Source organism: Escherichia sp. WS1450 (assembly GCF_046487395.1).
Taxonomy (GTDB): domain Bacteria; phylum Pseudomonadota; class Gammaproteobacteria; order Enterobacterales; family Enterobacteriaceae; genus Escherichia; species Escherichia coli.
Window position 1 is genome coordinate 1 of the sequence record NZ_JBJQJO010000023.1, and the last position, 89725, is coordinate 89725.

The window sequence follows — 89725 nt, forward strand, 5'->3', positions numbered from 1 at the left end:
ATTCAACAGGTGATCAATAAACTGAATTTACGACCACGTAAATGTTTAGGTTGGAAAACACCTTATGAAGTTTACTTCAAAAAATCGTTGCACTTGGTTTGACAATTCAAGCTAAAAATTGCAGTATAATTGCCGCAATTATCCCACCGTTTATTTTTTGAGTAGTTTCTCATGATGCAGCATACTTCTGTGTGGTACCGACGCTCGGTCAGTCCGTTTGTTCTTGTGGCGAGTGTTGCCGTTTTCTTGACCGCGACCGCCAATCTTACCTTTTTTGATAAAATCAGCCAAACCTATCCCATCGCGGACAATCTCGGCTTTGTGCTGACGATCGCTGTCGTGCTCTTTGGCGCGATGCTACTGATCACCACGCTGTTATCATCGTATCGCTATGTGCTAAAGCCTGTGTTGATTTTGCTATTAATCATGGGCGCGGTGACCAGTTATTTTACTGACACTTATGGCACGGTCTATGATACGACCATGCTCCAAAATGCCCTACAGACCGACCAAGCCGAGACCAAGGATCTATTAAACGCAGCGTTTATCATGCGTATCATTGGTTTGGGTGTGCTACCAAGTTTGCTTGTGGCTTTTGTTAAGGTGGATTATCCGACTTGGGGCAAGGGTTTGATGCGCCGATTGGGCTTGATCGTGGCAAGTCTTGCGCTGATTTTACTGCCTGTGGTGGCGTTCAGCAGTCATTATGCCAGTTTCTTTCGCGTGCATAAGCCGCTGCGTAGCTATGTCAATCCGATCATGCCAATCTACTCGGTGGGTAAGCTTGCCAGTATTGAGTATAAAAAAGCCAGTGCGCCAAAAGATACCATTTATCACGCCAAAGACGCGGTACAAGCAACCAAGCCTGATATGCGTAAGCCACGCCTAGTGGTGTTCGTCGTCGGTGAGACGGCACGCGCCGATCATGTCAGCTTCAATGGCTATGAGCGCGATACTTTCCCACAGCTTGCCAAGATCGATGGCGTGACCAATTTTAGCAATGTCACATCGTGCGGCACATCGACGGCGTATTCTGTGCCGTGTATGTTCAGCTATCTGGGCGCGGATGAGTATGATGTCGATACCGCCAAATACCAAGAAAATGTGCTGGATACGCTGGATCGCTTGGGCGTAAGTATCTTGTGGCGTGATAATAATTCGGACTCAAAAGGCGTGATGGATAAGCTGCCAAAAGCGCAATTTGCCGATTATAAATCCGCGACCAACAACGCCATCTGCAACACCAATCCTTATAACGAATGCCGCGATGTCGGTATGCTCGTTGGCTTAGATGACTTTGTCGCTGCCAATAACGGCAAAGATATGCTGATCATGCTGCACCAAATGGGCAATCACGGGCCTGCGTATTTTAAGCGATATGATGAAAAGTTTGCCAAATTCACGCCAGTGTGTGAAGGTAATGAGCTTGCCAAGTGCGAACATCAGTCCTTGATCAATGCTTATGACAATGCCTTGCTTGCCACCGATGATTTCATCGCTCAAAGTATCCAGTGGCTGCAGACGCACAGCAATGCCTATGATGTCTCAATGCTGTATGTCAGCGATCATGGCGAAAGTCTGGGTGAGAACGGTGTCTATCTACATGGTATGCCAAATGCCTTTGCACCAAAAGAACAGCGCAGTGTGCCTGCATTTTTCTGGACGGATAAGCAAACTGGCATCACGCCAATGGCAACCGATACCGTCCTGACCCATGACGCGATCACGCCGACATTATTAAAGCTGTTTGATGTCACCGCGGACAAAGTCAAAGACCGCACCGCATTCATCCGCTGATTTCTCCCTGTATTTTTTCCAAACCCACCGCACACTCCATTCGTATTATGGGCGGTGGGGTGGGGTTTGTTATGCCGTATTTATCAAATAAACGCCTACTTGCTGAGATGAGTATCGCTCTTGTCATGGCGATCGTTGCCACGCTGACCCTTGAGCACAGTCAGATTGATCTGATGGTCGCTGATTGGTTTTATCTGGGTATGGGGCATTGGATGGTTGCCAAGCAAGCTTTTTTGCCAGATTTGCTACTGTATTCTGGACTAAAAAAGCTGCTGATGGCGATGCTGATCTACTTGCTGGTTGCGACCATTTGCCGTGCTTATCATGAGAAAAAGGGCAATGCTATCACTGCCAAGTGGCTTGTCCCAGTGACAAAATTTCGCGTGCGTGAGCTTGCGTATCTGGTGCTGACTTTGATCCTAGTGCCGACAGTTGTCGCGTCATTGAAGGCATATACTCATGTGGTCTGCCCTGTGCATTTGACGATTTTTGATGGTACGCTGCCGTATTTGCCGATGCTTGATAGTATGCGTAACACCATTCCTGATAAGTGCTTTCCTGCGGCGCATGCCAGTAGCGGATTTGCGCTGTTTGCCTTTGCGTTTGCGCCAAGTTTGCGCCGCCGTCGTGGTGCGATCATCATCGTGGTGATGGCATTGGGCTGGGCGATGGGCTGCTATAAGATGATTATTGGCGATCATTTTTTGAGCCATACGGTGGTGTCGATGATGCTTGCGTGGGCGATGTCGGCAGGGCTTGCGTGGGTGTTTTTTAAGAAGGGTGAACAAGTTTAATCGGCTTAAAGACAACTGAACCTTCTCGGCCCTTTCTGCGCCCCGACTAATGATACTATCGTAGTTGTCGATTTCATCATCAGTTGGTGATTCTTCAGCTATCCATTTCAGGTACTTGATGCGGTCCATATGCTCCTCCCTGTACGATTTCCAGTGAACAAAGGCTCTACAGTATTAAGCTGCTGTAGAGCTCCTTTAACCATGCGAAAACTGTGCGTATTACAGGATGCCTAACCTTTTTGTTTCATCGATCCACGGTCTGAATTCTTCCAGTAAATTATCATATAACTTTTCATCGCTGATCGAACCGAAATCATCCATGGCAAAGAAGTGGGTGTTATCAACCCGGCGGTCAGTAAAGTCATCCAGATTTTTGAGGATACCGTAGCTTGAACCACCCAGGCCGACAAACTTCCAGAAGATGGGGTAGTTGGCAGAACGCCGGATTGCATCTTTAATCGCCCGGGTCTTGCTGATCCCGCCATCGGTAATAAATACAACATATACCGGGATTTTCGAGTCCTTAAAGTAGTCGACAATTTCTTCCATCACAGGGGGCTCATTGTTTGTCCCACCAAGTCCCGGCAGGTTCTCCCAGGCTGAACGCTTTCCAGACCCGCGAATGGACTGAATATATGTGTCCAGGTTGTCCAGTGTGACGTTTGGATACTTCTTGTGCTTCTCTCCAAATCCCCAGACATCCATTTCACCGTCGTCGTCGAACTGGGCGGCAAGAACGGCGATGCGGTCCAGCACAGACTGAACGTTGCCCTTACTGAACTGGCCACTCATTGAGCCGGATGCGTCAAGTACAAATGCAACCGCTGCCTCAAGGGTGTCCAGTTTATTTTTAGTGAGACTGACCGAGGCTTTTTTAGCGAGGCTTACGAGGCGCGGAGATCTGGTTTCAAGTTTCTTTTCCAGACTGATACGAGCGGGCTTTGCTGGCTGCGGAGCTGGCTGTGCGACATCAACGCCAAAGCTAATGGCCAGAGGCTCAAGACCACCGTTGAAACCCTGCCCGAGCGCACGAAGCTTCCAGGCGCCATTGTGCCGATATACTTCACCCAGGATGATTGCTTTCTCACTGCGGCCCTGAGTCTCAGCCTGAAAATCAGCGATACCAGGAGCCTGAATGCTCAATAAACTGAGCCCACTGATAGTATCTTCACCATCAATGACAACGGTGATCGCAATCTTACTGACGTTCGCCGGAACACGATCCAGTGCTATCTCAATGCTGGACTGCTGAGAACCGGTAACGAGCTTTACTGCCCCTTCAGGAGAAGACAGATTATTATAAAAGATAAAGTCAGAATCGCCGGTTACCTTTCCCTGAGCATTAAGCAGGAAGAGGCAGGTATCGGGTTCGCCTTTAAAGCCGGATTTGGCAGGGTACTGAAGATTCAGCCTGATCGCAGATTGCTGAAGCGGTATGTTTTGTCCGGATTGTAGATTCACATTAACTCTCCTGATTTTTGATTATTTTTAAAGCGCAGCGCTTATATATGTTCCCCAGGCTTAGTTCAGGACGCTGGATTTCTGGTGAGGCGTATATATGGTGTGACACCATATTTCATCACGCTGAAGTTTCTATACCTGTTGAACTGGAATTTTGATTGACCGGGTATCTTATGTTCCAGATCCCGTTCCTTCATAAACCGCAAAAGTAACATATATCAGAGGGGCATTCTGTTGATAAAAGGCACGGAATACCGGCTTTAACCAGCAACCAGAGATAAATCCGTTTCCTGCCTTTAAAAGGCTCAGGTCTGAATTAACATGACCTGCTTTCTGAAATTTCCAGTCCCCTTTCTACTACTCCCTCCTGAAAGCGGATCGCAACCAAAAAAAAACCCCGGCATTGCCGGGGTATGATTCAGCGTTGTTTTAGATGTTAACGCCGTGCTGGGAGGCAAGAGCCGCCAGGCCACCGGCAAAGCCCTGACCGACAGCTTTAAACTTCCACTCAGCGCCATGACGATACAGTTCACCGAAGACCATAGCGGTTTCGGTTGAGGCATCTTCAGACAGATCGAAACGGGCAATTTCCGTGCCGTTGTCGTTGTTGTAAACGCGCATGAAGCTGTTGCTCACCATGCCGAAGTTTTGTTTACGCGCTTCTGCATCATAGATGGTAACGGCAAACACCAGTTTTTTGATATCTGCTGAGACTTTGGTCAGATCGATTTTGACCTGCTCATCGTCACCGTCGCCTTCACCGGTACGGTTGTCGCCCTGGTGCTCTACCGCGCCATCAGGGCTGGTTTTGTTATTGAAGAAAATGAAATGCGCATCTGACAGCACTTTACCGTCTTCGCCTACTGCGAACACGGAAGCGTCCAGGTCAAAAGCCTGACCGTCAGTTACACGGGCATCCCAGCCGAGGCCAACCATAGCGATATTCATGGTTGGTGCTTCTTTGGTCAGAGATACGTTGCCGCCTTTTACGAGAGAAACTGCCATTTTTAGCTCCTGCAAACAGTTGAATGAGGGCTGCATTAACAGCCCCGGGTGAAAAGTTACTTTTCGATCAGGACGCGTTAATGCCGTACTGAGCACATACAGATGCCAGACCACCAGCATAACCCTGGCCCACTGCGCGGAATTTCCACTCACCATTGTGGCGATACAGCTCGCCGAACAGCATGGCAGTCTCAGTGGACGCATCTTCGGTCAGATCGTAGCGAGCGACTTCAGTCTGGTTATCGTCATTGACCAGGCGAATAAACGCACCGGATACCTGACCAAAGCTCTGGCGACGAGCCTGAGCATCATGGATAGTGACAACGAAGATGATCTTGTCAACATCAGACGGGACGGCGTCCAGTTTAATTTTCAGCGATTCATCATCACCATCACCTTCACCGGTACGGTTATCACCGGTATGGGTTACGGAACCGTCAGATGACGTCAGGTTGTTATAGAAGATGAAATCTGAATCGCCGCGCACTTTGCCATTTGCGGCCAGCAGGAATGCTGAAGCATCCAGGTCAAAGTCCTGACCGTCTGTTGAACGCGCATCCCAGCCAAGGCCCACCAGGACGTTTTTCATTGACGGAGCTGCTTTACTCAGGGAGACGTTCCCGCCTTTGGAAAGAGAAACACTCATAAAATAACCTCTTCGATTAGTAATTGTTCAGGTTAACACTTCAGGGGATCAGCTCCCCTTTTCCTCAGATTCAGGTTTGCCCGGGAACATGACGCTTGCGAGAATGCCCAGCGCCAAAACACCCAGTACAACATACAGGCTGGTTGTCGCCGCGATGCTGTAACCATGATGCCAAATGTGATCGGTCGCATTCAGGCCCAGTTTTGCCGCGATGAAGAACAGCAGCACGATAACGGCCTTCTCCAGATGAACCAGGTACTGTTTCAGTGCTTCAAGGACAAAGTACAGAGTACGCAGGCCCAGGATAGCAAACATCATGGCACTATAGACGATAAGCGGTTCACGACTGACGGCAATGATTGCCGGTACCGAGTCAAACGCAAACATAACATCCGAGAGTTCAACCACGGCCACACACAGGAACAGAGGGGTCGCATACAGCGCCGCCTTTTTACCACGGCCAATGGTGACATCGCTGTTTTCTGGTTTCGCCAGTTCGGCATCCACTTCCTTCTGGTTAAGCAGGAAAGCATGACCTCTGAGCTTCGGCCAGATAGGGAAGAAGCGTTTAACCATGCGGTAAGCCAGATGCTGGGAATAATCCTCAATTTCATCATCGTCATCACCGCTTTTAAGCATCATGACCGCCGTCCAGGCGACGATGATAGCGAAGACAACTTCAACATACGGCCCCAGACTCAGCAGGCTCGTACCGATGGCGACAAAGATGCCCCTGAAGACGATGGCACCAATGATCCCCCAGTAGAGAACACGGTGGCGGTAACGATCAGGAACGGCGAACCAGGAGAAGATGGCCATCATGACAAACAGGTTGTCGACCGACAGCACTTTCTCCAGCGCATAACCCGTTACAAACAGGCTGGCAACCTCAGCACCGTGGTGGATGTAGAGGAAACCGGCAAATGCCATCGCAACCACAACCCAGAATACGGACCAGAGCGCCGCACTCTTCAGGGAAATGGGCTTGTCATCACGGTGCATAAACAGGTCAATAAAGATGGCACCGACTGAAAGCGCAATGAAAACAATGACCGTTTCAGTCGGGAAGCCGATGTGTGTGGAAACCATATTTTACCCTTAGGGATGTGGATCAGAGGCCAAATTCAGCCGGGTCGAAGCCCAACGCGATAGCGATCTCGCGGGAGGCCAGTTTCTCGTCCTGATCGAAGTTACCGTCACTTTTCGCAACGGCAATACCAACACGTAAGGCCAGCTGAGCGGCCTCAGGCTGATCTTTCAGCGCCAGGATGTATTTCATGGTTTCGCCCTTGCCGATTTCAACATCGAAATCGAAGCTTGAAACCAGTTTATTGAAGAACTCGATCACCTCATTGGTATCGAAGACCTTCAGCTCTTCTGAAGAGCGAAGAAAGCCCATCATTTTCTGCTTTTCTTCCGAACTCACGCCGTCACTCGATACGGCAATACGGGCACATACAGCAACGGTGCCGTGCATAAATTTTTTGTTTTTGAAACGACCAACCTGGCGGGTCAGTTCGTCCCGGCCAGAGTTAATGGCACCTTTTACCTTGTCGAAAAAGCTCATACCTGTTTCCTTTGTTGCTGTGTTATTTAGAACCGGCGCTCCAGCGAAATCCCCAGCCAAATGCCCGGTCCATTTCGTCCTGGCCTTTGAAGTACTGGTTAATTCGCTCGACTTTAATTGCGCCGTTTTCGTTTACGAGTCTGGCAATGGCGCACAATGTGCGACGGTTTTCACCTTCGGTCAGGCGGGTCTCAATGGGCGGTTGATCCGGCACATGAATGGTGACCACACCATCAGTCTTGTCCCAGCTGGGAACACCTTCATAAATAAAGGCGTAAATCAGCACTTCGCGGATATGCTTCCATTCACGTCCATTGATATGCAGCCACTCGCCGTCTGATACATCACCCGTCCGGTCATCGCCCTTGAGCTGAACATACGGTTCATCGCGATAATTACCGAATGCATTACCGAGCGCCTGAATGACCGATTTATACCCGTCCTGAAGCTCAACAAAGGCCCCCAGATCCAGGTCGATTCCTTTGGAGCCGAACATGCCTGCAAAGCCTGATTTGCCGCTGCCCCGGTGCCAGTTCAGGTTGATCCGGATTTCACCGAAGTTATCCCGTTTGGTCAGGCTGATTGCAGGCTTCTCTTTTGTCAGCGATACCTTGCTCAGGCTGATTTTTGTCTCAACTGGCGGAGGGGTTACAACCGGAGGAGTCGGGGCTGCGGGAGCCGGTTCGTCGGCAATATTTACGCCGAAATGCTCTGCCAGCGGTTTAAGTCCACCGTTGAACCCCTGCGCAACGAAGCGGAATTTCCAGTCATTATTACGACGGTAAAATTCACCCAGAATTAAGGCTGCTTCCTGACGGCCGCTCAGTTCGACACTGCCGCTAACCAGGCCGGTAGCCCCTTGCTCCACGTCGATGGAAAGATTACGAAGACCGGACACCGTCTGCCCACCGTCACAGGTCACGGTGAACGCAATTTTCTGGACATCAGGTTTCAGCCGGTTGAGCGCGACAGTAAAGGTTGAGTACTGGCCTTCACTGACCAGGCTGACGGTACCATCATCGTTACGTGGCTGACCATAAAACACCATGTCCGCATCACCCTGCACCTTCCCGTCGGCATACAGGCGAAACGCCGAAGCATCCACCTGGCCGCCCGAGGTGATCCGGACCCGCAACTCCTGGGCTGGAACGGGGGCATTGCCCCCCGGCGTCAGGTTCATTAGCGAATAACCGCTGAAACGATATCGGAGTGCATATCGTCAATTGTGCGGCCGCGACAGGCATGGCCAAGGGCGGTAAAGTCCCAGTTGCCGTTATTACGGCGCAGCGAAGAAATAACGATCCCGGTATGTGAGCCCTGCTCAGTCAGCTTGTAGCGAGCCAGCTCTTTGCCGGTTTGATCGACAACGCGGCAGAACGCGTTTTCGACGTCATTGAACGACTGACCACGGAAGCTGTTTACCGTAAACGCCAGGTATTCAACGTTTGCAGGCAGTCGGGAGAGGTTGACCTTAATCACCTCATCGTCACCGTCACCCTCACCGGTCAGGTTATCGCCACTGTGCACAACAGCGCCGCAGGTGGATTCCAGTTTGCGGAACCAGATGGTGTCAATTGTTTTACCGGTGCTGTCCATTAATACGCAGCCAGCATCGAGATCGATTGAGTCGTTGCCTCCAAACAATCCTCCAAGAAGACCTTTTTTCTTAACCGGATCCCAACCGAGACCGAATTGAAGCTGGCTTAATGCTGAAGATTCTTTGCTGAGTGATACCGTCTGGTTCTTACTTAATGAAACCATGTTTTATTCCTTAAAATGGTAATGACCGAGACAATCAAAGGTATATTTAGTAACTGACGAAGAAAATCATATCATGATGAAGTTCTCTGACAAGGGAAATTTTGGTAGTTTTCTTCAAAAACACAAAAATAAATCCTTTTCATGGTGTTCATTTTTCTATTTTTAATTTAAATATCAATACGTTATAAGGCACTAAAAAAAACACTGACGCACTCCATAACCACTGAAGTTATTAATCATATTATGATTGACATGTAGCGTAGACACTCATAGACTCACTTCTCAATCATAAATTTGCATGGCGTTCCGGATAATTAAAAAAAATGAACAAGAAAATTTGGTTTATGGAAGGTTTGTCCTCCCAGCGAGATATTATTCAGGGGGTAAAATCATTTGCACAAAAAAATAATTTTGCTATTACCGTATTTGCCTCCCACCGTAACGAAAGACATGAAATTCTTTCCGTTGCCGATTATTCTTTGACTGAACCTGAAGATCCTCAAAAACGTCTTCAGTTTATTCAGGAAACCATTCAGACCTACGGCATCCACCATATTCATACTGGCCGTAACAGCCAGTGGTTTGAAGAACACCGTTCAGCCATTGAATCGACCGGAGCCACCCTTACTACCGGTGCAACAGGCGTCGACTGGTTAACTCTGGCTGACGAAAAAGTTACTTTTGCTCAGTTTATGGAGCAAAACGGGCTCCCGGTCGTACCGTCCTGGCGGGTGAATACGCTGGCAGAATTAAAGACGCACCTCGCGGCCCCGCCGTTCTCGGACAGCCCGGTATGCGTGAAGCCGGTGACGGGTATCTATGGCATGGGATTCTGGCGCTTTGATGACAGTGCTTCGCCCATGGCCGTCTTTAATCATCCCGAACATCGTCTGGTCAGTCCGCAACAGTATATTGCAGCAGCATCGGCTTCTGAGTCGTTTAAACCCCTTGTTTTGATGCCGTACCTGCCAGGCCCGGAATTTTCCGTCGATATCCTCGCGGATAAGGGCGAAATACTCGCAGCCGTGGGACGCCGTAAGGAAGGGGCTATCCAGTATCTGGTAAACGAAGGAAGCGCCTGGGAACTGGCTTGTGACTGCGCCCGGGTTATGAAGGCCGACGGGCTGGTGAATGTTCAGACGCGAAACGATGTGAATGGCAACCCGGTGCTGCTTGAAACCAACATGCGTCCGTCAGGCGGGGTGGGTTATACCCTTCACAGCGGGGTGAACCTTCCCGGGTTGTTTGCTGCCTTTAAGCTCGGTCTGATGTCTGAAGATGCGGTGATCCAGAGCGCCAGAAATACCTTTTCTCCGGTTGCAGTGAGATCCATCACAGATGTCATCGTTTACCCGGAATCACTCTCTAACCATCTGAATTAAGGCGTGTTTATGTCTGATACCCTCGAAGATATGATTTATCGCCGTACCCTCTCATGCGGTACGATACAGGTAACCCGCGACCAGGGTGATGTTTCGCTCGATGACCTGTTTGATATCGCTGAAAGACGTAACCCGAAACGCGCCTTTCTGTTTGTCAGCAAAGTACTCGGCAGGCACATTCCCGTGCCACCCTCAGTCATGCGGCAGGCCTACAGACAGCTTGCCAGCCAGTTCCCCGCAACGCTGACAGGGCCCGTACTTTTTATCGGTATGGCTGAAACCGCCGTTGGGCTAGGGGCCGGTGTGTTTGATGAAGTGCGCCACCAGCATCGTGAATCTGTCTATCTGACCTCTACCCGTCACCCGGTTGATGGCACGTTACTTTGCGAGTTCAAGGAAGAACACAGCCACGCCACCGATCATCTGATCTATCTGCCAGATGATGAAGAGAAAAGACGTCGTGTTACCAACGCACGAACGCTGGTTTTGATTGATGACGAGGCAACCACCGGTAATACCTTTATTAACCTGCTTTCTGCCCTGCGTAATACCGGCAAGCTTCAACATATTGAACAGGTTATCGCCGTTACGCTTACCGACTGGAGTAGCAACGCCCTGTCGGAGCGCACATCCTTGCCCGTCACTTCGGTTTCGCTTGTAAGCGGTCAGTGGGGATGGACCCCATTACCTGATGCACCTGTCCCGGACATGCCGAAAGTCAACGTAACTTCACGCGGAGAATGGGACATCCTGGGAAAACAGTCCTGGGGTCGACTGGGGATGCTCGCACCTGCGGCCGATCTCGGCCATGAGGTCTCCGTCCGCAAGGGGGAACGTATTCTGGTTCTCGGGACCGGGGAATTCGTCTGGGAGCCGTTCCTGCTTGCTGAACGGCTCGAAGCTGCCGGAGCACAGGCACTTTATGGTTCGACCACCCGCTCCCCTATCGCCGTTGGTTATGCCATTGAGTCCGCCATTTCCTTTACGGATAACTACGGGCTGGGCATCCCCAATTTTGTCTATAACGTCGCCCACCAGCAGTTTGACCGTATTCTTGTGTGTACTGAGACACCCGCAGAAAGTATTGACACGCAGCTTCTTAAAGCCCTGGCTGAGGTTGCGCCCGTCGTGGAGATTGTTACCTATGAATAAACCCGTTGTTCTGAGCGACCTTGACGACACGCTCTTTCAGACCCGTCGTAAAATGGTGGACGAGCTGGCCCTGGAGCCATTCCGTACCGGTGCCGTTGATCGCACCCTGAATCCACGAAGCTTTATGACGGAAGAACAGTCCATGTTGGTGGACTGGCTCCTGGAGCAGGCTGAACTCATACCTGTTACCGCCCGGGGAACTGAAGAAATCAGCCGCGTCCGGATCCCTTTCCACTCCTGGGCAATCACCACGCACGGGGCCGTCATTCTCACGCCTGAAGGCAAACCCGACGAGGAGTGGAAGGCCCATATGCTTGGCCAGCTGGCTCCCTACCAGGAAAAGCTGACATCGATGCAGCGTCTGATCACTGAAATGATGGACGCAAAAGGGATCAATGCCTGGGCAAGGCTGAACTTCGAATACGGTGAAACGGCGGTTTATATGGTGATGAAGCACCGCGACAGCACCCGCCTTGACGAGCTTAATGCCATTGCAGATGAGATAGAAACGGTGTTTCCGACCGAGGGCTTCTACATCCACCGCAACAGTAATAACGTGGCCTGGCTTCCCACCCCGGTTGAGAAAGGGCTGGCAGTCAGATGGCTGCTTGAAAAACTTCGGGCTGAACGCGGAGTCTTCCCCGTAATTGGCCTGGGCGACAGCCTGAGCGATCATCGTTTTATGAAACTGTGCAGCTGGTTTGGCATCCCGCGTCAGAGTCAGTTTGCAGATGCCATTTCACAGCGAATTTTTGGAGAAAATTAAAATGCAGCCACATGACACATTTACCGGCTCATACCAGCCCGGTGACGTGGAATTTCTGCTAAAGCCGGTTGTCATTGAGATGACGCCGGTTGAGCAAAAAGAAGAGCTGATTCAGTCAGGGAAGAAACATTATTCGGACATGCTCAGTCAGGAGCCAGCGCCAACACAATGGCATCTTGATTTGTTTCACCGGGCGCTGGATCGGGGCGCAGAGAGACTTGCAAAAGAAGTCACACAGCTCGCTATTGCTCTGGCCAAACGCTTTGGTGATGAGCCCATTGTACTGGCCAGTCTTGTCAGGGCTGGCGTGCCGCTCGGCGTTATGCTGCACCAGGCCCTGCGTGACATGGGGAAAACCTCATGGCATTACGGTATCAGCATTATCCGGGATCGTGGAATTGACGGTGCAGCCCTCGACGTCATTGAAGAGCGGCATGGTACCAGCGGTATTGTCTTTGTTGACGGATGGACAGGTAAAGGCGCAATTACCGGAGAGCTTGTACGCGCACTGAAAGATCGCCCGGGCTATCCTGAGCAGCCGCGACTGGTTGTCCTGGCCGATCCCTGTGGCTGCTCCTGGCTTGCAGCCAGTGATGATGACTGGCTCATTCCTTTTGGCATCATGGGTGCGCCGGTGTCAGGCCTGATCTCCCGGTCAGTGTGGTCCTCTGAAGGATTACACGGGTGCATGGTTTGCGAGCATCTCAGTGAATTCGAATGCAGCCGGATGCTTGTCGATACCGTCGCTCATTTCCGTAAGAAGTTAACCCCGTCATCCCTCGCTCCCCTGAGCTGGAATACGGAGTCAGCCCGGGTCTTATGGCAGACAAGTCGCGACGTTATCGCGTTCCTGGCCGATGAATTTAAAGTGGACAGCGTCAATCGTATAAAACCCGGTATTGCTGAAGCAACCCGGGCTGTATTACGTCGGGTACCGGACCATGTATTTGTGCGTTCTATTGACGACTCGGACGTTGCCTTGCTTGTAGGGCTTGCTCGTGAAAAGGGAATAGTTGTTACAGAAATGGGGGGAACCCTCGGCCAGTATCGGGCTGTAACCATTATCAAGAAGGTACTTTGATGAAAAATCGTCTTTCTCCCTGGAATCTGGGAGCCACGCTATACATGCCTGCAACACGGGAAGATATTGCTGATGCCGTCCTGCACGGGAAAATCCCGGGTTTGCGCTCTCTGGTGATTTGCCTGGAGGATGCTGTCAGTGAAGCAGACATCCCCGTCGCCCTCAAAAATCTGGAGCACCTGCTGCACGAGCTCAGTAACAGCATGCATAGCCTGGGTAAAAATGACTGGCCTCTGGTGTTCATTCGCCCCCGGCATGCCGAAATGGGCAGATGGTTAAAAGCGCATTATGATCTTTCCGCTGTCGACGGGTTTGTGTTGCCGAAATTTACCCTCAGTTCGTTAGCTGAATGGTGGGATATCATGGGCGGGACTCACCTGTGCATGATGCCAACGCTGGAAACAGAAGACGTCTTTGACGTGGTTCAGATGCGGGAGCTGGCCACCCGTCTGGTGGAACATCCCTGCCACGACCGCATTATTGCGCTTCGAATCGGCGGCAACGATCTTATGAACGTTGTGTCGCTTCGCCGTCCCCGGGACCTGACGCTGTATGACAGCCCGATGGGCTACGTCATCAAAATGCTCGTTTCGGTCTTCGGCCCGCGTGATTTTGCCCTGACCGCGCCCGTATGTGAGCATATTGACGATCATGCCGTAATGGCCAGAGAGCTGGCTCTTGATATGGCACATGGGCTTGTTGGGAAAACGGCCATTCACCCGGGTCAGATAGAGGTCATTCAAAACGCGCTGATGGTCACTCAGGGTGAGCATTCTGACGCTCTGCGGATCCTGAACTCTACCCAGGCCGTGTTTAAGTCGCAGGGAGCAATGTGTGAACCCGCCACACATCGCCGCTGGGCGGCTGGCATTCTGGACAGAGCTCGTTTTTATGGGTTACAGAACGAGCAAAGCGCTGATGGAATCAGATTACTTACCGTGACCCAGCATCATTAAGGAAATCATAATGGGGTTCAGATTCAGAAAGTCGATCAACATTATTCCTGGTGTTCGCCTCAACCTGAGTAACGGTGCACCGAGCCTGAGTGTCGGGCCGAGAGGTGCTTCCGTTTCTTTTGGAAGCCGGGGGACCTATGCCAATCTGGGCTTGCCCGGTACCGGGCTGAGTTACCGTACCCGGCTTGATCGGGCCGCGCGTTCCGGAGGTGGGAACCGGACGGCTACCGACCCGGGGCTCAGACAGGCGCTTGAGGAGGAAGCCGCTGATCTCATGTCAGCGGTGACCGCAATCCGTAATATTCACGAGCTGACGCCGGATCCTAAAACAGGCATCAGCTGGGCAGAGCTGGAAGCAGTATACCTGCATAACAGAACGTCGCCTTTTCAGGTTCCGGCACCGGTGCGTCCAGAAAAGCCAGACTATCTTGCATTGCCGGAAAAGCCTGCCGAGAGCGAAGGCATTAGTTTTCTGGGTAAATGGTTTGAATCGGAATCAGCTAAAGCTGAGCGCCACGCCGAAAATCTTCGCCGGTGGCAGCAGGAGCTGATTGATGTGGAGCGTGAGAATACCCTTCGACAGCACCGGTACCAGCAACAACGGACGGCCTGGGCCGAACAGTATGCAAACTGGAAGTTTGAGGCTGAAGAACATGAAAAACGGCTCGCCACGGCTCAGGCAGATGCCCGGCAGCAGTTCCGGACAGACGCCGCGTTTTTCGAATCATACCTGGCGGGTGTGCTGGCAGAAACTGAATGGCCGCGTGAAACGCTTGTTGCATTTGAAGTAAAGCCGGAGCTATCAGCAGTCCTGCTGGATGTTGATTTAGCTGAGATTGAAGATTTCCCTGATAAGATTTACGGCGTTAATGCCCGGGGCACGGAGCTGACGGAAAAAGCCATGACGCAAAAAGCCGTACGCGAAAACTATGCCCGCCACGTCCATGGCTGCTTGTTCCGCCTGGTCGGTATCGTTTTACATACGCTACCGTTCGACAACGTGATTGTGTCAGGCTTTACGCAACGGGTCAGTAAGCGGACCGGCTATCTGGAGGATGAGTATATCCTGTCCTGCAAATGCAGTCGCAGCCAGATGTCGTCAGTAAATTTTGCAGGCTTAGAACACATTGATCCGGTTGAAGCGTTAGGCGATCACCCGGTTATTCGAAAGATGAGCAGTACCTTCATTTTTCAGCCTATTGAACCACTAACCCTTTAAGCAGGCTAAATCTTACGATGCAATTAAATACCAGACAGGCCCGGATTTTTAAGCTTGCCAACTTACTGGGCACCGGCAAGCCCGTTTCCGCTGCCGACATTATAACCAGTCTGGAATGCTCAGAGCCGACATTAACCCGGGCACTCAAAGAGCTACGCGAGTCATATTCTGCGGAGATCAAATACAGCAAGGCAGGTCATTCCTACCATCTCGTTAATCCGGGCCAGCTGGATAAAAAGACCCTTCGCCGGATGAATGAAGCGCTCGCACAGAATGCTGAACTGAAAACCGGTGAGTCCACAGGGAAGGTCGTACTCGATAAGGATAAAAAAACAGCCGTGTCATTATCGCTACGCATGCGGATTTTAAGAAAAATTGACCGTCTGGCTGCGCTGAGTGGCTCGACCCGAAGTGAAGCGGTAGAGAAGCTGGCTCTGCACTCCGTTGATGAACTGATAAAAGAATACAGCGCTAAAAAGTCCTGACGCTAAATCTCAGACCGGGGTGAAAACCCCGGTTTTGTCATATTTCACCTCTGTATCTGCGTGACGGAGTTTTGATCTATTCTCCTCCCGCAATGTCAGCAGCGCCTTTCTGCCTACAAAACCTGGTGTCTTGACATCCTCTTGTGCTACACATCAATCTTTGGGCGATTTACACTCCATTCATGCAGATCTGTGATGTATGATGATTTTCATACATAAGAAAGTTTATTTTTGCCGGAGTTTTTTTCAGAAATTTATATTCCAGTACGGTCTGAATTTTTTTCTCTGATAAGAGGCCATTCACATGTCGGTAATTCAATGGTGGTTAACTTATTTCTTTAATGCCGCTTCTGAGTATTTAATCTCCACCCGACAGATGTCGTGCCGTTTTATCAAATCTACAAACTCTGGCCTCTTCCTGAAACTACTCTCCTCTTCCGATCTCTTAAGAAGGAATTACATTTGAGACGCTTACCCGTATATCTGCTACTCGACACGTCCGGCTCTATGCACGGAGAGCCTATCGAAGCGGTTAAGAATGGCGTTCAGACGCTGCTTACCACGCTGAAACAGGATCCGTATGCACTCGAAACGGCTTACGTGTCAGTGATCACCTTTGATTCTTCAGCCCGACAGGCAGTCCCCCTGACAGACCTCCTGAGTTTCCAGATGCCAGCACTAACAGCCAGCGGCACCACCTCTCTTGGCGAAGCGCTTACCCTGACGGCCAGCTCCATTGCCAAAGAAGTACAGAAAACGACGGCTGACACTAAAGGTGACTGGCGTCCCCTTGTATTCCTGATGACGGATGGAAGTCCGAATGATGACTGGCGTAAAGGCCTGAATGACTTTAAAGCGGCCAGAACCGGCGTTGTTGTGGCATGTGCAGCCGGGCATGATGCCGATACCAGCGTCCTCAAAGAAATCACTGAAATCGTGGTTCAGCTCGATACAGCTGACAGTTCGACGATTAAAGCTTTCTTTAAATGGGTCAGTGCGAGCATTTCGGTAGGCAGTCAGAAAGTGGAGTCCAGCAAAAAAGAAGTGATCGGTCTTGAAGACCTGCCACCGCCGCCGCCAGAAGTAAACGTGGTCTTATAATTTTATTAATTAAGGGGATGTCATGTCTGTCAGTCTGAGCAAAGGCCAGGGCGTAAGCCTGAAAAAAAATGAATACGATCTCTCGTCCGTTACTATCGGCCTGGGTTGGGATATTAATGAGGAAAAGAAAGGTTTCCTCGGCGGGATCTTTGGTAAAAAAGAAGAAGAATACGACCTTGATGTGATCGCTTTCCTGTGTAATTCAGCCGGAAAGGTGACCGATCTCGGCAATGTGGAAAATGGTAAACCAACGCTTGTGAATGGCGATATCATCTTTTTCAACAGCCTTCGCCATAAGTCAGGAAATATCTGGCTGACGGGCGATAACCGAACCGGAGCCGGTGATGGTGACGATGAGCAAATTATTGTGCGCCTGAATTCCCTTGACGCTCAGTACGAGAAAATTGTGTTCATCGTTCAGATCTACAATGGTGAAAAGCTCCAGCAGCACTTTGGTAAAGTTCAGAATGCCTTCATCCGGGCAGTAGATGCCCGTAATATTGAAATGGCACGATTCGATCTTTCTGGCGGACCCGCCTTCGCCAGCCAGCGCTCCATGGTTTTTGCCGAGCTGATACGCGAGGCTACAGGCTGGAAACTCAGGGCAATTGGTGAGCCTTCAGAATCAGATTCGTTTGTCTCGCACCTGAGGAATTACATGTGATGCGCCGCCTGCCTGTTTACCTTGTTATCGACACATCCGGCTCGATGCGCGGTGAGTCCATCCATTCCGTTAACGTTGGAATTCAGGCGATGCTTAGCGCTCTTCGCCAGGATCCCTACGCCCTCGAAAGCGTTCATATCTCCATTATCACCTATGACAATGAGGCGCGTGAGTTCATTCCTCTCACGCCGCTGGAAGACTTCCAGTTTTCTGACATCGTTGTGCCAAGCGCAGGCGGGACGTTCACCGGTGCTGCCCTTGAATGTCTGATGCAGTGTGTTGAACGGGATGTACGTCGCTCAGATGGTGATACAAAAGGAGACTGGCGTCCTCTGGTATTCCTGATGACTGATGGAACCCCTTCTGATGCCCTGGCGTACGGTGAAGCGGTAAAAGCGATTCGCGGCCGGGGATTCGGATCCATCATTGCCTGCGCCGTTGGTCCTAAAGCAGGCCATGAGCACTTAAAACAGCTTACCGATAAGGTTGTGTCTCTGGAGACGCTAGATTCAACCGCGTTTGCAGGTTTCTTTAAATGGGTATCGGCCAGCGTGTCTTCCGGCAGCACAAGCGCGGGGATCAATAACGGAACTGATACCCTTCCCCCTCCTCCACCAGAAATCCAGCTGGTGCTCTGACAGACAGAAAGGTGCTGCTTTCCGGGCAGCACCTTTCTGTACAGCAACGTTTTCTGCTGGCCGTACCAGCCGTACGAGGAAAATTATGAGACGCCTTCCCGTGTTTTTTGTCCTGGACTGTTCAGAGTCCATGATTGGTGAAAACCTGAAAAAAATGACTGATGGTCTGCAAATGATCATCGGAGATTTAAGAAAGGATCCACACGCACTTGAAACAGCCTGGGTTTCGGTAATCGCATTTGCCGGTGTAGCCCGTACGATTGTACCTCTTCACGAAATTGCCTCGTTCTACCCTCCCCGCCTTCCCGTTGGCGGCGGTACGAGCCTTGGGGCCGCATTGCGTGAGCTGACCGTACAAATTGATACCCAGGTCAGAAAAACCACTCATGAGGCTAAAGGCGACTGGAAACCCGTCGTGTATCTCCTTACCGACGGACGTCCGACTGACGACACAACCGCAGAAGTGAAGCGCTGGAAGGATCACTACGCGAGTAAAGTGAATCTCATTGCCGTTGGCCTGGGGCCGTCAGCGGACCTGAATACCCTGCGGCAACTGACAGAGAATGTCATGCTGTTCACCGAGTCTCAGGAAGGGGACTTTACCCGCTTCATCAAATGGATCACAGCCTCGGTTACGGCGCACAGCCGCAGCGTCGGAGACGACAAACAACCTGAGCTCAGCCAGACTGAATACATAGTCCGGCTGGCCAAGGACGAGCCAGTAAAAGCGTACGACGAAAACTGCGTTACGCTTACCGGCCGTTGCAGCAAGACCCGTCGTCCGTATCTGATGAAGTATGAACGGCCACCAGCAAGGATTTCCGGGCTCGATTTCAGCCTGAACCTGAACAGCTTTAATATTGCCGGATGCTATCCCATCGATGAAGACTATTTTGCATGGTCAGATGCCACCGCTACCGGTTTGCAGGTAAACACCAGCGAACTGCATGGCGTACCGGGTTGCCCTCACTGCGGTAATGCCAGTGCGTTTGCCCTGTGCTCATGCGGAAAATTGCTGTGCATTGACGGCCCGGATGACGTGATCTGCCCGTGGTGTGAAACAGGTCTGTCATTCAGCAATGATGGCGGAAACACTAACTTCGACGTAAACAGAGGGAGAGGTTGATGTCGCAAAATGTTTTACTTGAAGAGAAGATTATCCGCTTAGTGCTGTCTGAGCTGGGCCACCCTGTAGAAGGTGAGCGGCTTTTTCTTCTATCGCACGACCCTTCCCTTACTGAAGAGATTATGCGGCTTAAAGAGCGGATTGAGAGCCTTGCACAGGGTTTATCTGCGCGGGTTAGCGAAGGTTATAACGACGCAGAGATCGCCCCCTCGTCAGCATCCAGCCTTTCCGATCAGCAACAAACGGTCGTAAGTGATGCTGATAACCCGGGCATTGACGCTACCGATACACCATTACTGCAACCCCTGCCAGAAAATGAACCTCATCCTCCGTTCTGGAAGCTGATGCCTTATTACGAATTTGATAAACCAGCACAGAGGGAAGACGAAAACCTGTCTTCCCTGGTATTAAAACCCGGGCAGATACCGACAGGCCAGCAGCGGGCCGGATTAGCTGTGCCACCTGCCGTTCCCCCGAGAGCTAAAATAGTTATTCCCAACGCCCGCGCAGGCGAACGTTTCTCTTCGCCGGTTGCTATAGTTCTGGATGAGGGCCAGCAGGCTACTGTCAGGGACGTTGTCTTTCCCAGGAACATTGGCCTGACCTTTGACAAAGAGCATAAGTTGCTGACAGGTACACCCACCGAAAGCGGCGATATAGAGCTTTCAGTACTCTGGTCATGCGCTTCGCACGACGAATGCGAAACAAAACAGCTTTTTATAGTCAATCCCGATCCGAGAAGCCTGTGGAAGGTGGTAGAGCCACCAGCAGACGCTTCCTACCCTAAGTCCCATCTGGACGCTGCTGGCCTGGTCAGGGGTGACATACGTATTGCTGCCGCCAGTCGCCGGGGACGATCTCATGAGCATGCCGGGAGCTTCAGAGATGACGACTTCTATATCAACCACTGCCAGGAAACAGGATGGTCTGTCATGCTGGTCGCAGACGGGGCCGGTAGTGCGGTAAATTCCCGGGAAGGCTCCCGGATTGCAGTCCAAACGGCTGGCGATTACCTTTTCAATCAGCTCAGTGGTTTGAAAGGCGTCCATCTAAAGCAGCACATCACGGCGTGGGAAGGGAGCGATCAGCAGGCAACCATAAACGCCATGCTTCATCATTTTAAACAGGCAGCTACGCTCGCGGTCAACAGTATCCAGAACGAAGCCATTTGTGCAGAACAACCTGTGAAATCCTATTCAACAACCCTACTGGCAACTGTAGCGCTACGAACTGATAACGAGCTGTTTGCGGCTGCATTCTGGCTTGGTGATGGTGCGATAGGTGCATACAGCCCTTCCGGTAAAGTCAGGATACTGGGAAATCCCGATAGCGGAGAATACGCAGGACAAACCCGCTTTCTTGACCAGAGCATTATCGCAGACCCCTCGTTTAGCGGCCGCATCAGCGTGGGTAAATGGAATGATGTATCTCACTTGATCCTCATGACAGATGGCGTATCAGACCCTCTGTTTGAGACAGATAACGGGCTTCGCAGTGACGAAAAATGGACCCGTCTCCTTGATGAGCTCATCCCTGTCCTTACAGACGCCAGTATTGCGCCTGAGAGGTTAGGCGACTGGCTTAACTTTTTCTCCACAGGGAACCACGATGACCGCACTATTGCGGTGTTGTGGTAAGGGATACGCTTCTTCGGTGATCAATATGGCAAATATTGTTACGTGCAAAACAAAGGACGGCGAAACAGTCCAGTATGTTGACGAGGTAATTGGTTCGGGCTCGATGAAGGATGTTTACTTCTCGCCTGATAAATCATACGTCGTCGCTTTTTATCATAAACCGCAGAACGAGCAGGCCCGGGATCGGATTGATATGATCACCGGACGCTACAGGCAAAACATTTTTGGCCAGTCCGGAGGTGAATACTGGAAGGACCTGTTTTGCTGGCCGACCCACGTTGTTGAGCATGGGGATAAAATCGGCATCGTGGTTCCAACCTACAAAAGCTACTTTTTCTTTAAATACGGCTCTAAAAACGATGATTTTCTTGGCATAAAAGGCCGTGAAAAGGAAGGCAAATGGTTTGCCAGCGCCAGCAACCAGAATAAATTTCTCGACCCACGTGAACGAGGCAATACGCTTACCTATCTCAAGGTCTGTCTGCTGCTAACAAGAGCCGTCAGAAGGATGCATGCGGCAGGTCTCTGTCACAGCGATCTAAGCTATAAAAACGTGCTTATCGATCCAGAAATGGGACATGCCTGCATCATTGACGTAGACGGCCTGGTTGTCCCTGGAAAGTATCCTCCCGACGTCGTGGGCACCCCGGATTTTATCGCTCCGGAAGTGGTGAAAACCAGCCATCTTTCCAAAGAGGATCCGAACCGCGTATTGCCAAGCATTTCTACTGACCGTCATGCGCTGTCGGTGCTTATCTACATGTATCTGTTCTTCCGTCATCCGCTACGTGGCGGAAAAATACATGACATGTCGGATGAAGTACGTGATGAGACCTTATCTATGGGTGAGAAGGCACTCTTCATTGAACATCCGACAGACAAAAGCAATGCAGTCAAAGTCAGTCAGCTATCCTCCTTTTCACTGCCCTGGGCTGACCCGGAGAAAATTCCTTACACCATCATGGGCCCTTATTTGACGCCTTTGTTTGAACGCGCCTTTATTGATGGCTTACACGATGCCAATAAACGCCCGACCGCCGATGAGTGGGAAAGTGCCCTGGTTAAAACAGTCGATCTGATACAGCCCTGCCAGAACAAGGCGTGTGAACAGAAATGGTACGTTTTCTCAGGTAAGACAAAGCCGGTTTGTCCCTACTGCGGTACGCCATACAAGGGTAAATTACCGGTTCTAAATTTATATTCATCCCGAAAGGAAGGCAGTTATCGTCCTGACGACCACCGGTTGATGGTGTGGAGCGGGCAGTCAATCTATGCGTGGCATGTGAATCGCCTCATTGCGCCAAATGAGCGCACAACCGATGCACAAAGGAAACGAGTTGGGTATTTTGTTTTCCATAACGATCAGTGGTGGTTAGTAAATGAAGGCATAAATGGGCTTATGTCATTACCGGATAAACGACAGATTGCCATTGGGGAAAAAATTGAACTGACGAATAACGCTCAGTTTGTTCTGTCAAAGGAGGAAGGCGGCAGGCTGGTCGTCGTTCAGTTAGTTGAAAACTAACGGACGCCCATTACGACTAAAACGTTCTGGCAGCATACTGAACCTGTTTAATGAATCACTATATTAAGCAGTGTCAAATTTAAGCTGCCAGAAAAAACTGACTGTCTGTGCCGGATATGCGGTACACCGCCTGCGGCAAGGGTTTAATGCGCAAAGCCCAAGTTATTTATAAAAGTGAATAATTTTGTGACTCTACCCTGCCGCTCTTCTTTCCAGTGTCATGGTTTTTAACATCTGAAATACTGACATTGTTAAGCCGGTGATTGTAAAAGGCGATGCGGACAATCTCATGAAGATATTCAAGTTCGTTTTGTGTCAAGGACTGGCCTTCCTGGGTTTTTGAAATCATTTCCTGCCAGCAGATCAGTCTTTCGTAACTGACATGTTCGCTGTTTTCCAGGCAGTGCAACCTGAAATAGCGAAGGAACAAAGGAAATTCATCGGTCTGAGCGATGTCATAAGCCCGAACCGTTAACCGACACAGACATACAATCGTATCCTGCTGTAACCTGACTAGCGCGTTATGACTGCCCGGAAGGATATCAGGCAATTTCATCTTACAGTCAGCAAGGCGCTGAAGAAGAGGCCCTTCCTCTGAAGGCTCCCGTCCCCGATACTCCTGAAGAGGTTCAGATTCAAGTTCATGCATTAATGGATGATATAGCCATTCCCGGGAACTGGTCTCATCAATGATCAGGCTTTCAATGCACTCACTGTATGTTGTTTTACGTCGCCCGAGCTGCACCTGACTGATTTCATATTCAATATCAGGAAGATCGATACGCAATGCGGCAACTCTTTCGGAAGGATGAAGATGGTCAAAGGTTAACTTCTCTGAAATGCTGCGATCCCTGTCCAGAAAGACGGCCACACATAAATCATTAACCTTTACGAACAGATCAGCTGTGCCTCCGAACATACTGCCGCTTCCACTAACCTCATTCAGTGAAACCGGCCCACCATCGTCGCCAGCGAGAAGATTTGGGAAACCAAGAACCTGGTGCTCGTTGATGACTTCAATAATCTTTCCCCGGATGGCTTCCATCAGACCATCACAGTCACCGGCTACAGCTGTACTGTGTGAGAAATGCCAAAGCTTGACCTCCCCCTGCTTTGCTAACAGATCAGTTTTGCAAGCGGGGCAGATGCAGTTACAGTCAATACCCCGGCTGACCTCTGTAATATCTAAAAAGAGTCCTGATTCTCGCTGGAGTCCAAATGGAATACCAAATGTATAACTCTTACGCATGGCTGCACCCCGTTTTTGATAATGATTCAAACTATATCCGAAATAACGGAGGAGGATTTCTGTAAAACGTATTAAAAGAAATGATTTTTCCGTCTTCCAGATTAATGTTTGACAAAAATCAAATGAGAGCCTTACAAATATTGAGAGAGAAGTTTAGGTAAAGTAACTTTTATCACTTCTAATAAAATGAAGGAGAATATCGGATGTATTTAGCAGTGGGCTTGGCTTATGATTAAAGTTTTTCTCCGAACTTAATAAACAACTTTAAAAGACAGGCTATTACAATGCCTTTAGCCCCGAAAGGGGCATAAACTATTTTCAAATCTAGGCACAGTCTTTTTGTTGTGCCAATATTAATAATTACTCGCGAACAAAGGTCCACACACTCGCAGGAACTTTGTCATATAACTTTTTCATTGTCAGTTCGGCTTTACGATGATCATAAGCACCAGAAATTTCAAGAGAGGCGACACCCGAGTTTTTTTCACATAACCTTTCAAATACTTTTTCGAGCGTTTCGAACGAACTACACTTACGGAATTTCATTAAATAAGACTGCTTTGTGTCAGACATAATCAACCTTCTTTAGACAGGCCTCAACTGGCCAGGGATAATCTTAATATCATTTTTCACTTAAGCCTAACGATTTCACAACCTTTTTCGTTGTTTCCACCCTGTTCATAACCAGGTACATGAGTGCTAAAATGACCTGTAATTAAAACCAGTGTATCCCGGTGAGCAGGATGAAGAATCAATCAGTGATCAGACAGTTTTCGGAAAGCGAATTGCATCAGCAGCTGGAAACGTTCGGCAACCATGATAAACAGCTTTCACGCTTGATCCGTTACTTTTCCCATCTGAGATACAACACTGCTAAAACCTATCTGCACTGGCTACGAGTATGGAACGAATGGTATCTGGCGAATGCCCGGTTGCATACAGACTGGCCAGTAAGTTCGCTCCCCGTGTCTGAGGACGCTCTGCTTGCGTTTATGGGGCATCTTGAAGGCAAATTGTCACGAAGCAGCATAAACAGCTGTCTTCAGGCCTTAAATAGTATCCATAAAAAAGGGCTTAACCTGCCCGGGATTATTACGTCTGAAGCATGGTACATGCTGGAAGCCTTAAAACAATCGGAAGCCCGGAAGCGAAAGACGACTAAACAGGCAACTCCCTTTCTTATTGGCGATCTCAAGGCTCTGATAAAGTTACGCAGTACTACAAACTCAGTTCGTAAACTTCGTGACCTGTGCCTGATCTGGACAGGCTTTGAAACACTGCTCCGTTCATCCGAAATTCGACGTATACGTCTGAAAGATCTGTCTCTGGATAGTATGACCGGTGAATTTAACCTGACGGTATACCGTACAAAAACGAACATTAGTACACTTCTTACCTACCGGCTGACACGTCAGTTAACTAACTGCCTCTTGAGATTGATGAACCTCGTGAAAATGGATCAGCACAGTCATCCGGATGAATTCCTTTTCCAGGCCGTAAATTTCCATGATACAGGCTATATGCCACCCGGCTGGAAGCTTCGGAGTAAGGGGAATGAGCTATCTGAACTTCTTAAAAGGCATAACCTACCCTATCGTGCTAAGCAAAGTCTTCTGAACGATGAAGATGAAGAAGACACTGTGGACGATGCCGGTATGCTCAGCAAAAATTCCCTTTTACGAGCATTTAAAGAGATGTGGAATGAGCTTTATCCAAATGAGACTAAAACTCGTTACTGGACAGGGCACAGCGTTCGTGTAGGCGGAGCGATACAGCTAAATATTGAAGGTTACTCGCTACCACAGATTATGGAAATGGGGAACTGGTCGAATGAAGAAATGGTTATGCGCTACATTCGTAATATTGAAGCTGGTAAAAAAGCAATGATCAAGCTTATGCGAAATGCCTTTGATGAATAGCGCCCTCACGGGCGCATAACTTTATTTTTTCTTGAACGGGTTAAGTCTGGTGAGATTAGAGAGTGCCCCTCCCGGAGGCAAAATTCCCGTTCTTTTATATTTGTACACGCCATTTAATTTCATTGTCTGGATTCCAAGATTAATAAGCGTGACAAGTTTAAGGGTATACAGAAGTGTAAATTGTGGAGCAACCTGAATAAAAACCAATAACAAGCCTGCACACATTACACGTAGCCATGCCGCGTACTCCATGCTCAGCGGACGCTTGAAATAGAATCTTTCGAGCAAATCAACTGTCTTATTACTGATCCACGCCGCCGCCACGGAGAGTAACAACACGATGCACACCATAATGCCCAGTTCCATTTTCACTCCCTTCTCTTTTAGTCTCTTTAAGTTGAGGCTTAGCCACAGTAGTTTTGTTTTTTGCTTTTTTCTTAGGTTTGGTATGATGAAACAGAAAACAATCCACCATTACCCAACCATTTTTATATCGAGCCACCAGCATCTTCTGGCTGGGGTAATGAGCATGAAACAGCATTTTCACGTCCATGGTGCCCATCAACGACTGTTTGCGCTTTAGCTCATCCTCAGCCATCTGAAATTCTTGTAAGAATTCTGAAGACAGACGCTGACGCAGGATTCTTATGGCACTGGAGTTTTCATCATTCTTTGCCAGATGCCCGAAGCGTACTAGTGCCTTGTGGGTTATCTGGATGGGTCCCAGATGAGAGCTGAGCTGTTCGTACTGCCAGAAGTAGGTCAAATCCACCTTAACCCAGCTGATGCTGTCCAGCAGAGCCTCGTTCATGATGGTTCCGGACATTGGTACCATTGTCAGCCTGGCCAGACGCATATGTATGTAGTCCGTAAGCAACCTCAGCGACTCAGGAACGTTTTTATTGAGCAGGAGATGCTGAAGCACCGGGGTTGCGGTCTGCCAACACAGATTGCGCCCGTCAGGCAGGAAAGCAAACTTTTGATCGTCAGGCGCAGAGTTCGAAGCGTTTTCCTTACGAAGCAAAAAATAATGGCCGCACAGCAGCTCTGCTCTTACCTGGTCCTCGTCAGGGTCATGTCGGGCTTTACTTAGATCAACGGTAAGCACAACGCGGTTAATCGCATCAGCGTGATATTTTTTTACCCAGACGCAGACACGATAGAGACGCTCATCGATTTTCTGGCTGGCTGTGGAAATCCATTGCATTGTTGTTCCTTAATTTTCGGGGCTGACAATGAAAATGCCCAGCTCAGCCCCCGGCACGAGTTCTGTATATTTCAGGCTCAGCTTCCGTTGGTTGGACGGGCCCTGGCTGTTTTCAGGAGCCCAGTCAGAGAGCGTTTTTAATTGAGGTATGTTGCCTGCTGCGAAAATGGGCAAGGATGCTTTTACTACTGAATAATCAGTCTCAGCATATTTATTCCCGTTTCGTTCCTGCCCTTCAGGCCTAAATGCAAAAATGTGAGCAATCGGAACAGGGAAAGAGTTAGTTCGACAAAGGCGATAAGATTCGCCCTGCTTCAGTGGGTGAAATTCAAGACGGTGTAAAGCCTTATCGATATTAGACACGACATTCAAATTGGTAGTTGCTACATTTTTTACTTCTGAGGCTCTCCTGCGCTCCAACAAACTCACAAGTTGCTCTGCTGTTTTAACTTCCTGGTTTCGGTTTAGCCGCCATGAAAAAGTAACTTTTTTAAGCTGGGACTTGATGAAAAGGACATTTCTTGTTGAGTGCATAGCGACAAGGCCCGGGAGCTTCTTGTGCACTTTATCAAAACGGACATTCTTTTTATTATCGATACGCCTCATTGCCGCAGCAAAATCATTTTTTGCTTCATTTATAGATGTGATCAAGCTTTCGAGAAGATCTGCTCTTTCTGGGACAATGATAAGACCCGGGTATTTAGTGGTCACTTTGGTGGAATCATGACTTAATGACTCTATGTCATCCACACAGATGTCAGTAAGTGCCTGAATAATTTCCTCAACCGAAGCATCGTCTTTAACACTAACCCTGATGGGTTTAACCTGCTTCAGTCGCTCTTCTGTTCGAGATACGGTGGAGACAGTCATCAGGTTTGCCATCAGCGGGGGGGTGTTCGAAAGAAAACACTTAAGCGAGTCGATACGTTCCAGAATCTGGTCACGAAAATAGGGCAAATCGTCATAACTCATACGTTTCTCCAGGCTCATGTTATTTCAAATCAATTTTGCTGCCCTGGCTGACCTTGCAGAACATAAATGTCATGTAAACCTCTAAAGAAGTCATTTTGAAACAGCTTTCACAGCATGCGATTTATGTTCGATAGGGCTCATGAACAAAGGATGATAATGGAGACGCCATGGATAGTGGATAGTCTTACCCACCTGGGTGATCCGATTGAGGCGAAAACGACCATTTATACAGTCAACTGACCAAAGCCCGGGAGAAACTAACCTCTTCCAGCGGTAAAAAGAGAAACCTGCAACACAGAGGTCATGCTCCAGGAAATGTTGAGTTTCGACGACGCGAACTTTTATCAAAAACCCCAGCATTGGCGAAAACCAGATCAACAACCATGTTGGCGGCAGGATGACTTTGTTCAGGAGATGATCTGTCATAAGCAAGGCAGATAACATCAGAAAACTGATAGTCAACCACAGGGCCATCCAACCGGCCCATACGCGGCTCTGACAGGGTTTCCATTCGAGAAGAAAAAGTTTTTTATGCATTCTGCCCCGCCTAATTTTAATGTATTGCCGAAGTATGCTGCATCATGATGGTGGTGCGGGGAAAGATTTCAAACTTCCACAATTCTGAAGCCGTGTTCCAACCATGAAAGATCCCGTCTCCACAGCGAGTGTTAAAAGCAAGAATTTCATCCCTGACCTGGTAAGCGAGCACTTCTGGCATATCAATAAATTCAGGTAAGGAAAGAAGAATCCCATGGATAACTTCTCCGGTTAACTTACTCATAACCTCTTCCTCAGACAGGGCAGCGTCCGGGAACAAACACGACGGAAGTGAAAAACAACATAGGTCAAGACCAAGAGCAGCCCTTCCTGCGTCGTAGCCTTCTTCATTAACGACAAAACGAAAGAATTTTTCAGCCTCACCCAGTAATGTTGACGGTCCTTCAGACGGAACTTCAATACCACTGAAGACTTTATCGGTCCAGTTGGTAAATGGACTGGTGAAAACCCAACAAATTAAGGATAACGCCAGCTCTTCCTTAAACATACGTTCAGTGCCGGTTGTTCTGGAAAGTTGCTTTTGAGTACTCATGTTTTACCTGTTGCATGAAATTATTGATGTTATATAAACACAACCGGCATTTTATCTAATAGGTTTGAAAACACTAAAAATCGCAAATGCTGGTACCTTTCTGTTTTAAGAGATTTTCAAGGTAAAGTGAGGCGAGATCAATTGGCTGGTTCTCTTCAAGACAGGCTCGCACAAGATCTTCAATAGAGACCGAATCAACCCCCCTTCCCTGTAAAATTTCTTTAGCAGATGCCAGCGTTTTATGAACGCTTCGACTTAGTTGTAATCTGACTTGTGTGCGGGTATCAAAAAGACAATCTTCTGTGACACTTTGTGAAACGGTTCTACTCATTGAAAAATCACTCCATTTCTGGGATCGAATGAAAATTAACAGCTATAGATGTATCAGGTTTCCCATTTTCTACGATACTCAACCACGTACGCGCTGAGATTTGTTGTTCACAGACGAGTATGTAACCTGTTCCCTGTTGATGATGTAGCTCAAGAGCTTTTAGGATAGGCCCTGAATGAGGTCCGAGAGCATCACGCGTGTGAATAAGCGTTTGCTCTGGCAATACGTTGCTAAGCATAGACAGCAGAACATTACGCTCATCCTCATTATCCGACAAAACAAGAATTATACGAAAACCCGTTTTTATACGAAATCTGATCTCTGAAACTAACTTTCTTAATCTTAATTTATATATGACCAGGCGGAATCGAGTCATCAGTAAAGAAACCACTGTGAAGATAACGATTACTGCGCCATATTTTGACCTGTAGAACCACCAGTTAAGGCCTCCAGCAACTATCAGGATTAACATTAAAATTAAACTCCCATAGAAAAAAAGTGCTGGGTAGCGAGTTGTCTTTCCTTCAATTAGTGCTGAGGCAAATATCAAAATGGATATTCCGTAAATTACCCAGTCAAAAATACTTTCTCCAATCATTCTTTAGTGAACATCCTTAAAAGTGGAAATGTAGGTTTATGGGTTTATGCATTTTCCTGATGGCCTTGACAACCAAGGATTTCACAGAAATTGTCACAGTGTGAAGCTGTAACAAAGCGCTCTCCACGTTCGAATCGCTCAACCAAATCCTTTCTTACTTCACTTCCAGGTTTCTGGAAGATGTACTCAAGCTGGAGATCCTCGGCCGTAGAAAGTAGTCGTTCTATGCTGAAATCAACATGGTAAAAGCAAAACTGATTATCAACCGGGGGAAAGTTGCTTTTGGTACTGTTCTCGTTTTTGGATTTTAGTTCATTCATGAGCTCTCCTTGGTTGAGAACAGTATACAAATCTCTTTAGGGATTTTTTTTCGTTAATAGCACTTTTTTGAGTTTAAAGAGTATGTTCATACCAGAGCATTAGAGGCTACGAAAAGGATAATGGAATTAGAAAGATAGATTTTAAGTGGTGATGTAAGGTGGGATAGGTAGAAGAGGAGTAGACGCTTGTAAGCGAGGCAAAAAAAAGGCACGGAAACCGTGCCATAAGAGTATGTGAGAAAAAATCAAAATCAGGGAAAGAATCAAGCAGCTTGTGAAACTGAATCTCCAACTGCAAGATTTAAATTTCTTAGGTTATCGAAAACTTCAGATACTAAGTCATTACGGTCGTGGATTTTAATCCGCCCACCGGTTAACTCTGAAACATAAACGGTATGGCAGAGGTCAGTAACCACTTCGCCGTATTCATCAACGACTTCCAAAGATGCAATCATCGGAATATAAGAAGCCGCAGCATAGCTCTCATAAATACTTATTATGGAGTCATTGTTGCGTCGAGAAATTACCCTACCAGAAGGTAAAGCCTCATCTTCCATATAGCAATCAGATAGGTCCTCACAGAAGTCATTTTCTTTAAGTGAAATATTAAGGGTCAATTCACTGTTGATAGAGCGTGAATAAGAATATTCACTCAGTTTATAGCAAGCCAAACTAATATCACTAAAAGTTTCATAAGCTTTATAGAGGCTCGATGTTATAGACTCAGATACAAATGTTATTAGTCCAATAAAATGAGTATCCCAGAACTGTTGCAAAGCAAAACGGGCAATCATAACCTGACCATCAACCTGCATCAGTCTGTTATATTCATCCCGGTCATAACCTTTCGACTGAGAAACATCATTAGACATGCTAAGAACTTCACTACAAACATCATCATATTCAAAACGACTAGTTGCAAAGTGTTTTCCTGAAATTTCAAGGTACTGACCAGAGACTGCGTCAAACACCTCAAGAAAGTAACAGAGTCGCGATTTTAAAGATTCTCTGTTTAAAGCTTCTATTTCATTCTCAGAGATACTATCGACATATAAATCAACAACATTCTTGAGTTCAATAGCTTTGATATTACAGGTAAAAGAAAGCTCGTCACTTTGACAATGGCAAACACTTAATACTATATCCGCCTCATCAAAATCTATGCCAAGATAACTCAGAACTGCTCGGACATAGTTTTTATCATCAGATGAATGTGTCATATACACTACCTCGAATTTGAGAGGAAGTGCCCCAGAAGGGAAGCGACTTCCCCACTGGGTTAGATAAAAATTTGGTTAAGCTAAAAGAAGATGCCAGCGACAGATTTTACATTGTCATAGACAAGTGTCTTCAGCCAACCAAAGTTACTTTTTTGGACTGAAGCAAAAGGATCATTGAGACGCGTTACGAAAATCGTCAAAAGCTTCAGTTATTAGTAATGTGCGATCAGTTACTCTGTATCGGTCATTACTTTCGAGAGATACGTAAGTTGAATGCGAAGAATCACAGACAACACGCCCTCTTTTATTGATCAATCTTACTTCCATCATCACCGGCACATTGATAATTGAAGCAACATCGGTATAGAGGGATATGAGGGCATCATTGTCACAATATAACGCCCCGTTCCCATCAAATGTATCGTTAAACTTAATATATATATCTGGCATATTTGCCGGATAATCATCAGTATTGAAATCAATGCATAACTTTAAGTCATCATTAATACGGCGATTAATCTTATGCTGCCCTACACGTACAAAGCCATGTTCAACAGCTTTGATAATCCTTAAAGTTTCATTAAGACAATCTGTAATTCTTTTCTCGACAAATGAGATAAAGTCACCAAAGTCGGAATGAAAAAACTGTTTAAGTGCAAATTTCGCAACTAACACTTTCCCATCCACCTTCATTTTATCGAGATAAAGATTTCTTATAGCATCAGTAGAAGAATTAGCTTTAGATAACTCTTCACAGTCATTAATAATCATTGAAACAATATCAATAACTTTAACTGGGCTTAAAGTATTACTATATCCGCGAATATCAAACGTAAAAAATCCGAAATTCTTAAATACTCCAAGAAAATAAATTATTTTTTGTTTCAAAAGAATAGAATCGGAGTAAGATGCGTTGTGCTTTATTAGCTCAGATATGTAGAGATCCAACATACAATTTAAATTATCGATATCTACATCGTAATCAAAGGTTACTTTGTCGAACGAAGTATCAGATAATTGAACGGTTATATCGTCAGCGGAAACATTAAGGCCTAAATTTTGATAAAGAAAGGCACTAACAAATTCCACGTGGTCAGATTCTTTAAACATTTACACTACCTCATGACTAAAAAGGAAGTGCTTCCCACCGGGAAGCAGGTTCCCGGATGGGTTAGATTAATTATAAAAGAGTTCTTCAGAAGGTACATGCATTTCTGGTTTGAACTGTTTTAAGGAGTTGTTTATAGCTTTTCGATATAACCCTGAAGAGTGTGGCTTAAACATTTGATATTCCGTAACGAGCAGAGGAGACGTAAAGCATCCTAAGTTCACTAGTGAAATACTTGATGTTTCTTCACAAACATCTAATTCAGCGTATATCCGCCTCTTCATTACCCTGCCTGCTAAATAGCGACGAACATGATTTATAAACTTGTCCGCATCTGATATAGAATTAACTATATAATCAGATGTGACTATCTGATTAGATACAGTTTCAGGTATAGCTTCGGCTATTATTTTTACGTTCATTTCATAATCAACACTATGGAAGCAAGCAAGAATTTGTGGCTTCGCGCTTTCTAAAATCTTTTCAAGAACAGAAAAAATCAGAGAGAACTCGTTTAAAATTCGCTTTTGTATAAGTCCATGTAGATGTTTTATGAAAGGAGAACCGTGTTCAACAAGGCCTAGTATAAGATCCTTAGAGGCCAAATCTGAGCGGTAATAAACGTATTCTAGATTATCCCGGTTAAATCCTTTGAAAAGCAAATCAGGCTGCTCTGAGACCAGTCGTAAATGAGTTGAAGCTATAGAAACTTCAAAACGAAAGTTCGCGAGATTTACAGGACCTGCTTTTAATGTAGCCGCTTCGGAAAAATAAATGAAAAGAGGATGCAAATCATCGTTACCACTGTAAAGATGGTCTGCACCCTTAAGATATTTCACCAAATGAGGTAGAAAAGATATTACTGGAATATCAGCCACAAATCGAATATGCCGAAATGGTTTTGAATCCAAATATATATTTTCCACTACAGCGCCAACAAAACCCATTTTAACAAGAATAGATTCAACTAACTTTTGTATAGCATTCATTTCAATACCCTCTTAATAGAGGGATTTCTCCCATAGGGAGAAATCCCTATGGGAGAAAATAATTTTAATTAATAATTATAGCGAAGCGCATGTTCTTTTTCACTAAGATGGTTTTCATATTCCGACTTACCAGAACTTAAACACTCTTTGAAAAAGACCTTTGAAAAATTCTTCAAGTCACTTCGGTTATTAATTTCTTTGTCAGACATCAACTTAGCTGAGTGTGAGGTATCAACAGGCCCCAACCACCATTCATATTTAATATAAACACAATTGGTTTGTGTATGTCCATTTAGAAATCGTTTTGCATTTCTAAGTATTTTTCTACAACCGTTAAGGTCTGAAAGTAAGATATCTGGAGCAATGAGCTCTTCCAGAATATGACCAGGTAAGCCTTTCCTAAAAAGCTCAACATCGTAACTACAATACCAGTCACGATAATTAAAAGCTTTAATAAGTCTTTCAGGTGTATCCAAAGATATCTTATTCAGGATTTTTAATGCAAAGCATACAGCATCTTTTAACAACTCGTGCACCTCAACATTGATAAATGAGAAAAACGAGCTTAATTCTTTCTCTAAGGAATTATACAACTTACCGTAAATATCCTGAGAAAAAAGATACTGCAATCTTTCTTTATTATAAGTGCAATTCGAAATTGAATAGACTTCTCCTCTTTCGATTTTGCACCCTTCCCTTAAAACTATAGGAAACCTCAAATGGTTAACAAAGAAAGAATGATTCTTTCTTTGCTTCAAAGCATCTAATTGAAATTTCGTAATTTCCTCCAGATTTGCATCTTCAAAACCTGGAAAGGGAATATCACAGAAACAAGAACTATATGCTTTTGCTGATTCATACATAAACTCCAGTGAAACATCAGCATCAAAAGACATACCAGAGAACATGCCCTGCCCATTGTCTAAAAATGTAATGTTTTTAACCTGTATTTTTTTATGTTGAACAACCAAAAAGGCATTAATGATTTTTTCGATAATTTTCATGTGATCCTCTCTCAATAAAAAAAGGGATCACTCCCATATGGGGTGTGATCCCCACATGGGTATAATTTAATTAAAAATCTGTAAGACCTAAATCTTTATTTCTACCACAAACTGTAGAAGATATAAGACGTTTTACTCGCTTTCGAGCACTTCGGCCTGACGTATCTTTCAAGTACATCGGTAATGACAATGATGAAATTTGATTACTTCGCTTATGATGGCAGACTATATAGCCCTGCCTCCACCCCGAACGCACAAACTCACGGATGCGGTTAATATATGCCGAAGCTTGAGATTTTGTACTTATCGATTCAGAACACTTTAAGTTCTGTTCGATAGAGTAAAGCTCAGCCGCCATGAATTTCACCTCATACAGCTCATCGCCATAACTTATAGTTTTCAACAGCTCTTCCTTTTCCCGAATGAAAAATACTTGCTGCATTCCAAGGATCAGGTCATAGGCCTCTCGAAAGAGGTCGATAAGCTTATTACGAACATAAATCATAAACTCCTCAAAGTGCTGAAGCCAGAAATAAGCCGCATTACTTATTTGTGAATTGTGAGAACAAACAAGCCCTTTAGCAAGCTCGACCTCTTCCTCCCGAAAAGTAAAGTTACTTTTCTTAAACCGACTTTGTTCAAAAATGCTTTGATGCATTTCTATCCATACAGAAACAAAACCGAGGGATTCAAATTCTTCGTTTAACAAATGTAAACTTTCGAAGATTTTCTGAATTTCGATCCCGATGTCATATGACAGTGGACATTCTTTTATAGAATAAACATAACCGGGTAGGAAGTGAGATAAATGCTCAGTTCGCAAATATAAACTGAATTTAAGTTCTGTCAGTGGTTGTTTCAAAGATAACTTAGATGATTCGCTTATATTTACTGGTTCAACGCCATTTCTAATCAAAATAGCTTTTACCAGGTCCGTAGCTAACTTCATACAGCCTCCATTCGTTATTGAGGCCTCCCTGATGCAGGTTGGCCATCAGGGAAAATATGTAAATCAATTAGCAATCAATCAGACCGTTGCCATGACATTGTCAATGTATCTGACAAGGGATGGGCGGTCGTCCTGTAAGGCAAAACGGCGAAGGTCATCAAGATTATACGCAGGAAGATAATCAGCGTAACCTCGAATACGAAGGTCCTCAACCACAACTTTTATATACTCAAATCGTCCAAGATTCCCTTTTAATGGGGGTTTTCCTGGACTAGACAGCATATCGTCTGCTTGCTCCCATGTGATTTCTTTAGCTTCACCACTATGTAGATCAAGATGGACATATATGAATGACTTATAATCTCCACGGCAACGAAGATAATATTTCGGATAGAAATATTTGTCACAACGCAACAAACACGTTCCTGAAGGACGAACTACGTACAACAGGTTTCTGTCATTTTCTAATATGCTATGTTTCAAAATCGTTATATCTATCTCATTATCATGCAGCAAATAGCATGACGATGGTTCATTGACGATGCGCGATTTTATAACAGCAGCAAATTTATTAAAAACTTCGTTAATTTGAAAATTCATTAAAATGCTCTCCGATGTAAAACGACGAGCATCACCATAACGGTAATACTCCCGTTATGGGTTTTAATAGTTTATGGAATAACCATGTCATACAACCGACCATAGCCAGTAGTACCGCACATTTATTTAACTGAGCAAGCATCTCAGCCGTGAAAAGACCTTAAAGGCAGGTAATTATCACGAAGGAAAGCGGTTATCTTATCAATACAATTTTAAAATATAATATTGATAAGATAACCCCCCCCGCAAAAAGCGGGGGAGTTATCGTTGTTACAGCTGATTAAGACATTCAGGAGCCCAGTGAATCGGGAATCCATCCTGCCCTGTTAACTGGAGAACATCGTTCCAGTCGATACCCTTTTTCCCATCAGGAATATCTTGTGCTGGTTCGAAGACTTCAATTGTCAGCTTTGATGCGGGATATCGTTTAGCCAAAAACTCAACCATGCGGCTTTGAAGTCGCTGAGCAGCTTCAATACCGGCACGAGTGCCTTGTGAGTTAGCAATATCCTTATCCGCCCAGATATAAAAGTTTATAGATTTTACATCCGGCGGAGGCAGTAAAAAATCAGGAACAGTAACGTTTTCAAGGCACCATGCGGAGCTGGCTGCCCAGCATGGTGTTGAAGTCGCTTCTACAACAGAAAGCGCGTTCTCGATCCCTTCAGCCACTCCCAGTGTCCAGGTCGAACTACCTGAATCATAGTGAGGGTCAAACAACTGAATTGAGCCACCTGTCATATCGGCAGGAGGCTTCATCATCAGCTTTGGATTTTCTACAGGTGCCTTATCACCATTTTTGTCTACGTATGTTCTATGAATAGTCAGAGGCCGACCTCGGGTGTCACGATAGATCGCAATCATTCCCGGATAGATAATCGATTTCTGCTTATCTTTATCCCAATAGTAGATCCGGTTATTAAAGCCTAAATCCTTTGGTAAGTGACTCAGTAAGCGGGAGATCCCACGATTACGGAGGTACAAAGCAACAGGAGTATTAGGCTTGATTTCACCGGTATAGTGATACATCACATCAAGTTTTCGCATTCGCTTTGCCACTTCCTCTCGGTCAAGAGTTTCTGTGGCACGAACTGCTGATTTATAGCGTCGTTCATTTTCAATGTCGGCGTCAGTTAACGGAGCATGCAGATCCATCCCGAAAAAATCTGAGAGAATCTTTTTGCAAGTCTGCGTTTTACTTAATTCATAATATTTCGCCAGAACATCAATTCCGTCGCAAAACTCATTTACCGGAAAGTCATTATGGATCGCACATCCGGTATAAAGGTCTTTTTGTCGGAAACGAAACTTCGATTTCCCTGCGCCAGTAAACGGGCAAGGAACCTGGCTCGGGGCTTTTGCACAAGCGTCTTTGAAAGCAGGTATTCTTTCGAATATATACTTCCAGCCAGACACTTCAGCAATTCGAGCATGAACGAGTTTAATAAAGTGTTCAGATACTTCCTGTGGATTACGACGAAGAGCCGGGGATGCATAAGTCATGATGATCTCTCTTATCTGGCATTGTGAGTTTCTCAATGCCTTCTGCGGTGCAGAAGACAGGGAGAAACCCACAACGCAGAATTTAAGAAAGAGGGCCCGGGGGCCCTCAACATTTATGCTTCAGTCGTGAAGCCATTATTCTCAAGACACTGTATGTAGTTATCTACAAGTAACGCAGCCTGCTGGCTATTACCCTCCGCTATAGTGACTTCGCGGAAGATTCTTTCCTGAGGGCTATCATTGCTTATAACTTCACCAACACGTCCGAAAATACGGACTTTATGCATCGCACCGACTTTTTCATGTTCTACACGGTAAGTTTTTATCTGAGTCATATTTTGCTCCTTATTCCTTCATGGAGCAAAAAGACCCACCGGGGCCTTTTGCCCCGATTGGGTAGAGTTTATTAAGAAAGTATTTGATGAACTAGCTTACTGACTTCAATAGACAATAAAGAAGTATCATCAACTGTTACGAAAGTGTCCGTTTCAAAACCAATTATTTCATCAGTCTTAATACCAACACCAACGATTTCTATTCCATTACATTTAGCCTTTTCCATAACTTCGCCGATAGTAAATTCCGATTTATTCGGATAACCATCAGTTATAAGAAAAATTATTTTCCTATCGAATTGGCTGTCAAGTAACAGATCAACAGCTGCCATTAAAGCCGATCCCGTAGGGGTATAATAACCCTTACATCCAAGAGTGAATTTCGATAGAGATTCCTCAACGCTTTGATCAAACGTTTTGATAATCTCAAATTCACTTTCCTTGAAGGGAAAGACTATATTGGAGACATGCATTTTTGACAAACTTTCAGCGGCCATCGATAAAGCAAGATCTGACTTAATGGCATGAATATATCTTTCATCATTAGCCATTGACGCTGAAATATCACGAACTAATACGAGGCCAACATGCCCTCTATTTTTAGATTCGCTTTGAGCTCTGAAGACATCACGAACTCCCATTGGTGACAGAATTAATCGATTTCCATCGAAGGTAATTCCACGCTCATGAGTTTTGTTTCGGCCACGCATTTTAACCTGCTGTAAAACAGACAAGTCGCTACCGATTGAATGACTCAGAGACAAAGCCTCATTGTAAACATTCAAATCGATAAGGAGATCAGGGATATCCCATTCAGAAGCACCGAATTCGGCTTTCACGTCATCGGATACTTTTGATGCAATACCTTCAATCTCTTTAGCCAAAGCATCGTGATAATCTTCGCTATCCTCATCACTGCCAAGAAAGGCATCCAACAAATCTGCCAGTATCTCCCATTGAGCCGATGAAAAGTTACTTTCATCTTCAACGTTAGTCGAACTGGCTTCATCTGATTCACTCTCGGAAGGGTTAATCGCATCAGTATCGTCTTCAATAATGTTATCACCTGTGGGATTGCCACCGGTGGGTTCATTATTTCCCTCGTTATCTTCAGCAAGTTCTGAAGGCTCAGAACATCCCTCTTGAGCAAGATCAGAGTTATCGGAAGTATCTGCCTGACCTTCACTATCGTCCTCAGAATCATCCTCACGACTATCAGTCGACTCAAGCGATTTATCTTCTGATTCGGTATCGGTATCGGTATCGGTCTCGGATTCATCATATGCCTCCTGCTCCTCCTGCTCTGTCTGCTGCTGTTGTTCCCTTGCCTCATCCCGCAGTCTCTCTAAAAGAGCCAGGGTCTTACGAGCAAGGGATTCACAGCCCTGAGTATTTTCACAACCAAGAGCATCATGAAAAATTTCCTCAACATCAGAAATTACTGGAGAAAGTATCTTTTGGGCATAGTCAAAAAACGGATCGAGTGTTTCTTTGTGACCTGCCTGCTGAAGGACTTTTACTCGCAATGAGTTAAGCAGATACCACTCAATAAATAGGACAGGATTTTCCGGACGAGAAGATATATCAGGAGTCATCCTTCCGGCTTTAACCATCAGTGCGTAAGTGGCTGCAAGCCGCCGCTTTGCATCCGGATAATCGTTACCAACCTTCTCTTCCATCTGTACATCATCGAACAGATTTATAAGCCCGGTAAGACGTTTTGCCCTGCTATAAGCTTTACGTTTCTCAGCGAGGCTCTCAAACTCTGCATTCATTCCGTCATCGAAGCGTGTAAACCCTTCAGATGACTTGAGAACACTATTAAAGGCGTCACTGTAAACCTCGCTGTCGGTATAGCGACCATGACCAGCTTCATGACAGGTAAAACCTTCAATCAGACTGACAAAGTCATCATCGCTATAATCGCCGTTTGGTAAAACACAAACTTTATTTACAGGATCAAAATACGGTCCTTTGGTATTGTCGTCTATTACAACTCTTACATCGCCTAAGCCGCTAATGACTTTTGCTATATTCTGTAAACGCTTAATATGGCGCGGTGATGATTTAAGATCTAATTTCATAGAATACCTCTTTATAAAAAAGGGGTACTCACCCAGATGGTGAAGTACCCATCTGGGGTTTTTAATAAAGCAAACAGTTACCAGCCTTTGAGCTCGATATCAAAACCATTTTCAACATTGTCTTCCTGTTGCGAAACTGATTTCTCAGGTTCAGCTACAGGATCAGTGTTTGAAAACGTGCTGTTATTTATATCGTTCTCTACGACAGGTTCAACCTGGAACACATTTGTTGAATCTAAAATAGCTTCAATACCTGTGTTCTGTAGCGCGTTCGGTTCTGTTTGTGAGCTTTGATTAAATGATCTGGTAATAGATTCCAACCAGTCAGTAACCTTTTGCTCTCCTGAAATAATACGCTTTAACATTGAAGCATCACTCATGAAATAAAACCACTGCTGTAACACCGCAACGTCGCGAGGTTCAGAAATGGCACCTTTAGGTAAATTATTCATTATGTGTTTTATAGCTTCTGCAAGTACTGCCGCCTCTTTATGTATAAACATGAAGCTAATGATCTTATTTTGCATTTGCTTCAGTCGGTCAATAGTACTTGAGCGCAAATTGTTATTTTTGCTAATTTTTTCATAAACCTTCATTGCTTCTTCTGCCAGATCTGTTATCAATTGTTCCTGATAGTAGTCCTGGGTTTCATCACCTTCAACGCTAATAGGCGTAAAAGGAATAAAGTGAGCAATATTAAATCTAAAGGATTTTATGAAATCATCTTTAGTTAATTTCAACTGATCAATCAAAGAAGACATTCTTGGGCTTCTATTTTTTTCAGCCTCAATATGCATCTCATAATTGTCTACAACGTTTTGAATACCTGCCTGAAACTCTCGTTCAATCTCTTGGGCCCCTTCCAGAAACTCTTCCATACTGGATACTGGTAAAATCCACATATTGCTATAGCGGATGCACAAGCGTGAGCAAAGAGTTGATATTCTGCTGGTAATCGTACTTTTGAAGCTAAGGGCTTTTATGTCAATCCAGCGTACTTCGCTTTTAGATACGCTTTTTTGATCCGTAATATCATCTCCATCATAAGACAAATCGATTTTATCGGTTCGACGCGATCCTTGACAGCCACTTATTTCAATTTTTGTTATAACTGCACCTTCCAGTAAATCTGGATATGATTTTGCAAAATTCTCAGAGATTTGTTTTGCAGATACTTTGTTAAGCATTGAAGTATTTAAAGTCATGGGTTTCTCCAAAAAAAAGGGGAAACCCTCCCCAACGGGAAAGATTTCCCGATAGGGTTGATATTAAAGCTTCTCTGGTGAAATTAAAAGAATACCGGGAAACTCAGCAACAACATCATCATTGCCCATTGCTCCCTGATACATATAACCTTTTAATTCCATTTGTTTAATCAGACCTTCCATATTTATTTTACCATCATGATAAAACAATAAAGAATAGTCGTTATTCAGTTGCATAAGTCCAGTAAAATTAGTTCCGTTTTTTGCTATAGCAATGGTAGCAGCACCATCCGTACTTAAAAACGCACTAAATTCAAGATGGGATAACTCTGAGATACAAATATCAGAGGTTTCATAACAAATCCCATCTAACTCGACTTTTTTGCTGTGAAATACTCCAGCGATTTATCCTTGTCTTCGCCAAGAGAAAGATCTATAGCTTGAAGAACAAGATCGACCACATGTAAAGGTAAAGCAGAAGCAAAAGCTATTTTGAAAGTGTCAAGAAGACTAAAGGTTTTTAACGTCATCGACGTGCCAACCCAAGCTACTAATTGACGAATATCCATCACACTGTCTTCTGTACCAGAGTCATTTACTGCAATCGCTACTCTTACGAACTTCTCAATGACCTGAAAAGGCAAAGAGCTATATCGTTTAGTAAGCACATTGGTTAAAGCAACTTTGTCGGGCTTCTCCATTTCAACTATCAAGAACCGCTTTATAAAAGCTGCATCTTGACGTTGAGAAGAAACGAACCGGCGAGCGCCTCCACTCATGTTTGTGTTTGCAGTACCAATAAATCGCGTGTAGCCATTAGCAGTTATAACCTCACCACCATTAGCACTGAGTGACCAGGGCTTACGTTCAATGGGCATGTGAAGTTTTGCTGCCGTATCAGGATCGATTTTGTCCACTTCATCCAGAAGAATGAGGTGACCATTACGAAATCCCGTTACCAAATCGCTGTGTACAAAACCTGTATTACCACCATTAAGACTGCGCTCACCTTCAAGCTCATCAACTCGAATATTGCTGTTGATCTGCTTAATTGTCAGCGGCCAATTCATCATGTGGCTAATGTACATTACCATTTCAGTCTTGCCAGAACCGGACTCACCTTTAAGACACACACTTAAATCTATATCCGGACTGATAAGCAGTTTAACCACTTGTTCAAGTATTCGGGGATTTGGTATGTAGTCTTTGTTCAGCGGAGCTCGATACGAGGTTTTAGTTTTGAAAACAGGCACAGCCATCTTTGGATCCATTTCTGGAATACCAAAAAGGTCCTTTGCTAGAACTAAAAGATACTCACCTTTATCCACATAATGTTTTAACTTTATAACATCCGGGGAAAGAAGAGCTTCTAATTTTTCATAAGCATCAGAAGATGTTTCATTTAACTTCATAGCGGCATTAGACATTTTTAACTCCGGTAAAATGCAAACACCGCCCTCTGGCAGATGTTTGCCAGTGGCATTTTATTTGAGATTCATTTGGCAAATAGTTGCCATCAGTTTCCTGATTTGAGGCACATTATAACCAAGATGATTTCCCACTATTTCAAAAGCTTCAGACATGATCCATTCAAAATGATTTTCGAATATTGGATTGATTTCTAACTTGCCAAAAGCGTTTCGTTTAGTTAACAGATCACATGAAACAAGCTCGTCAAACAACTCTAATGTGGATTTAAAAGCTTTTATGTAAACATCCATAATTTCCCTGTCAGTCCATTTAACAGCCAGTTTTTTTTCTGACATTAAATAATCCTGATCAAAGAAGATGTCCCAGCCCATATCGTCATTGCAATCATGCAAAATGATTTCATCATCATTCCTGCATTCAGCTAATTTCGTGTTTTCACTAATCGAACGATGCGAATGATAATAGAGCCATGATTTTAATTCCGCTCTAAATTCACATGCATCAAGTCCATGACATAAACAAGTGTATTCAAATGATTTTGACATATACCACCGTGTTTCAGCTTCTAAAAGTGGATTCACTGTGATATTACCATTGTCATCTTTGAAGAATAACTTTCTCCTCAACACTAGTTCTTTAATGATTTCCAAAGACTCTTCCATAGCGGATAGAAAAACAACATACACATCCTCAGGGGTCCATTCTATTACCAGACCACCCAAATCTGGGTTATATTCTTCAACCGTATATAGATAATCTGTTTCTGCTGCAAAATTAATTGTATGCAAAATCTGATTTTTAAGTAATTTGGATTTTTCATAAAGGTGATTTTCACGCCTTTCAGAATCATAATTTATCTCAGAAATGTTACTTTCTTCTGATTTAAAGTTTAATCCGGACGTGTAAGCATCATTTAAATGCTCTTTGGGTGAATCAACTATTTGCGTTATTTCATCTTCATCTATATCGAGTATAGAAAAAAAACTAAGTTGATTACTACTTATTGCAGTAGCCCTAAATTTTTGTTTCATGGGGACTCCAAAAGGAGAAATCCCATGAAGGGATTTCTCCCCTTTAGGGTGGGTTTAATGTCAGATCTGATTAAAGCTACTTTGTCCAAAACCTTTTAGAGGTTTAGGTATGTGAGCCAACTTACTTGTTGCTACCACTCTCATGTAGTCAAGAGGATGTTCTCTCCCTTCAATCATAATAGTATCGACAACAATATAACCGGAGACCATCAACTCATCACCCTGATTTATACCAGTGAAACAGGTTGAATACATTTCAGGCGACACCTTGATTTGAACTGAAAATTCTCTCTCAGTGATTTCACCATCAACTTCTGTCTTCATCCTATTTTTGAGCTTTATTAACAAACCTATACTCTGGTCAGTCATTTTTTTCTCCACAGCACTGATAACTATCCCGGACACTTTTACTTCATTGATATATTCAAGATATGACATTTTCCGCTCCTCGATTTGTTCAAAGAGAAGCCCCGTTAGGGTTCCCCCTTAACAGGATTAAATAAATTTATTAGTTACATACATGAACGTGCAGACTACCAAACAGGCAATTCCGGCAATATGTAACCAATTTCTTGTTGGTTTAGTTGGTGCAATCGCTAAAGAGTTCTCCAACTTCTCTGTTACAAGACGTCGATTCTCTGCTTTAGCCGCATCATCTAAATATTGAGTTTCACGCTTAGCGAGAGTCTCAATTTTCGATTTTATTGCATGGTCCCATCCTTTAGTTTCAAAAACGCTTAACTCACTAAAGGTGTGCGTCATGAGATCTTCTGGGAAACCCAGTTTTTTCATTAACGGACGAATGGTATCATACATTTTTTCTACATTTTCGTAGTGGGCCTTTACTGCGACATCAAAACGCTTACGTAAAGTTAATTTTTCACGTTTGCAAATGATGTCCGAAACCCAATTTATTAACTGCTCATTTTTGAGTTCACTGGCTTTTTCAAGTGAGTAATCCAGATTATCCACGTCAAGAAATGAATTTAATCCGTATTTTTCAAACTCCTCAACAAGATATTTATCCAGTTCAGTTAAGCTTTTAAAAAGTGGTACATCTGGGGAAGCTTTAAGAAGCTTATAAGCTCCTTCGAAATCAATTTTCTTGACCACGAGCTCCACAACATCCACATGATAATAGCTTGAATAAGCAGAAAGCTTTTCGGCCAACAAAGACACAGGCTTAAGAGACTTAAGTTCAATGATATTTGGGCCGTCCTCATTCAAAATAACAATCAGTTCATTATCACGTTCTGTATATTTCATCAGAACTTCTAAGAGCTGTTTGTTTAGCGCCTTATCCATCTCTGGAATAATTTCACTAAAGGTTTGATGAAGGGCTTTACTGCGAGCTTTATTTTTAGACATTTGGGGTCACCTATATATAGTAAGAAGGAAGAAACAATTTTTTGTTTCAACACGAAGGCAAAGCCTGTCATTCATCTCCCGTAAGCTATGAACCGCCTGATTTATACTATCTGGCATTAGAAGTACGCAACAAAAATAGCTCCAGGAGGAGCTAAATTAGTTACGGTTTGGTAAATTCAGATTGCCTTTTTCAGGCATGGGAAGTGCACCAGCGACAAAGGTGACATTTTGCCGGTGGTGTCTTACAGCTTGTTTAAGCTGGCCGCTTTTCACGGCTAAATCAACGCTTAACGCGAAAGTAACTTTAAGCAAAGTTACTCAAATTTGGGAGCTGATATTTAAGCTCATTGTTTTTATACTATAGCTTTAAGCATAAGTAAATGCCCATATCGAATTATTCTGTATAAACTGGAGAAATTCGAATATTAGCTGCTTCTTTTATCTTTTCTTCACTGCATTCTCTTAAAAAGAAAGAAGGGTCACCATACCACATTACAAAAAGTTGCTTTTCTGCACGCGTAAATCCAACATAAAGCAAACGTCTTTCTTCTTCTATTGCCTCCTCCCCAACTGATCTTTTACTTGGTATCTGATCCGCATTACAACTCATTATTATTACTTTATTCCACTCAAGACCCTTTGAACCATGCAAGGTTGATAGGACTACTTTCTCTGGGCTGTATTCCTCGTCCTTCTTCCTAGGGCCTAATGACATTGCAGCAGCACGATTGATCATATTCATCCAACCAGTCTTTTCTGCCCACTGTTTACAAGTGTCTAAAGCAATTTTTGTTAAGGTTGCTGTACCTTTATTACTCCTCATCTTGATTGACGACGATTCCATCCATTTCGTAAGGTTGGCGAAACGTTTTGCTATCTCAACTTTATCAGTACTTTCCTGGGTAAAGCGCACGAAGTTTGAATGTAATGTTTTTGTTTCGAGAGAACTGTCCTCCGGGATGGCAAGGTCGCCAAAAGTAACTTTTCTTCCTCTCATACTCAATGCCACATCATCCAAAACTGATTCCTGTTCTCCAAACAATGCCAATACTCTCTTCATTAAGCGAGGATCATTTGATTGTCGGAAAAAGGCCATAAGGCTTAACACATCGCTTGTTTCTTTTTCATCCCAGAATGATTTACCTCCGTAACGAATTACTGGCTGTTCGATCAAACTTTCTAGCTCATCCAAGTGAGCATTATTGCGGCTTAGAATTGCCCATCCATGTGGATCCTGATTTATAAGGCTTAAAATACCCTGTATCTGTTCCTCCATATCTACATATGAACGAAAAGTGACCTTTCCTCCTCCCTTTTTTGCCGAGCGTAACTCTTTGGCATAACGGTAAACATTCTTTCCTATCAGTGCTCCGGCCACCTCTAAAATTTCAGGTTCACACCTAAAGCATGTGTTTAAGTAAAATATGTTAGGTCTGAAGTGTTTTTCAAACTGTTGAAATATTTTGACTCCTCCTGAGGATCTGAAGGAGTAGATGGCCTGATCATCGTCTCCAACTATACTCGTATAGACTCCAGCTCTTGTATGCAATGCTATCCATGAGAATTGTATAGAGTCAGTATCCTGAACTTCGTCTACTATCAAATGTGTCAAATCTAACGTGCGCATTTTTCCCGAATGCATTTGACCGACAACAAATTTTGAAAGAGCATTGAGGTCCGCCACATGGTCTTTCTGGCATAACGCCTGATAGGTATTAAATAAATGGATCTGTTGTCTGTTATGCCGAACTGAAATCACATCCGTATCCATTTCTCTGCCGATAGCATCAATAACGAATTCAGCTTCAGCAAACTTCATCGTTACACCGGATTCTTTCAAAGCCCGGTGAATGACAGATCTCTGTGCTGGCCCTATCAACATCTTTCCCGGCCAGCGAATCATGTCCAGTTGCTTCTTAACGAGTCCGTGAAAAGTATCCACCAGCACCCGGTCAAGATCCTTCTTGCTCAATCGCTTTTGTAACTTTGCTGCAAGTGCGTTTGTTGCAGCGCGAGTAAAGGTCACCATCCCGATTCTTGCATATGGATACTTTTTGAGAATCGATATAACCGCTTCTATCATGGTGAATGATTTGCCTGATCCAGGCGCTGCTATCACCATATTGTTTGCGCTAGCATTCTCGATAACAGGTCTTTGCTCTTCTGTTGGCTTACCCATTTCAACCTCATTACTTCGTTTTAATAATTATACATTTTTATAAAAGCGCTTTTCTTGTGTACTGCTGGTTCTACTGGAAATCACTTTTTTTCCTTTTTTATGCAATCAGGTTGTTTGTGAAACGCGTGACTATGGAATAATGGTTCCATCTCCAAAAGACATTACAAAAAGGGCTTTAAATGAAACTTTTACGTTTAGTATCTCTGGTCTCTTCTGTCGTCATTGGTTTTTCCCTATCGGGTTGTGCCGGTGACACCGGCACTACGCCAGGCACCGCTCTGAATGCGTACAGTCACGGCCAGTACTGGCATGCTAAAGCAAATGATTCTGTCGCCAAGAATGCCTATTCGTTTGCTGGTTTCGACGTTAATTTTAAGGAGCAAGAGGTTACTCCTGGAGGGGATGCCGACAACTTTCTTTCTAAGTATCTCATCAATAGTTCGATGGGCTACGTAACAGGCGGTCTAAAAGGTTTTGGGATCATGAGCCTCGGCTCTTTGTACAGTTCTTCTGACGCCGAATACATCCAGGTCAATCAATACCTAGTGTTCGTCCCCAATCCAAAAAAATTGCCTTACAATGATGAAAGTTTGGTACGTGAAGGAGCTAAGTATGTTTTTGAGCATACAAAAGCAACTCAGGCCTCATTTGGATACAACCCTGAAAAACAGAAAGCAGCTCTGGCCACATGTAAAATTGATATGGCAGTCGTCAATAAATGGAGTACCTGTGATCTGCCCTCTAAGCCTGATGCTGATGTTTTCCCTACAGATTCAATGTACAGCTTTCAGGCGATTCGCCCCGCAACAGGAACCGAAATTCCTCAGCTAAACCTTCCCGCTGGTGATTACGCTGTAATTCGTTATGTGTTCATCCCATTTAAAGGAAACGAAACAAGCGCTGATTTTTCGGGTATCATTTTCCGTTCTGATAGCCCAAATACAACAACTCCAGGGGGTGTTGCAGCCTCCATCAACGGAAAAGATTATTACCTCTTTACCGGTGAATACGGTAAAAAAGGCTTCCCAGAAAAAACATTGAAAGCCAAGTAATTAAAAAAGGGGCCTAACGGCCCCTTCTTCAATATTTCGGCAACTGCTTGCCCGTAACCGGATCCAGCGTAGTTGAACCTACCTCACATATGGCCGGTCGAGGTAAATAGCTACAATCTACATTTTCCTCTTTTATAGCCTGAGCATTTTCTTGTCTGGCCTTTATCATATTTTCTTCACCGCCCATTGCTTCCTTGGTACGTTCTGATGGAAGTTGATAGTTCTCATTCTGGAATGGTAAGTTTTCCACAATTGATTCTTCGGAGAATTTTGAATATTGATCAGGAACTTCTCCTACCTGAACTGCATCATTAATCCACTCCGTCAGATCAATTTTATCGAAATCCAGTTGCTGTATTTGCTTTATTGATAGCCCCACGCAATTAGAGGCGACAGGGTCTATTCCTAATTGCGGATAAGCTTGTTGCATAATAACGCGTGACAACATGGAATTATAACAGCACATGTCTGTTGCTTTTTTAACGCATTTCTTTGTGAAACCAACATTCAGATATTTGACGCATCGTTCCGTATCTAATGTAAAACAGGATTTTTGATTCTTATGAATAGAAGCTTCCATCTCTTTCTGGTCGCATGCTACCAACATTTCTAAAAGCATTTTAGTGACCTGATAGGCTGTATAAATCCAACCGATCACGTTTAATGCAAGCATAAAGTTTTGAACCGCAGCCGAGAAGACAACCTCTCCTCCGGTAGTAGCAACGTTCTTAAAGACAAAGTCTCGAACTGTATCTGGTAGCAATTCGTAGGCTTTCTTCATTGCCATCTGCTTAAGCTGACCTATACCGAAGCTGGACATTGTTTCCTGTGCCAACTGGCCAGCACCTCCTGCCCCTCCAGAAGTTGCGGAAGACCCAACTGCCCTGCTTAGATTACCAGCGACGTTTTCATATACGCTCGTTAAGGAGCTCGTGACATTGTTCCACATTTGCCCTACTGTTTTACCAGCTGATGCAGTCCACTCACCGACCGCATTGGACATAGAAGCCCATGTACCTGTATCACCGCCGGTCCATTTTATTAGCTGAGCATTAACTCTGGTCCAGTTAGTGTTTCTGATCATAGATCCGGCAAGCATGATACCTTCAAGTGCTCCTGCGGTTCCCTGCGGTGCTTCGCAGCAGTCCGTCTTTGCCAGGCCATTTACAAAGCCTACTGAACGACCACACCATTCAGGTTTTCCTTCAAAGACAGAACAGGAATTGGCATCGTTAGGGTCTTCGCATTTGGCTTCGCCCTGCATGTACTGAACCATGTTTGAATAAGCCGCAACTTTTCCAAAATCGTTGTTCTCTTCCTTTGGCCCAGTTTCGCATGTTCCTCCAGAACATGGGATCATGCCAACACAGGCATTTGTAGAAGATTCAACCTCACGAACTACATCCTTACCTCTGTCACAGGTGTATTTCTGTTCATACATGTAGCAGCTGTTAGTGCCCTCATCGAACCAACCCTCTGCACATGTTTGTTTATCGAGTACACATGCTGCATCATTTTTATAAGAACTACATGCATCAGGCATACTCTTAATTTCTTCGTAGTTGTAACAGAGGTCCTTTCCATTAGCGTCTTTCATAATTTTCCCACTGGCGTCATAAGAGCAAATCTTGTCTTTAGCCAATGGATCACAAAAATAGCCTTCAAGGTTAGTCTTCCAGGTAAGAAAGCCTTTATCGCCTTCATACAGCGGCTTTGCCATAGAAAGCACGCTTTCCGGAAGCCGCTTCGTGCCAACATCCATATCTTTAAACCGATCGAAACGGCAGAATGTATTTGGTGTTTGTACAGCATCGTAACAACCAGCTGGTTCCTGGACGTGCTTATCTTCGAGCTTCATATTTTCAAACGTCAGCTCAACCTCAAAGTACCCTTCACCTCCCCCACCAACCCAGACTCTGGATGCCATTGTCACTTCACGATCAGGTTCTTCATAAACTGATTTTCTGACCTTTTCAGTTACATCGTATACTTTGTCGAGTTTCCACGATTTTTTTAACTCCCAAGATCCCTTTGGAGCCGGATAGTCACTTTCTCGATATGCACCATCTATGTGAGCAAAAATCTGCGTGCCATCAAGTGTTACCCGCATGTGGTCATCCCACTCCGCGTTAACAATCTTTGCTGAGGCCAATTTTGCATCCGGATGGAATTTTAATGTCAGTTCGTTATCAAATACCCCGTCACTCCAGTAGTTGTCATCACGGCGACCAAACCATATACGCACACAATTATCGCCGCACATCGACATGTCTCCGTTTCCGCCTGAAATGTATACAGGAACAGAGAAGTCACGAGTTATCGTGCAGCTGCTGAAGTTATCTTGCTTAGGCGAGTTACAGTAGAACTCTTTGTAATCAGGATAGTGTGTGGTTACTGTTTTTTTGGAGGTCTCAACATTACAGTTCTGAAGCCAGTTTCCAGTACCAGCAACAGCATTGGTTATCTCATTTCTCCCCGCAGTAAACATGGGATCGTTAGGCTTTACAGACGATGCCGGGTTGTCCTTGTTAGCATTTACGAGGGTGCGGTAGGCAACGCCATCATAACTTTGAGCATCAAATAACTGGCTTTTCCGATTCTTTATATCGTTAACAAAGCCATCCTCATCCCCATAACGATCTGCGGCGTTGAACTTTATATCGCTGTGCTTTTGCTCTGAGCTGAAAATCTCTCCCGTATTTGTTTTGGTTCCAGGAGTAGTATTGGGATTACTGCTTATACCAATGTTGCCATTAGCATCACGAGAGAGCAGCTTTGCCCCTTCCTTGGTGTAGTTTGAATTGATTGTCCCTCCAGACATACTCGGCAGTTGTACGGCGCTACCAATAGACTTTCCATCGGATGCGGCATTTTTCATGACACTTTCATTAGAGTTCCCTGCCCCATACTTCCCGAGATTAAGATTAGCGGATTCGGCTTTACCCACGTATTTCTCGGTGATCTTCCCACTGACATTCTCGCCTGAATCCGCGTTCTTGTATTTCTCCACAATGTCCTGAGCACTGGTGGTTGCATTGCGATTTGCGTTAGGATTTGCAAGGTTAAAATTATTTTCGAGCTGGTCAAATATAGCGTCAGCAGCGTAAACACGTGGTGTCATTACCATGTTTATGAGTGTGACATAAAAAGCCCAACTCATAGTATTGGCAACCATTGATGCAATAATCGCTGAGGTGATTGTTTTTCTAAGTTTCACTTATTTTCTCCTTAGAAATCAAACGCCTGGAACGTAGCGAACACAACAGTCATTGTAACGCCACAACATATAGACATAATTATCGTTGCCTATTTTTTTGCGCCCACCTTTAAGGGTTGACCAGTCGTGTACCGAATCACCAAGACGATGACAGCAATCCGGTCCCTTCGCCTCAGGAGTAGGGAAAAGCATTGAAAGCCGATACTGGGAACGTGGTGTAAAGTATTCCCACGTTTTCTCACACATTGCGTCTGCTCCCATCGTTCGCATCAGCATGCCTTGGCGATGTAGTTTTGTCAGAAGACGCTGGGTAATCAGTGAACTCGTCCTTACAGCGTCATCATTTGCGTAAATGTGGCCGGTTAATGGGTAAAGGTTGCCATCGCATCCGGCACAAAAGTATGCAGCGAGATTATCCTTTCCTGCTGTTACTGCTACACAGTCAGCAGCGCACACCATTGAGGCAATTGGGTTTGCAAAAACTACTGCCTCGGGATTCAGGACGAGTGTAAGCAGATCACTTTCCCACATAGGGTCCACTTCGCTTATATAGGTCAGGCTGGCATCTATATAGGGTTCAGCAGTGCACTCGCCAATAATCAGTAATTTGAGCATTGTCATGATTGGGAACTCCCAAAGATGAACATCGTAAAATCCGGCTTCAGTTGCTGTCATTGGCTGATTAGTGTTGCTTTTACCAATATCAAACTGCGATTTTTGAAGCATCGCGCCTTCAAGAAAGGGGCTGCACCAGGGGCTCTTTACAACTTCTACAATCTTCACCGGCTGAAAGAAGCTCAATTGCCAACCTATTTCCGGTACGCCGTTCTGATCTGTGCAGTAGCAACCCGGACGTGAAGGTGCAGCGCCTTCTGGAGCAGCCCCTATGCCCATTATCCTCATGGGAAAAATGCAGCTCCAACAGATATTCTTAATCAAGCCCTGCCACACTCCAGCTGACTGACACATAGCCCCAGGGACTCCAGCATCTGCTGCCATAGCCATACCAGGTATAGAAAGCGAAAGCATAACTGCTACAATGAACTCTAAAAGTAACTTTTTGAATTTTTTCACCATCATGCTCACTTGGATGTAATAAATGTTGCAACACTTTCGATATAGTCGACGGCTTTGGTAAAATAACTTCTCATCTGGTCCGGATAATTTAGCGTCAGCCATGTTGCAAAGAGAGCGCCTATAATAAATCCGAGTTTCATATTATTTTTCCTCTGAAAGATTTGGGGCTCCGATTCCACGGACTTCTGCCTCGCTAAACAGGGTGATCCGGAATTTATCTTGGTCAGTAGTTATAAGCGCAGGTGTATTTTTAATCTGAAAGCGTGAGATAATCTGTTCGTTTACTTTAAACACCTTACCGTTAAATTTTTCACGTAAATCATTTAGGTGATCCCATCCATTATCTTTTTGGATACGGGTAAACATTGGCATTACTTTTCCACTACCCAGACGTTGTCGATACTGCTGCTCAGCCCATACCAGCTGGCCCGGATTGAGTGGATCGAAAATTATCATCGTCAGGTTTTGAGGAAATCTCGAAAGTGGATTAATCAACTCACCGGCGGAAGCTATTACACGGCCCTGCTTATCTTTTACGTCCTGAGTGACCCTCACTGTAGGGTCAATTAAAAATTCTTTGTGTTCCTGGGCAGGAGGGAGATCGACCATCCATTGATTTTTCCAGGTGTCCGCAACGGCCCTTTTTTTTGCACCTTCCCAGTCATATTTTTGTGCGCGTTCTTCCAGTTCTTTAATGATGCTCTTTTCTTCAACGGGATAAATCGTACCAGCAACAGGAAAAATGTCCTGATCGGGTTTTTTAGCAAGTTCTCGCTGAAAAAACTCAACGTTGAAGGACCCTACCATTTTTGCAAAACGAGCTTGCTCCCGAGAAATAATTGTCGGTACTTGAGTTACTTGATACTGACTGAAGCTATCAGGATCAATTGTAATCAAAGGAGATTCAAATTTTCCTTTGACAATCATTTGGTTTATTGCTGCCTGTGTCTCTGGTAGCCGAGTAGTTCCTTTCTTTAGACCATTGAAAACTACACGAGCTTTATGCTCTGAGGCCGTACGTAAAAGGTCTTCCAGTACATAATCCGGTAAGCTAAATGAAGCAAAGATCGTTATACCATTTTCAGTTGATAGTGCTTCTTCACGTGTGCTATCCATTTTTCTTTCGAAGTCAGCAGCTGTGATGCCCGAGGAACCAAACAATTTTTCGATATTTTTAGATTGTCCTCGCATGACTTCCGGCTTATTTTCCACAGCTTTCAGAGCCGCTTCATTAAGGCTGGCGTTTTCCTGAATTTCATCACGTCTTCTAATTATATCGTTGACAGCATCAGAGTTATTACTTTGGGCCCTTATAGCCTGGGTATGGTCTATAACTGCTTGAACACTATCCGCATTCATACCGGGCACGTAACCACGGTTTGTTTGCCTGCTCAGGTCCTGGTTTTTTTTGAGTGCTTCAGCTTGCGCAATGTACTTCTGCACATCTGGTGAATTTAGCGTAGCATCAAGGCTAAGAGCCCCATCTGGCTGCTGTGCACCTTTAGCCTGAGCGCCAAGCCCTTTTGCTTGCTGAGCGATTAGGTCAGCATCATGTTGATACTCAGTGCTTGCATTTGTATTACTTAAAACTGCACATAACGCAAGTCCAGGAAGTATTGGTAAATATTTTTTATTTACATTAAAAGATCGCATATGTTTTCCCAATTACTGAATTCAGCTTTACTGTTCCCCAAAAACGGGAATCCCATGAGTGATCGGTTTGCCCAATTAGGAAAACTTCGCCTTCAGGAATTATCAATTCTTTTTCAATCAAAATGGACGGAATACTGTATTTCTTTGAAATACGACGTGCATTAGCTTCAAAAAATTTGTCCCCGTTATAAACCCCATCCATTGTTACTTTGAGTTTGTCACCGCCCACACCGGCAACAATTTTTATGACTCGTTCATTTTCTGGGATAAAACGAACCGATTTCGGCATGTTGAAAGCTATGAGTTCACCAGTTTTAATAGTTTTATCCGAATGATCAATCATATAAAAATCAGCAGGCAGGCACCCATTCAATAAACCGTATCCAAATGTATAACGGGTGAAAAAGACACACATAACGAGAATCAGCAATAAAATATTAATGGGGACATACCAATCCAGTATAAGCAGCCCTCTCTTTTTAGGTATGTAGTCGCTCATATTTTTCTCACTAGCACTGAAGAATATTTTTACTAAGTAGATACACCTCTATCCAAGTAACTATTATCCATGTTTTTCAACGCTCGGAAGTCTGCAAACTAACCTAATATTAACCTATAAGGATGTTAATTTCTCAGCATGTAGACGCAGCCTTGTTAGCGGCCATGAAAGATACCTTTGTAGCAAAGTTACTTTCCGGTATTAATTTTTCAAAGGTCCAATTGTTGGGCATAAAAAAGCCGGGACAAAATGTCCCGGCTTTATATTTAAAAATTTATTACTCACTGCTTGGTATTGATACAGTGTTTTCAGACTTACTTGCCTCTTCAGCCGGTCCGAAAACTGTCACGTGCTGCGTTGCAAAGTCTCCACTATCATCATAAGCAATTACTTTTATGTCCTGCTTACCACGGTTAAGGTTTTTAGAAAGTGTAGCCGTACTACCGAAAACGTTCCTTAATTCGCCGTTGATGAACCATTCATATCTAACCATTTTTCCATCAGTATCATCACATTTATTGGTAAAGCTCCAGCTTAGGTTGGTTTCCGTGTAGCTCAATGTACAATTAGGCACTGCGTTTTTAACGACATCAAACTCAACAGATGCTGAACCTCTCTGTCCAAGTTTACTAACAACATCAATTGTGATCTCGTATTTCTTTTCTTTTAAACCCGAAATCAGTTGAGCCCAATAATTTTTGCCGCTGGGTATTACCTCACCGTTCACCTTGTATGTGACCGTATCTATCGAGTCCGCCGAATGAGATAGCTTGATGTTTGACCTTAAGGTTACATCGAGTGGAGCTCTCATATATTTGTTAGAGAACTTGGGTGTCATCTCAACGTTCATTGGCGTTTGTTCATCGACAACAAAGGTATTTTCGATACGCTGTTCATTGTTGCGGTTATCTTTGAAAACAACCATCAATGTATATTTGCCAGGATTTTCAATTGTAAATTCTTTGGTGTCACCTTCATCTTTAGTGATTACCAGATTCTCTTTGTCGTAAATCCATTCTCGGGAATAAGTAACACCAGGATAGTCTCCATCCTTAATACCGCTCAACGCAACGCGTAGGGTGGTCGGTGCCATGTCGTATTTAAGTTTGGAGCTTATTTTCATTTCGGGGAATTTATAAACCCACGATTTGACAGAAACTCTACGGGTAGAAACCGTATTCTCCTTATTGTCCGCTAACCATGCACTGTATTCAAAAGCAGCATATCCCTGTTTATCCAACATTTGCTCAGTAAGGGTAACAGACAGTGTAGAGCCTTTAAATGTCTGGCCATCCGGTGTTTTCCATTCTTCAACTACGTTATTACCATTCTGGTACTTACTGTTAGGGTTCGTGAACTTACCTTCCAAAGTAACTTTTTGACCAACCTCTACCTTAGAAACCCCCGTTACCGAGACAGAAAGGCGCTTGGGTTTTGCGGCTGCCAACCGAGCAGACGTTTCCTTCCATGAAGACTCCTCTGCCAGTTCATCGGAATCAAGGTAACGCATCCGGGCATAAATCGTAGACGGTAGGGTATCAGCTGAAGCCACAGTGTAAGTTGTATCTCCCTGCACCCAGTTGACTTTATCCTCTGACCAGAGAACCTCAGCGGTGCCTGCTGGTATAGGCTCATCGTTATCAAGCAGGGTTACAGGTACATCTGAGCCCTGAAGAATGTCTGTCACATCTATACTGAGCTTAGGCTGCTTGTAGGTAACTACCGTTAAGGCATCTGTGTAGGAAACCTTAGATGTGAATTTATTGGTCATTTTTGCCCTATAAAGCCACTTTCCTACTTCTGTCTTTTTGATACTTACACTTCTCTTTCCGGTCATGTCGGAAAGCATATTCCAGGTTTGACCATTATCAGAGGACTGCTGCCATTCGGTGGGGGCAAGTGCGTCAGAGTTAGCAGTACTGGCAGATTTGAAGCTTACCAGAGTACTAAGTGGGATCCTTCCGATAATAAGGCTTTTCGACAGGTTACCCTCCAGTTCCTCACCTTTATAGATTCGAATGCCTACAGCACTGGTCTCACGTTTCATTTCAAAATCAGAGAATGGCGATCTGACCTTAGCCACACCAACCAGACGCATATTACCCAGATCCATATTTTCAATTTTAATCTTGGTTTCGACAATGCCCGCATCATTGACCGGCAATGCTTCAGTCAGCGCAGTTCTTTCGTATGTAGTTTTATAACGGCCTGTTTCTGGATCTTTGCCGTATACACTTTTTTGCGAGTATATCGTGACGTCCCATTCTCCCATTGTTTTACGGTCAAATGCACTTTTACGTGTGGAGTTGTTATAACGCCCCACTGTTACCTTTAAGGGCACTTCAAGAGATGTGGCTGTTTTTCTGTCATCCACTTCCATCGATGCTCGAATATTGAAATCAGGCACCGTATATACGTTGAGTGTGTCTGTAGTTCTTAATTCTGGATCCTTTGAGTATTCTACAGCTATGTCAAAGACGTTCTTTGTCCACAATGGTGCAGCAGCAACCTTAACCCTTTGTACAAAGGTCGTTGCATCGTTGTTTGAGGAACGATTTTTAAATGACGTTTTGACAGCCTCAGAGCCGTTTTGAGAGACGATCATCGTAACGTCAGCTGGTACCACCTTCGCTAATATTCGAGCGGCCTCCCCCCCGGTCGTATAAGCCAGAGCAGTGTTCGGATTGATGCCAGCTATGACTTTATTCTTTTTGTAAGAGATGATCGGGTTGTATGGTAATTGTGTGGTCAGAGTACGGCGATTCCTTGCGGATACCGCTTTAGAGCCCTTCCCGTTAATCATATAGACTTGATAGTCGAGCAGATTCTCACCTGTTTTATTAAAGAATCCAGTTAGACCCGGGGTACGTCCTTTAAAATAGAACTCCAACCCATCAGGGACATTGTTCCACTGAGGGTAGCATGCTGTAACATCTGATTTTTCCCCATACCAGGCGAGGTAAGCATTCGCATTTTCCTCTGTGGTAAACAGAGTGCATTTATCACCAGCTGTTTGACTAAGCAGGTCCGTATACTGACGTACACGCGAGTAAAGAGTTACGTTTTTTTCCAGATTCTTGAGAGTGAATCCAGTAGGTTGATAAGTGAAAACGGTACTGAAATTAACGTTTTTTCCATAAAGGTTTTCAGCCACCACAGTAATCTCGTGATCCGAATTAACTGCTAAATCGTCTCCAACCGGCAGGTAGTAAATACCTCTATAATTTGTAGGTGTTAACGAAACTACTTTGTTGTCTATTGTTACTGATTTTATGTCAGCAACCCCAGCCTGCCCCTGGAAAGCTGCAACGATAATCTCGTTCAGGAAGTATACGGGTGCTCGTTTAGTTAATACCTGCCCATCTTTGAGAACCATAAGCGTTGGGTTATCAGACAGCATCAGTTTGCTTTCAGGCTCAGTGTACGTAGAAGAGTTTTTGCTCGTATTTTCTACTGTAAAAGTCGCTGCGTAGGACCCGTTTATAAGATCCGTTAAGTCGAAGATATAGAGGTACTCATCACCGACTTTTTGAGGTCCACTTACCGGCTGTAAAGTTCTACGTAAAGGGGTTGCCCAGGACTGTTTGAAATCAATCTCAGTGCCATCATCTAAAGTCACTTTAGTCGTCGGTTTAAACACGCCATCCGGAGTCATAGTGAGCGACATAGCTGTTGGGAGCCACCATTCACCTTCTGTTTCTTGCTGGGGTACCTTAACGGCCACAGCAACGGTTTTGGCTCCGGTATAGATGTCCTGGCCACCTACTTTGATTGTTTTAGCCTCATCGGTAAAATTCCAAAGTGTATGGTCTACTACAGGAGGCCGATAATCCCAGTTAACAACAAGCTTTTTGGATTCAGGAGGTGCGAAATAATTATTCTTAGAGTTTGCTGTAATTGTGATATCACGTGAACCCAAAAGTTCATCTGTATCACTGGCCTTAATGCTTCCAACTTCAATGGTACAGGAAGTTCCGCCAATAGGAACTTCACAGGCGGAGCCTGAACCTATTGAGATGTATTGAATATAATTGCGGGGCTCAACAGAAACAGCGATATCTTTGATCGCTTCATCCTTTAAATACGATTTGAAAGAAAAGCCGTCATAGACTAATCCGTTCAGGGATGATTTAAGACCGGTGATAGTAGGTTTTACCGGTGCCACACTTTTGATTGAATATTCACCTTTTACTATTTCAACTTTTTTCCGTTCAGAACCAGAGAAGTAAGAAATCTTGTAAGGTAGTTTTAAATCACCGGTGGTGTTGGGAACGCCTGAAAGAGTGAAACCGTTAGAAGTAAATCCCAAGGTATTGGGTAACCACTCAAAAAAACAAACGAGGTTATCAACAGAGGAAGTCGCTCGATCATCAACCGTTACATTACAGGCTGTGCCTGCACCTGAGGCAGTGATAGTGTTAGAATTAACGTATGCAACAAAGTCGCCCGGCCCCGGGTCAAAGGATACGGCTGGCAAATCAGCCTGTAGCTTTCCTGAAATCATAATCGCTTCGGCATAGACCGCTTTAATCGGAGCAATTAAAGAAAACAACAGGGCTAAACCTAAACCTGATTTTCTCATGACGAATACCTGTTTTTCTGAGCAAAATTAAACTCACTTTACGATGAAAAACAGAAATATCCGTTCGTATAATATTTAAAAAAACCTGTATTTTTCCATGTATTCCGTATGTTAATACGCTATTTTGAATTCTTGGCTTCAGATAAGCGAAGCGCGGTAATTATAGACTCGGAGCTTACCCAAGGCGTTTTTTGAGCAAGATATCCAAGTATGTAGAGGCCAATTTTAACGCAGTCCATTTGTGAGACGGGGACCATGTGCATGAAGGGTTTTAAGCCGTCTTTATCGACTGGAACTATCCCTGCTGATAACAACAAACCGCCCCTCTCGTTTGGGGTAACGCTTATATTTTTGTATACGACGTGGCCATGATGTGAGGTTTTCCTCTTATCAATTTTTAAAGTATGCATGATTCTAAGAAATACAGATGCCATCTGCATAACTTCATTCGTCGACAATTTTAGAAGTACAGAACGGTTTGAGCCCCAGTCATAATCTTTTTTGGCGTTCCTCGGAGCGACGTGCAATGTAAGATAATAATTATCAATCTCATTTGAAAAAGGTGAAGGTTTTGATGAGCTAACATCTTCATTGTTCATCTCAATGACAAGTGCTGCATCCTGACCAAAAGCTTTTACATTATGGTTTTTAAGAGAGAAGTCTGAAGTTGCCATATAAAAAGTCACTTTTGATAAAACCACATACCACCTAATGATTCATCATCGGCAAGATGCTTGAAATTTGAGAGTGTATATCCTGTTTTGGTTTCAGAAATCACCATGCTGTAAGATGCCGTATGTACAAGGCGAGAATTGTTTAGATCAAGATCATCACAAAAACCAGGGCTTTTGACGGGGTCAGCCTTTTCAACAAAAGTTACTTTTGAAGCGATGCCGTTGATCACGATTTTCTCGTTATCAGCAATTTTAATGTTTAAAGAAGGCGAGCTTTTATCACATGGCAGGAAGAGTGATGTCTTTTTAAATGTGTTTCCAGTGAAGTCCAAAAGGTCAGGTTTAACCGGAACATTGTTTAGGATTTTATAAACTCCAGCAAATGCACATATCACAACAAAACCAGATAAAACATATCTAATCTTAGACTTCATCCCCCAGTTCCTCTCCTAAAAGTTTTAACGCACTTACGCACATAAGCCTCAACTGATACAGTAAGTTATCAGCGGTTATTCCACCAACGAAGGTAACTGTACGTCGTATTGATGCTCCGCCAGGCTCGCACTGGATATGGCCGATACCAGAATCACGGAGGAAGTCATTTTCTGCACTTACAAGGTCTGACTCTACAGGTGGAATGATAACTTCAATGAGTATTGTATCAACTGGGGCCCACTCCCAATCGAACTTAAGAGAGGAAATTGGGGATATAGAAACAAGAAGCTCATCAATATTAAAAATTACGGGTTTTATTCCCATAACCTCAGACTGAATGAAGTGGCTTTCTACCATAACTACCGGAAACTCTGAAATAGTCAGAACTCCGATTAACTGGTCTCGGCGTAAACCATGTATTAGTGAGTTGCGAGATAGCATTCGATCAGCCTTTATTATAATAATCAAACATTTGGGACAAGAACAAAAGGGATTACAGAAACGAAGATTCTACATGAACATCGTTGTCAGTGACCTTAGGTCCATCGGGTATAAGGGTATCAAAAAATCCTTACATAACCATTAAAGCACAGAGACTTTATAAGTAAAATAATAATTAAGTACCAGATTTATTAAGATAATTCTTAGGTTTTTTACAAATTTAGGAAAAATCCGCACTTCCTGTAACAGCACCCAAATTAACCTAAAATACCGTTTCATTAACAGTAATTTTACATACCCAGGTGAAGCCTGAAATTATTATAACAAAAAAAAGGCCAGCAAGTATGCTGGCTTTCCTGGTAAGACAAGTTGGAACTCAGAAGTCGATTGTACTGTCTCTCACCTATCTTGCCAAAGTTGCCAGTCGCTTGTTTGCCTTAGCTTTAGATTTTATGCTTATGGAGGCGGTTTGATTTTCATCCGATACTTTTTCTAGCACTGGCACCACAGCGGAAATGGACTTTTCTTTTGAAATTTTGGATGCATCTGAAGAAAGTGGGCTTTCAGATGGTATAGAGGTATCGCTTCCCTCATTTTCAATCTTCACACCAAAGCAGGCATGTTCCTTTTGTACAAGGAAGGTTTCTTTTACAGAAACAGAATCCTGCTTTGAATTATCTAATTGTAGAGGTGTTAAATACTCCTTAAACTTTTGATCTAAGACATTCTCTAGCAATACATTAATAGGAGGCTTAGGTTCAGTATCTATAGTATTTCCATCATTCAGAAACCTATTAAGATCTGCAAGTGTTAATCTTTCGTTTAAACCATTTATAAAATTTGCCAAGTCAGGAAATAAATTATTCAATACCAACCCGGTACTAATAGCCGACCTAATTAAATCCAGTTGGTCACCCCTATGAGAAAGTTCTGTTTTTTTCAAGAAACTATAAACATAGGGTGCTTTTCTTTCGGATATCCAGAAAGACCGGATCTGAATCCGGTCGTTATCTGCCTTATTTGAGATAGGGTTTTTAGCCATGTTCTAGCTCATTATTCTGAATAAATAGTATCAGCAATTGCCAAAGATAATGCGAACTGCGGATTGTCTACCATGATAACTTTAGCCGTTTCAAAATGTTTACGAATAGCTGTTTCGATGAGATATGAACCTCCCCCAACAAGGAAAACATTATGAGGCCTCTCTTCGACTTGTGTAACCGCTCTGATTACTTTACTTTGCAACTTCTGTACCGCAGAGTTTACCGCATCAAAAACACCGTCACGCTTGTCCTCTGCAACCTTCAAAGCTGATTTATCATGACGATTATCAACAAGATGATGAATGTAAGCATTACTCGTATTCAGTTTCTCAGATTCAAGATACCTGCTGATCTCATCGTAAACAATAGAACAACCAATACGGTCAAAACCTTTTACTTTCGAAATCTGTTCTAATTGCCCAGTAATACTTGCAACATCAAGAGTAGTACCACCAAGATCAATTACCAAACTTGATTCAAATGAAGCAATATCCTCAATTTCATCTGCCCGGGTCACAGCTGGTAAAGATTCAGGGAAAACAGTCACAGACAAAACGTTGAAAGAATAGCGTTTACCGTCAAGATAACGCTCAACTGGTTTCATCAGGTTATCTTTTTTTCTCTGAATATTTTCAATATTCGTTTCCCCTAAAGCAGTATAGAACTGGCTAAGAGGTAAAGTAACAAAGAGGTGAACATCCTGAGGAACTAAACCAGAAGCATGAAGTGCATGGTGAACATTTAACCGGCTAATTTCATCGTATTGGTGAGATACATCAGTCGATTCCAGTGAGTTACTAGATTCGCTGTGATGCGAAAACCTTTCCAGCCCATCAATAAGATAGTTAAAAGGATTGAGACCCTCATGGCGAACACGGAAATCTGGAACAAAACTATTTTGTGTGAGCAAGGGAACTAATTCGTTTCTTTCATTAAGACAAACCAGTTTTGCAGCTTTACTTCCATCATCGACAACGATTTTTAAAGCTTCAGTGATATCCTGCAATGATTGTGAAACAGGACTTTCAGATTTTAATAGTTCAGCCATAAAAACTCTCTTTTATTAATAGGACCATATTAGATATTAACTTTATACATTAATGGTGACCTATTATCAACATCAACACTATTAAAAAAATACGTAACTCTATGTTATTTCAGCATCCTTCCATTTTAAATACATTACCGTTAAATATCCTGTATTCATGAAGTAAACATGTTTATAAAGGAGCCAATTATAATCAGAAAGTTACTTTGCATCCTAAGTATGAACTGTTTGAGAGCCAGGACTGGAGCCTTTACCAGTAAGTAACAAAGGTCCTTAGGCTTAGAATCCAAAATGACGCCTTTATGTAAAAAAATCATAGCTCGAAATACCGTATCATCGATGTAAACATACGTAGAGGAATTTATGGCAGCTGAGCACGTCCAAACTATAGACCTTACAAACTTCTCGGGAAGGATTTTCTTTCTGGCAGATCCTCATGGACATTACTCTGCGCTGTGCAACTTGATTCAATCAGTTACAAAGCCAGAAGAAGAGATAGTAATTTTCTCTACTGGAAATTTGTTTGACTATGGGCCGGAACCCATAGAGTTGATGAAGGCGATAAACAGTGGCTTTTTCGATGGACGTTTTGTGAGGCATTTCTCAGCTGCCGGAGCCGGAGAAGAAATGTTAAAAAAATTGTTACCATTAAACAAAGACCGGAGAACATTTTACCCCAGCACATACCTCAATGAGAGATGGTGTGTAATGGGCGGAAAGTGGCATAAAGCTGTAAATCGTTACTATTTAGAGGAAGAGATAAAAAAACTTCTTAATACCCAGCTTGGTACGATGATGCAGATTTTACTCAAAGGCGATATAAAAATTGGGGTTTGCCCTTCTGATTACGCCCCTATCCGCACATCATTCACTGATACTTATAATGCGCTTCAAGCATTCAACTATGCCAATGTGAATATTTTTCAGAGCCAGTTTCTATTCGGTATGGACCATGCCGTAATACCAATGATGATAAATGACGTCAACCTTATGGTCCTAGGTAGGAATCCTGTAAACAGCATTCGAAAAGCCCATGGTCGTACTCAAAACAATCTTCCAGTACTGATCGGTAATTGTTTACATATAAATACTGGATCACTCTATATGTCAAAATTAGAAGACCAGGTAATAGTTGCTCCGGGTATACCGCCAACTGACTCACCAGCACTTACATTAGTAGAAATAATCATGAAGAACAATCCAGTTTTATTGTGTCATCAGCTAATACAAACAACAAACAAGTTTTATTCACTTAAAACCTATCCGTTAGAACTCGATTCGATTGAAAACAACATTGAGGTAACAAGATGAAGATAAAATGGAAGATTATCTCAATTTCAACATTACTTTTGCATCTTCACGCAGCAGCTGCACCACATCAAGAGAAAGAGCAAAGAAAAGATGCTTTTTCTTCTGCCGCTCAGAAAAGTGATTCACTTATATCTGCTAAAGCGGAGCTTATAAACGGAAGGTGGTTTATAAATGGTAAATATAGGCCTGTTCTAAAGACCAGCATGACCAAAACCAATTTCTTAGAAATCATGAATGTTTCAAATAAAGAATCACTTTTTATGGTGATACCGAAACTTGAGTATAATATCATTGCCAAAAATAAAATCTTACTAAATGAAAAAATTGCATTAAGCGAAGGCACATCCGGAAAAAGCATTATTTGGGTCGAGCCTAAATCAAGTATAACTATATCGTTTATAAATGACCTTGCTAATACGCCCCTTCAGGCTATCGTTTCGATCACAAGAAACAACAAAGATGTAATTGCCATCTTTGGACCGGATCAGGGTAAAGGGTTTACTCTTCCCGGAAAGACATCTAATGATCAAGTGTCCGTTCCTGACGATTCTGATCTAAATATAAAAAAACTTAACATACCTCAAAGTGTTGGTAATTCAGTAACCATCAATCCTAAAGAGAAGAATTACCTCTTAGTTGGACAAGTAAAATATAAAATCTTATCTCTTCCGAAATATCAACATTTAGAATTTTCTGAACCGGTTTATATTGAGAAAAGAAAAGATATCCTCGGTGGTTATCGTTATTGGACGAAAGAAACAATTCTCTACCCCGGTGAATCATTATCTTTTATAACCAGCGCCAAAAACAATCTAAGGAAGCGGGATGATTAAAGTTATCACACTTTTATTGTTTGCATTACTGACTGGTTGTCAGTCAGTAGAAAGTAAAATCGAAGAACTCCCGACAGTTGGTTTTGACCCTATTCTATACAATAAAAGTGAGGCCTTTACTGACGGAAAAGTTACTTTACGTGTCGAAAGTTCAGGAACTGATGTTTGGCTTGTCGCCAAGAATGGAACCAGAAGTTTTATTGAGCTTTCAGGCCTAACGCTAGGTGGTAGTCGTTGTGCTTACAATGCCCGTAGTAAGCAACTTTTGCCCCCAGGCAGCGTAAGCACATTCGTAGTTCCTACGGTTGGAATGCTTGGACTTTGCTTCAACAATGAAGATCAACTTATGTTTATTAACCGTGCTTTTAGCAGAATCTCTCCCAAAGCAAAAGGAAAAGATTCTCTTTCTCTTTTATTTTCTGTTAGTTACGATTTTCCCGGAAAAGCGGACCTAATTAATAACCACGATTTTCAAGAGTTATATCTTTTATTTTTGAATGAGGATAATCTATGAAAAAAACATTAATTGTTATTTTATTATGTTTTTGTCACTCAGTTTTAGCATATCCATACCGTATCTATACTGTCCCGGAAGGGGCATTAGTAAAAAACATACTAACTAATGAATATCTAGGAAAAACCCCTGTGGTTGTGGACGTGAGCAATACCGAAGCTGGTTCTACTTTTGGGATTTCTTTATTTAGACATGAAAATGTTGCTATAAAGATTTTTACAGTAATGCCTTCAGCAGAAAATAATTTTGCTGTTTCTGGACCTGACGTTGCAACTATGTCATTGCCGGGCAAAGCACCTTTAAACGTAGTAAATGATGGGAATGGCGCTTCTGTTCATATAGAACTAAGACCTTATATGTCTGAACCTGCGCACACCCCATATTAATATAACAAGAAATTAAAAATATAAATCATATGAACTGCATCATAAAGATGCAGTTCAATATTTATTCTGATACTTTTAATTTTTCTTTTATGAACTCCTCTAGCTCCTTAATAAAACCCGCACTTATCCTATTGAATTCAATGCGAATTTTTCTTCCAGTATTGTTTTTACTGATTCTTGCATACTTATCTTTGTTATCAAAAGTAATAAGATCACTTGTTTCCCATTTTGTGGAATAAGATTTTTCACAAACACTTTCCACAGATTGTGTGATTTTCTCCATTACAACTTTTTGGGCAACTTGGAGATCTCCAATGTCTAAATCTTTTGTTTCCTCTTTAACATTATCTATTACTTCATCTAAAGGAAATAGATTTTTTTGCACATATTTCTGTAAACGAGACAAGCGACTATAATAGGAGTTCGGTATTCCTTCATAATCCGGGAATAAAGAGATCAATGTTTCGTCAATACGTGCCGCCTGGATTCTTTTGGCTACCGATACATGACTAATCCCAAGATATGCTGCGAGTTCTTCATTAGTAGAAAATCCCTTTTCTTCCATTTTCTTGATAAATTGAAACCCAACTTCTCTATATGAAAATTTTCGAGATGTTTGTGCTGCGGATATAATTGAATTTATATCATCTTCGGTTAGTTCATCCGGTAGTACCCACAGGGGGAGATCCTTTTCTGCCTTTATACAGCAGAAACGTCTGCGACTTCCTTCTATTAATAAATAAACCCCATCTCTTTTTACAGCGATCCCTTCGGTATCGACCCCTCTTTCTTCAATCTGCTTAAGAATATCTCTAACAGAATAATCTGTAAGGGCTTCTTGATTTCGTGGGTTTGCTGGATGGACTAAGGTCTCCTTCTCCACTCTCTGGGCTGGAACAATCACATGTTCCGCTTCAAGTCTTCGGCCCTTATGAAGAGTGAATAACTTTTTTATGCGAGGTGCTGTTTTCAAACCCGCAAGACCTGAACGGTGACCGACTTCTGTCCGCTTTGGTGCGTTTAAATATCGAGATTTATCATTCCCGATATGTTGCTCATCGCTCATGCGTTAACTCCTTGCTTAGCTGAAAAACTTTTTATTTCATTTATAAATTGTTGATATACCTGTAATACAGATTCTTCTGCGACATCAAGTTGCTTTGCGGAACAAAGTTCCTCTGATTTTTTGATATCAAGCACTGTACGCCCTTTGGAAGCAGCTGCCTTAAATGCTTCAGAATTTTTTATGTTAGCGGACATCAAAAGGTCCTGAACAGTTCTGATTAATTTATCCAAAACTATTCTTTCATATGGACTTTTGTCATCAACATTGACAGCAAGAACTTTGAACCATTTTAAATTATCGCCCTTACTTGGTGATTGTTTAAACCTTTCACTTATTGTAAGCATGAAGTCTGTAGTAGAGGCGTAATCATATTCACGTGGTGACACTGCGACAAGAATCCCATCGGCCGCTTCGTCAGCAGCCCAGATCAAAGGTGAATCTTCAGGTGGAGTGTCTATAATAATCAAATCATAGTTCTGCTTCAGTACCGGTAAGATAACTTCCTTGAAACGTAGTAACAAAGACGTTCGTTCTTCTCTAGAACATTGCCAGTATTTATCTTTAAAACGAGCATCTGTCGGAAATGCCGTTATCACGTCCAAGTTTGGCAGATGCGTTGAAAAAGGCATATTAGTGATGATTTCTTCTTCAGAGAATCCTGAATCTAAATATTTTTTATACTCAGAATTTTCTTCATAAATTCCAAGGATTGCATCAATTGCTGTAAGGAAGACATCATCTTCTGAGACACTTTGAATCATGCTGCTTCCAATCGAACCTTGTGGGTCCCATTCGATCATTAATACACGTGCATTCAGTTGTAGATCTAAAGCAGCTGCTACTGCTAAAGCTACAGATGTAGTGCTTTTCCCTGTACCGCCTTTATGATTCTGAGTAACAATAGCTCTGCTAAAGTAATGATCGCGGTACTTGGGATAACCCAGGGCATCCATTATTTTTTGAACATCCCAGCGGGTGTAAAGATGATTTTTGTTTTGATAAATAGGTGCACCAACAACTTCTTTTTCTTCTAAGTCCGAAAGTATTTTATTGAACGTTACTCGTGACTTCCCAAAAAAATCAGAGAGATTTTTTTTATTTAAACAGTGGTTGTAGATCAGTCTATCAACACCATCAACACTATCATCAGAAACAGATACTCTTGATGAAGCCATCAGAGATTCCTTAAGAGAAATCTGCTCGCTTTTCATGCGCTGACCAACGAGGGCGATCTTTTCAAGTAAATTCATGGTTATGACCTTTTTGCACTGAAAACCGACTTTTACGCATATATGTAAACTTTACGCATAATGCGTCCATTTCATTGTTATACGTACAATTCTATCCTTTGTTTCAATCCTAAGCTAATGTTTGTTTACTTTTTTATGATTTTTTGTGAGCTTAACTTGCAGATGAGAGCTCAGACTCTCTAGTCCATACCTAATGCTCATTCTTTTTAAACCACGATTCTTGTCGACTTCTCTACGCTTTGACGTTATGAGCTCCATTAATGAATCTTCACGCCTACCCTATTTCTTGCTTAGACCCTAAAATCTATCTCACCGGTGTGCTGATTTACGTTTCCTAACTGTGAATCGTTGTCGTCAGTCCAGTCTAAAGATATGAGGTGTTAATCTCTTGAGTAGGCCCACTACGAATTATGGGAGCAGAGTTAGCAACCTAGCCCAGAACTGAAACCCAACTTCAGGAGGCAACCCCAGTGTGGCGATTAAGGGGGTTAAATCTGCCAGCGGCTGACAGTGTCCTAGCTGCTGCTCAGTCACACCACGCCCTGATTAAATCTCCTGCCCGGTATTGTAAGGACCGAAAAAAGCCCGTGCATTTGTGTCGGCAGACCGGCATGAAGGAATATGACGTTAATCTGTATCAGCAGGCACTTTTCGCATGATGGGAGCAAGTGATAGCAACCCCGCCCAGAACGGAAGGCCAGCATCAGGACAAAACCCAAGTTTGGCGATTAAGGGGGTTAAATTTGCAAGCGGATGACAGTGCCCCAGCTGCTGCTCAGTCACACCACGCCCTGAGTAAATCTCTCGCCAGGTCTTGTTATGACCGAAAATAGCCAAAGCACTGGTGTCGGCAGACCGGCATACAGGAATATGACGTTAATCTGTATCAGCAGATACATTTCGCATTATGGGAGCAAGAGATAGCAACCCAGCCCAGAACTGAAGGCCAGCATGAGGACAGAACACCAGTTTGGCGATTAAGGGAGTTAAATATGCAAGCTGCTGATAGTGCCCCAGCTCCTGCTCAGTAACACCACGCCCTGATAAAATCTCCTGCCCGGTAATGTAATGACCGAAAAAAGGCCGTGCACTGGTGTCGGCAGACCGGCACGCAGGAAAATGACGTTAATCTGTATTAACAGACACATTTCGCATTAGGGGAGCAAGTGATAGCCACCCAGCCCAGAACTGAAGGCCAGCATCAGGACAGTACCCCAGTTTGGCGATTAAGGGGGTTAAATCCGCCAGTGGCTGTAAGTGCCCGAGCGGTGTATAAGAAATATTTCCCGAAGGACAATCTTTCGCTCGTACGATGAATAAAGTGTTCAACCCGGGAGCGGGGATCACTTAACCTGCTTAGCCTAAATCTTACGTCATTCTCTAAACGGAGTTTAAGCTTAATGGTCCTTAGAAAGTTAAAAGGACTACCCATAATGACGTCTTGAGATGGCGAATAAAGGGTTTTAATCTGCCAGCGGCTGACAGTGCCCCAGCTTCTGCTCAGTCACACCACGCCTGATTAAATCTCCCGCCAGGTCTTATTATGACCGAAAATAGTCCCCGTGCACTAGAGTCGTAAGACCGGCATACAGGAATGAAGCTTAAATCTTTATCAGGTTGCAAGGTTCGCATCATGGGAGCAAGGGCCTTGAACTGTAGGTTAACATCAGAAAATCCCAGATTGGCGATTAAGGGGGTTAAATCTGACAGCGACTGAAAGTGCCTTCAGATGCTGCTCAGGTATATTACAACCTGAAAAAATCAAGCGTCTGTTCATGCGAATATCGAAAAAAGCTATGCACCAGTTTCGGCAGACCGGCATGGAGTAATGAGACGTTAATCTGTATCAGCTGGCGCATTTCGTATCATGGGAGCAAGTGTTAGCAACCCTGCCCAGGACGGAAGGACACTATCAGGACTGATCCCAGTTTGGAGATTAAGGGGGTTAAATCTGCCAGTGGCTGACAGAGCCTTCTGATGCTGCTCAGACATACTATGCAACGATAAAATCACCCGTCCGTCCTTGTGATTATCGGAAAAAGCCATGCACCGGAGTCGGCAGATCGGTATGCAGTAATGTGACTTTAATCTGTATCAGCAGGCGCAATGGGAGCAAGTGTTAGCAACCGAGCCCAGGACGGAAGGACACTATCAGGACTGAACCCCAGTGTGGCGATTAAGGGGGTTAAATCTGCAAGCGGATAACAGTGCCCCAGCTGCTGCTCAGTCACACCACGCCCTGATTAAATCTCTCGCCAGGTCTTGTTAGGACCGAAAATAGCCCGAGCACTGGTGTCGGCAGACCGGCATACAGGAATACGACGTTAATTTGTATCAGCAGGTACATTTCGCATTATGGGAGCAAGTGATAGCAACCCAGCTCAGAACTGAAGGCCTGCATGAGGACAGAACACCAGTTTGGCGATTAAGGGGGTTAAATCTGACAGCGGCTGACAGTGCCTTCAGATGCTGCTCAGGCATACTACTCTCCCTGATATAATCTCCCATATGTTCTTGAGATCGTCGGAAATCGCCCATGCACCGGTGTCGGCAGACCGGTATGCAGTAATGTGATTTTAATCTGTATCAGCAGGCACATTTCGTATCATGGGAGTAAGTGTTAGCAAACCGAACCCCGCCCAGCACGGAAGGTCAATATCAGACCAGAATCCCAGTTTGGCGATTAAGGGGGTTAAATCTGCAAGCTGCTGACAGTGCCCCAGCTTCTGCTCAGTCACACCACGCCCTGATAAAATCTCCTGCCCGGTAATGTGATGACCGAAAAAAGCCCGTGCACTGGTGTTGGCAGACCGGCACGCAGGAATATGACGTTAATCTGTATCAGCAGTTACATTTCGCATTATGGGAGGAAGTGATAGCCACCCAGCCCAGAACTGAAGGCCAGCATCAGGACAGTACCCCAGTTTGGCGATTAAGGGGGTTAAATCCGGCAGCGGCAGTAAGTGCCCGTGCTGTGTTAAAGGAATATTTCCCTAAGGACAATCTTCCGATCGGCCTTTTGTATAAAGTGGTCACCCCGGGAGCGGGGATCACTTTACCTGCTTAGCCTAAATCTTACGTCAATCACTATCCGGAATTTTAGCTTAATGGTCCTGAGCAAGTTAAAAGGGGTACCCCTAATGACGTCCCCAGATGGCGATAAAGGAGTTAATTCCGCCTTCGGCTTACAATGCCGCAGCTGCTGCTAAGGAACACCACGCCCTGATTAAATCTCCCGCCTGGCCTTGTGATGACCAAAAATTGTCCGTGCACTGGCGTCGTAAGACCGGCATACAGGAATGAGGCGTTAATCTTTATTAGGTGGAAGGATTCGCATCATGGGAGCAAGGGCCCTAGAACTGTAGGCTAACATTAGAAAATCACAGATTGGCGATAAAGGGGGTTAAATAAGTTAAAAGTCTTCGGTGAGCAAATTGGATAAATTTTCATAAACCAAAGCGTTAATATTAAACTTTTAGAAGAATGATTAAAGGATATTAAGTTTTGTATGCAATATGACACCAGTGATCTGTTTTCACTAATAATGCCGCGCTCCTTTGATTACCTTTGGTAAACAAAAATGTAATTTACGTGAATTTCATCTTATAAAGTCAGTATTGATGTTATAAATTTTGTTTACTTAATGCGTACACAACCTAAATGCGATTTGTAATTATGTCACTGTTTTTAAGCCATATTAATTATAAAACCAAAATTTGCAGCACAGTGATGAACTCATTAAGTCATAACCTCATTTGTTTACTTAAGGCATACAATAAAAAACCAGATTCTTATGAGACATCTGGTTTAATTGTTTTTGCTTGAAGATATTTACTCTACGCGGCCAAACCCGCTGCTACTTCTTGAGCATAGAGAATTTCTATTGCCTCGCCATAGCTACAATTCTCGCGGCTTTGAATTTCCCATAATTTACTCCTGTCAGCACTATCCGTAGTAAAACAAAGCTCCATTTTCCGGTCTACGTATAACCGACAGATCTCTTGGAAGTTTTCGAACCTGACTAACATCTCTGAAAACACCTTTTTGACTGTACGAATATTTTTCATTCGTTCATATTCTGCATCTGAAGTAGAAAAATATTTATTAGCCTTCATTGCTTCAATGCTTTCTTTTTCTTGTTTCATGATTATCTTCCAAGGCGAGTTAGCAGTCAGGGCCCGGCCAACAGAAGAAGTAAAATAATCTTCAAACGACTGTGTGATACAGATGCCAGCGCAGTTTGTTTTCCTGAACCTACGCCATGCCGCTTCGAGGAAGGAAGAGAAGAATTGGTTTGATTGATTTCCGGCACCTGATGAATTATCAGGACGAATGTACTCCCAAGCTTCATCTAGGATGAACAAGCGACGACGCCCATCTTTTTTGATGAACATTGCATGCTGAGCAGCCTGAATGATAGACATTAAAACAACTGTCTGAAGGTGGGGGGTGCCTTTTAGCTCCTCCAGTTCCAAAACAATAAATCTGCTGTCGAAGTTGATTGGAGGCAACGTATCGGTAAACCGGTGCCCATAAATTCCACCTTCGCACCATGCTCCGAGTTGCTCCCCAATATCCTTTATACGTTTGTCTTCATGCTTCTTGCAACGCAGAGCAAAGCCGGTTATTGAACCGGTCCGACCTGATTTTCTGGATTCCTGGTACTCTTCTGCAATAAGCTGAAGCATCACTGATTGTTGATAATCATCGATAAGGCCTTTCTCTGAAGCCATAATTTTTAGCTGATTCAGAACCATTATGGTCTGAGCAACTTTGTCTTTTTCTGCATCGTTTGAAGTTGATTCACCGGTAAATTCAGGTGCTTCGTTAAATACATCGTCGTTAACAGTGATGTCAGTTAGGAAGGCAAAGGGATTTAGGGTGAAGTCAGGGGTTTTACCGAAATCAATAAATTGACTGTTTGTATATTGTTCCGCAATCCCCTGGTAAGAACGCCCCACGTCCACTACAAAAACTTGAGCACCATCAGGATCATCATCTGGGTATTCGTTTTCTAAAAAATGCTTAAATGTTGAGCGATAATGAACGAGGTTATTAGATCGCGGTCCAGCTCCAAGATAGTTATTGATTAGATATGCTGTCCAGAATGACTTGCCTGCACCTGACGTTGCACCAATAACCATGTTATAGCTTGCAGAAGTCTTGAAAATATCAAGTCCCATGAGTTGACCTTCACGAGAAACTAAACTCAGTACTGGTCTATCTGTATTACCTTTCCAGGGCCCAAAGATCGGCGTCATATGAGCCGCTCCGGTGTTGCTCACTACTTCGGATCGGTCAAGGTCGAAAATTGTCTTTGGGTCATTGCACATTGGCAGACATGACATAAATGACGGGAAAACGATAAAGGAATCATCTGCTACTTTGACCCGGCTTTCGAGGTAAAAGGATTTGAGATCGTTAGCTGCTGTCTGCACAGAATTGGCATTACTACCCATAACAGTGAAAGTAAGATACCCTCTTAAAAGCTTTGCGCCATCCTCAAGCTCGCGAGTTACGGCCATGTAGTCATTATCCATATCCCGCAGGCGAGGGCAGAATGTGACAACTGAAGGTATACTTGCCTGTTTATTAGTGATTGCTTTGTAGCGGACGTTTTCTTTTGACAACTTGAGCGGATCGGCAAACTGAACAGTCTGAGTGATCATAAATGGGCTGAAAATTGTCTTACGTCCATGCATCCAGTTAACTACTAACTCATACATACAACCGAAATTGACGTATTCAGGAAACTTTACAACGGAAAGTTGTTTGAAGTAACGATGCTCAGATTCGTCGTCACTTTGTGTGACTGATGAGAAATGATTTTCTGTGACTGTATACTTACGGCCGGGAACGTTAACTTGTTCATTAAGCCTTTTCATAGTGTTAACGTCTATAAAACCTTCAGCCCACCGAGAGTTCTTTCCGGGGTTTACGACCTTATCTATACAATAGAGCCAGTTTTCTGCATCGACCTTAAACGGATGCAGTCCAATCGTAATTAACTTACTTACAAGTTCAGAGTAAAGTGAATCGATACGCGAATGTTCCAGCTCGGTAGGAAGGGCAGACTGTAAAGGAATCGATAGCGAGATCCATACCTGAAAATCCCTCAACATAAGGTTATCATGATCAGGTTTTAAAGGCTTATGCATACTTCTGTCGTAGTAGTCCAACTGATAACCATTAAGCAGATCTGCTTTAAGCTTATCGTTCCCAGTCATACGCCCACCTCGCACAGCTGACCAAGCACTAAGCTGTAAAGTCAAGTCTGGCAATGCAGTCAGAGATATTTGACAGACAGTATCTGTAGGAAAATCCATTTTGAACATTTCAGCAAGAACATCTTGCTGATTATCAAAAACTCCAGGTGATGGATTACAGATAAACATAAACCCTAATCTGTTGCCATCAATCAAAAAATAGTGAGTCCCTGCTAATTGATCGTAAACAGGGATAAACCCACCTAATTGATGGCGATTTAAACCGCTATTGTAATTATTGATAGCTTCCATATTTGACCTTACAGTTGTCTAACAATGCCGTTCGAAGAGACAGCTTTAGTTGCTTTTTGTTGCTGCTGCATATTTTCCCGGGCCGCATCCTGTACTTCTAAAGGAACTATGCGAGCTGGGTTTGAGGTCGAATTCTTGCCAGCAATCCATGTTTGCGGTTTTACGTTGACATAAACGTAGCCGGGAAGATTAAGCGCATCGTTATCATCGGTATAAGGTGCAAAAGTAATTCTCATTACTTTCCCCTGTTGCAGAACAGCAAGTGGTTCAGGAGCCACTACAGCTTGTTTATAACCTTGCGAACGGTATTGCTGGATCTGCCCAGTGTTGAGAGTAGGGTTAACGGGCTGGCCATTGTAAAGAGAGTACATATCCTTGCCAGGGCTGATATCAGAATTAGGTGCAACGTAGCGTGGTGCATTTCCAGCAGAAACCGGATAGCTTGTTTGTTTAACGACTTCCGCAGCCGGATGAACGAAAGGGTTACCAGCTGAAGAGGCAGTGCTATAACTGCTAGTCATCCTTACGTTTGAATTAACCGGTACACCAGAAATAGGCCGTGGTCCAATGGATGAAGTAGGGGCACCCATTTTTAAAGTTTTATCGTACATGACAGGTAACTGACCAACTGGCTTAATTTCGGTTTTTGAATAAGCCACAGGCTGATTTTTAAGGGTTGTAGACTGTGGATATTTGACTTCCCCTGGAGGGCTAATTTCAGTTGGATAACGGCTGTCATTGACAGGCGATTTCTCCTTTCCCGATTCCGACTCTTCCCCCGCAAGTGCAGACAGATCATCTCGATTATTAGTTAACTCCATAACTTCGCGAGGACCTTTACAGATAACGCCCTTTTCAATGCCTGGACATTCGGATTCGGAACTCCCGATGGAGCACCCCGTAAGATATGAGGATGTACCTACAACCAGAGCACTGAGTACCAATCTTTTGATGTTCATAAACTAGCCTTAATTTGTCTCAAATGGATTTTTTAAGAGAGGTTCAACGCTTTGGTTCAACCAGTAGTCGAAATCTTTTGGAATGCCATTACCAGCCAAACCATCCTGTCTGACAACTGAAGGTACACCCTGCAATTTATAAATTCCTGCGAGCATCAATGACGCTACCAAAGGTTCCGCCGGACATTCTTCTGCTTCTTTTTGAGAGAGCAATCTTTTTTCAATGTCGGATTTGCTTCCCATTAGCCAACGAAGAATATCGAGGTTGTTTATTTTTCCTTTTTCTTTACTACACCAGAGCCTTCTAAGCTCTTCTTTTGGCTCACCGGGTGAGGGAACTAAAACAATATCTATCCGATACTTGTCCCGATCTGCATAAAATTTCTTAACAAGTTCCATGCAACCGTCACAATCAAGTGTTAAGAAAATGGCTGCTTGTCTCTTAAGCTTTGAATTTCCCAGATGAATGGACGCTACAGTTTCCAGAGGGAAGGGGGCCTCATCAAGACTAATAAAATAGGAATTTCTGATTTCTTCTACAGTCAGAACAGGTTTACGTTTAATTACATCAACAAGGCTTCCCCCAGTAAGGGAGTATCGGCCATCGGTCGTTACTGCCATTAGCTGCGAACGCTCGTCCTGAAAGAGGTATAGCCCACCAGAAGGAATGTATATGGCATCCTTAGGTTTATATCCTTTCATTTTTGATAACGCACCCGAGATCTGACTGGGTGAAACGCCGCCTTCCTTTGCCTTTGCCATTAACGCAGCAGCATCACTATTAGTTAGGACCTGCTCTGAAGCATAAGTGACCGTATTCGCCATAATGGCGAAAGCCGCCATTAAAGGGAAAAGTAACTTTTTCACTATTGGGTGCCCTCTACTTCTTTGCATTATAAGAACTTGATTGTACCGCTTCAGAGCTATCTTCAAGTTCCATATAAGTGACGATTTCAACACTATCCGGTACAGTAACGGCAAGCGTTGCATCAATAATTAAATAGCCACGGTCACGGTAGATCTTCATTAATGTTCTGAAATATTCTTCGAATTGAGTTCTATCATTGTCAGCAGTACGGCCTCCGTGATGCTTGAAAAATTCCTTACGTAATTCAGGCATGTCAAGCACTGCAATCTTGTACGAAGGCTGTGATTGTTTATTGAAGTAATCGTAAACATTCATAAAGCCTTTATAACCATAAATAATGACCAAAACGGCAAAGGCGAAGAAAAATAAATACTTCAATATTTTTTCAATATCAATTTCGAAGGTAATTTTTTTTGTTGTCCTTTCTCGCACCATTTTTTTAGTGATTTCAGGTCCAGCTGATTCAGTCGATTCTTTTTTTTCTAAACTATCCATTTAAACCTCAGCGACTGGTCAGATTCGTTGGAATTGTAGTTCCGGTCTGAACGACAAATGTAATAGCTCGGCCAGGGCTAATTTCTACGATTGGCCACTGTTGTTCTGCAATTGCGGTGTAGTAATCGACGAGTCGATTAAGGCCACCTTGAGCTGCACCAGCCCCGGCTAATGCCCCAAGTGCACCAAAATTAGGGGACTGATACTGAGCCTGTGAATTAGGGTCGATGTTAAGTGAAGATACCTTACTGGGGCTTAAGCTACCGGCAAGTGAAGAAAGTCCACCGGCAAATGCAGCTCCTGCAATTGCGTTACCATTTCGGCTGATAAGCGTGCCTCGGATCCCATTTTTTCCGTCATTTTCACTTACAGCATATGCTTCCAGTTTTACGTCAAAAGCTTTCCCTTTTGAATTAACACAAGAGATAGAAGTGGCACGTATGTAAGCACGCTGTGACGCCAAATCACCAACAGCTGAACCCAGAAGGTTACAGTCACGCAAATCCATGGTGAAATTATTGGGCATGATGACATCTTTTTTAATACGCATTGTTACTGGCATTGGTTCTGATTTGGAAGAAAGGCTTGTAGGCGCTTCAAGCCCGGTAATCAGAACACCAGTGATAATAGATGTTGCCGGAAGAAACATTTCATCTTTTCGGGCAGCATGCCGCGCTTTGCTATCAACTGGCGCAGTACCATCACCTCGTACAGTCCGAGTAGGCGCTTTATCTCCTGCAATGACCTCTCTGCCTTCCTTGATTCTGTTTTCAGACACGGGCATAACCTGAATGACACCATCGGTACCATTAGTCTTAATGGAACTTTGTGTGATTGTTCTCATCGGGCTATTACGCGTAGGTGTGATAGACGCGTAATTAGGGTTTACGCCATTAATCGGCGCATTAGCATTAAGCTGATAAGGAGCTGCCGGTGCCTGCTCATTAATCGTTTTACGCGAACTACCAGCATCCAAGTTACGATTGCCGTTTCGATTAGTCTGCATATCATTAATTTGCTGAGACAGTTGCTGAAGTTGAGAAGTTAAACTTGCAACTTGGGCTTTAGTTTCCTGTTGGGCTTTTTCTGCTTTTTCGCGGTCCTCTTTCGCCGCATTTTGATCAAGTCGGTTTTGCTTAACCATTTCCTTATATACTTTCTGGCTTTCTTCATTACTCAATTTGTTCATTTGCGAATCATCTAACAACAAATTGGTCTGCATGTCTTTTTTCTGTGTTTTCTTTTCTTTCTTAACTGGTGTGGAAAAAATAGACTGGCTAATAATATAAACAATCACTACCAGCAGAGCGCCAATAACAGAAAGTCTGACGGTCTTATTTTCCCAGGCCTTTTTAATGTCCATGATTAGCTCCACTTGTAGGTTTCTGGAATCGTTTAATTTTTAGATTTCGTTCGCTGTCAGACATCTGAGGAACGATATAGGGATCACCTGCTCTGGCCCAGTTTTCACGAACAGATGGATGATTCATTTCAGCTTTATCTATCTGGCTCGTTCTAGATATTTCATGTTTGTAATTAGGTTCCAAAACGTTACTTTTGTGATAGTCAAAAGCATTCTCCTCATTAATATTGTCCTCTCCTACAAATTTATCAATAAGAGTTGGATCGTTCATTATTACTGTCTGAACGGGAAAAGCGTTACTGCCATCTTCGATACTAATGGGTGCGTCCGGAACGATTAATACACTCCTTTTTGGTATATATTCTGACCTGTAGTAAAAGCTGGTTAAAGCAAATACGACAAAACCAATCACGGTGGCCCCAAGCAGAGCAGGCAAAGTAACTTTTCCCATATTATTTTCTGATTAGACTTGGTCTGGTTGTAACCCGGGCCTCGCGTTCCTTGAACAATTTATCCCGGACTATGTAAAGCTCTGTTTCTTCTCCCGGTTGCAGGTATGCTTTATCAAATAAAGCACTTGCAATAACGCCTTCTGCCATACACTGCTGATCAGCAACGATTTGACCGTATGGTTTATCGTTTTTCACAAGAATTACATCAATAAGTTCACGTGAGCCAACCAGTCTCTGACCGAGCTTTGCATACATATTAAAGTTACATGGGGACTGCTCTGACGCAGGAATACGAGAAAGTCGGTCCTGTTGTAAACTGAATCCTGAAGGGACCTCACCAAGAGCCACAGGAGTCAATAAATCAATGATTCTTTGTTTATGATCGTCTTGTTTTGGATCCGATGGAGCCAGTTCTTCTGACTGGGAGCGGGCCAACATTTCCTCATAGTTTTGCTTATCCAATGAGGTTTCACGTTTGGCTTGCATAGATGGGCTTAAAGATGTAGTAACTGAAATCATCGCACCGGGAACATCAAGCGGTACCAGGGTCAGGTTATAGGTCGATTCAGGTACCTGATCTTCCGACAACATAATCCCGATTGGTTTATCGGTATTAGTTGAAATAAAGACATCGCCACCATTAACAAATATGCTTGCCTCTTCAGCAGGGGTAGAAGTGCTGACAGAAGCATTCTTGAAGCTGGTCGATATTCTGTTTTGAAGTCCTCGTGAAACTGGCAGTACCACATTCCCACCAGGCGGCACATTTACACGCTGAACTTCTTTATATCGGTTACGAGCTTCGACATAAAGTTCATCGGCTTTTGACGTGGCGGTCGCATTGGTTGCATTCTGCTGGGAAGAGGTACCTGTTGGTCTCCCATAGCTATCAATTGCACCAGAGCGGGTCTGTGCGTCAAATCCGGGGAGACTAGGATTATTTGATAATGCTCCAGTAATAGCGCTTACCGCAGGCGAAGCATTGCTGGCTGGGGAAAGTTGCACGGTAGGGAGATCAGTTGTAGGTTTTTGTCCCTGCGCATTACCGGCTTCACTAAGGTTTGTTTGTGCACCTGACTGTTCAGAACCAGCTTGACCCGGAATAATGGCTTTTGCAGCTCCATTCTGAAATCCGTCAGCACCAACTGGCATTACAACCGGGTTATTAATTGTTGCTGGCAATTGGTATTCTTCAGCGATTACGCAGTTCGAAGTCGTGAGCATGATCAATGCGGTAATTGCGTTGAACCCTAAGCCCTTTTTTTTAATCATCACTTGTTACCTGTAGACGGTGGCGGATTATCCAGCGTTGCCAGTTGCTCTTTGCCGTTTATCGTAATTTTTTTAATATTCGGTGTTCCGGAATATTGATTTACATATGCAATTCTTGGGCGACCATTTTTCATCCCGAGAACCCATTCATAAGTCCATTTCGATGATTCAGTTTTGTCCGGAACATTTACAAGTCGAGTCGTTTTGGTACCCCAGACATAGACCATGTCATTTTTTGGATCAAAGTAAATATCATTAGGCTTAAAGGTCTGCTCAACACCACGAGCCTGCATGATATTTATCTGCTCCTGTAAAGACTCACTCGTTTTAGCCTGTAGTTCAGGTGAAAGGGCATCGAGGACATAGGCCGTCACAAAGGAAATATTAGTTGGATTAATATTCCCTAAAAGGGTACTAAAAAAGAGAGCCCATTGTGTTTTATAAGATTCCGATGCTTTGTTACCAACAACCGTGATCTCTTCATTCATGTTTGGAGGGGTAACAATCGTCACTGGGTCAGTGAAAAAAAGAATCTTTGCAACCAATAACCCAATGACGGCTATTGAAACAGTATTAATGCGGATAAGTTTTGTATCACGATTAATCAGGGCGCTGTATGTAATTCCAGCACCTGACGCTTCAGCTTGTGGGCTAAATCGTTTTTTAATGTCCAAAAAACGTCCCTTAGCACTTTCATCTTTCTTTACGTATGACTGTTCAAGATCACCGTTTTCATCCTTTTTAGATTTTTTGAAAAAAGGGATGTTAATGCCACTTAGCATTTTCATTCATAGCTCCATCAAGAATACAAATCTCTGATAAATGGATCGTTGAAATAACGGCTACTAAAAACTGCTTTACCTGGCAAAAAACCGAGCCACCAGAGTCTGTGTTTTAGCAATCCTCTTATTCCTGACTCAGCTGCTTTGTTATACGCAATCCAATATACAACCGCTACTACAACAGAAAACCCGAAGCATTCGAAGATATTCCCAAATGCAACCAGAATGAATGCAAGCCCTATTTTTTTTGCATCCCAAAACAAAATCAGTAGAGGCATGTTGATCCTGAAAGGGAATCTATAGGTATGCTGAGGAACGTCGTTCTGCTTACTCATTAAAAATCCAGAGAGGGGGATGAACCCCCTCATGCATGATTAACAATAAATTACAGCGGTACGCCAGCATCCATAAAGGTGCTGATAATTTTCTCGCCGTTGGCCATTACCAGCATCATGAATAATGAAACCAGTGCCAGGCCCGGGTTAGGCTTAAGGACAGAGAAATATACGCTTGAGATCAACATCGCGGCTGCCAGAATTTTGCCCGGAGCTCCAGTCATACTTTCACTCATGTATGACCAAATATCTCCCAGTGCCCCATCATCTGAACCCGCATATGCCAGACCGCAAAAAAGCACGGTCAGCAGAACAAACAAAATCACTTTTGCGCTTTTTGTTTTAAAAAGTGCAGCCGTGTTAGATTTCTTTTCACTAAGGCCAATATTTAAAGAAAGTTCCATAATTACTCCGTGTAGATTTGAGTTCACGTAAACGCGAATGAATAATACTTTTTTATTCCGATCCTTCCGTTCGCATAAACCCCCTTTTTTTAACGTTTAGCGATTGGTGAATTTTTAAGCAAAGGGGCCTAAAGCATAATCTTTGAAAAGTACCAGTGAACGCTTAGTAAAAGTTTGAAAGAGGGGAGGGGGTAAGATTACGTTAAGCTCAATCCTGAAGCTGATGAGACTCCTCAAGCATAAAAGTCACTTTTGATGGTTTGAAAAGCTCTAACTAGATATCGGGCAGGTAACTAAGCTTCATATCTAATCTTTTTTGTTCCCTTAATATCTATCTCTTGATTCTGAGAAGGCCGCATATCACTGTGCTCCCTGGTTCGGCAACTATCAGTTGGAGAAACTACATACAATCCTCGGCCGGTGCGTCATTCATCTAAATGCCTTTTACACCTCTGGGCGTGAGTGGGACTTTGTCTTGTCCATATGAACATCATTCATTCGAATGCTTTTGGCCAATGCTATTTAAGCAAATGCTTTCTGGCTGAGTCCTTTTGCGAATGAGTCTTTGATATAACTGCATGAATTTTGGGTTGTTTGGTGTACTAACAAAACAAAGGCATTTCTTTGAATGCCATTGGAGTTGTGATGCTTCTGATATTTTTTTGATCTCATATCAAACACATAGTCCTTCTGATGCCCAATGTCATAGATGTCTTGGACCATTCTCGCTCTTAACAAAGCTGTACTGTGTGTCATTCGACCTAATGCCATTCACCAAAATGCCTTTTTATACCACTGCATAGCTATGCTCGGGATACAGTGGCAAACAAAAGCATTTCAATGAATGATTTTTTGGGATACCGACATCAAAAGCATTTGTATGAATGTAAGAGGCGTAATCCACAAAAGGCATTCACGTGAATAGAGTGCGCACGAAACCATCTTGCTCCACGGCATTTAATGAATGGGCTAGCATGTACGCTTGAGCCAGAAAGGCATACAGATGAATAGTCAGGAGTTCGTTTGAAAAGTTACTTTTTTGCACATTAAGCCGAGATGTAAGACCAGTAGTAAAAGAAGCACTAAGCATAGCACTGATAAATAACTTATTTTTCAGCATGTTATAACCAGTGCATACCTGGTAGCTTTCAACCTTGTTTGGCGAGGGCCAGCTTAGGGCTTCTTTTGAAGATCTGAAATTGTATGTCGCGACCTTTCTTAACTTCTTGATAATCGAGATATCCGATAGATTCAAGTTCCCGCATTGCTTTACGAATTATCTGGTTTTGCGTACGAATAGGGGTTGTAAGAAGCAACCTTTCCCTCAACCGTTTCATATTAACGAACAACGTACCAGCTGGCATTGCTTCAAAATAAATATAGAGAGATTGCGCAGCTTCTTTTTTAGCCAAAATGTATAGAACCTGAAGGCTTAACAATGTCTTATGGTCGTAACGATACAGTTCCCACATAGAAGGATCCCCAACCAACTCAACAGTATCGCTTTTTGGATCAATCATAGCCTTCTGCACCAGATGCGTTACTGTGAACCGACCACTCCGAGAGTCTGAGAAGGCAAGCACTACCGATGCAAGGTTCATTAATGACTCTTTAAAGCGCGCACGAGTTCGTTTGTTGATGTTTGTTGAACTGATACCACACATCTTCGCAAACTCGTTAAAAGTCAGGGTAATCTTCTCGGAAGTAAAACCATATTTACTGAAAGCCATGATGATCCCGAGCCAGCACTTAAAGTCGGTAGACATAGATAGTTTGACACCAGTTATCTTGATGTCGTCATAACCCTCCGATCTTGCAATTTCCATACACGAAAGCTCATCAGAGGCATCAACTTCAAAGTTTCGGTCGCGGTTTTCTTTTGTGCCGACAGGGGTAAATACACTCAATCTCAACAGGGCCACGGGCTGAACCGACTTGGACGAGTTAGGCGTCAGTTGATAAGTCTTACCTGATTCATTACTGGTTACGTCAAAAGGATGGATTAACTCGTTGTTTTTAATCATTAACTTAACTCGTCGGTGATAAGATTTTCATTTGGCAAACTGTTTATAACATATTCTTGCAAATGCTTTTTACGCATTAACCTAAATGCCATAAGCATTCCAGTAAATGCCTTCCTTATTCATTCAAATGCTTTTCGCATGCATCCGAATGCCGGATCCTTTCATAAAGTCACTATAATCAATGAGTTAAAGATGCCGTGATCTTTACTTGAACTCTATTGATCTTTAGTGATCTAAAGAATTGATCTATCCTGTTGAAAACAATGATAAGTCCATATAAAACAAGGAATAGCGCTCCTTTAACAATATCTACAGATCGCAAACGGAAATGAACGAGGGTCTACTATCATTGTTTTATTCAAGACAGTTTTTATTTTAATTTTATTAAGCAAATTTTTTGAGTTTACCTTTTAGATGTATCAGCCCTATTTGGCAAATTTGAGGTTCATGTATCATGTAGTAAACAGGAGGAAGATATGAACAACAGCAAACATACAGTCATTGAAGTGGATACTAATCTAGTTGAAATTGAAAAGGGATTTAATCCCCGAGAGGCGGTAATCGGAGATTTGTGTTACGAACAAGAACCTGTCAAGTCGATGATTGTGTCAATCAAACAAGCCTTTAAGGAAGGAAGGCAGGTTGATATGATCAAGGTCGTAAAAAGAAAAGGTAAATATTTAGTTCGTCAAGGTCATACTCGTTTTCATGGCTTAAAATTAGCAATTTCTGAAGGTGCTAATATTCCAAAATTATCTGTTATCCTAATCGATTATAAAAACGAAATTGAAGAATACCTTGAGAACCTCGATGGTAACAGAAGCAATGGGCTAAATCCGGTTGGGCAAGCTCATGCATTAGCTCATGCTGTTAGTCTCGGGTATTCGGTTGAAGAACTAGCAATGCGATATCAACGATCAACTACCGCAATTCGTAATATGCTAAAAATCCTTGATATGCCATTAGAGCTTCAACGTTTGATTAGCCTAAATCTAATCAAAAAAACGCTCGCCATTGAAATAATGTTAAAATATTCCAACGATCACAAAATGGTTTTAAAACATATAGAAGGTTTCTTACCTGGCGTTAAGAATATTGAGACTACAACGAGCAAAATTGTAGGCATACCTGAACACAATGCAGCTGGAGCAGGACCAGACACCTTAAATAAAGGCGGACCAGAAAAGAAAAATTCGGCAGTCACTCGTAAGACTTTGGGTATTAAGCGCCTCTCGCATAAGAAAACAGAACGGCTAAAATCTGAATTTCTTGAGCTTGTGGAAAGTACACATACGGAATCTATAACGAATACTCAAACAGAACTAAAATTTGGTAGAGATAGTGCACACTTGTTCAAAAATGTTAATAGTAATAATGTAATATTTTCCAATGATGGTGTTCAAATAATCTTGAATGATGAAAAGCTAAATATTTTATTGTCTTTACTTAACGACGAAAATACAGCAATCATTGTTTCTAAACCAAAATTAGAAGAGCTTCTGGAAATTCGAGATCTCCTTAAGGAATATTAAAAACGAGGATTAGTTGAGTGATTAAACCTATAAAGCTGACTCTTATCGATAATTATAGTGATTTGCTTCTAACTCATGAAGTCCTTAAACGCAACATGGAAGAGTTAGAACACGGTAAACGTTTTGATCAATTTCCTGAAGGGCATGACCACTATGAAAAAACTGTGAAAGAAGCTGTAGCAATCGTAGAGGCACGTTTGGAGGTGTTTCGAAAATGAAATCTCTTTTCTTTACTCTTGATGGTCATATGGTACCAGCCTCAGTGAATGTATCACTTAACGGAGATGGAAATTATTATGCACCTATCGAAAGAGAATGTAACGAATGTGCGGGCACAGGCCACAAAGGGGCTGATTTATGTGAAAAGTGTCATGGGGTACAAACAGTTGGACCCATTATTGAAAAATTAGTGGCACTAGAGCCAATTACCTTTCTCGATAACATTCCGGAACTGCGTGTTAACCCAACACTCGAAGCATGGAAATCCAGAAACCACGTCCTTATTGAGAAAGCAAAAAAGGCTAACACTAAGTTTTCTAATAGTATATTGGCGCAATTAGACAATAACCGTTTCTTGACAGAACGCCAGCTGGATTGTTTATTTACAACTTTTGATGTGATGTTGTCTGAAACTCCGGAAAATGAACAAGAAATTTTAAAACATAGCTACAATATCGGCCAGGTCATAAGCATTGAACTAACATTTACTGAAGTCAGGGCCGCGTACGCAAAAAGTAAAGGGAGTTATTTTTTTACATTTACTGGTAAAGTTAGAAATGACGGGATCGCTTTAACGGCCGATAAACAGGATCACATTTTATTGGGTGAACGTTATCATTTGACTGGAAAAGTCAGAAAATTCTATGAATTTGATTCGAAAAATTATGCTGCAATAACAGTTTTTAAGTTAAATAAACTCCAAGACAGTTAAATGTTTTTGCTGCTTAAATATAGAGCCAAGACTTTAACTGTCGTTAGGACTCACTCACGTAATATTGTTGCTTACGCAATGGGTTTTATCCCTCATAAAGATCTGCGAGTATAAATCTTTTACATTTAAATTCCCCTCTATCAGAACCTTTTCTATTGTAAAAAAATGATAATCTTATTAATTATAATTTTAATTTTTTGTATACCAATACCATACAGTTAAGGCTAAAAGGTGATGATGGAGATGGACTTTAAAATGCACAATGATCTGGGTCTCGGTTTCATTTGTAAAAATGCAAGAACATCGTCAAAGCCAACGTTAAGAAAAGTTACTTTTCCGGTAAGCGCATATGAAACGTCTAAGCTTTCTTTAACCGGTTTTCAATGCCCCACAGCCTGCCGTTTTCCTTTTTTTGTGCTATGCATGATAATCCATAACCATCTTTCGTCTGCATGCCCTATCACCCAAAATGAATGTTCAAATCATATCTCGCAATTTTCTATCGACATTAAAGTACAAGATTGGCTTAGCCGTTCAAGAGTAGCGTTTATTGATTTCCATAATCTTAGAAATACAGATAAAACCACTTTAATAACAGTGAACCATCTTGAAGCTTTACTTACTGTTATGTCGACTACTCTTGTCGCTTATGTTCCATATTCAAAAAAGAGACTAAACTTTAGCTTTCTAAACTCATTCACTTTGTCTAAAACTTCTCAAAGTTACACATTAACTTTCCCGGTAGTTCTCAGTCCGCTTTTAGATGCTCTTGGCGACTTCATTCAGGAATGCATAACCGAAAAATTGTTAAAACGACGAAATTCGAATTTCATGGTTTACGAGTATCTTAAACGTTCAGGCCAGAGCTCTCATAAAGTGGAGGACATTAATAACGACTTACAGCTTAAAAGTCTAAATATAAGACTTATGAGCGTCCTTACTGGCCTTTCTCAGCAAGGACTCATTTCATTTATTTGCGAAGGAAAGAGGGGCGACCGGAGAATAGAAGAGCTTCAGTTTATACCTTATGTTCAACGAACTTACCCTGAGGTATTAACTTTTGAGGAATGGATTAGCCTAGTTGATTAGAATTTACTCTATTTCAGCACGGCCAGTATTTCTGTTTCCGTTTTCCGTGTATTCGGCTTACTTCCTACGGATCGGTAAGCGCTGAGTCTGTGTATGACGAATCCACGCTCTTCATAGAGGCCCAAAGTGAATGATGTCAGGCTATTTGATATCGCAACAGCAGCGCCTTTTCTGTGAGCGTCAACGAGCATATTTGCTAACAGCACGTGGTCGCTTTGGCTGAACGGTTTACCATCGTAACTGACAAAACTAGTTTTGCTTGTTTTGTCATATGGCGGATCACAGTAAATCTGATCTCCTTCACCGGTTGCGGCCAGAGTCTCCTCAAAACCAGCGGTGATCAGTTCAATACCTGAAAGACGAAATGAAAGGTAGTCTATTTTATTGAGGTCAAGCTTCAGTTCTGTATGTTTCCCCCACGGCACTGAATAGATTCTTTCTGAGTTATAGCGGCACATACCGTTATAGCCCAGGCGATTCAGGGAGTAAAACAAAGCCGCTCTTTGAAGCGATTGACCAGAAATACAGGTTTTGTTGAAACGGTCCCTCATCTCATAGTAGTCCTTTTCGACAAAGGTTTTATCCGCCAAGTTTTGGACCTGATTTATAAAGTTAGTTTTCTGTCTTTGAATAGTCCTGTATAGGTTGATCAAGTCTGGATTGCTATCTGCAAGCAATGCATTTTGTGCAAACATGTTCAGAAAAACGGCACCACCGCCTATAAAGGGTTCTACCCACCGGCAACTATGATCGTGTGGGTAGTGATGGCTGATGAAAGGCATCAGTTTCGTTTTTCCACCAGCCCATTTGATTATCGGCATGTGTCTGAGATGTCGAGTCAAAGTGTCTATACCTGAGAGAGAAATTTAGGTGCTGGTATCGTACCTAACCACGGGCTTTAACTAATAACTTAGGGAGCAAAAAAAAGTTGTTTAAGACGCACAGTTTTGACTTTCAGCATTTCGGATTTATAAGATTTTTCCTCACTTATACCTGAACTTTATGTTTTGGATTTATGTATTTGTTTATGAAGCGATTTTTATGCCATCACAAGTAATGGGGAGCCACCTTTTTTTGTAAAAAATCAGAATAGGCTCAAAAAGTACCTTTTTTGCGAAAAATTATGAATTTTTTTTTCGGTAGTATCCCCGCTACGCAGAAAGTAAGCAGAAAAATGTAACGGAGCCCCTATGAGTGTTTTACTGACAGAACCTACACAGCAAGCTAATGACAAGGTCTTTAAAACGGCCCATGTTGCCTTTTCAGTAGTTACTGGCACAGGCCGTTACGTCACTGGGCTTAAACAGTTCCGTGATGCAAACCCTGAACTTTGTACTGAAGTAAGTGACCAGAAAGCATGGGCTATCCACCCTTCAGTAATTCAGGTCACGCCAGGCTTCAACTCCCGCGAAATGGGAATGGGTGACGATTACTATAAGCTCCCTGAGGTTGAAGAACACATCTACAACATCAAGAATGCCTACATTCGAGGTGACTATGTAGACCCTATCCGAGTACGTGTCATTGATGGGGTACCTTTTGTTCGCCAGGGGCACTGCCGTTTAAAAGCCGCAATGATGGCATGTGATGAAGATCATGACATCACAATCCTTTGCGTTGAGATTAAAGAAGATGAAATTGGCTGTGAGCTCGCGACCATTGATGGTAACCGTGGTCTTGCGCTTTCTCCTGTTGCGCTTGGCGAGTCCTATCGTCGCCTACATTCTCTTGCTGGCTGGTCACTCGAACGAATTGCTCAACGTGAAAATAAAAGCCCGACGACCATCAGTTCTCTTATCCGCCTGACAACCTGTTCTGTTGTTATCAAGAAATGGATTCATGCTGACGCTATTTCGTATGTTAACGTGCTTTCACTGATCGATGAGCTCGGCGAAACAGAAGCAATTTCACGTATCAAGAAGATGATCGCAGAACTTGAGCAGGCCGATGCGAATGGCATCACGGTGAAAAAAACCCAACATGGTCAGGTACGAGTCAGACCTTCAGACTTCAAGCCAGCACGGATTCCGCCGGTTATTGCCACAAAAGCCGTATGAACCGCCCCGGGTTTCCTGGAGAGTGTTTTATCTGTGAACTCAGGCTGCCAGATCATCGTTTCCGATGGAAGCATAATAAGCTTTTTCTGCTTCTGCCGGAGGAGTATG

At 43.5% G+C, this 89725-nt stretch carries 83 protein-coding genes and 1 pseudogene; 27 read left to right on the forward strand and 57 right to left on the reverse strand.

What is annotated here, in order from left to right:
- From ACJHYR_RS21295 to ACJHYR_RS21305, 3 genes and pseudogenes are all read left to right on the forward strand, one after another.
- Window positions 1-102, forward strand: a pseudogene (locus tag ACJHYR_RS21295) (IS30 family transposase); the annotation flags it as partial.
- Between the two features lie 69 nt (window positions 103-171).
- Window positions 172-1797 (forward strand): phosphoethanolamine--lipid A transferase MCR-1.1, encoded by a 1626-nt coding sequence (locus ACJHYR_RS21300; protein WP_049589868.1) that lies wholly within the window; start codon window positions 172-174, stop codon window positions 1795-1797.
- A gap of 71 nt (window positions 1798-1868) precedes the next feature.
- Window positions 1869-2591 carry a PAP2 family protein gene (locus ACJHYR_RS21305; protein ID WP_039003037.1) on the forward strand — a complete coding sequence of 241 codons (723 nt, stop codon included), beginning with the start codon at window positions 1869-1871 and terminating at the stop codon, window positions 2589-2591.
- Window positions 2592-2810: 219 nt separating this feature from the next.
- Here the strand turns inward: ACJHYR_RS21305 and ACJHYR_RS21310 are convergent, their stop codons facing one another.
- From ACJHYR_RS21310 to ACJHYR_RS21340, 7 genes are all read right to left on the reverse strand, one after another.
- Window positions 2811-4052 (reverse strand): vWA domain-containing protein, encoded by a 1242-nt coding sequence (locus tag ACJHYR_RS21310; RefSeq protein WP_001053338.1) that lies wholly within the window; start codon window positions 4050-4052, stop codon window positions 2811-2813.
- 429 nt (window positions 4053-4481) lie between these two features.
- Window positions 4482-5057: a TerD family protein gene (locus ACJHYR_RS21315; protein ID WP_000301242.1), complete on the reverse strand. Its 576-nt coding sequence runs from the start codon at window positions 5055-5057 to the stop codon at window positions 4482-4484.
- Window positions 5058-5124: 67 nt separating this feature from the next.
- The gene (gene terD, locus ACJHYR_RS21320; protein WP_000116677.1) at window positions 5125-5703 is read right to left on the reverse strand and encodes a tellurium resistance membrane protein TerD; all 579 of its coding nucleotides are present in this window, start codon (window positions 5701-5703) and stop codon (window positions 5125-5127) included.
- 48 nt (window positions 5704-5751) lie between these two features.
- The gene (terC, locus tag ACJHYR_RS21325) at window positions 5752-6792 is read right to left on the reverse strand and encodes a tellurium resistance membrane protein TerC (RefSeq protein ID WP_000255079.1); all 1041 of its coding nucleotides are present in this window, start codon (window positions 6790-6792) and stop codon (window positions 5752-5754) included.
- A gap of 22 nt (window positions 6793-6814) precedes the next feature.
- Entirely contained in the window at window positions 6815-7270 is a 456-nt protein-coding gene (locus tag ACJHYR_RS21330) for a tellurite resistance TerB family protein (RefSeq protein ID WP_000007448.1), read from the reverse strand.
- Window positions 7271-7292: 22 nt separating this feature from the next.
- Window positions 7293-8450, reverse strand: coding sequence for a TerD family protein (locus ACJHYR_RS21335; protein WP_001054787.1), 1158 nt, complete (start codon window positions 8448-8450; stop codon window positions 7293-7295).
- Entirely contained in the window at window positions 8450-9031 is a 582-nt protein-coding gene (locus ACJHYR_RS21340) for a TerD family protein (protein ID WP_042634303.1), read from the reverse strand. Before ACJHYR_RS21340 ends, ACJHYR_RS21335 begins: the two co-directional genes overlap by 1 nt.
- Before the next feature lie 323 nt (window positions 9032-9354).
- On the opposite strand from ACJHYR_RS21340, the gene ACJHYR_RS21345 reads away from it, so the two are divergent.
- The 13 genes from ACJHYR_RS21345 to ACJHYR_RS21405 all read left to right on the forward strand — a co-directional run bounded on the left by ACJHYR_RS21345 (window position 9355) and on the right by ACJHYR_RS21405 (window position 22763).
- Window positions 9355-10413 carry an ATP-grasp domain-containing protein gene (locus ACJHYR_RS21345; RefSeq protein ID WP_001035162.1) on the forward strand — a complete coding sequence of 353 codons (1059 nt, stop codon included), beginning with the start codon at window positions 9355-9357 and terminating at the stop codon, window positions 10411-10413.
- Window positions 10414-10422: 9 nt separating this feature from the next.
- Entirely contained in the window at window positions 10423-11565 is a 1143-nt protein-coding gene (locus ACJHYR_RS21350; protein WP_001285478.1) for a phosphoribosyltransferase domain-containing protein, read from the forward strand.
- Window positions 11558-12331 (forward strand): hypothetical protein, encoded by a 774-nt coding sequence (locus tag ACJHYR_RS21355; RefSeq protein ID WP_001040059.1) that lies wholly within the window; start codon window positions 11558-11560, stop codon window positions 12329-12331. Before ACJHYR_RS21350 ends, ACJHYR_RS21355 begins: the two co-directional genes overlap by 8 nt.
- 1 nt (window position 12332) lies before the next feature.
- Window positions 12333-13412, forward strand: coding sequence for a cysteine protease StiP family protein (locus tag ACJHYR_RS21360; protein WP_042634304.1), 1080 nt, complete (start codon window positions 12333-12335; stop codon window positions 13410-13412).
- Window positions 13412-14368: an HpcH/HpaI aldolase/citrate lyase family protein gene (locus ACJHYR_RS21365; protein WP_000797366.1), complete on the forward strand. Its 957-nt coding sequence runs from the start codon at window positions 13412-13414 to the stop codon at window positions 14366-14368. The genes ACJHYR_RS21360 and ACJHYR_RS21365 overlap by 1 nt, the downstream gene beginning before the upstream one ends.
- A 10-nt stretch (window positions 14369-14378) precedes the next feature.
- Window positions 14379-15587: a DUF4236 domain-containing protein gene (locus ACJHYR_RS21370; RefSeq protein WP_000506887.1), complete on the forward strand. Its 1209-nt coding sequence runs from the start codon at window positions 14379-14381 to the stop codon at window positions 15585-15587.
- Window positions 15588-15604: 17 nt separating this feature from the next.
- A complete protein-coding gene (gene terW, locus ACJHYR_RS21375) occupies window positions 15605-16072 on the forward strand; it encodes a tellurium resistance protein TerW (protein ID WP_001176767.1) in 468 nt (155 codons plus the stop codon).
- 462 nt (window positions 16073-16534) lie between these two features.
- Window positions 16535-17173 carry a vWA domain-containing protein gene (locus ACJHYR_RS21380; protein WP_001388628.1) on the forward strand — a complete coding sequence of 213 codons (639 nt, stop codon included), beginning with the start codon at window positions 16535-16537 and terminating at the stop codon, window positions 17171-17173.
- Window positions 17174-17195: 22 nt separating this feature from the next.
- Entirely contained in the window at window positions 17196-17837 is a 642-nt protein-coding gene (locus ACJHYR_RS21385) for a TerD family protein (protein ID WP_000116681.1), read from the forward strand.
- Window positions 17837-18475 (forward strand): vWA domain-containing protein, encoded by a 639-nt coding sequence (locus ACJHYR_RS21390; protein ID WP_001253658.1) that lies wholly within the window; start codon window positions 17837-17839, stop codon window positions 18473-18475. Before ACJHYR_RS21385 ends, ACJHYR_RS21390 begins: the two co-directional genes overlap by 1 nt.
- Before the next feature lie 85 nt (window positions 18476-18560).
- Complete coding sequence (locus ACJHYR_RS21395) at window positions 18561-19601, forward strand: TerY-C metal binding domain-containing protein (RefSeq protein ID WP_001253653.1); 1041 nt, start codon at window positions 18561-18563, stop codon at window positions 19599-19601.
- Window positions 19601-21238, forward strand: a complete 1638-nt coding sequence (locus ACJHYR_RS21400) for a PP2C family serine/threonine-protein phosphatase (protein WP_000081622.1) — start codon at window positions 19601-19603, stop codon at window positions 21236-21238. Before ACJHYR_RS21395 ends, ACJHYR_RS21400 begins: the two co-directional genes overlap by 1 nt.
- A gap of 25 nt (window positions 21239-21263) precedes the next feature.
- Window positions 21264-22763 carry a helix-hairpin-helix domain-containing protein gene (locus tag ACJHYR_RS21405; protein ID WP_001284313.1) on the forward strand — a complete coding sequence of 500 codons (1500 nt, stop codon included), beginning with the start codon at window positions 21264-21266 and terminating at the stop codon, window positions 22761-22763.
- A gap of 166 nt (window positions 22764-22929) precedes the next feature.
- On the opposite strand, the gene ACJHYR_RS21410 is transcribed toward ACJHYR_RS21405, so the two are convergent.
- Window positions 22930-24012: a hypothetical protein gene (locus tag ACJHYR_RS21410; protein WP_001232449.1), complete on the reverse strand. Its 1083-nt coding sequence runs from the start codon at window positions 24010-24012 to the stop codon at window positions 22930-22932.
- Window positions 24013-24372: 360 nt separating this feature from the next.
- Entirely contained in the window at window positions 24373-24585 is a 213-nt protein-coding gene (locus ACJHYR_RS21415; protein WP_001285422.1) for an Hha/YmoA family nucleoid-associated regulatory protein, read from the reverse strand.
- Between the two features lie 170 nt (window positions 24586-24755).
- Between ACJHYR_RS21415 and ACJHYR_RS21420 the strand changes: the two genes are divergently transcribed.
- Complete coding sequence (locus ACJHYR_RS21420) at window positions 24756-25931, forward strand: tyrosine-type recombinase/integrase (protein ID WP_000795947.1); 1176 nt, start codon at window positions 24756-24758, stop codon at window positions 25929-25931.
- Between the two features lie 21 nt (window positions 25932-25952).
- On the opposite strand, the gene ACJHYR_RS21425 is transcribed toward ACJHYR_RS21420, so the two are convergent.
- The 24 genes from ACJHYR_RS21425 to trhI all read right to left on the reverse strand — a co-directional run bounded on the left by ACJHYR_RS21425 (window position 25953) and on the right by trhI (window position 47455).
- Window positions 25953-26297 (reverse strand): hypothetical protein, encoded by a 345-nt coding sequence (locus ACJHYR_RS21425; protein ID WP_001805195.1) that lies wholly within the window; start codon window positions 26295-26297, stop codon window positions 25953-25955.
- Complete coding sequence (locus tag ACJHYR_RS21430) at window positions 26233-27138, reverse strand: hypothetical protein (RefSeq protein ID WP_001198594.1); 906 nt, start codon at window positions 27136-27138, stop codon at window positions 26233-26235. Before ACJHYR_RS21430 ends, ACJHYR_RS21425 begins: the two co-directional genes overlap by 65 nt.
- Before the next feature lie 9 nt (window positions 27139-27147).
- Entirely contained in the window at window positions 27148-28110 is a 963-nt protein-coding gene (locus ACJHYR_RS21435; RefSeq protein WP_000119427.1) for a DNA replication terminus site-binding protein, read from the reverse strand.
- A gap of 90 nt (window positions 28111-28200) precedes the next feature.
- Complete coding sequence (locus ACJHYR_RS21440) at window positions 28201-28647, reverse strand: hypothetical protein (RefSeq protein WP_000549069.1); 447 nt, start codon at window positions 28645-28647, stop codon at window positions 28201-28203.
- 16 nt (window positions 28648-28663) lie between these two features.
- Window positions 28664-29200, reverse strand: a complete 537-nt coding sequence (locus ACJHYR_RS21445; protein WP_000107168.1) for a hypothetical protein — start codon at window positions 29198-29200, stop codon at window positions 28664-28666.
- Between the two features lie 73 nt (window positions 29201-29273).
- Window positions 29274-29531 carry a hypothetical protein gene (locus ACJHYR_RS21450; RefSeq protein ID WP_001371933.1) on the reverse strand — a complete coding sequence of 86 codons (258 nt, stop codon included), beginning with the start codon at window positions 29529-29531 and terminating at the stop codon, window positions 29274-29276.
- Between the two features lie 7 nt (window positions 29532-29538).
- A complete protein-coding gene (locus ACJHYR_RS21455; protein WP_000578892.1) occupies window positions 29539-30129 on the reverse strand; it encodes a hypothetical protein in 591 nt (196 codons plus the stop codon).
- Window positions 30130-30173: 44 nt separating this feature from the next.
- Window positions 30174-30449: a hypothetical protein gene (locus tag ACJHYR_RS21460; RefSeq protein WP_001004201.1), complete on the reverse strand. Its 276-nt coding sequence runs from the start codon at window positions 30447-30449 to the stop codon at window positions 30174-30176.
- 263 nt (window positions 30450-30712) lie between these two features.
- Window positions 30713-31669 (reverse strand): hypothetical protein, encoded by a 957-nt coding sequence (locus ACJHYR_RS21465; RefSeq protein WP_046788424.1) that lies wholly within the window; start codon window positions 31667-31669, stop codon window positions 30713-30715.
- A 171-nt stretch (window positions 31670-31840) separates the two neighbouring features.
- Complete coding sequence (locus ACJHYR_RS21470; protein ID WP_000472043.1) at window positions 31841-32779, reverse strand: hypothetical protein; 939 nt, start codon at window positions 32777-32779, stop codon at window positions 31841-31843.
- Window positions 32780-32845: 66 nt separating this feature from the next.
- The gene (locus ACJHYR_RS21475; protein WP_000991699.1) at window positions 32846-33766 is read right to left on the reverse strand and encodes a hypothetical protein; all 921 of its coding nucleotides are present in this window, start codon (window positions 33764-33766) and stop codon (window positions 32846-32848) included.
- Between the two features lie 68 nt (window positions 33767-33834).
- Entirely contained in the window at window positions 33835-34770 is a 936-nt protein-coding gene (locus ACJHYR_RS21480) for a hypothetical protein (RefSeq protein ID WP_000691118.1), read from the reverse strand.
- Window positions 34771-34840: 70 nt separating this feature from the next.
- Complete coding sequence (locus tag ACJHYR_RS21485; RefSeq protein ID WP_000762004.1) at window positions 34841-35719, reverse strand: hypothetical protein; 879 nt, start codon at window positions 35717-35719, stop codon at window positions 34841-34843.
- A gap of 78 nt (window positions 35720-35797) precedes the next feature.
- Entirely contained in the window at window positions 35798-36319 is a 522-nt protein-coding gene (locus tag ACJHYR_RS21490; RefSeq protein ID WP_001010933.1) for a hypothetical protein, read from the reverse strand.
- A gap of 270 nt (window positions 36320-36589) precedes the next feature.
- A complete protein-coding gene (locus ACJHYR_RS21495) occupies window positions 36590-37822 on the reverse strand; it encodes a toprim domain-containing protein (RefSeq protein ID WP_000220381.1) in 1233 nt (410 codons plus the stop codon).
- A 113-nt stretch (window positions 37823-37935) separates the two neighbouring features.
- Window positions 37936-38157, reverse strand: coding sequence for a hypothetical protein (locus ACJHYR_RS21500; RefSeq protein WP_042634307.1), 222 nt, complete (start codon window positions 38155-38157; stop codon window positions 37936-37938).
- A 71-nt stretch (window positions 38158-38228) separates the two neighbouring features.
- Window positions 38229-40241 (reverse strand): VWA domain-containing protein, encoded by a 2013-nt coding sequence (locus ACJHYR_RS21505; RefSeq protein ID WP_046788423.1) that lies wholly within the window; start codon window positions 40239-40241, stop codon window positions 38229-38231.
- A gap of 77 nt (window positions 40242-40318) precedes the next feature.
- A complete protein-coding gene (locus ACJHYR_RS21510; RefSeq protein WP_000174395.1) occupies window positions 40319-41446 on the reverse strand; it encodes a DUF3150 domain-containing protein in 1128 nt (375 codons plus the stop codon).
- Window positions 41447-41509: 63 nt separating this feature from the next.
- The gene (locus ACJHYR_RS21515; RefSeq protein WP_001176647.1) at window positions 41510-41683 is read right to left on the reverse strand and encodes a hypothetical protein; all 174 of its coding nucleotides are present in this window, start codon (window positions 41681-41683) and stop codon (window positions 41510-41512) included.
- Between the two features lie 131 nt (window positions 41684-41814).
- Window positions 41815-42873: an ATP-binding protein gene (locus tag ACJHYR_RS21520; protein ID WP_000063335.1), complete on the reverse strand. Its 1059-nt coding sequence runs from the start codon at window positions 42871-42873 to the stop codon at window positions 41815-41817.
- A gap of 57 nt (window positions 42874-42930) precedes the next feature.
- Window positions 42931-43908, reverse strand: a complete 978-nt coding sequence (locus tag ACJHYR_RS21525; protein ID WP_042634278.1) for a hypothetical protein — start codon at window positions 43906-43908, stop codon at window positions 42931-42933.
- Between the two features lie 60 nt (window positions 43909-43968).
- A complete protein-coding gene (locus ACJHYR_RS21530; protein WP_000120822.1) occupies window positions 43969-44346 on the reverse strand; it encodes a hypothetical protein in 378 nt (125 codons plus the stop codon).
- A 57-nt stretch (window positions 44347-44403) separates the two neighbouring features.
- Window positions 44404-45276: a hypothetical protein gene (locus ACJHYR_RS21535; RefSeq protein ID WP_000041927.1), complete on the reverse strand. Its 873-nt coding sequence runs from the start codon at window positions 45274-45276 to the stop codon at window positions 44404-44406.
- Window positions 45277-45670: 394 nt separating this feature from the next.
- A complete protein-coding gene (trhI, locus tag ACJHYR_RS21540) occupies window positions 45671-47455 on the reverse strand; it encodes an IncHI-type conjugal transfer helicase TrhI (protein WP_042634277.1) in 1785 nt (594 codons plus the stop codon).
- 179 nt (window positions 47456-47634) lie between these two features.
- On the opposite strand from trhI, the gene ACJHYR_RS21545 reads away from it, so the two are divergent.
- Window positions 47635-48507 (forward strand): hypothetical protein, encoded by an 873-nt coding sequence (locus tag ACJHYR_RS21545; RefSeq protein WP_000771832.1) that lies wholly within the window; start codon window positions 47635-47637, stop codon window positions 48505-48507.
- Window positions 48508-48535: 28 nt separating this feature from the next.
- Here the strand turns inward: ACJHYR_RS21545 and trhN are convergent, their stop codons facing one another.
- From trhN to parM, 10 genes are all read right to left on the reverse strand, one after another.
- Window positions 48536-51724, reverse strand: a complete 3189-nt coding sequence (gene trhN / locus ACJHYR_RS21550; RefSeq protein ID WP_000776705.1) for an IncHI-type conjugal transfer protein TrhN — start codon at window positions 51722-51724, stop codon at window positions 48536-48538.
- Window positions 51725-51742: 18 nt separating this feature from the next.
- On the reverse strand, window positions 51743-52798 hold the full coding sequence (gene trhU, locus ACJHYR_RS21555) for an IncHI-type conjugal transfer protein TrhU (RefSeq protein WP_185681280.1): 1056 nt from the start codon (window positions 52796-52798) through the stop codon (window positions 51743-51745).
- A 144-nt stretch (window positions 52799-52942) separates the two neighbouring features.
- The gene (locus ACJHYR_RS21560) at window positions 52943-54454 is read right to left on the reverse strand and encodes a TrbC family F-type conjugative pilus assembly protein (RefSeq protein ID WP_001256133.1); all 1512 of its coding nucleotides are present in this window, start codon (window positions 54452-54454) and stop codon (window positions 52943-52945) included.
- The gene (trhF, locus tag ACJHYR_RS21565; RefSeq protein ID WP_001286759.1) at window positions 54441-54953 is read right to left on the reverse strand and encodes an IncHI-type conjugal transfer protein TrhF; all 513 of its coding nucleotides are present in this window, start codon (window positions 54951-54953) and stop codon (window positions 54441-54443) included. Before trhF ends, ACJHYR_RS21560 begins: the two co-directional genes overlap by 14 nt.
- A 277-nt stretch (window positions 54954-55230) precedes the next feature.
- On the reverse strand, window positions 55231-59535 hold the full coding sequence (gene rsp / locus ACJHYR_RS21570) for an IncHI-type conjugal transfer protein RSP (RefSeq protein WP_001232107.1): 4305 nt from the start codon (window positions 59533-59535) through the stop codon (window positions 55231-55233).
- A gap of 119 nt (window positions 59536-59654) precedes the next feature.
- A complete protein-coding gene (locus ACJHYR_RS21575) occupies window positions 59655-60209 on the reverse strand; it encodes a hypothetical protein (protein WP_000235777.1) in 555 nt (184 codons plus the stop codon).
- Window positions 60210-60217: 8 nt separating this feature from the next.
- Window positions 60218-60643, reverse strand: coding sequence for a hypothetical protein (locus tag ACJHYR_RS21580; RefSeq protein WP_000836980.1), 426 nt, complete (start codon window positions 60641-60643; stop codon window positions 60218-60220).
- Entirely contained in the window at window positions 60633-61085 is a 453-nt protein-coding gene (hdtA, locus tag ACJHYR_RS21585; protein WP_000952689.1) for a H transfer determinant A, read from the reverse strand. The genes ACJHYR_RS21580 and hdtA overlap by 11 nt, the downstream gene beginning before the upstream one ends.
- Before the next feature lie 403 nt (window positions 61086-61488).
- Window positions 61489-62127, reverse strand: a complete 639-nt coding sequence (locus tag ACJHYR_RS21590) for a hypothetical protein (protein ID WP_001107537.1) — start codon at window positions 62125-62127, stop codon at window positions 61489-61491.
- Between the two features lie 11 nt (window positions 62128-62138).
- Window positions 62139-63176 (reverse strand): plasmid segregation protein ParM domain-containing protein, encoded by a 1038-nt coding sequence (parM, locus tag ACJHYR_RS21595; protein WP_000818955.1) that lies wholly within the window; start codon window positions 63174-63176, stop codon window positions 62139-62141.
- Between the two features lie 363 nt (window positions 63177-63539).
- On the opposite strand from parM, the gene ACJHYR_RS21600 reads away from it, so the two are divergent.
- The 4 genes from ACJHYR_RS21600 to ACJHYR_RS21615 are packed head-to-tail and all read left to right on the forward strand — an operon-like array spanning window position 63540 to window position 66220.
- Window positions 63540-64487: a metallophosphoesterase gene (locus ACJHYR_RS21600; protein ID WP_046788422.1), complete on the forward strand. Its 948-nt coding sequence runs from the start codon at window positions 63540-63542 to the stop codon at window positions 64485-64487.
- Entirely contained in the window at window positions 64484-65320 is an 837-nt protein-coding gene (locus ACJHYR_RS21605) for a hypothetical protein (protein ID WP_042634275.1), read from the forward strand. Before ACJHYR_RS21600 ends, ACJHYR_RS21605 begins: the two co-directional genes overlap by 4 nt.
- Entirely contained in the window at window positions 65313-65834 is a 522-nt protein-coding gene (locus ACJHYR_RS21610) for a hypothetical protein (protein WP_000598516.1), read from the forward strand. The genes ACJHYR_RS21605 and ACJHYR_RS21610 overlap by 8 nt, the downstream gene beginning before the upstream one ends.
- Entirely contained in the window at window positions 65831-66220 is a 390-nt protein-coding gene (locus ACJHYR_RS21615) for a hypothetical protein (RefSeq protein WP_001572421.1), read from the forward strand. Before ACJHYR_RS21610 ends, ACJHYR_RS21615 begins: the two co-directional genes overlap by 4 nt.
- Window positions 66221-66281: 61 nt before the next feature.
- Here ACJHYR_RS21615 and ACJHYR_RS21620 read toward each other — a convergent pair whose 3' ends face one another.
- The 13 genes from ACJHYR_RS21620 to ACJHYR_RS21680 all read right to left on the reverse strand — a co-directional run bounded on the left by ACJHYR_RS21620 (window position 66282) and on the right by ACJHYR_RS21680 (window position 84008).
- Window positions 66282-67286 (reverse strand): ParB family protein, encoded by a 1005-nt coding sequence (locus ACJHYR_RS21620; RefSeq protein WP_032192066.1) that lies wholly within the window; start codon window positions 67284-67286, stop codon window positions 66282-66284.
- A complete protein-coding gene (locus ACJHYR_RS21625) occupies window positions 67283-68536 on the reverse strand; it encodes a ParA family protein (protein WP_032084678.1) in 1254 nt (417 codons plus the stop codon). The genes ACJHYR_RS21620 and ACJHYR_RS21625 overlap by 4 nt, the downstream gene beginning before the upstream one ends.
- A gap of 3836 nt (window positions 68537-72372) precedes the next feature.
- Entirely contained in the window at window positions 72373-75054 is a 2682-nt protein-coding gene (locus ACJHYR_RS21630; RefSeq protein ID WP_000387412.1) for a TraC family protein, read from the reverse strand.
- 8 nt (window positions 75055-75062) lie between these two features.
- Entirely contained in the window at window positions 75063-76013 is a 951-nt protein-coding gene (gene trhV / locus ACJHYR_RS21635) for an IncHI-type conjugal transfer lipoprotein TrhV (protein ID WP_410233146.1), read from the reverse strand.
- Window positions 76014-76022: 9 nt separating this feature from the next.
- A complete protein-coding gene (htdT, locus tag ACJHYR_RS21640; protein ID WP_183079335.1) occupies window positions 76023-76775 on the reverse strand; it encodes a protein-disulfide isomerase HtdT in 753 nt (250 codons plus the stop codon).
- Between the two features lie 118 nt (window positions 76776-76893).
- Complete coding sequence (locus ACJHYR_RS21645) at window positions 76894-77376, reverse strand: hypothetical protein (RefSeq protein WP_000377633.1); 483 nt, start codon at window positions 77374-77376, stop codon at window positions 76894-76896.
- Window positions 77377-77383: 7 nt separating this feature from the next.
- On the reverse strand, window positions 77384-78739 hold the full coding sequence (gene trhB, locus ACJHYR_RS21650) for an IncHI-type conjugal transfer protein TrhB (RefSeq protein ID WP_000351841.1): 1356 nt from the start codon (window positions 78737-78739) through the stop codon (window positions 77384-77386).
- On the reverse strand, window positions 78729-79190 hold the full coding sequence (htdO, locus tag ACJHYR_RS21655) for a plasmid transfer protein HtdO (RefSeq protein ID WP_000521240.1): 462 nt from the start codon (window positions 79188-79190) through the stop codon (window positions 78729-78731). The genes trhB and htdO overlap by 11 nt, the downstream gene beginning before the upstream one ends.
- Before the next feature lies 1 nt (window position 79191).
- A complete protein-coding gene (locus tag ACJHYR_RS21660) occupies window positions 79192-80463 on the reverse strand; it encodes a type-F conjugative transfer system secretin TraK (RefSeq protein WP_000592090.1) in 1272 nt (423 codons plus the stop codon).
- Window positions 80463-81251: a TraE/TraK family type IV conjugative transfer system protein gene (locus ACJHYR_RS21665; protein WP_000783153.1), complete on the reverse strand. Its 789-nt coding sequence runs from the start codon at window positions 81249-81251 to the stop codon at window positions 80463-80465. Before ACJHYR_RS21665 ends, ACJHYR_RS21660 begins: the two co-directional genes overlap by 1 nt.
- Before the next feature lie 11 nt (window positions 81252-81262).
- Complete coding sequence (locus ACJHYR_RS21670) at window positions 81263-81613, reverse strand: type IV conjugative transfer system protein TraL (RefSeq protein ID WP_024152015.1); 351 nt, start codon at window positions 81611-81613, stop codon at window positions 81263-81265.
- 17 nt (window positions 81614-81630) lie between these two features.
- Complete coding sequence (locus ACJHYR_RS21675) at window positions 81631-81984, reverse strand: hypothetical protein (RefSeq protein WP_000423602.1); 354 nt, start codon at window positions 81982-81984, stop codon at window positions 81631-81633.
- Between the two features lie 1148 nt (window positions 81985-83132).
- Window positions 83133-84008 carry a RepB family plasmid replication initiator protein gene (locus ACJHYR_RS21680; protein ID WP_000594612.1) on the reverse strand — a complete coding sequence of 292 codons (876 nt, stop codon included), beginning with the start codon at window positions 84006-84008 and terminating at the stop codon, window positions 83133-83135.
- A gap of 476 nt (window positions 84009-84484) precedes the next feature.
- Here ACJHYR_RS21680 and ACJHYR_RS21685 point away from each other — a divergent pair, with 476 nt between their 5' ends.
- From ACJHYR_RS21685 to ACJHYR_RS21700, 4 genes are all read left to right on the forward strand, one after another.
- Window positions 84485-85540, forward strand: a complete 1056-nt coding sequence (locus ACJHYR_RS21685) for a hypothetical protein (RefSeq protein ID WP_001065779.1) — start codon at window positions 84485-84487, stop codon at window positions 85538-85540.
- A gap of 17 nt (window positions 85541-85557) precedes the next feature.
- Complete coding sequence (locus ACJHYR_RS21690; protein WP_000594931.1) at window positions 85558-85758, forward strand: hypothetical protein; 201 nt, start codon at window positions 85558-85560, stop codon at window positions 85756-85758.
- A complete protein-coding gene (locus ACJHYR_RS21695; RefSeq protein WP_046788421.1) occupies window positions 85755-86471 on the forward strand; it encodes a zinc finger-like domain-containing protein in 717 nt (238 codons plus the stop codon). The genes ACJHYR_RS21690 and ACJHYR_RS21695 overlap by 4 nt, the downstream gene beginning before the upstream one ends.
- A gap of 255 nt (window positions 86472-86726) precedes the next feature.
- Complete coding sequence (locus ACJHYR_RS21700) at window positions 86727-87560, forward strand: hypothetical protein (protein WP_001426339.1); 834 nt, start codon at window positions 86727-86729, stop codon at window positions 87558-87560.
- A gap of 8 nt (window positions 87561-87568) precedes the next feature.
- On the opposite strand, the gene ACJHYR_RS21705 is transcribed toward ACJHYR_RS21700, so the two are convergent.
- Window positions 87569-88381, reverse strand: a complete 813-nt coding sequence (locus ACJHYR_RS21705; RefSeq protein ID WP_001121575.1) for a DNA adenine methylase — start codon at window positions 88379-88381, stop codon at window positions 87569-87571.
- Between the two features lie 369 nt (window positions 88382-88750).
- On the opposite strand from ACJHYR_RS21705, the gene ACJHYR_RS21710 reads away from it, so the two are divergent.
- Entirely contained in the window at window positions 88751-89617 is an 867-nt protein-coding gene (locus ACJHYR_RS21710) for a ParB/RepB/Spo0J family partition protein (protein ID WP_410233147.1), read from the forward strand.
- The last annotated feature ends 108 nt before the right edge of the window (window positions 89618-89725 follow it).

What these genes read in the sequence shown, in the direction of transcription:
- ACJHYR_RS21460 (WP_001004201.1), bottom strand. Translation starts at nt 30,449, where the DNA reads ATGAATGAACTAAAATCCAAAAACGAGAACAGTACCAAAAGCAACTTT.
- ACJHYR_RS21525 (WP_042634278.1), bottom strand. Translation starts at nt 43,908, where the DNA reads ATGAAACAAAAATTTAGGGCTACTGCAATAAGTAGTAATCAACTTAGT.
- ACJHYR_RS21685 (WP_001065779.1), top strand. Translation starts at nt 84,485, where the DNA reads ATGAACAACAGCAAACATACAGTCATTGAAGTGGATACTAATCTAGTT.
- ACJHYR_RS21405 (WP_001284313.1), top strand. Translation starts at nt 21,264, where the DNA reads ATGGCAAATATTGTTACGTGCAAAACAAAGGACGGCGAAACAGTCCAG.
- ACJHYR_RS21435 (WP_000119427.1), bottom strand. Translation starts at nt 28,110, where the DNA reads ATGAGTTATGACGATTTGCCCTATTTTCGTGACCAGATTCTGGAACGT.
- ACJHYR_RS21455 (WP_000578892.1), bottom strand. Translation starts at nt 30,129, where the DNA reads ATGATTGGAGAAAGTATTTTTGACTGGGTAATTTACGGAATATCCATT.
- ACJHYR_RS21465 (WP_046788424.1), bottom strand. Translation starts at nt 31,669, where the DNA reads ATGACACATTCATCTGATGATAAAAACTATGTCCGAGCAGTTCTGAGT.
- trhV (WP_410233146.1), bottom strand. Translation starts at nt 76,013, where the DNA reads ATGAACATCAAAAGATTGGTACTCAGTGCTCTGGTTGTAGGTACATCC.
- ACJHYR_RS21615 (WP_001572421.1), top strand. Translation starts at nt 65,831, where the DNA reads ATGAAAAAAACATTAATTGTTATTTTATTATGTTTTTGTCACTCAGTT.
- ACJHYR_RS21490 (WP_001010933.1), bottom strand. Translation starts at nt 36,319, where the DNA reads ATGAATTTTCAAATTAACGAAGTTTTTAATAAATTTGCTGCTGTTATA.
- rsp (WP_001232107.1), bottom strand. Translation starts at nt 59,535, where the DNA reads ATGAGAAAATCAGGTTTAGGTTTAGCCCTGTTGTTTTCTTTAATTGCT.
- ACJHYR_RS21670 (WP_024152015.1), bottom strand. Translation starts at nt 81,613, where the DNA reads ATGAGGGGGTTCATCCCCCTCTCTGGATTTTTAATGAGTAAGCAGAAC.
- ACJHYR_RS21520 (WP_000063335.1), bottom strand. Translation starts at nt 42,873, where the DNA reads ATGTCTAATGCCGCTATGAAGTTAAATGAAACATCTTCTGATGCTTAT.
- ACJHYR_RS21365 (WP_000797366.1), top strand. Translation starts at nt 13,412, where the DNA reads ATGAAAAATCGTCTTTCTCCCTGGAATCTGGGAGCCACGCTATACATG.
- ACJHYR_RS21695 (WP_046788421.1), top strand. Translation starts at nt 85,755, where the DNA reads ATGAAATCTCTTTTCTTTACTCTTGATGGTCATATGGTACCAGCCTCA.
- terW (WP_001176767.1), top strand. Translation starts at nt 15,605, where the DNA reads ATGCAATTAAATACCAGACAGGCCCGGATTTTTAAGCTTGCCAACTTA.
- ACJHYR_RS21495 (WP_000220381.1), bottom strand. Translation starts at nt 37,822, where the DNA reads ATGACTTATGCATCCCCGGCTCTTCGTCGTAATCCACAGGAAGTATCT.
- ACJHYR_RS21505 (WP_046788423.1), bottom strand. Translation starts at nt 40,241, where the DNA reads ATGAAATTAGATCTTAAATCATCACCGCGCCATATTAAGCGTTTACAG.
- ACJHYR_RS21605 (WP_042634275.1), top strand. Translation starts at nt 64,484, where the DNA reads ATGAAGATAAAATGGAAGATTATCTCAATTTCAACATTACTTTTGCAT.
- ACJHYR_RS21355 (WP_001040059.1), top strand. Translation starts at nt 11,558, where the DNA reads ATGAATAAACCCGTTGTTCTGAGCGACCTTGACGACACGCTCTTTCAG.
- htdT (WP_183079335.1), bottom strand. Translation starts at nt 76,775, where the DNA reads ATGGCAAAGGCAAAGGAAGGCGGCGTTTCACCCAGTCAGATCTCGGGT.
- ACJHYR_RS21700 (WP_001426339.1), top strand. Translation starts at nt 86,727, where the DNA reads ATGCACAATGATCTGGGTCTCGGTTTCATTTGTAAAAATGCAAGAACA.
- ACJHYR_RS21385 (WP_000116681.1), top strand. Translation starts at nt 17,196, where the DNA reads ATGTCTGTCAGTCTGAGCAAAGGCCAGGGCGTAAGCCTGAAAAAAAAT.
- parM (WP_000818955.1), bottom strand. Translation starts at nt 63,176, where the DNA reads ATGGCTGAACTATTAAAATCTGAAAGTCCTGTTTCACAATCATTGCAG.
- hdtA (WP_000952689.1), bottom strand. Translation starts at nt 61,085, where the DNA reads ATGCTATCTCGCAACTCACTAATACATGGTTTACGCCGAGACCAGTTA.
- ACJHYR_RS21575 (WP_000235777.1), bottom strand. Translation starts at nt 60,209, where the DNA reads ATGGCAACTTCAGACTTCTCTCTTAAAAACCATAATGTAAAAGCTTTT.
- ACJHYR_RS21660 (WP_000592090.1), bottom strand. Translation starts at nt 80,463, where the DNA reads ATGATTAAAAAAAAGGGCTTAGGGTTCAACGCAATTACCGCATTGATC.
- ACJHYR_RS21345 (WP_001035162.1), top strand. Translation starts at nt 9,355, where the DNA reads ATGAACAAGAAAATTTGGTTTATGGAAGGTTTGTCCTCCCAGCGAGAT.
- ACJHYR_RS21675 (WP_000423602.1), bottom strand. Translation starts at nt 81,984, where the DNA reads ATGGAACTTTCTTTAAATATTGGCCTTAGTGAAAAGAAATCTAACACG.
- ACJHYR_RS21535 (WP_000041927.1), bottom strand. Translation starts at nt 45,276, where the DNA reads ATGTCTAAAAATAAAGCTCGCAGTAAAGCCCTTCATCAAACCTTTAGT.
- ACJHYR_RS21330 (WP_000007448.1), bottom strand. Translation starts at nt 7,270, where the DNA reads ATGAGCTTTTTCGACAAGGTAAAAGGTGCCATTAACTCTGGCCGGGAC.
- ACJHYR_RS21645 (WP_000377633.1), bottom strand. Translation starts at nt 77,376, where the DNA reads ATGGATAGTTTAGAAAAAAAAGAATCGACTGAATCAGCTGGACCTGAA.
- terD (WP_000116677.1), bottom strand. Translation starts at nt 5,703, where the DNA reads ATGAGTGTTTCTCTTTCCAAAGGCGGGAACGTCTCCCTGAGTAAAGCA.
- ACJHYR_RS21445 (WP_000107168.1), bottom strand. Translation starts at nt 29,200, where the DNA reads ATGAGTACTCAAAAGCAACTTTCCAGAACAACCGGCACTGAACGTATG.
- trhI (WP_042634277.1), bottom strand. Translation starts at nt 47,455, where the DNA reads ATGGGTAAGCCAACAGAAGAGCAAAGACCTGTTATCGAGAATGCTAGC.
- ACJHYR_RS21680 (WP_000594612.1), bottom strand. Translation starts at nt 84,008, where the DNA reads ATGATTAAAAACAACGAGTTAATCCATCCTTTTGACGTAACCAGTAAT.
- ACJHYR_RS21400 (WP_000081622.1), top strand. Translation starts at nt 19,601, where the DNA reads ATGTCGCAAAATGTTTTACTTGAAGAGAAGATTATCCGCTTAGTGCTG.
- ACJHYR_RS21360 (WP_042634304.1), top strand. Translation starts at nt 12,333, where the DNA reads ATGCAGCCACATGACACATTTACCGGCTCATACCAGCCCGGTGACGTG.
- ACJHYR_RS21390 (WP_001253658.1), top strand. Translation starts at nt 17,837, where the DNA reads ATGCGCCGCCTGCCTGTTTACCTTGTTATCGACACATCCGGCTCGATG.
- ACJHYR_RS21470 (WP_000472043.1), bottom strand. Translation starts at nt 32,779, where the DNA reads ATGTTTAAAGAATCTGACCACGTGGAATTTGTTAGTGCCTTTCTTTAT.
- ACJHYR_RS21665 (WP_000783153.1), bottom strand. Translation starts at nt 81,251, where the DNA reads ATGAAAATGCTAAGTGGCATTAACATCCCTTTTTTCAAAAAATCTAAA.
- ACJHYR_RS21340 (WP_042634303.1), bottom strand. Translation starts at nt 9,031, where the DNA reads ATGGTTTCATTAAGTAAGAACCAGACGGTATCACTCAGCAAAGAATCT.
- ACJHYR_RS21600 (WP_046788422.1), top strand. Translation starts at nt 63,540, where the DNA reads ATGGCAGCTGAGCACGTCCAAACTATAGACCTTACAAACTTCTCGGGA.
- trhF (WP_001286759.1), bottom strand. Translation starts at nt 54,953, where the DNA reads ATGAGCGACTACATACCTAAAAAGAGAGGGCTGCTTATACTGGATTGG.
- ACJHYR_RS21370 (WP_000506887.1), top strand. Translation starts at nt 14,379, where the DNA reads ATGGGGTTCAGATTCAGAAAGTCGATCAACATTATTCCTGGTGTTCGC.
- ACJHYR_RS21710 (WP_410233147.1), top strand. Translation starts at nt 88,751, where the DNA reads ATGAGTGTTTTACTGACAGAACCTACACAGCAAGCTAATGACAAGGTC.
- ACJHYR_RS21500 (WP_042634307.1), bottom strand. Translation starts at nt 38,157, where the DNA reads ATGACTCAGATAAAAACTTACCGTGTAGAACATGAAAAAGTCGGTGCG.
- ACJHYR_RS21315 (WP_000301242.1), bottom strand. Translation starts at nt 5,057, where the DNA reads ATGGCAGTTTCTCTCGTAAAAGGCGGCAACGTATCTCTGACCAAAGAA.
- ACJHYR_RS21530 (WP_000120822.1), bottom strand. Translation starts at nt 44,346, where the DNA reads ATGTCATATCTTGAATATATCAATGAAGTAAAAGTGTCCGGGATAGTT.
- ACJHYR_RS21410 (WP_001232449.1), bottom strand. Translation starts at nt 24,012, where the DNA reads ATGCGTAAGAGTTATACATTTGGTATTCCATTTGGACTCCAGCGAGAA.
- ACJHYR_RS21545 (WP_000771832.1), top strand. Translation starts at nt 47,635, where the DNA reads ATGAAACTTTTACGTTTAGTATCTCTGGTCTCTTCTGTCGTCATTGGT.
- ACJHYR_RS21610 (WP_000598516.1), top strand. Translation starts at nt 65,313, where the DNA reads ATGATTAAAGTTATCACACTTTTATTGTTTGCATTACTGACTGGTTGT.
- ACJHYR_RS21350 (WP_001285478.1), top strand. Translation starts at nt 10,423, where the DNA reads ATGTCTGATACCCTCGAAGATATGATTTATCGCCGTACCCTCTCATGC.
- ACJHYR_RS21450 (WP_001371933.1), bottom strand. Translation starts at nt 29,531, where the DNA reads ATGAGTAGAACCGTTTCACAAAGTGTCACAGAAGATTGTCTTTTTGAT.
- ACJHYR_RS21510 (WP_000174395.1), bottom strand. Translation starts at nt 41,446, where the DNA reads ATGACTTTAAATACTTCAATGCTTAACAAAGTATCTGCAAAACAAATC.
- ACJHYR_RS21485 (WP_000762004.1), bottom strand. Translation starts at nt 35,719, where the DNA reads ATGAAGTTAGCTACGGACCTGGTAAAAGCTATTTTGATTAGAAATGGC.
- ACJHYR_RS21560 (WP_001256133.1), bottom strand. Translation starts at nt 54,454, where the DNA reads ATGCGATCTTTTAATGTAAATAAAAAATATTTACCAATACTTCCTGGA.
- ACJHYR_RS21625 (WP_032084678.1), bottom strand. Translation starts at nt 68,536, where the DNA reads ATGAATTTACTTGAAAAGATCGCCCTCGTTGGTCAGCGCATGAAAAGC.
- ACJHYR_RS21335 (WP_001054787.1), bottom strand. Translation starts at nt 8,450, where the DNA reads ATGAACCTGACGCCGGGGGGCAATGCCCCCGTTCCAGCCCAGGAGTTG.
- ACJHYR_RS21630 (WP_000387412.1), bottom strand. Translation starts at nt 75,054, where the DNA reads ATGGAAGCTATCAATAATTACAATAGCGGTTTAAATCGCCATCAATTA.
- ACJHYR_RS21480 (WP_000691118.1), bottom strand. Translation starts at nt 34,770, where the DNA reads ATGAAAATTATCGAAAAAATCATTAATGCCTTTTTGGTTGTTCAACAT.
- ACJHYR_RS21300 (WP_049589868.1), top strand. Translation starts at nt 172, where the DNA reads ATGATGCAGCATACTTCTGTGTGGTACCGACGCTCGGTCAGTCCGTTT.
- ACJHYR_RS21425 (WP_001805195.1), bottom strand. Translation starts at nt 26,297, where the DNA reads ATGGAACTGGGCATTATGGTGTGCATCGTGTTGTTACTCTCCGTGGCG.
- trhB (WP_000351841.1), bottom strand. Translation starts at nt 78,739, where the DNA reads ATGGACATTAAAAAGGCCTGGGAAAATAAGACCGTCAGACTTTCTGTT.
- ACJHYR_RS21305 (WP_039003037.1), top strand. Translation starts at nt 1,869, where the DNA reads ATGCCGTATTTATCAAATAAACGCCTACTTGCTGAGATGAGTATCGCT.
- ACJHYR_RS21415 (WP_001285422.1), bottom strand. Translation starts at nt 24,585, where the DNA reads ATGTCTGACACAAAGCAGTCTTATTTAATGAAATTCCGTAAGTGTAGT.
- ACJHYR_RS21395 (WP_001253653.1), top strand. Translation starts at nt 18,561, where the DNA reads ATGAGACGCCTTCCCGTGTTTTTTGTCCTGGACTGTTCAGAGTCCATG.
- ACJHYR_RS21430 (WP_001198594.1), bottom strand. Translation starts at nt 27,138, where the DNA reads ATGCAATGGATTTCCACAGCCAGCCAGAAAATCGATGAGCGTCTCTAT.
- htdO (WP_000521240.1), bottom strand. Translation starts at nt 79,190, where the DNA reads ATGGGAAAAGTTACTTTGCCTGCTCTGCTTGGGGCCACCGTGATTGGT.
- terC (WP_000255079.1), bottom strand. Translation starts at nt 6,792, where the DNA reads ATGGTTTCCACACACATCGGCTTCCCGACTGAAACGGTCATTGTTTTC.
- ACJHYR_RS21580 (WP_000836980.1), bottom strand. Translation starts at nt 60,643, where the DNA reads ATGAAGTCTAAGATTAGATATGTTTTATCTGGTTTTGTTGTGATATGT.
- ACJHYR_RS21440 (WP_000549069.1), bottom strand. Translation starts at nt 28,647, where the DNA reads ATGCATAAAAAACTTTTTCTTCTCGAATGGAAACCCTGTCAGAGCCGC.
- ACJHYR_RS21420 (WP_000795947.1), top strand. Translation starts at nt 24,756, where the DNA reads ATGAAGAATCAATCAGTGATCAGACAGTTTTCGGAAAGCGAATTGCAT.
- ACJHYR_RS21515 (WP_001176647.1), bottom strand. Translation starts at nt 41,683, where the DNA reads ATGCAACTGAATAACGACTATTCTTTATTGTTTTATCATGATGGTAAA.
- ACJHYR_RS21620 (WP_032192066.1), bottom strand. Translation starts at nt 67,286, where the DNA reads ATGAGCGATGAGCAACATATCGGGAATGATAAATCTCGATATTTAAAC.
- ACJHYR_RS21475 (WP_000991699.1), bottom strand. Translation starts at nt 33,766, where the DNA reads ATGAATGCTATACAAAAGTTAGTTGAATCTATTCTTGTTAAAATGGGT.
- ACJHYR_RS21705 (WP_001121575.1), bottom strand. Translation starts at nt 88,381, where the DNA reads ATGCCGATAATCAAATGGGCTGGTGGAAAAACGAAACTGATGCCTTTC.
- ACJHYR_RS21590 (WP_001107537.1), bottom strand. Translation starts at nt 62,127, where the DNA reads ATGGCTAAAAACCCTATCTCAAATAAGGCAGATAACGACCGGATTCAG.